Origin of the sequence: Parabacteroides sp. AD58, assembly GCF_023744375.2 — a bacterium.
GTDB lineage: Bacteria > Bacteroidota > Bacteroidia > Bacteroidales > Tannerellaceae > Parabacteroides > Parabacteroides absconsus.
Genome location: NZ_CP146284.1, coordinates 1,496,325 through 1,611,667, shown reverse-complemented (window position 1 = coordinate 1,611,667; position 115,343 = coordinate 1,496,325). Strand labels below are relative to the sequence as shown.

At 42.1% G+C, this 115,343-nt stretch carries 110 protein-coding genes, 4 tRNA genes and 3 pseudogenes (2 of these 117 cut by a window edge); 55 read left to right on the top strand and 62 right to left on the bottom strand.

The annotated features are described in order from the left end of the window. Positions 1-1,114 carry the 5' portion of an L-glutamate gamma-semialdehyde dehydrogenase gene (gene pruA / locus NEE14_RS07170; RefSeq protein ID WP_251967979.1) on the bottom strand. Its footprint begins 518 nt before the window's first position, so only the first 1,114 of its 1,632 coding nucleotides appear in the window; the start codon lies at positions 1,112-1,114; its stop codon lies off the left edge, out of view. 755 nt (positions 1,115-1,869) lie between these two features. On the opposite strand from pruA, the gene thrA reads away from it, so the two are divergent. The 3 genes from thrA to thrC all read left to right on the top strand — a co-directional run bounded on the left by thrA (position 1,870) and on the right by thrC (position 6,956). Next, positions 1,870-4,311, top strand: coding sequence for a bifunctional aspartate kinase/homoserine dehydrogenase I (gene thrA / locus NEE14_RS07165; RefSeq protein WP_251967978.1), 2,442 nt, complete (start codon positions 1,870-1,872; stop codon positions 4,309-4,311). Positions 4,312-4,428: 117 nt separating this feature from the next. Next, a complete protein-coding gene (locus NEE14_RS07160) occupies positions 4,429-5,643 on the top strand; it encodes a cofactor-independent phosphoglycerate mutase (RefSeq protein WP_251967977.1) in 1,215 nt (404 codons plus the stop codon). 2 nt (positions 5,644-5,645) lie between these two features. Further along, positions 5,646-6,956, top strand: a complete 1,311-nt coding sequence (gene thrC, locus NEE14_RS07155; RefSeq protein WP_251967976.1) for a threonine synthase — start codon at positions 5,646-5,648, stop codon at positions 6,954-6,956. A gap of 192 nt (positions 6,957-7,148) precedes the next feature. On the opposite strand, the gene NEE14_RS07150 is transcribed toward thrC, so the two are convergent. The 4 genes from NEE14_RS07150 to NEE14_RS07135 form a co-directional block, all read right to left on the bottom strand. After that, entirely contained in the window at positions 7,149-7,823 is a 675-nt protein-coding gene (locus NEE14_RS07150; protein ID WP_251967975.1) for an RluA family pseudouridine synthase, read from the bottom strand. Positions 7,824-7,905: 82 nt separating this feature from the next. After that, complete coding sequence (gene fabG / locus NEE14_RS07145; protein WP_251967974.1) at positions 7,906-8,652, bottom strand: 3-oxoacyl-[acyl-carrier-protein] reductase; 747 nt, start codon at positions 8,650-8,652, stop codon at positions 7,906-7,908. Between the two features lie 22 nt (positions 8,653-8,674). After that, positions 8,675-9,619, bottom strand: a complete 945-nt coding sequence (locus tag NEE14_RS07140; RefSeq protein ID WP_251967973.1) for a 3-oxoacyl-ACP synthase III family protein — start codon at positions 9,617-9,619, stop codon at positions 8,675-8,677. Positions 9,620-9,629: 10 nt separating this feature from the next. Beyond that, positions 9,630-10,226, bottom strand: coding sequence for a TetR/AcrR family transcriptional regulator (locus NEE14_RS07135; protein WP_422394701.1), 597 nt, complete (start codon positions 10,224-10,226; stop codon positions 9,630-9,632). 156 nt (positions 10,227-10,382) lie between these two features. Here NEE14_RS07135 and NEE14_RS07130 point away from each other — a divergent pair. Beyond that, positions 10,383-10,454 (top strand) — tRNA-Met (locus NEE14_RS07130). A gap of 145 nt (positions 10,455-10,599) precedes the next feature. Here NEE14_RS07130 and NEE14_RS07125 read toward each other — a convergent pair. Genes NEE14_RS07125 through NEE14_RS07110 form a run of 4 tightly spaced genes read right to left on the bottom strand, consistent with a single transcriptional unit; the run spans position 10,600 to position 13,948 of the window. Beyond that, entirely contained in the window at positions 10,600-11,601 is a 1,002-nt protein-coding gene (locus NEE14_RS07125) for a cation diffusion facilitator family transporter (RefSeq protein WP_251967971.1), read from the bottom strand. A 35-nt stretch (positions 11,602-11,636) separates the two neighbouring features. Beyond that, positions 11,637-12,821, bottom strand: coding sequence for a class I SAM-dependent rRNA methyltransferase (locus tag NEE14_RS07120; RefSeq protein ID WP_251967970.1), 1,185 nt, complete (start codon positions 12,819-12,821; stop codon positions 11,637-11,639). Then, positions 12,822-13,406 carry a 3'-5' exonuclease gene (locus tag NEE14_RS07115; protein WP_251967969.1) on the bottom strand — a complete coding sequence of 195 codons (585 nt, stop codon included), beginning with the start codon at positions 13,404-13,406 and terminating at the stop codon, positions 12,822-12,824. Beyond that, a complete protein-coding gene (locus NEE14_RS07110) occupies positions 13,403-13,948 on the bottom strand; it encodes a DUF5063 domain-containing protein (protein ID WP_251967968.1) in 546 nt (181 codons plus the stop codon). Before NEE14_RS07110 ends, NEE14_RS07115 begins: the two co-directional genes overlap by 4 nt. Positions 13,949-14,137: 189 nt before the next feature. On the opposite strand from NEE14_RS07110, the gene NEE14_RS07105 reads away from it, so the two are divergent. The 4 genes from NEE14_RS07105 (at position 14,138) to NEE14_RS07090 (ending at position 20,731) form a co-directional block, all read left to right on the top strand. Beyond that, the gene (locus tag NEE14_RS07105; RefSeq protein ID WP_251967967.1) at positions 14,138-16,612 is read left to right on the top strand and encodes an FtsK/SpoIIIE family DNA translocase; all 2,475 of its coding nucleotides are present in this window, start codon (positions 14,138-14,140) and stop codon (positions 16,610-16,612) included. A gap of 425 nt (positions 16,613-17,037) precedes the next feature. After that, complete coding sequence (locus NEE14_RS07100; RefSeq protein ID WP_251967966.1) at positions 17,038-18,192, top strand: Gfo/Idh/MocA family protein; 1,155 nt, start codon at positions 17,038-17,040, stop codon at positions 18,190-18,192. Positions 18,193-18,224: 32 nt separating this feature from the next. Further along, positions 18,225-19,217 (top strand): sugar phosphate isomerase/epimerase family protein, encoded by a 993-nt coding sequence (locus tag NEE14_RS07095; RefSeq protein ID WP_251967965.1) that lies wholly within the window; start codon positions 18,225-18,227, stop codon positions 19,215-19,217. Between the two features lie 95 nt (positions 19,218-19,312). Further along, entirely contained in the window at positions 19,313-20,731 is a 1,419-nt protein-coding gene (locus tag NEE14_RS07090) for an alpha-L-fucosidase (RefSeq protein ID WP_422394685.1), read from the top strand. An 87-nt stretch (positions 20,732-20,818) separates the two neighbouring features. On the opposite strand, the gene NEE14_RS07085 is transcribed toward NEE14_RS07090, so the two are convergent. Then, complete coding sequence (locus NEE14_RS07085) at positions 20,819-21,436, bottom strand: DUF4923 family protein (RefSeq protein WP_251967964.1); 618 nt, start codon at positions 21,434-21,436, stop codon at positions 20,819-20,821. Between the two features lie 75 nt (positions 21,437-21,511). Then, positions 21,512-22,510 carry a class II fructose-bisphosphate aldolase gene (locus NEE14_RS07080; protein ID WP_251967963.1) on the bottom strand — a complete coding sequence of 333 codons (999 nt, stop codon included), beginning with the start codon at positions 22,508-22,510 and terminating at the stop codon, positions 21,512-21,514. Positions 22,511-22,729: 219 nt separating this feature from the next. Here NEE14_RS07080 and NEE14_RS07075 point away from each other — a divergent pair, with 219 nt between their 5' ends. The 3 genes from NEE14_RS07075 to NEE14_RS07065 all read left to right on the top strand — a co-directional run bounded on the left by NEE14_RS07075 (position 22,730) and on the right by NEE14_RS07065 (position 25,244). Next, positions 22,730-22,984: a type B 50S ribosomal protein L31 gene (locus NEE14_RS07075; protein ID WP_251967962.1), complete on the top strand. Its 255-nt coding sequence runs from the start codon at positions 22,730-22,732 to the stop codon at positions 22,982-22,984. A 188-nt stretch (positions 22,985-23,172) separates the two neighbouring features. After that, on the top strand, positions 23,173-24,204 hold the full coding sequence (rlmN, locus tag NEE14_RS07070) for a 23S rRNA (adenine(2503)-C(2))-methyltransferase RlmN (protein WP_251967961.1): 1,032 nt from the start codon (positions 23,173-23,175) through the stop codon (positions 24,202-24,204). A gap of 23 nt (positions 24,205-24,227) precedes the next feature. Then, on the top strand, positions 24,228-25,244 hold the full coding sequence (locus tag NEE14_RS07065; RefSeq protein WP_251967960.1) for a DUF4837 family protein: 1,017 nt from the start codon (positions 24,228-24,230) through the stop codon (positions 25,242-25,244). Positions 25,245-25,435: 191 nt separating this feature from the next. Here the strand turns inward: NEE14_RS07065 and NEE14_RS07060 are convergent, their stop codons facing one another. From NEE14_RS07060 to NEE14_RS07050, 3 genes are all read right to left on the bottom strand, one after another. Beyond that, entirely contained in the window at positions 25,436-26,371 is a 936-nt protein-coding gene (locus NEE14_RS07060; RefSeq protein WP_251967959.1) for a phosphatase PAP2 family protein, read from the bottom strand. Positions 26,372-26,376: 5 nt separating this feature from the next. Continuing rightward, on the bottom strand, positions 26,377-27,060 hold the full coding sequence (locus NEE14_RS07055) for a CDP-alcohol phosphatidyltransferase family protein (RefSeq protein ID WP_251967958.1): 684 nt from the start codon (positions 27,058-27,060) through the stop codon (positions 26,377-26,379). A 73-nt stretch (positions 27,061-27,133) separates the two neighbouring features. Next, complete coding sequence (locus NEE14_RS07050) at positions 27,134-27,613, bottom strand: phosphatidylglycerophosphatase A family protein (RefSeq protein ID WP_251967957.1); 480 nt, start codon at positions 27,611-27,613, stop codon at positions 27,134-27,136. Positions 27,614-27,824: 211 nt separating this feature from the next. Here NEE14_RS07050 and pdxA point away from each other — a divergent pair, with 211 nt between their 5' ends. The 12 genes and pseudogenes from pdxA (at position 27,825) to NEE14_RS06990 (ending at position 37,108) form a co-directional block, all read left to right on the top strand. Further along, a complete protein-coding gene (pdxA, locus tag NEE14_RS07045; protein ID WP_251967956.1) occupies positions 27,825-28,928 on the top strand; it encodes a 4-hydroxythreonine-4-phosphate dehydrogenase PdxA in 1,104 nt (367 codons plus the stop codon). A gap of 244 nt (positions 28,929-29,172) precedes the next feature. Next, the gene (locus NEE14_RS07040; protein WP_022455595.1) at positions 29,173-29,640 is read left to right on the top strand and encodes an adenylyltransferase/cytidyltransferase family protein; all 468 of its coding nucleotides are present in this window, start codon (positions 29,173-29,175) and stop codon (positions 29,638-29,640) included. 6 nt (positions 29,641-29,646) lie between these two features. Beyond that, complete coding sequence (locus NEE14_RS07035) at positions 29,647-30,375, top strand: SDR family NAD(P)-dependent oxidoreductase (RefSeq protein ID WP_251967955.1); 729 nt, start codon at positions 29,647-29,649, stop codon at positions 30,373-30,375. A gap of 6 nt (positions 30,376-30,381) precedes the next feature. Continuing rightward, positions 30,382-31,272 (top strand): CDP-alcohol phosphatidyltransferase family protein, encoded by an 891-nt coding sequence (locus tag NEE14_RS07030; RefSeq protein WP_251967954.1) that lies wholly within the window; start codon positions 30,382-30,384, stop codon positions 31,270-31,272. A gap of 10 nt (positions 31,273-31,282) precedes the next feature. Further along, on the top strand, positions 31,283-32,122 hold the full coding sequence (locus NEE14_RS07025) for a lysophospholipid acyltransferase family protein (RefSeq protein WP_251967953.1): 840 nt from the start codon (positions 31,283-31,285) through the stop codon (positions 32,120-32,122). 89 nt (positions 32,123-32,211) lie between these two features. Then, positions 32,212-33,393: a sigma-54 interaction domain-containing protein gene (locus tag NEE14_RS07020; RefSeq protein ID WP_251967952.1), complete on the top strand. Its 1,182-nt coding sequence runs from the start codon at positions 32,212-32,214 to the stop codon at positions 33,391-33,393. Between the two features lie 3 nt (positions 33,394-33,396). After that, on the top strand, positions 33,397-33,909 hold the full coding sequence (locus tag NEE14_RS07015; RefSeq protein WP_251967951.1) for an LptE family protein: 513 nt from the start codon (positions 33,397-33,399) through the stop codon (positions 33,907-33,909). 11 nt (positions 33,910-33,920) lie between these two features. Further along, a complete protein-coding gene (locus NEE14_RS07010; protein ID WP_251967950.1) occupies positions 33,921-34,679 on the top strand; it encodes a hypothetical protein in 759 nt (252 codons plus the stop codon). A gap of 8 nt (positions 34,680-34,687) precedes the next feature. Then, positions 34,688-35,062 (top strand): preprotein translocase subunit SecG, encoded by a 375-nt coding sequence (secG, locus tag NEE14_RS07005; protein WP_251967949.1) that lies wholly within the window; start codon positions 34,688-34,690, stop codon positions 35,060-35,062. A 93-nt stretch (positions 35,063-35,155) separates the two neighbouring features. After that, entirely contained in the window at positions 35,156-35,455 is a 300-nt protein-coding gene (locus NEE14_RS07000) for a DUF4491 family protein (RefSeq protein WP_262922374.1), read from the top strand. A 165-nt stretch (positions 35,456-35,620) separates the two neighbouring features. After that, positions 35,621-35,725: pseudogene (locus tag NEE14_RS06995) on the top strand (chloramphenicol acetyltransferase); the annotation flags it as partial. 162 nt (positions 35,726-35,887) lie between these two features. Beyond that, entirely contained in the window at positions 35,888-37,108 is a 1,221-nt protein-coding gene (locus NEE14_RS06990; RefSeq protein WP_251967948.1) for a hypothetical protein, read from the top strand. A 77-nt stretch (positions 37,109-37,185) separates the two neighbouring features. Here NEE14_RS06990 and NEE14_RS06985 read toward each other — a convergent pair whose 3' ends face one another. Next, positions 37,186-39,393, bottom strand: coding sequence for a BspA family leucine-rich repeat surface protein (locus tag NEE14_RS06985; RefSeq protein WP_262922373.1), 2,208 nt, complete (start codon positions 39,391-39,393; stop codon positions 37,186-37,188). Positions 39,394-39,405: 12 nt separating this feature from the next. Next, positions 39,406-41,925, bottom strand: coding sequence for a BspA family leucine-rich repeat surface protein (locus NEE14_RS06980; RefSeq protein ID WP_251967946.1), 2,520 nt, complete (start codon positions 41,923-41,925; stop codon positions 39,406-39,408). 872 nt (positions 41,926-42,797) lie between these two features. Between NEE14_RS06980 and NEE14_RS06975 the strand changes: the two genes are divergently transcribed. From NEE14_RS06975 to NEE14_RS06960, 3 genes and pseudogenes are all read left to right on the top strand, one after another. Next, a complete protein-coding gene (locus tag NEE14_RS06975) occupies positions 42,798-43,139 on the top strand; it encodes an ISAon1 family transposase N-terminal region protein (protein WP_251967945.1) in 342 nt (113 codons plus the stop codon). Positions 43,140-43,301: 162 nt separating this feature from the next. Next, a pseudogene (locus tag NEE14_RS06965) lies at positions 43,302-43,502 on the top strand (TraQ conjugal transfer family protein); the annotation flags it as partial. Beyond that, positions 43,499-44,023, top strand: coding sequence for a glycoside hydrolase family protein (locus NEE14_RS06960; protein WP_251967944.1), 525 nt, complete (start codon positions 43,499-43,501; stop codon positions 44,021-44,023). The pseudogene NEE14_RS06965 and the gene NEE14_RS06960, both read left to right, overlap by 4 nt. Before the next feature lie 372 nt (positions 44,024-44,395). Here the strand turns inward: NEE14_RS06960 and NEE14_RS06955 are convergent, their stop codons facing one another. The 11 genes from NEE14_RS06955 to NEE14_RS06900 all read right to left on the bottom strand — a co-directional run bounded on the left by NEE14_RS06955 (position 44,396) and on the right by NEE14_RS06900 (position 48,770). Next, positions 44,396-44,701, bottom strand: coding sequence for a hypothetical protein (locus NEE14_RS06955; RefSeq protein WP_251967943.1), 306 nt, complete (start codon positions 44,699-44,701; stop codon positions 44,396-44,398). A gap of 53 nt (positions 44,702-44,754) precedes the next feature. Then, positions 44,755-44,958, bottom strand: a complete 204-nt coding sequence (locus NEE14_RS06950; RefSeq protein ID WP_204482179.1) for a hypothetical protein — start codon at positions 44,956-44,958, stop codon at positions 44,755-44,757. A 62-nt stretch (positions 44,959-45,020) separates the two neighbouring features. After that, a complete protein-coding gene (locus NEE14_RS06945; protein WP_205112214.1) occupies positions 45,021-45,260 on the bottom strand; it encodes a DUF6956 domain-containing protein in 240 nt (79 codons plus the stop codon). Beyond that, complete coding sequence (locus NEE14_RS06940) at positions 45,257-45,478, bottom strand: DUF3873 domain-containing protein (RefSeq protein ID WP_072543831.1); 222 nt, start codon at positions 45,476-45,478, stop codon at positions 45,257-45,259. The genes NEE14_RS06945 and NEE14_RS06940 overlap by 4 nt, the downstream gene beginning before the upstream one ends. 2 nt (positions 45,479-45,480) lie before the next feature. Beyond that, a complete protein-coding gene (locus tag NEE14_RS06935) occupies positions 45,481-45,696 on the bottom strand; it encodes a hypothetical protein (protein ID WP_072541306.1) in 216 nt (71 codons plus the stop codon). An 11-nt stretch (positions 45,697-45,707) separates the two neighbouring features. Further along, positions 45,708-45,965, bottom strand: a complete 258-nt coding sequence (locus NEE14_RS06930; RefSeq protein WP_251967942.1) for a hypothetical protein — start codon at positions 45,963-45,965, stop codon at positions 45,708-45,710. Positions 45,966-45,991: 26 nt separating this feature from the next. Further along, positions 45,992-47,272 carry a PcfJ domain-containing protein gene (locus NEE14_RS06925; protein ID WP_251967941.1) on the bottom strand — a complete coding sequence of 427 codons (1,281 nt, stop codon included), beginning with the start codon at positions 47,270-47,272 and terminating at the stop codon, positions 45,992-45,994. A gap of 1 nt (position 47,273) precedes the next feature. Beyond that, positions 47,274-47,684 (bottom strand): PcfK-like family protein, encoded by a 411-nt coding sequence (locus NEE14_RS06920; RefSeq protein WP_022217992.1) that lies wholly within the window; start codon positions 47,682-47,684, stop codon positions 47,274-47,276. 7 nt (positions 47,685-47,691) lie between these two features. Next, positions 47,692-47,949, bottom strand: coding sequence for a DUF6926 domain-containing protein (locus NEE14_RS06915; protein WP_251967940.1), 258 nt, complete (start codon positions 47,947-47,949; stop codon positions 47,692-47,694). 18 nt (positions 47,950-47,967) lie between these two features. Then, on the bottom strand, positions 47,968-48,186 hold the full coding sequence (locus tag NEE14_RS06910) for a hypothetical protein (protein WP_013619456.1): 219 nt from the start codon (positions 48,184-48,186) through the stop codon (positions 47,968-47,970). A 236-nt stretch (positions 48,187-48,422) separates the two neighbouring features. Continuing rightward, positions 48,423-48,770 (bottom strand): hypothetical protein, encoded by a 348-nt coding sequence (locus NEE14_RS06900; RefSeq protein WP_013619458.1) that lies wholly within the window; start codon positions 48,768-48,770, stop codon positions 48,423-48,425. A 1,004-nt stretch (positions 48,771-49,774) separates the two neighbouring features. Here NEE14_RS06900 and NEE14_RS06895 point away from each other — a divergent pair. The 5 genes from NEE14_RS06895 to NEE14_RS06875 are packed head-to-tail and all read left to right on the top strand — an operon-like array spanning position 49,775 to position 56,132. Beyond that, positions 49,775-51,178 carry a metallophosphoesterase gene (locus NEE14_RS06895; protein WP_251967939.1) on the top strand — a complete coding sequence of 468 codons (1,404 nt, stop codon included), beginning with the start codon at positions 49,775-49,777 and terminating at the stop codon, positions 51,176-51,178. Positions 51,179-51,182: 4 nt separating this feature from the next. Beyond that, positions 51,183-53,498, top strand: a complete 2,316-nt coding sequence (locus NEE14_RS06890) for an ATP-binding protein (protein WP_251967938.1) — start codon at positions 51,183-51,185, stop codon at positions 53,496-53,498. A gap of 21 nt (positions 53,499-53,519) precedes the next feature. After that, positions 53,520-54,308: an ABC-three component system protein gene (locus NEE14_RS06885; protein WP_251967937.1), complete on the top strand. Its 789-nt coding sequence runs from the start codon at positions 53,520-53,522 to the stop codon at positions 54,306-54,308. Beyond that, positions 54,289-54,513 carry an ABC-three component system middle component 7 gene (locus NEE14_RS06880; protein WP_338578824.1) on the top strand — a complete coding sequence of 75 codons (225 nt, stop codon included), beginning with the start codon at positions 54,289-54,291 and terminating at the stop codon, positions 54,511-54,513. Before NEE14_RS06885 ends, NEE14_RS06880 begins: the two co-directional genes overlap by 20 nt. After that, on the top strand, positions 54,507-56,132 hold the full coding sequence (locus NEE14_RS06875) for a DUF2326 domain-containing protein (protein ID WP_251967936.1): 1,626 nt from the start codon (positions 54,507-54,509) through the stop codon (positions 56,130-56,132). Before NEE14_RS06880 ends, NEE14_RS06875 begins: the two co-directional genes overlap by 7 nt. Before the next feature lie 312 nt (positions 56,133-56,444). Here the strand turns inward: NEE14_RS06875 and NEE14_RS06870 are convergent. The 17 genes and pseudogenes from NEE14_RS06870 to NEE14_RS06790 form a co-directional block, all read right to left on the bottom strand. Beyond that, a pseudogene (locus NEE14_RS06870) lies at positions 56,445-57,532 on the bottom strand (phage integrase SAM-like domain-containing protein). A 301-nt stretch (positions 57,533-57,833) separates the two neighbouring features. After that, positions 57,834-57,918, bottom strand: a tRNA-Ser gene (locus NEE14_RS06865). Between the two features lie 204 nt (positions 57,919-58,122). Further along, complete coding sequence (gene trpA, locus NEE14_RS06860) at positions 58,123-58,905, bottom strand: tryptophan synthase subunit alpha (protein ID WP_251968642.1); 783 nt, start codon at positions 58,903-58,905, stop codon at positions 58,123-58,125. After that, positions 58,902-59,519: a phosphoribosylanthranilate isomerase gene (locus NEE14_RS06855; RefSeq protein WP_251968643.1), complete on the bottom strand. Its 618-nt coding sequence runs from the start codon at positions 59,517-59,519 to the stop codon at positions 58,902-58,904. Before NEE14_RS06855 ends, trpA begins: the two co-directional genes overlap by 4 nt. Continuing rightward, on the bottom strand, positions 59,509-60,336 hold the full coding sequence (gene trpC, locus NEE14_RS06850) for an indole-3-glycerol phosphate synthase TrpC (RefSeq protein WP_251968644.1): 828 nt from the start codon (positions 60,334-60,336) through the stop codon (positions 59,509-59,511). Before trpC ends, NEE14_RS06855 begins: the two co-directional genes overlap by 11 nt. Before the next feature lie 4 nt (positions 60,337-60,340). After that, entirely contained in the window at positions 60,341-61,336 is a 996-nt protein-coding gene (gene trpD, locus NEE14_RS06845) for an anthranilate phosphoribosyltransferase (RefSeq protein ID WP_251968645.1), read from the bottom strand. 4 nt (positions 61,337-61,340) lie between these two features. Further along, positions 61,341-61,907 carry an anthranilate synthase component II gene (locus NEE14_RS06840; RefSeq protein WP_251968646.1) on the bottom strand — a complete coding sequence of 189 codons (567 nt, stop codon included), beginning with the start codon at positions 61,905-61,907 and terminating at the stop codon, positions 61,341-61,343. 286 nt (positions 61,908-62,193) lie between these two features. Then, the gene (locus tag NEE14_RS06835) at positions 62,194-63,597 is read right to left on the bottom strand and encodes an anthranilate synthase component I family protein (RefSeq protein WP_251968648.1); all 1,404 of its coding nucleotides are present in this window, start codon (positions 63,595-63,597) and stop codon (positions 62,194-62,196) included. Positions 63,598-63,607: 10 nt separating this feature from the next. After that, entirely contained in the window at positions 63,608-64,795 is a 1,188-nt protein-coding gene (gene trpB, locus NEE14_RS06830) for a tryptophan synthase subunit beta (RefSeq protein WP_251968649.1), read from the bottom strand. A 268-nt stretch (positions 64,796-65,063) separates the two neighbouring features. Further along, complete coding sequence (locus NEE14_RS06825; protein WP_251968650.1) at positions 65,064-65,924, bottom strand: MBL fold metallo-hydrolase; 861 nt, start codon at positions 65,922-65,924, stop codon at positions 65,064-65,066. A 97-nt stretch (positions 65,925-66,021) separates the two neighbouring features. Continuing rightward, entirely contained in the window at positions 66,022-67,722 is a 1,701-nt protein-coding gene (locus NEE14_RS06820) for an alkaline phosphatase (RefSeq protein ID WP_251968651.1), read from the bottom strand. Between the two features lie 17 nt (positions 67,723-67,739). Next, positions 67,740-68,915 (bottom strand): M24 family metallopeptidase, encoded by a 1,176-nt coding sequence (locus NEE14_RS06815; RefSeq protein WP_251968652.1) that lies wholly within the window; start codon positions 68,913-68,915, stop codon positions 67,740-67,742. Between the two features lie 186 nt (positions 68,916-69,101). After that, positions 69,102-70,022 (bottom strand): DUF368 domain-containing protein, encoded by a 921-nt coding sequence (locus NEE14_RS06810; RefSeq protein WP_251968653.1) that lies wholly within the window; start codon positions 70,020-70,022, stop codon positions 69,102-69,104. A 117-nt stretch (positions 70,023-70,139) separates the two neighbouring features. Continuing rightward, positions 70,140-71,879: a glutamine--tRNA ligase/YqeY domain fusion protein gene (locus tag NEE14_RS06805; RefSeq protein WP_251968654.1), complete on the bottom strand. Its 1,740-nt coding sequence runs from the start codon at positions 71,877-71,879 to the stop codon at positions 70,140-70,142. Between the two features lie 121 nt (positions 71,880-72,000). After that, complete coding sequence (locus tag NEE14_RS06800; RefSeq protein WP_422394700.1) at positions 72,001-72,711, bottom strand: phosphatase PAP2 family protein; 711 nt, start codon at positions 72,709-72,711, stop codon at positions 72,001-72,003. A 44-nt stretch (positions 72,712-72,755) separates the two neighbouring features. Further along, positions 72,756-74,504 carry a DNA polymerase III subunit gamma/tau gene (locus NEE14_RS06795; RefSeq protein ID WP_251968656.1) on the bottom strand — a complete coding sequence of 583 codons (1,749 nt, stop codon included), beginning with the start codon at positions 74,502-74,504 and terminating at the stop codon, positions 72,756-72,758. Positions 74,505-74,639: 135 nt separating this feature from the next. Then, positions 74,640-76,751, bottom strand: coding sequence for a M3 family metallopeptidase (locus tag NEE14_RS06790; RefSeq protein ID WP_251968657.1), 2,112 nt, complete (start codon positions 76,749-76,751; stop codon positions 74,640-74,642). 93 nt (positions 76,752-76,844) lie between these two features. Between NEE14_RS06790 and NEE14_RS06785 the strand changes: the two genes are divergently transcribed. Both NEE14_RS06785 and NEE14_RS06780 read left to right on the top strand, forming a co-directional pair. Further along, on the top strand, positions 76,845-77,150 hold the full coding sequence (locus NEE14_RS06785) for an FtsB family cell division protein (protein WP_251968658.1): 306 nt from the start codon (positions 76,845-76,847) through the stop codon (positions 77,148-77,150). Then, positions 77,151-77,483: a hypothetical protein gene (locus tag NEE14_RS06780; protein WP_251968659.1), complete on the top strand. Its 333-nt coding sequence runs from the start codon at positions 77,151-77,153 to the stop codon at positions 77,481-77,483. Between the two features lie 199 nt (positions 77,484-77,682). Here the strand turns inward: NEE14_RS06780 and NEE14_RS06775 are convergent, their stop codons facing one another. From NEE14_RS06775 to nusB, 5 genes are all read right to left on the bottom strand, one after another. Then, on the bottom strand, positions 77,683-78,144 hold the full coding sequence (locus NEE14_RS06775; protein WP_251968660.1) for a DUF5606 domain-containing protein: 462 nt from the start codon (positions 78,142-78,144) through the stop codon (positions 77,683-77,685). A gap of 73 nt (positions 78,145-78,217) precedes the next feature. Continuing rightward, positions 78,218-78,799 (bottom strand): dephospho-CoA kinase, encoded by a 582-nt coding sequence (coaE, locus tag NEE14_RS06770; RefSeq protein ID WP_251968661.1) that lies wholly within the window; start codon positions 78,797-78,799, stop codon positions 78,218-78,220. Then, positions 78,796-79,809, bottom strand: a complete 1,014-nt coding sequence (locus tag NEE14_RS06765) for a CdaR family protein (RefSeq protein ID WP_251968662.1) — start codon at positions 79,807-79,809, stop codon at positions 78,796-78,798. The genes coaE and NEE14_RS06765 overlap by 4 nt, the downstream gene beginning before the upstream one ends. Positions 79,810-79,827: 18 nt before the next feature. Continuing rightward, positions 79,828-80,139 carry a preprotein translocase subunit YajC gene (gene yajC / locus NEE14_RS06760; RefSeq protein WP_251968663.1) on the bottom strand — a complete coding sequence of 104 codons (312 nt, stop codon included), beginning with the start codon at positions 80,137-80,139 and terminating at the stop codon, positions 79,828-79,830. Between the two features lie 62 nt (positions 80,140-80,201). Further along, entirely contained in the window at positions 80,202-81,128 is a 927-nt protein-coding gene (gene nusB, locus NEE14_RS06755) for a transcription antitermination factor NusB (RefSeq protein WP_251968664.1), read from the bottom strand. 373 nt (positions 81,129-81,501) lie between these two features. Here nusB and NEE14_RS06750 point away from each other — a divergent pair, with 373 nt between their 5' ends. Next, complete coding sequence (locus NEE14_RS06750) at positions 81,502-81,879, top strand: DUF3276 family protein (protein ID WP_251968665.1); 378 nt, start codon at positions 81,502-81,504, stop codon at positions 81,877-81,879. 111 nt (positions 81,880-81,990) lie between these two features. Here the strand turns inward: NEE14_RS06750 and NEE14_RS06745 are convergent, their stop codons facing one another. After that, entirely contained in the window at positions 81,991-82,161 is a 171-nt protein-coding gene (locus tag NEE14_RS06745; RefSeq protein WP_022455835.1) for a DUF362 domain-containing protein, read from the bottom strand. Positions 82,162-82,309: 148 nt separating this feature from the next. On the opposite strand from NEE14_RS06745, the gene NEE14_RS06740 reads away from it, so the two are divergent. Beyond that, the gene (locus tag NEE14_RS06740) at positions 82,310-83,011 is read left to right on the top strand and encodes a porin family protein (RefSeq protein WP_251968666.1); all 702 of its coding nucleotides are present in this window, start codon (positions 82,310-82,312) and stop codon (positions 83,009-83,011) included. Here NEE14_RS06740 and NEE14_RS06735 read toward each other — a convergent pair. The 3 genes from NEE14_RS06735 to rsfS all read right to left on the bottom strand — a co-directional run bounded on the left by NEE14_RS06735 (position 82,998) and on the right by rsfS (position 86,371). Next, positions 82,998-83,834, bottom strand: coding sequence for a phosphatidate cytidylyltransferase (locus tag NEE14_RS06735; protein WP_251968667.1), 837 nt, complete (start codon positions 83,832-83,834; stop codon positions 82,998-83,000). The two genes, NEE14_RS06740 and NEE14_RS06735, sit on opposite strands and share 14 nt — an antisense overlap. A gap of 118 nt (positions 83,835-83,952) precedes the next feature. Continuing rightward, positions 83,953-85,983, bottom strand: coding sequence for an ATP-dependent zinc metalloprotease FtsH (gene ftsH / locus NEE14_RS06730; protein ID WP_251968668.1), 2,031 nt, complete (start codon positions 85,981-85,983; stop codon positions 83,953-83,955). A gap of 28 nt (positions 85,984-86,011) precedes the next feature. Next, a complete protein-coding gene (gene rsfS, locus NEE14_RS06725) occupies positions 86,012-86,371 on the bottom strand; it encodes a ribosome silencing factor (RefSeq protein WP_251968669.1) in 360 nt (119 codons plus the stop codon). A 232-nt stretch (positions 86,372-86,603) separates the two neighbouring features. Here rsfS and NEE14_RS06720 point away from each other — a divergent pair, with 232 nt between their 5' ends. The 12 genes from NEE14_RS06720 to NEE14_RS06665 all read left to right on the top strand — a co-directional run bounded on the left by NEE14_RS06720 (position 86,604) and on the right by NEE14_RS06665 (position 97,374). Next, entirely contained in the window at positions 86,604-86,963 is a 360-nt protein-coding gene (locus NEE14_RS06720; RefSeq protein WP_251968791.1) for a helix-turn-helix domain-containing protein, read from the top strand. Continuing rightward, entirely contained in the window at positions 86,864-87,958 is a 1,095-nt protein-coding gene (locus tag NEE14_RS06715; RefSeq protein ID WP_317259029.1) for an IS3 family transposase, read from the top strand. The genes NEE14_RS06720 and NEE14_RS06715 overlap by 100 nt, the downstream gene beginning before the upstream one ends. A 529-nt stretch (positions 87,959-88,487) precedes the next feature. Beyond that, positions 88,488-88,558: transfer RNA gene (locus NEE14_RS06710), tRNA-Gln, on the top strand. A 39-nt stretch (positions 88,559-88,597) separates the two neighbouring features. Next, a tRNA-Gln gene (locus tag NEE14_RS06705) sits at positions 88,598-88,668 on the top strand. 112 nt (positions 88,669-88,780) lie between these two features. Then, entirely contained in the window at positions 88,781-89,716 is a 936-nt protein-coding gene (gene metA, locus NEE14_RS06700) for a homoserine O-acetyltransferase MetA (RefSeq protein ID WP_251967033.1), read from the top strand. Positions 89,717-89,733: 17 nt separating this feature from the next. Beyond that, entirely contained in the window at positions 89,734-91,563 is a 1,830-nt protein-coding gene (locus tag NEE14_RS06695) for a peptidase U32 family protein (RefSeq protein ID WP_251967034.1), read from the top strand. 8 nt (positions 91,564-91,571) lie between these two features. Then, the gene (locus NEE14_RS06690) at positions 91,572-92,387 is read left to right on the top strand and encodes a peptidylprolyl isomerase (RefSeq protein ID WP_251967035.1); all 816 of its coding nucleotides are present in this window, start codon (positions 91,572-91,574) and stop codon (positions 92,385-92,387) included. A gap of 245 nt (positions 92,388-92,632) precedes the next feature. Then, entirely contained in the window at positions 92,633-94,660 is a 2,028-nt protein-coding gene (gene uvrB / locus NEE14_RS06685; RefSeq protein ID WP_251967036.1) for an excinuclease ABC subunit UvrB, read from the top strand. 6 nt (positions 94,661-94,666) lie between these two features. After that, positions 94,667-95,506, top strand: coding sequence for an N-acetylmuramoyl-L-alanine amidase-like domain-containing protein (locus tag NEE14_RS06680; protein ID WP_251967037.1), 840 nt, complete (start codon positions 94,667-94,669; stop codon positions 95,504-95,506). Positions 95,507-95,755: 249 nt separating this feature from the next. After that, entirely contained in the window at positions 95,756-96,415 is a 660-nt protein-coding gene (locus NEE14_RS06675; RefSeq protein ID WP_262922356.1) for a Crp/Fnr family transcriptional regulator, read from the top strand. Positions 96,416-96,453: 38 nt separating this feature from the next. Further along, positions 96,454-96,579 (top strand): hypothetical protein, encoded by a 126-nt coding sequence (locus NEE14_RS06670; protein WP_262922353.1) that lies wholly within the window; start codon positions 96,454-96,456, stop codon positions 96,577-96,579. Between the two features lie 186 nt (positions 96,580-96,765). Next, a complete protein-coding gene (locus NEE14_RS06665) occupies positions 96,766-97,374 on the top strand; it encodes a porin family protein (RefSeq protein ID WP_251967039.1) in 609 nt (202 codons plus the stop codon). A 57-nt stretch (positions 97,375-97,431) separates the two neighbouring features. Here NEE14_RS06665 and kdsA read toward each other — a convergent pair whose 3' ends face one another. From kdsA to NEE14_RS06625, 8 genes are all read right to left on the bottom strand, one after another. Further along, entirely contained in the window at positions 97,432-98,235 is an 804-nt protein-coding gene (kdsA, locus tag NEE14_RS06660; RefSeq protein ID WP_251967040.1) for a 3-deoxy-8-phosphooctulonate synthase, read from the bottom strand. Positions 98,236-98,237: 2 nt separating this feature from the next. Next, the gene (gene miaA, locus NEE14_RS06655; protein ID WP_251967041.1) at positions 98,238-99,152 is read right to left on the bottom strand and encodes a tRNA (adenosine(37)-N6)-dimethylallyltransferase MiaA; all 915 of its coding nucleotides are present in this window, start codon (positions 99,150-99,152) and stop codon (positions 98,238-98,240) included. 102 nt (positions 99,153-99,254) lie between these two features. Next, positions 99,255-100,265: a type I glyceraldehyde-3-phosphate dehydrogenase gene (gap, locus tag NEE14_RS06650; protein ID WP_251967042.1), complete on the bottom strand. Its 1,011-nt coding sequence runs from the start codon at positions 100,263-100,265 to the stop codon at positions 99,255-99,257. A 163-nt stretch (positions 100,266-100,428) separates the two neighbouring features. Then, the gene (locus tag NEE14_RS06645) at positions 100,429-100,824 is read right to left on the bottom strand and encodes a hypothetical protein (protein WP_251967043.1); all 396 of its coding nucleotides are present in this window, start codon (positions 100,822-100,824) and stop codon (positions 100,429-100,431) included. After that, complete coding sequence (locus NEE14_RS06640) at positions 100,781-101,188, bottom strand: phage holin family protein (RefSeq protein WP_251967044.1); 408 nt, start codon at positions 101,186-101,188, stop codon at positions 100,781-100,783. Before NEE14_RS06640 ends, NEE14_RS06645 begins: the two co-directional genes overlap by 44 nt. Continuing rightward, positions 101,188-101,409, bottom strand: coding sequence for a YtxH domain-containing protein (locus tag NEE14_RS06635; RefSeq protein WP_251967045.1), 222 nt, complete (start codon positions 101,407-101,409; stop codon positions 101,188-101,190). Before NEE14_RS06635 ends, NEE14_RS06640 begins: the two co-directional genes overlap by 1 nt. Before the next feature lie 75 nt (positions 101,410-101,484). Further along, positions 101,485-102,345, bottom strand: coding sequence for a 50S ribosomal protein L11 methyltransferase (prmA, locus tag NEE14_RS06630; protein WP_251967046.1), 861 nt, complete (start codon positions 102,343-102,345; stop codon positions 101,485-101,487). 152 nt (positions 102,346-102,497) lie between these two features. Then, entirely contained in the window at positions 102,498-103,061 is a 564-nt protein-coding gene (locus NEE14_RS06625) for a DUF4890 domain-containing protein (RefSeq protein WP_251967047.1), read from the bottom strand. 201 nt (positions 103,062-103,262) lie between these two features. On the opposite strand from NEE14_RS06625, the gene NEE14_RS06620 reads away from it, so the two are divergent. Next, entirely contained in the window at positions 103,263-105,992 is a 2,730-nt protein-coding gene (locus NEE14_RS06620; RefSeq protein ID WP_251967048.1) for an alpha-L-rhamnosidase, read from the top strand. A gap of 117 nt (positions 105,993-106,109) precedes the next feature. Here NEE14_RS06620 and NEE14_RS06615 read toward each other — a convergent pair whose 3' ends face one another. Further along, positions 106,110-107,105, bottom strand: a complete 996-nt coding sequence (locus NEE14_RS06615; protein ID WP_251967049.1) for a sugar phosphate isomerase/epimerase family protein — start codon at positions 107,103-107,105, stop codon at positions 106,110-106,112. 502 nt (positions 107,106-107,607) lie between these two features. Here NEE14_RS06615 and NEE14_RS06610 point away from each other — a divergent pair. The 7 genes from NEE14_RS06610 to NEE14_RS06580 form a co-directional block, all read left to right on the top strand. Continuing rightward, entirely contained in the window at positions 107,608-108,294 is a 687-nt protein-coding gene (locus NEE14_RS06610; RefSeq protein WP_251967050.1) for an MIP family channel protein, read from the top strand. A 208-nt stretch (positions 108,295-108,502) separates the two neighbouring features. Next, positions 108,503-108,820 carry a 50S ribosomal protein L21 gene (gene rplU, locus NEE14_RS06605; RefSeq protein WP_243323921.1) on the top strand — a complete coding sequence of 106 codons (318 nt, stop codon included), beginning with the start codon at positions 108,503-108,505 and terminating at the stop codon, positions 108,818-108,820. 22 nt (positions 108,821-108,842) lie between these two features. Next, positions 108,843-109,109 carry a 50S ribosomal protein L27 gene (rpmA, locus tag NEE14_RS06600; RefSeq protein ID WP_251967051.1) on the top strand — a complete coding sequence of 89 codons (267 nt, stop codon included), beginning with the start codon at positions 108,843-108,845 and terminating at the stop codon, positions 109,107-109,109. A gap of 966 nt (positions 109,110-110,075) precedes the next feature. Beyond that, the gene (locus NEE14_RS06595) at positions 110,076-111,305 is read left to right on the top strand and encodes a DUF4377 domain-containing protein (RefSeq protein ID WP_251967052.1); all 1,230 of its coding nucleotides are present in this window, start codon (positions 110,076-110,078) and stop codon (positions 111,303-111,305) included. A gap of 456 nt (positions 111,306-111,761) precedes the next feature. Further along, positions 111,762-112,592, top strand: a complete 831-nt coding sequence (locus tag NEE14_RS06590; RefSeq protein ID WP_118686912.1) for a DUF4121 family protein — start codon at positions 111,762-111,764, stop codon at positions 112,590-112,592. 12 nt (positions 112,593-112,604) lie between these two features. Beyond that, positions 112,605-113,546, top strand: a complete 942-nt coding sequence (locus NEE14_RS06585) for a hypothetical protein (protein ID WP_072544855.1) — start codon at positions 112,605-112,607, stop codon at positions 113,544-113,546. Positions 113,547-113,626: 80 nt separating this feature from the next. Beyond that, positions 113,627-115,343, top strand: the 5' portion of a protein-coding gene (locus NEE14_RS06580; RefSeq protein WP_251967053.1) for an N-6 DNA methylase. 1,286 nt of this gene lie beyond the right edge of the window; the window shows 1,717 of its 3,003 coding nt (coding positions 1-1,717); the start codon lies at positions 113,627-113,629; its stop codon lies beyond the right edge, outside the window.

Sequence of the window (115,343 nt, the reverse complement as noted above, 5' to 3'; positions counted from 1 at the left end):
CGTCGATAACGGCATTGATGAAGTTGCTGAAGTCACGAACATCACCCATCTTGATTTCTTTCAGCATGTCACCTACATATTCTTTAACTTCCTTCCATAAAGAAGCTGGAATATAAGCACGAGAACCTGCTGAACATTTCTGACCTTGATATTCGAAAGCACCTCTTACAATAGCTGTTGCTACGTCTAATGCAGATGCTGACGGATGAGCAAAGATATAATTCTTACCACCAGTTTCTCCTACAATCTTCGGATATGATTTGTAATGTCCTAAGTTTTCACCTATCTGACGCCACAATGTGTTGAATGTTGTTGTAGAACCAGTAAAGTGGAAACCTGCTAAGTCAGGACTTGCTGTAATAACTTTACCGATAACACTTCCTTGACCCGGAATGAAGTTAACAACACCATCAGGCAGGCCTGCCTCTTTGAATACTTTCATCAGGAAGTAGTTAGAATACAAAGCAGTTGTAGATGGTTTCCATACGGCAACATTACCCATCATGGCTGGAGCCATATTCAAGTTAGAAGCAATGGAAGTGAAATTAAACGGGGTCAGTGAAAAGACGAAACCTTCCAAGGCACGGTATTCCATCCGGTTAAGGGTACCTTTTTCTGAATAAGGTTGGTCAGCGTAAACCTGGCTGGCATAGAATGTACTGAAGCGAAGAAAATCGATTAATTCGCAAGGAGCATCAATTTCTGCTTGGAACGGGTTCTTACTTTGTCCTAACATAACCGATGCGTTCAATACATAACGGTATTTGGTTGACAAAAGTTCTGCTACACGCAACATTAGAGATGCACGTTCTACCCAAGGCAGATCAGACCATTCTTTGTGAGCTTTCATAGCTGCATCAATAGCCATCTGTACTTCTTTTTCACCAGCCTTGTGGTAAGTAGCCAAAACATGATGGTGATCGTGCGGCATAACTACATTACCAGTGTTACCTGTATAAACTTCTTTTCCACCAATAATAAGAGGTATTTCCCATTTTTCTGAAGCTAATTGTGCTAATGCACTTTTTAAAGCTTTTTTTTCACTTGAACCGGGAGCATATGATTTTACCGGTTCGTTCTCTGGTTTGGGAAATCTAAAAATTGCATTATCCATACAGTATTAATGTTTTTAATGGTTATCTTTAAATATGTGCGTAAACATAGTCAAATTCTTTCAAAAGTAAATAATATGAAGCGTTAAAAAAACACTACAAAATAAATTCAGTTGTTTCTATGAGCTAAATATCATCTTTAATGGGGACTTTTGTATTGAAGAGTTGTTTAATCCCTAAATTATTCCTCTTATATTAATATAGGTATATAGGGAATGACGGTCAATTCTCGTGACTTTTGATTTTAGTTCTCGTTAGTTTTAATTTGAAATCTCGAGAGATTCGTTTTTAAGTATAAAGGGAATAGTGGGATGATCTAAGTTTCTTGGAAAAGATACTCATCGGGACTTTGTTGGAGCCTAATTACTGGTATTAATCTGAATTGTTGTTGTGAAAAAAGGTCATGTAGAAATATAAATATCAAATTTCCTGAAAATGTATTGTTTTTCTGAAATATATTGAGTAATATTGCCGCACAAAGAGCAAAATAATAAAATAAAATGAGAAATCGATTGCGTACCGACAACATGTATCATACATGGGCATTAATGACCCCTTGGGGGGTTAGCATTTGACACTTCCGTTCGAGTGGACAAGGTTGTTCCTATATTTATGGAGCTCCGAACGTAAACTTTTGCTCGTCCACATTTCATTTACAGTTTTATTCATTTAATATTAATTTCTGGAGAGTAATTTTCCGATCGTCATAATTTCTTTTTTCAGGTGGGGAAATTATTGTCCGCATATTCATAAAAGGATGAAAGTATTAAAATTTGGCGGAACTTCCGTTGGTACAGTTGAAAGTATTTTAAGCGTAAAAAAAATAGTTGAAGCGATTGATGAACCTGTAATTGTGGTTGTCTCTGCCTTGGGAGGCATCACCGATAAATTATTACAGACGTCGGCAATGGCCGCAAAAAGTGATGTCGCTTACGAAAAAGAATTTTCTGCCATTATAACCCGTCATCTCGATGTCATTGAAGGCGTTATTCCGGATTTAGAGACTCGGCGTAGTGTACAGCGTCGTGCAATGGGTTTATTGGATGAATTGGGTAATATTTTGCGAGGAGTCTTTTTGATTAATGATCTTTCAGCGAAGACATCTGATACGATTGTCAGTTATGGCGAGCGATTGTCTTCTTTGATCGTTTCTCATGTGATCAAAGATGCTCAGTTATTTGATTCCCGTAAATTTATCAAAACGGTAAAGCAGTTCAATAAGCATATTGTAGATTTTGAACAGACAAATCAGTTGATTCGTGAGACTTTTAATCCGCTTCCTAAGGTTTCGCTCGTCCCAGGTTTTATTTCAACGAGCCGGGATAATGGAGAAATTACTAATTTAGGACGAGGCGGTTCTGATTATACGGCGTCTATTCTGGCAACAGCTTTAGATGCTTCTGTTTTGGAAATATGGACTGATGTTGACGGTTTCATGACAGCCGATCCGCGTGTCATCAATTCTGCCTATGTAATAGACCGGTTGAGTTTTACGGAGGCAATGGAATTGTGTAACTTTGGTGCCAAAGTTATTTATCCGCCTACGATTTATCCGGTTTACCATAAGAATATACCGATCCTGATTCGCAATACATTTAATCCAGAAGCTCCGGGAACCTATATTTCTCGCGAAAAGGAAAAATATGATGGAAAAGCATTGATTAAAGGAATCTCTTCGATTAATGATACATGTCTGATTACGGTTCAAGGCTTAGGTATGGTTGGTGTGATCGGTGTGAATTACCGTATTTTCAAGACATTGGCCAAGAACGGTATCAGTGTGTTTATGGTATCTCAGGCCAGTTCAGAAAATAACACAACCTTTGCCGTTCGGAATGCTGATGCAGATTTGGCAGTAGAGGTTCTGAATAAAGAATTTGCTTCTGAACGGGCTCAGGGTGATATGAATGATACCGTGGCAGAAAAAGACCTGGCTACAGTTGCTATCGTAGGAGAAAATATGAAGCGTACTCCGGGTATTGCCGGTAAATTGTTTGGAACATTAGGTCGGGCCGGTATCAGTGTTATTGCCTGTGCTCAAGGAGCCTCCGAGACAAACATTTCGTTTGTTATTAAGCGGGAATATCTTCGTAAGGCCTTGAACTCAATTCACGATTCCTTTTTTCTGTCAGAATATAAGGTATTGAACCTTTTTGTAGTCGGTATTGGTACTGTTGGAGGGAACCTGTTAGAACAGATTCGTCTGCAACAGCCTAAGCTGATGGAACAGAACGGACTGAAATTGAATATTGTTGGTATTGCCAATTCAAAGAAAGTTCTGATCAATCGGGATGGCATCAATTTAGATAATTATCGAGAAGAATTGATGACTAAGGGAATGGACAGTACACCCGATACGTTATGTGAGCAGGTATTGGGTATGAATATATTCAATTCTGTATTCGTTGATTGTACGGCGAGCCCGGACGTGGCAGCTCTTTATGCGCGTTTGATGAATGGAAACGTATCGGTTGTGGCCGCTAATAAGGAAGCAGCTTCTTCACCGTATGAGAATTACCAGTTGCTGAAAGAAACAGCTCGTCATCGGGGAATTAAGTTTTTGTTTGAGACGAATGTCGGAGCTGGCCTGCCTATTATCAATACAATGAATGATCTGCGTAATAGTGGAGATCATATATTAAAACTGGAAGCAGTTCTTTCAGGTACATTAAATTACATCTTTAATACGATTGGTCCGGATATTCCGTTAAGCCAGGCCATCCACATGGCGATGGATGCCGGTTATGCTGAGCCGGATCCTCGCATAGACTTAAGTGGAAAAGATGTAATTCGTAAGTTAGTTATCTTGGCTCGTGAGGCGGGCTATCGGGTAGAACAGGCAGATGTGAAAAAAGAATTGTTTATACCAGATACTTATTTCCAGGGTTCGCTGGAGGATTTCTGGAAGAATATTCCCAAAATGGATGTGGAATTCGAGGAAAAACGGAAGCATCTGGAAGGGGAAAACAAGCGCTTGCGTTTTGTTGCCAAGATGGATAATGGGGCTTGCCAGGTAGGTTTAGAGGCGTTTGATAGTCATCATCCCTTCTATGAACTGGAAGGAAGCAACAATATTATCATGATTTCTACGGAAAGATACCATGATTATCCTATGATCATCAAAGGTTACGGAGCTGGAGCTGATGTGACAGCTGCTGGAGTCTTTGCGGATATCATATCGATTGCGAATATTCGTTGATCAATAAGATTTTATCGTCGGTAAGGTTTTTCTCCCATTGGACCTTACCGGCTTTAGGGAAGATATATCAGAATGCTATTGCTTCTGATTAATGAAATAAACAAATAATGACTGCTTATGAAAACACTCATCATTTTAGGAGACGGAATGGCCGACGAGCCTATTGATGAATTAGGAGGGAAAACGCCATTGCAGTATGCTGATACACCCTTTATGGATGCATTAGCCCGCTTAGGGACGACAGGCCGGTTGAAAACAGTTGCCGACGGTTTTCATCCGGGTAGTGAAGTAGCTAATATGGCTGTATTGGGATATGACTTGCCTACTGTTTATGAAGGACGTGGTGTTTTGGAAGCAGCCAGTATGGGGGTAGATCTGAAGCCAGACGAATTAGCCATGCGGTGTAATTTAGTTTGTATTGAAGGTGATTTGTTGAAAAATCATTCGGCGGGACATATCCGAACTGAGGAAGCAGATCTCTTGATACGAAGTTTAAATAGGGCATTGGGATCAGATCGAATCAGATTTTATACGGGTGTATCTTATCGTCATCTATTGGTCGTAAAAGGTGGTGACAAACGATTGGTTTGCATTCCGCCTCATGATATTCCTCTGCATCCTTTTCGTCCGAATATGGTCCGGGCTGAAGTGCCGGAAGCTGAAGAGACGGCAGCTTTGCTGAATCAATTAATCATGCAATCCCAAGAGGTATTGAAAGATCATCCGGTAAACCTGCGGAGAATTCAGGAAGGACATGATGCGGCGAATAGCATCTGGCCTTGGTCTCCAGGCGTACGTCCGGCAATGCAGACGTTGAAATCGATGTATGGAATTCAGAAAAGTTCGGTTATTTCGGCGGTGGATCTGATTCGTGGAATAGGTGTATATGCCGGAATGAAAGTGATACATGTTGAGGGAGCTACCGGATTGTATGATACAAATTACGAAGGTAAGGCTGATGCCGCTTTAGAAGCCTTGAAGACAGACGACTTGGTTTACCTGCATGTAGAAGCAAGTGATGAGGCCGGGCATGAAGGTGATGTCCGATTGAAAATACAAACTATCGAAGATTTGGATCATCGTATTGTGGGGCCTATCTTTCAAGCATTACAAACGTGGAAAGAACCGGTGGCTATTGCTGTTCTGCCGGATCATCCTACACCTTGTTCTATACGGACGCATACGAATGTCCCGGTGCCTTTCCTGATCTATCGTCCCGGAGATGAACCGGACCCGGTAATGACTTTTGACGAATTTTCTGTAGAAAATGGGAAATATGGGCTGCTGGAGAAAGATGAATTTATCAGACAGTTAATTAAATCAGAGAAGTAATTATGAAATACTATAGTACGAATCGGAAAGCACCACTGGCATCTTTAGAAGAAGCCGTGGTGAAAGGCCTGGCTGGTGATAAAGGCTTGTATATGCCTGAACGTATTCCAACATTGGATAAGACTTTTATCCAAAATATGAAACACCTGTCTTTCCATGAGATTGCTTGCACTGTTGCGCAGGCTTTCTTTAGTGAGGACATAGAGAAAGATATACTTCAGCAGATTGTTTGTGATACGTTGTCTTTTGACACGCCGGTAGTAAACGTAACGGAAAATATTTATAGCCTGGAGCTTTTCCACGGTCCGACATTGGCATTCAAGGATGTTGGCGCCCGGTTTATGGCACGATTGCTGGGATATTTTATCCGGAAAGAAGGGTTGAAGCAAGTAAATGTGCTGGTGGCTACTTCCGGAGATACGGGTAGTGCCGTAGCGAATGGCTTCTTAGGTGTAGAAGGAATCCATGTCTATGTCTTATATCCCAAAGGAAAAGTGAGTCCTATTCAGGAATGCCAGTTTACTACCTTAGGCCAGAATATAACCGCATTGGAGATTGACGGTACGTTTGATGACTGTCAGGCCTTGGTAAAATCGGCTTTTATGGATGAAGACTTAAATGCACATTTAAAGCTGACTTCTGCCAATTCTATCAATGTGGCCCGTTTCCTGCCGCAGTCGTTCTATTATTTTCATGCATATGCTCAGTTGGATAAATTAGGGAAAACTGATCAATTGGTATGTTGTGTCCCGAGTGGAAACTTCGGGAATATAACGGCGGGCCTGTTTGCGCAACGCATGGGATTGCCAATTCAACATTTTATTGCAGCGAATAACCGGAATGATGTCTTTTGGGAGTATCTGAAAACCGGTATTTATACCCCGCGCCCGTCGGTACAGACAATAGCTAATGCCATGGACGTAGGAGCTCCCAGTAATTTTGCCCGTATTTTAGCCTTGTATGAAGATGGAGAGGATGTGCATGCTGAAATCTGCAAACATATTTCGGGGGCACATTATACCGATGAGGAAATAGCCGAAACGATTCGGAATACCTATCAGCAGACAGGTTATTTGCTGGATCCGCATGGTGCCTGTGGTTTCCAGGCATTGAAGGATTATCTGCCGAAAGATGCCTATGGCGTGTTCCTGGAAACGGCCCATCCTGCCAAATTCAAGGGAACTGTCGACCGAATCTTGGGAAGTGATATTTCTATTCCTGAAAAGTTACAGGCCTTTATGAAAGGAGAAAAGCAAAGTGTTGAGCTGACAAAAGATTTTGATACCTTTAAGCAGTATTTGTTGAGCAGGTAAATTGAACAACGATGTAGGATATTTTTGCTCACAACCGGTGGAACAGGTTGGGCTGTATGAAGCCGGTTGCTTTTTTGAAATTAACGAGAATCAAAAACGATTATAGCGAGAAATGTTTTTAATTCTCGTTATATTTATAAGAAGATATCATGTGCCATCTGAAGGCATCTGAAATAGGAGAGAATGTTTACGTTATAATCCCGCAGTAATCGCTTTCCATAAATTGTCGTTAGGAACGGGTGCAATGATCTGGATTGCTTCTTTGGATACCGGATGAATAAAGGACGCACTGTGGGCATGCAGGCTGATTCCTCCGTCAGGATTAGAACGGTCAAATCCGTATTTGAGGTCTCCTTTAATCGGACATCCCATTTTCGCTAACTGGCATCGTATCTGATGATGGCGACCGGTTTTTAGATCAATCTCCAACAGGTAATATTTGTCGGAATGAGCAATCACCCGGTAGTGCAGAACAGCCTTTTTGGCGTTCGGACGTTCGGTATCATAGGCATAACTCTTGTTTTGTTTCTCGTTTCTTACCAGCCAGTTTACCAATTCATCTTCTTCTTTAGGAGGCCGGTTCTTCACGATAGCCCAGTAGGTTTTCTTGACACCGCCACTACGGAACATTTCATTCAAGCGGGAAAGAGCTTTACTGGTCTTGGCAAAGATAACTACACCACTCACCGGACGATCCAGACGATGGGTAACACCGACAAATACATTTCCCGGCTTATTATATTTCTCTTTCAGCCAGGTTTTCAGTAGTTCAGACAACGGTGTATCACCTGTTTTGTCGCCCTGAACAATTTCCCGGCACGTCTTGTTGACGGCTATAATATGATTGTCTTCGTAGATGACTTCCACACCAATAGATTATTAATAATTGACAAGGGACAATTGACCGGACGAAAGGTCCGGTGGTCAATTGTCCGTCGTCAATACAATTTTACATATTCATACCACCGTCAACCTGGATAACCTGACCTGATACATAAGAAGACATATCAGAAGCCAAGAATGTAGCGATATTAGCCACATCTTCCGGTGTACCACCACGGCGCAAAGGTATTTTCTTGCACCATTCCTGACGGATTTCTTCTGGCAAAGCTGCTGTCATATCTGTGATAATAAAGCCCGGAGCAATTGCATTGGCACGAATACCGCGAGAACCCAATTCTTGAGCAATTGATTTTGCTAAGCCAATCATACCTGCCTTTGAAGCAGAGTAGTTACACTGGCCTGCATTTCCGTGAACTCCAACCACTGAAGCCATATTGATGATACTGCCAGAACGCTGTTTCATCATAATCGGTGTACAAGCATGAATAAAGTTGAAGGCAGATTTCAGATTGACATTCAGTACGGCATCCCACTGACCTTCGCTCATACGCATCATCAGACCGTCTTTAGTAATACCAGCATTGTTTACCAAAACATCAATACGTCCGAAATCTTTTACAATCTCAGCTATCACCTGATGTGTTTCTTCGAAGTTGGCTGCATTGGAAGCATAACCTTTGGCTTTCACGCCTAAGGCTTCCAATTCTTTCTGTGTAGCCAAACCATTCTCGTCGATTACCAAATCAGTAAATGCAATGTTTGCCCCTTCTGAAGCGAACTTCAATGCAACGGCTTTTCCGATGCCGCGGGCAGCGCCGGTAATAACGGCTACTTTACCTTCCAATAATTTCATATTCTTTTTTCTCTTTTAAAGATTAACATTTAATCAAACAAGCACCTGTTGAATAACCTCCGCCAAAGACTGTCAGAGCTATCAAATCATTTTTCTTGAATGTATGTGCATTTTGAGCATATACTAAGGCTGAACTAACCGAACCGGTGTTCCCTAATTCTTCGATGTTGTGTAGGAACTTTTCTTCCGGCAAGTTCAATTGTTTGGCGATGTTGGGCATGATACGCATATTTGCCTGATGCCCGATAAAATAGCTTAAGTCATTCAGTGTATATCCATTTTTTTCTAATAGGAATAATACATTCTTGGGCATATAGGTACATGCCTGGATGAATACATCACGTCCTTCTGGCATCATAATACCACCATCACGAGGGCGCAGATGAACGGCTTCAGGAGCTTTCGGCAGATAACCGAGCCCTTGTGTATATATTTCAATGATTTCAGGATCTTTTTCAGTGATTCGTTCTTTGGAAATGAAGAAAGCTGCTGCTGCATCTCCCCATAAATGTCCGGCTTTCGGATCGGTCTCATTCCAATAAGCTGAGTTCTTATCGGCTCCCAGAATCAATGCTTTGCTTGCTTTGCCCATAGCAAAATAGCCTTCTACAACCTCCAGTGCATTGAGGAAAGAAGAACAAGCTGAGGACAAATATAAAGCTTTTGCATTTTCGATATTGAATTCAAACTGAGCCTTGTGGGCTGCAGTTGCTACTGTGTCGTAAGGTGAATAGGAGGCGGAAATAATAAGATCTACCTCGGTAATGTCGTAAGGTAACAGAGGCAGAGCATTACGGATAGCTTCCATACTCATTGTGTTGATATTTTCTTCCGGTTTCGCTATCGCACGTGTACGGATTCCTGTACGTTGTTCGATCCATTCGCTGGTTAAGCCATTCAACTCCAAAAAATGTTGGTTATCTACCCGCGCTTCGGGTACATAAAAACCTGTCGCATTAATATACATCGTCTCTTGATTATTTCTTTATCTTAATACCATTGAATATTAAATTCATTACATTGTCTCTCCGTTGGATCCGCTGGCTGATGTTATCGCCCATAATACCTCGGATATAAGGTACTTCCAATCCTTTTAAGGCATGGTGCAGAACCAGTGCTGTGATCTCGGTATCCGGCATGGAAAAAATGCCTTCTTTTACGCCGTCATCCAAGATTCCTTTTAGAATTTCTATTTCACGCATATCAAAGCTTTTCCGAACTTTTTCTACTCGCCATATATCCCGGAAGAAAGTTGCACGCAATGTCCCGTTGCGGAAAACCAAAGCCTTCACGGCATCCAGGCGTGCGTAGATGAAAGTCATTAATTTCTCATCGGCTGGTAAGTCTTTCTCTGCTACATCGCACAGCATCTTGTGTAGGCGATTTAATTCAGATTCGACTACAGCCAGGTAAATTTCGTTCTTGCTTTTGAAATAGGTGTATAGAGTCCGGCGTCCTTTTTTGGAAGCCAGTGCAATATCATTCATCGTGGTATTATCAACCCCCATGCGGGCAAACAGTTGTCTGGCCACATCGATCAACATTTCCCTCGTTTTTGAAACTGTCATCGGCATAACGTATTGCACAATTTAAATATTTTTGTGCGCAAAAGTACTCAAAAAGAATTATATGTTACAAGTAGAATAAAAAAAACTTGCGAAAAATTTGTTCTTTGTAAAAATAGTCTTACCTTTGCACCCGAAATGATCATAATAATGATTATACTTGATCGCGGAGTGGAGCAGTGGTAGCTCGTTGGGCTCATAACCCAAAGGTCGTCTGTTCGAATCAGGCCTCCGCAACAAAAAGGAATGTAAAGAGAATCTAAGTAAAATAGGGTTCTCTTTTTTTGTATCCAGAAGAAAAGTTGTTAAGGTTTAAAAACGGAACAAGCGAGAATCGATCCTGATCCTCGCTTGTTCCGTTTTTAATTCTCGTTTATTTTAATCAAACTTCTCCGCCTGCTCCGGTGAAGCTGGCTAAGCTGATATTTTCTTGTTGCTGGAATGCTTCCCGGCGATATTTACATTGCTTTAACGCGCAATTGCTACATTTCTGTTTATCGAAGATATTACAAGGGTCCAAATGGATGGTCAGCTGAACTTTATTGGCATATTTATCCCGCAGAAGGTTCTGTAATTTGTCAGCTTCGCGGTGACCTTCTTCGATGGTATAATACCAAGGAATAGTTAAATCACAATCAATATACAAGTAGCTTCCCGACTTGATGATTCGTGTATTGTGGATGTCTATCCATTCTGGCGGGCGTTTTTCATTCAACGTCTGAACCAGATCATTCAGCAATTGTTCGTCGGCTGCATCAAGCAGATTGGCAATAGTCTTGCGTAAGATGGATATTCCGGTGCCGGCAATGATACCTCCGAATAATAAAGCTAACAAGCTATCGATCCATACAATTTTAGTGAAGTAAAGCACGAGCAGACCTGCCACCAGTCCAATCGTTGAATAGGTGTCGGATTGCAGATGCTTTCCTCCGGCAACCAAGGCAATGGAGTCATAGCGTTTCCCGATGCGGATGCTATACCATCCCATTAAATAATTGAGTAGTCCTGAAAAGGCTACAATATAGATACCTATATCCAAATGTTGGACTTCAACCGGCGAGAACAAGCGCTTGATGCCTTCGTAGATAATCATACCACCAGCAATACTGATTAAGATACCTTCTACTGAAGCTGATATCAATTCTATTTTTCCGTGTCCGAAAGGATGACGTTCATCTTTCGGGCGTCCGCTGAAATGCAAGCTGTATAAGCTGAGAAAACCGGCTGCTACATTCACAATACTTTCCATAGCATCGGTCAGCACACCTACCGAATGAGTCAGGTAATAGGCAATGAATTTGCCTATCAGAATCAAACAAGAGATGGATACAATGTATTTTTGTACCTTTTGTTTCAGCATCTCTTCATCAATCAGGCTTTCCATTTTAAATAGATTGAATTAAATTATATTGATCAAAATTATTCGACATAAAGAACCAGTCCTTTCAGGTATTCTCCTTCAGGATGGTAAATGTTGACCGGATGATCTGCCGGTTGTGTAAGCTGATGCAGGATACGTACGTTTCTTCCTGATTGTGCTGCGGCACTGAAAACAGCCAGTCTGAAGTTCTCTTTGCTGACTACTTGTGAACAGGAGAAGGTGAACAAGATTCCTCCCGGCTGGATTTTTTCGAATGCGATGGCATTCAGTTTGCGGTAACCTTGCAAGGCATTGCGCAAAACATTCTTGTGCTTGGCGAAAGCAGGTGGATCCAGAATGATCAGATCATAGTTATTTCCCATCCGTTCCAGGTATTTGAACGCGTCTTCGGCAAATGCCTGATGCCGCGGATCTCCCGGGAAGTTCAGCTCAACGTTCTTATTCGTTAAAGAAATGGCCTTGGCCGAGCTGTCAACCGAATGTACCAGTTTGGCTCCGCCTCGCATGGCGTAGAATGAAAATCCTCCGGTATAACAGAACATATTCAAGACAGAGCGGCCTTTTGAATAATGTTCCAGCAGAGAACGGTTTTCCCGTTGATCGACAAAGAAACCGGTCTTTTGTCCTTTTTGCCAATCGACACAGAATTTCAGTCCATTTTCTAAGGCGATGTCTTCTACATCATGACCATAGATGTAACCTTTTTCGCTGTCGAGATCAGCTTTATAGGGTAATGTCGTTTCCGATTTGTAATAGATATTCTGTAAAGTGTCGCCAACGACTTCCTTCAGTGCTTCAGCTATTTCAAAGCGGAATTTGTGCATACCTACAGAATGTGCCTGCATAACGGCTGTATGTGCGTACATATCAATAACGAGGCCGGGTAAACTGTCTCCTTCGCCGTGAATCAGACGGTATGTATTATTGTTGGGAGTATTGGCTAACCCCAAGATACAGCGTAACTGGTAGGCGGAACGGATTCTCTCTACCCAGAATGCATGATCAATTTCTCTTTGTGTGAAAGAAAGCACCCGGACGGCGATACTTCCTATCTGATAGTGCCCGATTGCCAGGAACTGCTGGTTGGCACCATATACTTCCACCAGATCACCTTCTTCCGGTTGTCCTTCGATACGTTGAATGGCTCCGGAAAATACCCAGGGATGGAAACGTAACAAAGATTCTTCCTTTTTGGGTTTCAGAAATACTTTACAGTAACTCATTTATGACAGATTATTCAGTTGTTTATAAATTTGGAGGCAAGCCCAGGCATCTAATGCTGCGTATTTTTGCTGGGATGAGGTTAATACATCCGCTTCCCAGTTAGACAAGCGTTGCCCTTTGGATATTTTCTTCTGAAAGAGGATGGCATAGATCTTCTGCAAGCTGGCCTCTTCAATACCAAATTGCTTGACATAGGCCTGCAGATCCAGAAAGTTCTGTGGCTCTATTTCGATTCGTTTGCGCATGGCTCCGAAATCATCCTGAAGAGACAGACCTACTTTTAAGATATTGGCGTTGCCTAAAAGATGTTCCAGTGATCCCGGAAATCCCATATAGTTCAATCGGAACAAAAAGCAGGTGTCGTCGGTCGATAATTGTATCAGCGAAACCTTATAGCGCTGTCCTTTCTTGAAACTGGGGCGCGTTTCCGTATCAAAGCCTATCATAGGATATTTAGACAAATAGGCCACTGCCTTGTCGGCCTCTTTTTCAGTAAGCAGTGTAATGATTCTGCCTTTGAATTCTTCGAGGGGCAACAAGGAAATTTCCTCTTTGCTGATTATATTTACATACTTTTCAATCATTCGTTTTCTTTTACTTCGTTCAAACTTTCATCTGCATAGCGCAAGTGATGCAAGGCTTTTAATGCATTCAGCAACGGCTGTCCCCAATACTCACAGAAGTTATGATAACACAATCCGATGGCTTCGCGCATCACGAACTCATTGCCTTGTCGAAACAGAGACACAAAATTACCAACATCCTGATATACGTCTGCCAGATTTTCAGAAATGAACGCGATGATAGGTGTTTCACTATAAGCCATATCCGGATGAAATGTATCCAGATAAGAGTCTTTGTCTTCCAGTAAAGCAGCAATGCCTGACCGGACCGATTCGTACATTTCTTCGGTCACACTTAGTTCCGGCTCAAACAGTTCATCCGGTTCGACTGCGGGCAGCAGAGCGGCTTTCAGATAGAGCAAGGGCAGGATTTTCGTTGCCTTATCAACGAAATCTATGCGTTCAGAACGGTTGGCACTTTCAGCGAATGTACAGTATTCGAGGGCCACCGTTACGAATTCCAGCGTGTTCCGGTCATATACAGGATTGTTCTCTTTTTTCATCACCACAGAATATCATGATTAATATTTAATGATTTCGAAAATAAAATGACAACTTAATTGGATAAAATTGAATCTACATTTTCGAATGGCAAAGTTAGTAATATTATTTGTTTCTTAAAAAATTGCCGATACATTAATTAATAAGGATATTTTACGTAAGTTTGCAAAACGAAAATCGAAAAATCAGATATGGCAAAGAAAACTATAAATAAAAAGGGGGATAATGGGAAGCCTGGTTTCTGGGCATTATTCAGAAGCTTTTTTACGAACGAACGGACTCGATTTATTACGGGACTGGTCTGTTCGATTGTTACGATTTATATTGGATTGGCACTGGTGTCTTTCTTCTTTACGGGAGCGGCCGACCAGAGTAAGATTGAAAATGTCCCGGTAACGGATCTGCTTACTAATCAGGGATCGGTCGAGAACTGGACGGGCGTCAGAGGTGCTTTCCTGGCTGATTTACTGATGAACCGTTGGTTTGGAATTTCGTCGTTTATGATTTTGTTCTTTTTAGGTTCGGTAGGAGCCAAGCTGATGAACATCAGACGGATTTCTTTATTTAAGCGATTCATCTTCTGCCTGACTACTCTGATCTGGGGCTCATGGTTTTTTGCTTTCTTCTTTATTAGCGGATATGAAGATACCTTTATTTATTTAGGCGGTCAACAGGGGTATTATGTGACTGAAATATTAAAGAATAATATCGGGATTCCCGGCACTTTCTTGTTGCTGTTAGGGATTTTCCTGATTATAGCCGTCTTTTCAAGCTCTAAAACCATTCCGTTTTTACAGCGGGTTCTTTCGTTCAGCTGGTTAGGTAGGATTCAATGGCGGAGGAAAAAGAAGGTAACTCCTGAAGTTGTTCAAGAGGAAAAGCCTCAGGAAGAAGTGGTTCCTGATTCTCAGCCAGTAGCCGAAGAACCTTCTCCTGAATATGTGTTCGATACAGAAAAGGAGATTGAAAAGGCAGAACAGCAGGCTTCTCCTGAATGGGTAGAACCGGAAGAAGAAACATCTCCGGTGGAGGAAGCTGAACCCGAGCAGGAAAAGGAAACTCCTGTGCAGGTGTTGCATTCGGATGATCCTGAATTTTCGGTAGAAGTCGCTCCGGATGATGATGCGGATTATTCGGGAAAAGCTTTGGGTGATTATGATCCTCGTCTGGATTTGTCGAAGTACGTGTTCCCAACCTTGGATTTGCTTGATCCGCATGATACGGGTGTACATGAAGTAAGTATGGACGACCTGAATGAAAACCAGCTGCAGATCAAGCAGGCTTTGGAGGAATTCAACATCAAGATCGCTTCCATCAAGGCTACTGTCGGACCAACGGTCACTTTGTATGAGATTATTCCGGAAGCCGGAATCCGTATCGCCAAGATCAAAACACTGGAAGATGATATCGCGTTGAAACTGGCAGCGTTGAACATCCGTATTATTGCTCCGATTCCGGGTAAGGGAACAATCGGTATTGAAGTGCCGAACAAGAATCCGCAGACGGTGTCGATGCAGTCAGTTATCGCCTCGAAGAAGTTCCAGGAATGTAAATATGAATTACCGGTGGCTATGGGAAAGACCATTACCAACGAGGTGTATATGTTCGATCTCTGCAAGACTCCGCACTTACTGGTGGCAGGAGCGACCGGACAAGGTAAGTCTGTTGGTCTGAATGCCATCATCACTTCTCTGTTATATAAGAAGCATCCGGCAGAACTGAAGTTTGTGATGGTCGATCCGAAGATGGTTGAGTTCAGCATTTATTCGAAGATCGAACGGCATTACTTGGCGAAACTGCCGAATACGGACCATCCGATCGTTACGGAACCGGCAGATGCTGTCGCAACACTGAATTCGCTGGTAGTCGAAATGGAGAACCGTTATAAACTGTTGGTACTGGCCAATGTCAGAAACATCAAGGAATACAATACGAAGTTTATCAGCCGTCAGTTGAATCCAGAGAAAGGTCACCGCTTCTTGCCGTATATTGTTGCTGTCGTGGATGAGTTCGCCGATTTGATTGCCACTTCGGGCCGTGAGATCGAGTTGCCTATTTCGCGCATCGCGGCTAAGGCTCGTGCCGTAGGTATTCACATGATTCTGGCAACGCAGCGACCGGATACGAAAGTGATTACAGGAACAATCAAAGGTAACTTCCCAAGCCGTATCGCCTTTAAGGTAGCATCTATGATCGACTCTCGTACCATATTAGACGCTCCGGGTGCTAACCGTCTGATCGGTCGGGGTGATATGTTGATCTCTGTAGCCGGTAGTGATACGATTCGCGTCCAGTGTGCTTTTGTAGATACACCCGAAGTCGAGAATATCGTTAACTATATCAGTGAGCAAGTTGCCTATCCGACAGCCTATCTGTTGCCGGAATATGTGGCCGAGAATGATGCCGACAAGACCTTGGGTGGTGTTGTAGATCTTTCTGAGCGAGATCCGTTCTTTAACGAAGCTGCCCGGCTGATTGTGATTCAGCAGCAAGGTTCAACTTCTCTGATCCAGCGGAAGTTTGCCATCGGATATAACCGGGCCGGACGGTTGATGGACCAACTGGAAGCTGCCGGAATTGTTGGTCCGTCAGAAGGAAGTAAGGCGCGCCAGGTATTAATTCCAGATGAATATACACTTGAACAATTACTGAACAGTTTAAAATAAGAATCTTTTCATCGGGATCTTCCCTTGAAATATAATTTTCAAAGTATCTTTTAGAAGAAACGACTTGTATCAATCAGATGCAGGTCGTTTTTTTGTTTTTCCCATATATGATAAAGTTAAGCCTTTTTCTTGTTACATTTATACCGTTTCACCTGGGTGGTACGATCGTTTCACCTTTGTGGAACGATCGTACCACAGCTGTGAAATGATCGTTCCACAAGGGTGAAACGATAAAAAAAATTGTCATTTAACGAATTTGGTTGACTTAAAATCTCTTTATAAATAAAAGGGGTTGACTCTAGTTTAATTTGTTCTTGTACAGGGGTAATCTGATATTCATCCTTAATTTTTGCTAAAGGAGCAGGCTTCACAGAAATATATTGTATCTTTAACGGGAAGATTTAATCAATAATCGTAATACTACCATGAATAGAAAAATCAGAATGGGAATGATTGGCGGTGGCCCGGGTTCCTTCATCGGAGCCGTACATCGGATCGCAGCTAATCTGGATGGTCAGATCGAATTGGTCTGCGGTTGCTTTAGTTCTAAACCAGAAAAATCACGTGCGACGGGAGAATCGTTGTTCCTGCCTCCTGAACGGGTATATGCTTCTTGGGAGGAAATGTTGGAAAAAGAAGCATTATTGCCTGAAGGAGAACGGATGGATTTCGTCTCCATAGTAACCCCTAATCATGTACATTTTGCACCAGCCATGATGGCTTTGGATAAAGGTTTTCATGTAGCTCTCGACAAGCCGATGACTTTCTCGCTGGAAGAAGCCAAACAGCTTGCTGCTAAGGTGAAGGAAACCGGTAAACTCTTTCTTCTGACTCATACTTATACCGGATATCCGATGGTGAAGGAAGCCCGTCACCGTGTATTGAATGGCGACTTGGGTAAGGTGCGTCGGATTTATGTTGAATATCCGCAGGGCTGGTTATATAATGATTGTGCGGCCACCAATAAGCAGGCTGCCTGGCGTGTCGATCCGAACCGTTCGGGAAAAGCCGGCTGTATGGGCGACATTGGTACGCATGCCTTTAATCTGGCTGAATATATTACCGGGCTGAAGGCAACAGAGATTTGTGGAGAATTACAGACTTTCGTACCCGATCGTCTGCTGGATGATGACGGAGCAGCCTTAATCCGTTATGAAGGGGGCGCCAGGGGCGTCTTGATGGCCAGTCAGATTGCTGTCGGTTGCGAGAATAGTTTGAAGATCCGTGTCTTTGGTGAGAAGGGCGGTTTGGAATGGCGCCAGGAAGAACCCAATACCTTGATTCTCCGGTGGCCGGATCGTCCGGCGGAAATTGTCCGGACAAACAATGGTTATGTATCTGGTATCTCAGCTTATAACAGTCGTGTGCCAGCCGGTCATCCCGAAGGCTATCTGGAAGCTTTCGCTAATCTGTACCGGAATTTTGCAACCGCTTTGCGGGCCAAGCTGGAAGGGAAGGAACCAGCTCCGGAAGCCTTGGATTTCCCGTCAGCCGAAGAAGGCGTTCGCGGCATGCGTTTTATCGAAACCATCGTATCGACCAATAATACAGATGCTAAATGGCTGAAATTGGTTGAGTAATACAGATTCATCATTAAAAAGGAGGAACAACTATGGCACGTCCAGTTACATTATATACATTGCAGTGGGGAGATCTTCCCCTTGAAACCGTTTGTCAGAAGGCAAAGGAGTTTGGTTATGACGGAGTAGAGTTGGGTTTGCCCAATCATGTGGATGTCCGTCAGACTGATCCGGCGTATTATCAGGGAATCCTGGATTTGTTGGCAAAATATGATTTAAAGTTATACGCAATTTCAACACATTTGATCGGTCAGGCCGTATGCGATAAAATAGACAGCCGGCATCAGGCTATCTTGCCCGATTATATTTGGGGCGACGGTGATCCGGAAGGCATTCATCAGCGGGCAGCAGAGGAATTGATTCGGACCGCACAGGCCGCCAAAATGTTGGGAGTTAATACGGTTGTAGGTTTTACCGGTAGTCCGATTTGGGCTTATTTATATTCGTTCCCGCCCGTTACTGAACAGATGATTGAAGACGGTTACCAGGAGTTTGCCCGTCGCTTTTTGCCGATTCTGGATGAGTATCAGAAATTAGGAATCCGATATGCCTTGGAAGTCCATCCGACAGAGATCGCCTTTGATACTATTTCTGCTCAGCGAGCATTGGAAGCCTTGGGCAATCATCCGGCCTTTGGATTCAATTACGATCCGAGTCACTTGGGTTATCAGGGCGTAGATTATGTTGATTTTATCTATCATTTCTCAGATCGTATCTTCCATGTCCATATGAAGGATGTTTATTGGAGTGATACGCCGAAGCAGGTGGGAGTATTTGGTGGGCATGTGACGTTTGGTGATCCGCGCCGTTATTGGAACTTCCGCAGTTTGGGTAGAGGTTGCATCAACTTCGAAGAGATTATCCGGGCGCTGAATGCCATCGGTTATCAAGGTCCGCTTTCGGTTGAATGGGAAGATAGTGCCATGAACCGTGAACACGGAGCCCGCGAATCCTGTGAATTTGTCAAGCAAATCGACTTCCAGCCATCGGCTCATGCTTTCGATGCCTGCTTTGAAAAGAAGTAAGCTGTTTATTTTTTCTGTCGGATGATGTCGTTGTTGGGATTTTTATTGTAGATTTGCGTAGATATTCCATTATCGCTAACAAATCTAAATAACACATGAAACTATTTCAACAGCGAAAAGCCTCAAAATGGATGTTGGGGCTGGCCTTAGTTGGCTTATCATGCGCGGTGAATGCGCAGGAAGAACAGAAAGTACAGGGATTTGTACATGAACAATCAGATGAAAGCGGTTACGTATGGCCTACAGACTCACTAGTCTTGAAGAAACTGGATGTTTGGAAAGATCAGAAGTTTGGGGTTTTATTCCATTGGGGCTTGTATTCGGTTCCCGGTATCGTGGAGTCATGGTCTATTTGTTCGGAAGATGTGGATTGGATTCCGCGGGATACGACTTGGGCGTATGAAGACTATAAGAAATGGTACTGGGGACTGAAGGATTCTTTCAATCCGGTCGACTTTAATCCGGATCAGTGGGCGGATGTGATGGAAGATGCCGGAATGCGTTACGTTGTCTTTACCACCAAACATCATGACGGATTCTGTATGTACGATACGAAGGAAACCGATTTTTCTATTGCCCATGGTGCATTTAAAGATAACCCAAAGAAAGATGTGGCGCGGTATGTTTTCGATGCTTTCCGGAAGAAAGATTTCATGATTGGTGCTTATTTCTCTAAACCAGACTGGCATTGTCCGTATTATTGGTGGCCGTATTATGCAACTCCGAATCGGAATGTGAATTACAAGATAGCGAATCATCCGGAACGTTGGGAGAAGTTCTGTCAATTTACATACAATCAGATTGGGGAACTGATGAAAGGATACGGAAACTTCGATATCTTGTGGCTCGATGGTGGTTGGGTTGGTTCTGATGATCAGGATATTCACATGGATAAAATCGTCGATATGGCGCGTGAAGCCCAGCCCGGTCTGATCGTTGTCGATCGTGCTATGCGCGGAAAACATGAGAATTACCAGACACCCGAACGGGGAATTCCGGAAAAACAACTAGCATATCCGTGGGAAAGCTGTATTACGTTGAGCAATGACTGGGGATGGGTTCCGAATGCACCTTATAAGTCGGCTACGAAAGTAATTAATATGCTGGCAGAGATTACTGCCAAAGGCGGTAGCTTGTTGTTGGGCGTTGGTCCGACTCCACAAGGTTTGATTGAACAACCGGCTATTGATCGACTGCATCAAGTAGGAGAGTGGTTGCGCGCTAATGGTAAAGCCATTTACAATACAACCATTACTCCGTATTATCAGGAAGGTAATATTTGGTTTACGGCCGATAAAGACGGAAAGACCTTATATGCCATTTATGCATTGCCTGACGGAGAGAAGTTACCGAAAGAGTTGACATGGAATACCAATGTACCGAAAGGAAAAATGACTGTTTTGGCTAATGGCAAGCGTGCTTCTTATCAGGTAGATGGAAATACGGTGAAAGTTTCGTTGCCGAATAATTTACCCAACGAACCATTGGTGCTGAAATTTACTTTGAAGAAATAAGTCTTGCTACCCCGAATAAAAAAATATGCCGGAATAACTGTATGGCTGTTCCGGCATATTTTTATGTTATGGATAGCGATTGATTATTTATTTCTTCAGTTCGAATCCTACTTTCATGCCGTCATATTGTTCAGCTAAAGAATTGACGGCCTTTAAAGTTGCATTATCCGAAATAGAAGATAGTTTGCCAAGGAAATCAAGCAGTTTGTCGGCATTGAACAGTAACGATAATTGATCATCTGTCACTACAACTTGTGCTGATAGCGTGTTGAATTTTAAATTACCGAAATTGCCATATTTGAGTTCGATTGTTTTTTCGGCTTCTTGTAAAGTATATGTGCCGTTTAAAGTTTTTCCTTTAAAAACGCAGGTAAAGCTGTTATCGGTATTAAATGTATAACTAAATGTTCCTGATTTAATACCAATTTTATCGCAATAAGATTGTAGTTTCTTTTCTATTTCGCCCGAAGCGGCACTGGCGGCAACATTCTTGAGCGCATTATCACCTTCCAGTAAAACAGCCGGATTAACATAATTCCAAGTACCTGCCAGGTTTGCTGCAGTTACATTTTTCCCTCCGGTTAATGAAGTGACGGCGTCTTTTACTGTTGATGAAGATAGGATATCTTTCAATGACTGAGCGTGTGAATAAACGGTTAAATTAGACACCAGAAGGATGCTTAAAAATACAATAATCTGTTTCATAGTTGATCAATTTATAAAGTAAGACAAAAAAAGCGCACTTCTTCGGTGCGCTTTTCATAAAGGATAAACTGGATATTATAATTTATCGTTAGAACCCAAAACGTTGATGATTTTGTGTTTGTACAGTTTTTCCATGTTGTCACGAGCCGGACCCAGATATTTACGAGGATCGAATTCTTCAGGATGTTCAGCAAATACCTTACGGATAGCAGCAGTCATAGCCAGACGAGAGTCTGAGTCGATGTTGATCTTGCAAACAGCAGACTTAGCAGCCTTACGCAATTCATCTTCAGGAATACCGATAGCAGCTTCCAGCTTACCACCATATTTGTTGATTGTATCAACTTCTTCCTGAGGAACTGAAGAAGATCCGTGCAATACGATTGGGAATCCAGGTAATTCTTTCATTACACCATCCAATACATCGAATGCCAATGGAGGAGGAACCAAACGACCAGTAGCCGGATCAACGTGGCACTGTTCCGGTTTGAATTTGTATGCACCGTGAGAAGTACCGATTGAGATAGCCAATGAATCGCAACCAGTCTTTGTAACGAAGTCAACAACTTCTTCCGGTTTAGTATACGTGTGATGTTCAGCAACTACTTCATCTTCTACACCTGCCAATACGCCAAGTTCACCTTCAACAGTTACATCATACTGATGAGCGTAATCAACAACTTTCTTAGTTAAAGCTACATTTTCATCATAAGGCAGATGAGAACCATCGATCATAACTGAAGAGAAGCCCATGTCAACGCAGCTCTTGCACAATTCAAATGAATCACCGTGATCCAAGTGAAGTACGATCTGAGGATTAGGACAACCTAATTCTTTTGCATATTGAACTGCACCTTCAGCCATGTAACGCAGCAAAGTCTGGTTTGCATAGTTACGAGCACCTTTAGAAACCTGCAGAATAACCGGAGATTTAGTTTCGACAGCTGCTTTGATAATAGCCTGCAACTGTTCCATGTTGTTAAAATTGAATGCAGGGATAGCATAACCACCCTTGATGGCTTTAGCAAACATTTCTCTTGTGTTTACCAAGCCTAAATCTTTGTAACTTACCATAGTTGTAATATGTATTACGTTAATGATTAAAAATCTGAGACAAAGATATAATATTCTTACCGAACAAAACTATTATGGATGTAAAATATCGCAAAAAAACAATGTCAATGAAAAAAATAGGGGAAATACTTTTTTTATTCGAGGCTTCTTCATACTTTTGCAAGCCAAAATACCGGTTACCAGATTAAAAGAAGTATAATTAAAAGAACAAATAAAACAATGAAAAAAGGTATTCATCCAGAAAGTTATCGTCCTGTAGTATTCAAGGACATGTCAAACGATGATATGTTTATCACTCGTTCTACTATCAATGCGAAAGAAACAATCGAAATCGATGGCGTTACTTATCCGTTGGTAAAGGTTGAAATCTCTAACACTTCTCACCCGTTCTATACAGGTAAGTCTAAGTTGGTTGATACTGCCGGACGTGTTGATAAGTTCATGAGCCGCTACGGTAACCGTAACAAGAAATAATTCGGTCCTATTACATAATTGGAAATATAAAGGACAGGCTTTTGGAGTTTTCTCAGAGAGCCTGTCCTTTTTTTGTTCAGAATCGAAATGACTGTTTCTGTTTTTCAGTTCTACTTTTTTTTGTACTTTTAGAGCCGATTAGTAAAAGTATCTGATCGGGATGGATTCTGATCAAAAACAATAAGAAAATGAGTGAAAAGAAGCGTTTGCTTGGAATGACTCTGAACGAGTTGAAAGCTGTGGCAGCTGAGGCCGGACTCCCCGGATTTGCTGCAAAACAGATGGCCGATTGGCTGTACAAAAAGAGAGTTTCCAGTATTGACGAGATGACAAATATTTCTCTCGCTAAAAGAAACTGGCTGTCAGATTCGTATGAGATCGGGAAAGTTCCTCCAGTAGACTTTCAGAAGTCGGTAGATGGTACGATTAAATATCTATATCCTGCCGGACCGGGCAATTTTGTGGAATCTGTATATATTCCTACAAGTGACCGGGCTACGCTTTGTGTCTCTTCTCAAGTGGGCTGTAAGATGAACTGCCTTTTCTGCATGACCGGAAAGCAGGGTTTTACGAAGAATCTTTCGGCCAATGAGATTTTAAATCAGATACAGGCATTGCCCGAAAATGATGAATTGACCAATCTGGTCTTCATGGGAATGGGAGAACCGCTCGATAATACGGATGAGCTGTTTAAAGTCCTTGAGATTCTGACGGCTCCATACGGATATGCCTGGAGTCCGAAGCGGATTACCGTTTCAACAATTGGAGCGAAAGGCTTGAAGCGTTTTCTGGATGAGAGTGATTGTCATCTGGCTGTCAGCCTGCATTCTCCTTATCCTGCCGAACGGTTGTCGTTAATGTCGGTTGAAAAGGCATTTCCGATGCACGGTGTGCTCGATTTGATTCGTCAATATGACTTTACGCACCAACGCCGGGTGTCGTTTGAATATATCGTATTCAAGGGACTTAATGATAGCGTACAGCATGCAAAGGCTTTGGCCGGTCTACTGAAAGATATACCCTGCCGGGTGAATCTGATCCGTTTTCATGCTATTCCCAATGTGCCTTTACAAACTTCCGATTTGAGTAAGATGGAAGCTTTTCGGGATATCTTGAATGATCGGGGTGTTACATGTACGATTCGGGCTTCGCGTGGTGAAGATATTTTCGCGGCATGCGGTATGCTGTCGACAGCGAAGAAAGAAAAGGAAAATAAATAAGATAACTAATCATAAAAGTAAAGATGAAAAAGATTGTATGTAGCTTGTTTCTTTTAATGGCTTTGATGCTGACGGCGTGTAATTCCGGACCCGTTGTTACTCGAGCTACCGGTTTCGCTTATGAAGTAGTTGTTGTAATGGATAAGAATTATTGGGAAGGTACTGCCGGAGATGCTGTTAAGGGACAGTTAACGTCGCCTGTACCAGGATTACCTCAGGCAGAGCCGAGTATGAAGGTCTCTTATTCGCAACCGTCAGACTTTAATGGTCTTCTTACGTATGTAAGGAATATATTGTTGGTTGATATTAATCCGAATATCTATACCAAAACGACCTTAGCTTCCGAAGAAAACCGTTGGGCTTTCGGACAGCTGGTGTTAACATTGAAGGCTCCTTCTCCTGAAGTATTGATAGAATATCTGGAACAACATCCGAATCAGATAACGGATCTGTTTGTCAAGGAAGAAATGAAACGGGCAACCGAACAGATGGAAGAAACCTACAGTTCGGTAGTCATGGATGTCTTGAAGAAGAATCATCAGCTCTCTTTGAATGTGCCGGAAGAAATGGTTTATTATAAAGATACGACCGATTTCTTTTGGACTACCAATAATGCAAGTACGGGTCGTATGGATGTCGTAGTATATACATTCCCATATACTGATCCGAATACTTTTACGCCTGAATATTTGGTTGCCAAGCGCGATTCAGTAATGAAAGCCAATTTGCCGGGTGCTTTCCCGGGATCGTACATGGCTACAGAAACAAAGTATTTTGATGTTGATTATTCAGCCATTACAGTTCATGATAAATATTGCGGTGTCATGCGTGGACTTTGGAAGATGGTGGGCGATATGATGGGCGGCCCGTTTGTTGCGCATGTACGGTTGGATGAAAAGAACCAGCGTGTAGTAGTGGCCGAAGGTTTTGTTTATGCTCCCGAAACGGATAAGCGTAACTTTATCCGTCGTATCGAGGCGGCCCTTTATACGTTGCGTTTGCCGGGAGAATATGATGTTCCGGAAGAAAAGACAAAATAAGAACAACCGTCACACTTGCTTTGAGGAATAGAAATTCCCGGTCTTTATCAGTATAGGTAATAGATGTGCGGAAGATTTCCTTCCTGTAGTGTGGAAATAAAATAAACGAGAATCGAAAACGAAATTGATGAGAAATGTTTTCGATTCTCGTTTATTTTTAAGGAGAAATCCGAAAGGTAAATGTCAAACCTTTATTGGATGTATTTTGCATACTTGTGAATAAAACCGGAAAAGGCCGGTATCCGCATCAGTATCCGTTCGAAGATCAGGATACCGATTAATGCGCAGGCGATTCCCAATGTTACATCGATGATGTAGTGATGTCCGGTATAAACAGCCGTAAACCAGATTCCGGCCATGATGAAGGCGAAAACAATCCGGAGCCATGTTTTGCATCTTGCCCGGAAAGAATAGAACAAGGTCACTACCATATACGCTGAATGTAACGAAGGAACTGCAGCAAATACATTCGCATTTCGCCCGTACAGACTTTGGAAAACAGATAATCCTGTCATTTCATCAAATCGTCCTAATCCGGCCACATCGCCGGGTGTGTTTAATATCGGTTCGAAACCATAGTTCATCACATACCAGGGCGGAGCTGCCGGATGAATATAATATCCTATAAATCCAATCAGATTGACAAACAGGAATACCAACGCAAAATGCAGATACGTTGTGCGCTGGTGCGTGAAATAAAGTCCTAATCCGAACAGAATAGGAACCGGAACCCAACAGAGATAAAAGATTCCTGCCATAAAATCGAGTAAGGCACAATGATGTATCTGGAAGAATTCGTTGGGAGTAAGCAATCCTTCTGAAGTCATGATGCCGAAAAGACTCTTTTCGGTATCGTATAAGCCTTTCACATCAATAGGATTTACTTCGTAATTTGGAACAATTCGCATCCAGTCGTAGGAAATTCCGAATAAGGCAAAAGGCAGCAAGGCTACTACCAGTTTACGGGTTCCCTGACTGGAAAAGAATAAAACGGCTATGAGTAGGGCCATAACTCCATGTTCAGGACGTATCCCTACAAAAAGAGTAGTTACAATAATCCATACGACTAAAGAAATGAACAGGATCTTCATTTCTTTAGCCGATGGTCTATCGGCAAGAATATTCATCGCACTTATTTTTTCAGAAGTTGTTTACGGCTATATTCTATGCGGGCAAAAGCTGTCAGATTGGCAAATATGGCAATAAATCCCAGCGGTGCAATCAATATATACATCGGATCGAACGACAGATCCTTTGCTTGTGTTGCTGTAATCCCGCAGATCAGTAATCCCAGGCAGGTTAAGACAACACGTTCCGGACGCTGCATGAATCCGATCTTACATTCCAGTCCTAAGCCTTCCGCTCTGGCTCTGACATAGCTGACCATTAACGATCCGATTAAGGCGGCAAATGTGATAACTGCTCCGACTGGATAACCGTTTTCAGATAAACAGAAGCAGATTGCTCCTAAGGTTACCAGTTCGCTGTACCGGTCGAGGACGGAATCATACATAGCACCGAATGTCGAAGCCATGCCACCGATACGGGCCACTTGCCCGTCCATCATGTCGAAGAGAGAGGATATCAGAATAATACCTCCGGCCCATCCGATCAGACTGTAAAGATTTCCTTCTTTATGCATGCCGGCATAAATTAAAATACAAGCACCTGCCAGGTTTCCCAAGAAGCCGATCGTTGTAACAATATTGGGGGTAATGCCCATTTTAATCATTCCGTGAACTACAGGGCTAATGATTTTGTAAATAAGTTGTTGCAATTGATCTCGCAACTTCTTGGCTCTTTTTTTTATTTCCATGTCTTTGCATCTAATTTTTATGTAGTACGTAAAAGAAAATGTAATGTTCTGATTTTTTGAGTGTGTATATAAGTTATGCACTAATAAGTCTGAAGGCGTATAAAACAATCAGGCCGTAAATTCCTGATAAAATATCATCGGCCATGATACCATAGCCTCCGGGAAGCTTTTCCATTTTTCTTATTCCCAGGGGTTTTAGTATATCAAAGAACCGGAACAAGATAAATGCTGCTAACATATATCCCCATGCTTGACCATTGGGAACAGCCAGTAATGCAATCCATGTCCCAACCATTTCGTCGATAACTACCCGGGAAGGATCTTTTCCCCAGTATTTTTCAGCAATACCTGACGACCATATACCTAAGATAGTAAAAATAAAGACTATAATCAGTGTGCATAAAAAAGTGGAATAAGCGTTAGTTAGAATCGTCGCATATCCCCACCAGATTAACGTAGCAAGACACGCCCCGGCAGTACCGGGCGCTATCGGGCAATAACCAGATCCGAAACCACTGGCTATTACTTGATGAAATACGGGTATTTTTGTCATTTCCTTGTACTTTGACGGAACATTTTTCCGAATAAATATGCAAACGTACTGCATTTCTTCGAAGTTTCTTTTGTATTGCTCCGTTAAATTAGATTAAATCGAATTTGGAACATTTTATAATGCAAGATGATTTTTGGTTGTTTGTGTATGAAATTCGCCAATTTTTGTAACTTTGTCAGACTGATTTTATTCAATAGAAGTTTTTTGTAACATGGAAGATAGAATGATAAGAGTGGGTATTACCCACGGCGATATAAATGGAATCGGATATGAAGTGATTCTGAAGACGTTTTCCGATCAGCGGATGACAGAGTTGTGTGTACCTATTATTTATGGGGCATCCAAAGTAGCTGCTTATCATCGGAAAGCGTTGGATTTGCCTCCTGTCAATATAAATGTGGTTTCACGTGCGGAAGAAGCCGGATTGAACCGCGTTAATATCATTAATTGTGTAGAAGATGATATTAAGGTGGAATTAACGCAATCTACTCCAACCGCAGGAAGAGCAGCTTATAAAGCTTTGGAAGCGGCTGTAGCTGATTTGAAGAGTGGAGCCATTGATGTACTGGTTACGGCACCGATCAATAAGTATAACATTCAGAATGCCCAGTTCCATTTTCCCGGTCATACGGAATATCTGGAGCAGACATTAGGGGATGGGCAGAAAGCCTTGATGATATTAATGACCGATACGTTGCGAGTAGCTTTAGTTACAGGGCATATTCCAGTATCAGAGATACCATCACAGATTACGGTTGATAATATAGTGACGAAACTGCAGGTATTTAATCAGTCTTTGAAGCAAGATTTTACGATTATCAAACCGAGAATAGCTGTGCTGGCTTTAAATCCGCATGCAGGGGATAATGGGGTAATTGGAAATGAAGAAAAAGAAATTATCAAACCGGCTATGGAAGAAGCCGAACGCTTAGGTGTTATGTCGTTTGGTCCGTTCCCGGCAGATGGATTCTTTGGTTCCAAGATGTATGAAGAGTTTGATGGTGTCTTAGCCATGTATCATGATCAGGGATTAGCTCCGTTTAAGGCTTTAGCCATGGAAGAAGGCGTTAATTATACAGCCGGTCTGCCTTTTGTTCGGACTTCTCCGGCGCATGGTACGGCTTATAATATTGCCGGTCAGAATATAGCTTCCGAATCATCGTTCCGTCAGGCCGTTTATACAGCCTTGGATGTCTATCGCAGTCGGAAGTCATACCAGGAAGCTACGGCTCATCCATTACGGAAACAGTATTTTGATAAAGGCAGTGATAATGTTAAACTGGATTTGACAAAAGATGAAGATGCTGAATTGTAAATTAGTAGAGTAGCATATTTTGTTATATAATAAAAAGACACAATAAATCAGTCAGATGTGAAAAATAAGTAAATAGGACTGTTTTGTTGTGTCTTTCTTATATGTTCAAATTGTTGTTTCTTTTTATTGTTCAATTTCTTTGATTGAATGTTCTATTACTTGACAGCAAGCTCTTTTTCGGAATATTTTTTTTTAGATAGCGAAAGATTATGTAAGTTTGCGGCTTAAAAACAAGTTTATAACCATGTTTAAGGATAAAACAATTGTATATACATCTGGAACATTTGATATGTTTCATTATAATCATCTCCGAATGATCAATTATGCGCGGAGTTTGGCGGATATTCTGATCGTAGGAGTAAGTACAGACGAATTGGTTGAATCATATAAACCCAAACCAATCATTCCGTTTCATGAGCGGTTACAGATTATTGAGGCCTTGAAAACACCGGATATCGTTATTCCTCAACACACATTAGACCATACAGAAATTGTCAAGAAATTAAATATTGATGCTTTTGTTGTAGGTGATGACTGGTATGGTAAGTATGATTACCTGAAAGACTTAGGCGTACAAGTTTTTTATTTCCCGTATGGAACAGGTGTATCGTCGTCAAATTTAAAGAAGACGATACACGATTCGTATGAAGCAAATTTGCGTTCTCAGCGCCAGGCGAAACCGCAGTCAGTAAAGGGCTTTTCTGAAAAATAAACGGTTATGAGTAAATGTGTATTTATAACCGGTGGAACAAAAGGTATTGGAAAAGCTGTTGCAGCTTGTTTGGCTAAGTCTGGTTATCAGTTAATATTAACGTATGCCGCTGATCAGGAAACAGCGATTAATACTCAAAAAGAACTTCAAGCAGAATACGGTGTTTCGGTTTCCGTTGTTCAGGCCGATAACTCAGATATTCATGCGATTGATACTATTGCCACGTATCTGGCAGACAACGATATATTCCTGGACGCAGTCGTTATGAATGCAGGGACAACCTGTCGAGATTCATTTGAACAGATGCAATATAAGGATTGGGAACGTGTGTTTTGCACAAATGTACATTTCCCGGTATTTTTATTGCAGCGGATAGTATCTCGGATCAAGAAAGGTGGAAGCGTTGTGTTTACCGGTTCACTTATGGGTATTGAGCCACATTCAGTTTCATTGGCTTATGGAGTAACTAAAAGTGCAGTTCATAGTCTGGTAAAGAACTTGGTTAAGTTTCTGGTTCCTTATGAAGTGCGGGTTAATGGCGTTGCTCCGGGGTTTGTTGATACGGAATGGCAGAAAAACAAACCGAAAGAAATTCGTCAGAACATAGAACGGAAGGTCGCTTTAGGACGATTCTGCGATCCGGAAGAAATCGCTGAAGTATATAAAATGTTGATTGAGAATGGTTATTTTAATGGCGAAGTAGTCGTCGTGGATGGCGGTTATTCTTATAAATAAAGAATCATGGGAGAATTGAACAAAGAATATGAGGCTTCCTTGAAGTCTATAGAAACAGAGAATTTGGTAGATCGTATATTTTATCGTCCTATCGGTTTTCAGATTGCAAAAGCCTTACGTAATACGGGAGTTACACCCAATATGATTACGGTTATATCCATCTTTGTAGGTGCGGCAACCGGTTTTTTATTTTATCATAGCGATTTGAAATACAATATTTATGGTATTTTATGCTTGATTTTTGCTAATATATTGGATTGTGTAGACGGCCAGTTGGCTCGTCTGACAGGTATCAAATCAAAGATTGGTAGAATATTGGATGGTTTTGCCGGAGATATTTGGTTTGCCAGTATATATATCGGATTAGCTTTGCGTTTGGCTAATGAAACAGGTTCTTACGCGTTTTTTATCTTAGCCGTATTGTCAGGTATGTCGCATTTGTTGCAGGCAAATATTACTGACTATTATAAGACCTTGCATCTTTATTTTATCAGTAAGGATAAAGGGGCCGAATTTCAATCTCTCGAGCAAGTCGTTGCCCAACATAAGGAAATGAAGTATGGCATTACTAAATTTTTCTATTTTCTGTATCGTTGGTATACTTTGATACAAGTGAAGGCAACGCCAACTTTACAACAGATGTTGAAAAATCTGCATGCTAAATACGGTGATGATTTCCCACAGGATGTCCGGCTTGATTTCCGTCGTCAGAGCAAGCAGTTGATGAAAATGATAGATTTGTTGACGTTTAACGGACGAACGATTGTTATGTTTATCATCGTGTTGTCTGGTTATGTATGGGCTTACTATTTGTATGAGATTATAGTCTTGAACATTGTATTGGGCATCAGCATGCGACGCCATGAGAAAATGTGCAGATCTTTCTTGAACAGATAATTCATAAATCATGAAAGAGACCGTTATTGATAGTAATGATTTAAAGGCTATGTCGCCTTTTTTTAATACGGGCTTTGGCTCGTGGGTTGGAAAATTGCTTATCAAATGGCTGGAAATAGATAAAGTTAATCAAGCGCATAAGAATAGCTGTCATTTGAAAGGCGCAGCTTTTACCTCGGCCCTATTGAGAGATCCTTTGATAGATTTGAAGTACAGGCTTCATGGAGCCGAGTTATTGGATCATTTGCCAGAAGGTTCTTTTATAACGGTCTCGAATCATCCGATTGGTTCTTTGGACGGGATTATGCTGATTGATATAATGGCTGCTCGACGTCCGGATTTTAAGGTAATGGTAAATGGTATCTTGTCGAAAATAGGTGCCATGAATGATAATTTCATTACGGTTCATCCAGATACCAAGCGTAATGGTAAAGGAAATTTGAGTAGTATGAACGGTGTCCGGCTTTGCTTGCAGCATATCAAAGAAGGACATCCGATGGGTTTTTTCCCTGCCGGAGCAATGTCCTTTTATAATAGTAAATACCATGCAGTGCGCGATCTTCCGTGGACCCGGAGTGTGATTCGTTTGATCCAGAAGGCAAATGTTCCTGTTTATCCGGTTTATTTTGACTTTCTCAACTCTAAATATTTTTATTTCTTAGGTTGGCTGAACTGGCGGCTACGGACGATCCGGATAGTTCCCGAAGTCTTTAATAAGAAAGGGAAAACTGTTGATGTTTATATAGGAGATCCTGTCCCAGCTGAAAAGATACGTTCATTTGCGACAGAGGAAGAATTGGGCAAATATCTCTATGATTTGACCTATGCTTGTAAGAATAGTCGGTCCTGAATAACTATTTGGCATATTTTAAAAGTCAAAAATACGGGAATTTGACAGATTATTTATACTTTTGATACATTAATCAGTATCATTGGAAAATGAAAATAGATCTTCAGCAAATAAAACAGCGTTTTGGCATTATTGGGAATAGTGTCGGTCTGAATCGGGCTATTGATGTGGCTTTGCAGGTAGCTCCAACAGATTTGTCTGTATTGATTACCGGAGAGAGTGGTGTAGGTAAAGAAGTTTTCCCGCAAATTATACATCAGAACAGTGCCCGTAAGCATGGTCCGTATATCGCTGTCAATTGCGGCGCCATTCCGGAAGGTACTATTGATTCTGAATTATTCGGTCATGAAAAAGGATCTTTTACGGGTGCTTTGGCAGATCGTAAAGGTTATTTTGAAGTAGCCGACGGAGGAACTATTTTCTTGGATGAGGCCGGCGAATTGCCTATGCCTACTCAAGCCCGCTTATTACGTGTACTGGAAACAGGAGAGTTTATAAAAGTAGGTTCATCGAAGGTACAGAAGACGAATGTTCGTATTGTGGCTGCTACCAATGTTAATTTGGTACAGGCTGTGAGCGATGGAAAATTCCGTGAAGACTTGTATTACCGCTTAAACACAGTCCCTATTCAAATCCCTCCATTAAGAGACAGGTCTGAAGATATTATATTATTGTTCCGTAAGTTTGCTTCAGATTGTGCGGAAAAATACAGAATGCCAGCTGTCCGTTTGGACGATGATGCACGTCAGTTATTGACTTCTTACCGCTGGCCGGGTAATATCCGTGAACTGAAGAATGTTACAGAACGAATCTCTGTGATAGAAGAAAAAAGAGAAATAACCGCTGATATTCTTCGGCAATATTTACCGAATGTCAATGTAGCCAAATATCCGGTTTTGGTGAAACAAGAGAATGAACAGCGCTCATTTAATAATGAAAGGGAAATCTTGTACCAGATTCTCTTTGATATGCGTAAGGATGTTAATGATCTGAAGAAACTGGTTCATGATATTATAGGCGGTACAGTACCGGTCTCTGTTGATAAGGATGAATCATTTGCATCGACTATTCATCCGGTGACGACAATTCAGCCACCGGTGCAGGAAGCCGAGACGGTAGAAGAGGAATCGATGTCATTGGAAGATGTTGAGAAAGATATGATCCGCCGGGCTTTGGAGCGCCATAATGGAAAGCGGAAAAATGCGGCTGCTGATCTGAAAATCTCTGAGCGGACACTGTACAGAAAAATTAAAGAATATAATTTGGAGTAATCTATGAAGAAAACTGGATTCGTTTATCTGTTTCTTGTCTTGTCGGTTATTCTGACAGGATGTACCATATCTTATAAATTTAATGGGGCTTCGATTGACTATACGAAGGTGAAAACTATTTGCATCAAAGATTTTCCTAATCAGGCTCCTTTGGTTTATCCTCCGTTGGCACAACAGTTCACGGAAGGGGTAAAAGATATTTATGTCCGTCAGACCCGCTTGTCGTTGGTGCGAGATAACGGCGATCTGGAGCTGGAAGGAGAAATAACCGGTTATGATTTGACGCCAATGGCTGTAAAAGAAGATGCTTATTCTTCTCAGACGAAATTGACGATCACGGTGAAAGTCAGATATACCAATCGGACCAACGCTGACGAAGATTTTGAACAGTCGTTTTCTGCATATCGGGAATTTGATAGTAATGTCATGCTGCAGGATGTACAAGATCAGTTGTGTTCGGAAATTATTGAAGAACTGGCCGATCAGATCTATAATTCTACGGTAGCCAATTGGTAGAAGAGCGAGGCATGAATGCGGTTGAACTACATCAATATATACAGAATCCGGATTTACTGACGTCGGAAACATTACCTGGCATAAAACAGGCATTGTCATCTTATCCTTATTTCCAAGCATTACAAATGCTTTATTTACTGAATTTGTGGAAAATTGATAGTCCGGATTTTAGAACCGAGTTGGAGCGTTTGGCTACAGGTATTACCAATCGGAAAGTTTTATATCGTTTGTTGAAAAATTCTCCTGATCTTTCGGGAGGGAATAATGCTGTCCCTGATTCGGCTGCTGATTCTTTTGCGTTGATCGATGCTTTCCTGGCTGGAACTGAATCTTCTGAGTCTGAAAAGAAAGAAAGCCAGGCGTTGTTGCTTGAGCCGTCGGTCTCGGCAGATTACTTTCAGTGGAAAGAAGTGGCGCAGTCTGATCCTGTTTCCCAACCGGAATCCGAGCAAAAAGAGGTTAAATTAAAACATCAGGATTTGATTGATTCATTTCTTGAGAATGATATGGCTCACAAACCGATGTGGAAGGATAACGAGCAAGTTGAGGATTCGGTTCAGGAAGAGGACGAAGAGGAGGATGTTTCACTTAAACAGTTGGACGATTCCTATTTTACGGAGACTTTGGCTCGAATTTACGTGAAACAGAAAAGATATGATAAAGCTTTGCAAATTATTAAAAACTTAAGCTTGAAATATCCAGAAAAAAATATTTACTTTGCAGACCAAATTAGATTTCTTGAGAAATTGATTATTAACACTAAAAAATAAATTAAAAAATGTACGTATTTATTTCGATCTTGATTCTGATCGCTTCAATCTTATTGATTTTGATTGTCTTGATTCAGAATTCTAAAGGCGGTGGTTTGGCTTCAGGATTTTCTTCTTCTAACCAGATCATGGGCGTTCGTAAGACAACTGATTTTTTGGAAAAAGCTACGTGGACACTGGCTGGTGCAGTGATTGTATTGAGTATCATTATTACAGCGTTTATTCCTCGCGCTGAGCAAAATGGAAATCAGTCTGAAATTAAGCAGCAGGTAAATGATGCTGTAACGATCGATCCGAATGCTGTTTCTCCTGATTTTGGTACAGCACAACAAGCAGAAACTCCGGCACAGGAAACTCCGGCTCCAGCAGCGGAACAGAAGTAAGCAACTGTCTGAGAAAAAATATAGAAGGCTGTTCGGCTCAAAAAGCTGTGCAGCCTTTATTCGTTTTATAACCAAATAGAATTGATTCATGTGATGAACTGGAATGGATTATTGATAGGTGTAGTTACTTTTTTGGTCATAGGCTTATTTCATCCACTTGTGGTAAAGGCAGAATATTATTGGGGAACAAAAAGCTGGTGGTTGTTCTTAATCGGAGGAATTTTGGCTGCCGCAGCTTCTTTGTTTATTGAAAATATATTGGGCTCTACTGTTTGTGGGGTAATTGCCTTTTCTTCATTTTGGTCTATTAAGGAAGTCTTTGAGCAGGAAGAACGGGTTTTGAAAGGTTGGTTCCCTAAAAATCCGAATCGGACGTACCCGGATCGGAAATAAATCTTCTTGTCAGAGCTTTTCAGATATCCAACCTCTGTAAATGATTCCAACGAGTTTCAAAAACGATTCCCGTTATTTCCGTTTTTGATTCTCGGGAGTTTTATTTGCCGTCATTAAATTAGTTGGGCGGTAAAACCGATTTATATCTTTATATAAACTAAGCGTATGAAAGAAGTGGATCCCAAAGATACCTCGCGGGCCTATGCCTTTGAAATGTGGATGAATGCGCCAATGCCGATGGTTACCTTTTTCAGGACATTGAATGTAACCTTTTAGTTTCTTTTCAGTTTCATCATGCACAAATGGATGGAGCTCATGCTGCCCGTTTTTTAGATAACTTGCAACATGAAATAGATATATTAGGCGCATAGAAATTAAATGCCTTTTATACCTTTGTGCTCCTGTTACGAATTATCAATAAATCGCCATTATATGAAACTCAAAAAGATTGTTTGTACTTTGTTTAAAGTATTGCTTGTTCTTGTGGTCATTGTTTTTGCTTACTTCATGTATGCTGTTGTTTGGATTTACCGGTTTAATGCAGATCAGAAAAGAACAGTAGAAAATGTTGATCCCGATTTTTATCAAACTTCGCAGCTGGTTCGTGATCCGAATGGATATTTCGGGATAATTACCACAATCAACAATCAATGTGCGGATACATTGCTGATAGATACGCAAGCATCTACTTCACTTGCCAAGCAAGAAGTACTTGACCGATATGAGGCGGAATATTGGAAACGAAAACCCATACCGACTTTTAACTTTTACAAGCAGGCCTATTTCTCGAAACTGTATAGGGTAAATGAAATAGGTATTGGCGATTGTATGCTGAAAGATGTAGTTTTTACTTCCGTTCCGAAAGATAACGGTATGTATAATGCATTATACCGTACGGTATTAGGACGTACTATAATCGAAAATATGGGTTGGAAGTTCGATTTAGATAAAAATGAAATGACTTTGTTCTCTCTTACAAATGAGGAGTTACTGAAACGGGAAACAGAAGGCTTCACGCTTGTAAAGAATGGAATAAATGATTTATCGCTTTATGGTGAACAGACCGATAGTTTGCAGCTGATGTTTGATTTGGGTTCGAATTATGATCTGCTAATCGATAAGACTGTTTATGAGAAATTGCGTAAACAGCAGACACCAAGGCGATATGCCTTCTTTCGTAGAGAAGGATTAATAGATACGGTTGAAGAGTTCCAAGGTATTACTATGTATTGCAACGGGATCGCTATTCCGGATTGTACATTAGATTATATACCTTCAATTAATAAAAATGTTGCAGGAAATATCTTTGCCGGGAAATTGAACTTCATACTGGTTGGGGAAGACTTATATATTAAGCAGCGAACAGATATAGTTCCGACTGATCAGGCCCAACTTTCTGTACTCGGTTTACGCCTTAATCTCCGCAACAATGCTGTTTGTGTTACCGCATTGGAAATAAACGGATTGGCAGAAACAGCAGGATTAATGTTAGGCGATAAGGTCATCGCAGTCGACAATGGGGCGGTTTCTATAGATGAAATGTCTGTATCAAGCGGTAAATTAGAAAGATATATTCAACAAGCTGATAGTCTTACCCTGGAAATAGAACGCAATGGGGAAAGGAAAAATTACATGATCGTACATAATGAGTGATTAAAATATATCAAACACTTTCAGAAAGAGCAAAAAAGATAACTCTTTTACTCTTTCTGTTTTGAGGTAGATTGTTCCTAATATTCCTTAAGACCATATTTCGCACCGTAAAGCTGCAGTGCATCTTTAACTGCCTTCTCTCCGAATATTTTTATCATATCCTCCAAATCGTATTTCATCGCTTCTTCGTTCAGAGGAGTGAGACACATGACGCGCGACTCCATGTCGCGGTAGTCAGGCAGTCTGAGGAACATTCCTTTTGTAGATTGACCACACAGTCGCCATGCCGTTATCGACTGACGGAACGAGGTCGCTTCGCAGAACATATAGGCCATATCTTTGACATTTGAGATGTCCCATTTGTCGAGCGGCTGATTAAAACTTTTCGCCTCGTTGAACATACAGTACATATTCTGTACGTTCGAGACATTCCAATCGTTTAATGGTTGGTTGAAGTTTGATGCTTCGCTAAACATCTCGCGCATATCCTGCACATTTGAGACATCCCAATCGTTCAACGGCTGGTTAAAACTCGTTGCTTCGCAGAACATCTCACGCATGTTTTGTACATTCGAGACATTCCAACTGTTCAGAGGCTGGTTAAATGCCGATGCCCTTACAAACATCTCTCTCATATTTGTGACGGCAGATACGTTCCACGCACCGACAGATTGGTTGAAGCTCTTTGCCATATCGAACATGTGGCACATGTCGGTAACACTGGAGACATCCCACGAGTTAAGATTCTGATTGAAGGAGAAGGCACGGTAGAACATGCACTTCATGCTTCGAACTTTTGAAACGTCCCAGCCATCGAGCGGCTGGTTGAAGTGCTCTGCGCAGGAGAACATATTACTCATGTCTGTTACGCTGATCACGTTCCATTTCCGTAAAGGCTGGTTAAAGCGTTCGGCTTCGTTGAACATGAAACTCATATCCGTAACAGATGAAACGTCCCAAGCTTCAAGCGGCTTGTTAAATCTGTGCGCCCCTTCGAACATGTGGGACATATCCCGCACGTTGGAGACATCCCATCCACTTATGTCGTGGTTGAAGTAGATTGCGCCGGCAAACATATGCTTCATCGTTACGACATTTGACGTATCCCATGTCTCGATACCGGTAAAGTTATTGCGTTTAGACTTTCGAAAGAGGCCTTCCATGTCTGTTATCAGAGAAGTGTCAATATTGGCAAGCGGTATTTTTGCGCCCATGTCCAAGAGTTCTATAAGCTCGCGTTTTGAGCGGGGCTTGTGCTTCTCCGCATCCGTGCTTGCGCTGACGAAGCCTTGCAGCTCCGGATGGGCAGTTTCAAGCTCACGCTTATATTCTGCTGTGTGCTCGCTGCCGTAATGTGAAAGTTCAGTGCATACTTCCGCAGGGTTGAGTTTATCCAGCTTTTCTTTCAGCCTTGCGCGGCAATTCTTTCTGGTTGTAAGGTGGAAACAGAGTGTCAACGTCTTGACGTCGGTGAAGAGCGGAGTGTAAAGGAACATGTTGTTTACGTCACAGAACCGCGGTATCAGCCACATATCTAGCGGCTGGTTGAAACTTCGTGCGTTTTTAAACATACGTTCGGCATCTTCGATGCGGCTTACGTCCCAGCGGTCGAGCGGCTGATTGAAGCTTTTCGCACCGTCGAACATGCGTAACATATACCGCACGTTCGAGACGTCCCAATCGTTCAGAGGCTGGTTGAAACGTACCGCCCCTTCAAACATTCCTTCCATTCTAAAGACGTTCGACGTATTCCACAAACTGATATTCTGATTGAACTTGGTGCAACCGGCGAATGTCCATGCCATTTCACGAACTTCCGACGTATCCCATTTGTCGAGCGGCTGGTTAAAACTCTCGGCTTCGCAGAACATACATGAAATGTTACGGACATTTGAGATGTCCCAATCGTTTAGCGGCTGATTAAATTTACCGCAGGTACCGAACATCGACTCCATATTCGTTACGGACGAAACGTCCCAATCCTCTAACGGCTGATTAAAATCACTGCAGCCACAAAATATGCACTCCATGTTCGTCACGGATGAAACATTCCAGTTTCCAATGGGATGGTTAAAATGCTTTACCCTGTGAAACAAGCGTTCCATCGTAGTGACGTTCGACGTGTCCCACGTTTCAAGCCCGTCGAAGTTTGTGCGTATTGAATCGCAAAACAGCCAACTCATATCAGTTATCAGAGAAGTGTCGATGTCACCGAGGTAAATGCTATCATCTTTCACTAACTCCCTTAGTTCCTTACTACAGCGAGGTTTGTATTTTTTAATCATAATTACTCTCCATTATTTTTGTAAATACTCATTAAGACCATATTTCGCGCCATAAAGCCGCAGCGCGTCCTGAACTTCCTTCTCTCCTAATATTTCTATCATCTCCTGAAGTTCGTATTCCCGGTTGTTCCCGTCAAGCGCAGCAAGGCACATGACGCGTGATTCCATATCGCGATAGTCAGGCAAATCAAGGAAAATACCCCTCGTAGACTGACCGCGCAGCTTCCATGCTGTTATTGGCTGCCGGAACGAGGTTGCACCGTAGAACATACAGGTCATATCTTTGACTTTCGACATGTTCCAGTGGTCGAGCGGCTGGTTAAAACTCGACGCATCGTCGAACATCTGTACCATATTCTCGACATTCGATACATTCCAATCGTTCAGTGGTTGGTTAAAGCTCGATGCTTTACAAAACATCTTGCTCATGTCCTGCACGTTCGAGACGTCCCATTCATTCAGCGGCTGATTAAATTTTTCCGCCCCATCGAACATCTGTGTCATATTCTTGACGTTTGAAACATTCCAATTATTCAGAGGTTGATTAAAGCTCGACGCATTACAAAACATCTTGCTCATGTCCTGCACGTTCGATACGTTCCAATCATTCAGGGGTTGATTAAATTTTTCTGCCCCGTTGAACATCTGCATCATATTCGTAACGGCGGAAACGTTCCACGAGCCGACAGGCTTGTTGAAACTAGATGCACCGTAAAACATGAGAGACATATTCCGCACATTTGAAACGTCCCAATTGTTCAGTGGCTGATTAAAGCTTGACGCGTTGTAAAACATCTCGAGCATGTTCTGCACGTTCGAGACGTTCCAATCGTTCAGCGGCTTGTTGAATTTTTCTGCCCCGCCGAACATACGGCACATATTCTGTACATTAGAAACATTCCAATTATTCAAAGGCTGATTGAATTTTTCCGCGTAATAAAACATCTCAAACATGTTCTGTACATTCGAGACATTCCAATCGTTCAACGGCTTATTGAATTTGGATGCCCAGGCGAACATGCGAGACATATTCTGCACGTTCGAGACGTTCCAATTGTTCAGTGGCTGATTAAATGTTCTCGCCCAGGCAAACATCTCGTACATGTTCTGCACATTTGATACATTCCAATCGTTCAACGGCTGATTAAATCTTCTCGCCCCATCGAACATGTGCGACATATCCCGTACGTTTGAGACATCCCAGCCGCTTATGTTGTGGTTGAAGTATTCCGCGCCGGCAAACATGTTCTTCATCGTTACGACATTTGACGTATCCCACGTCTCGATACCGGTAAAGTCTCTGCTCTTAGAGTATTGAAAGAGACCTTCCATGTCGGTTATGCACGACGTATCAATCTTATCAAGCGGTATTTGAATGCCCATATTCAATAGCTCTATCAACTCTGGTTTTGAGCGAGGTTTGTACTTTCCCGTTCCCGTAACGGCGTGGATTGGGCCTTTCAGTTCCGGATGAGCAGCTTCAAGCTCGCGCTTATATTTCGCCGTGTGCTTATCGCTGTAACCCAAGAGCTCGGCGTACACCTGCGCAGCGTCGAATCTTCCGAGAACTTCTTTCAGATACTCGCGGTATCTCATTTTGTTGGTATGAGCGAAGTTGAGCGTCAAAATCTTGACGTCGGAGAAGCACGGAGCGTTCAGGAACATGTCGTTGATATCGCAGTCTCTCGATATCTGCCACATATCGAGAGGCTGGTTGAAGCTCGTCGCGTTCTTGAACATCATTTCTGCTGTTTCAACACGGCTTACATCCCATTTGTCGAGCGGCTGATTGAAGCTCGACGCCCCTTGGAACATACGCCTCATAAATTTTACATTGCCCGTCTTCCACGAGTTAAGCGGTTGGTTGAAGTTTTTTGCACCGTCGAACATTCCATCCATATATGTGACCTCCGACGTATCCCACGAATCGATATTCTGGTTGAACTCATAACATTCGAAGAAAGCGTACGCCATTTCTTGGATTCCTGATGTATCCCATTTGTCGAGCGGCTGGTTAAAGCTTTTCGCACCACCCAATATGCATGTGATGGTATAAACCTTTGAGACATTCCAAGCGTTAAGTGGCTGATTGAAACTCTTTGCGAAATACAGCATCGCTTTCATGTTATATACGTTTGAGACGTCCCAGCGCTCAATTGGCTGGTTGAAGCTGTACGCCCAAGCGAACATGGAATTCATACAGTGGACATTCGAGACGTTCCATTTCTCAAGTGGTTGGTTGAAGGCCGGTGCTTCGCAAAACATGAATGTCATATCCTCCACCTTCGAAACATCCCAGTCCCCAATGGGATGGTTGAAATATTTCGCCCTATAAAACATTCCCTTCATTGTGGTCACGTTTGAGGTGTCCCATGTTTCAAGTCCGTCGAAGTTTTTACGTTTTGAGTCTTTAAACAGCTCTGTCATATCCGTAATCAGGGAAGTGTCAATATCACCGAGATGAACGCTTTTGTCGTTCACTAACTCCTTCAACTCCTGCAGAGACTTGGGTTTGTATATTTTAGCCATCATTAATTCCCTTATTTTGTAAATACCAAATAAAAAGTACACATTCTACTAACTGAAAAGTGCACCAACAAAAGATATCTAAAGAAATAAAAGAAAGGCGAATAAATCAATTGGATAAATTAAATTTGAGTTTCTTTAACTGAAAAGGATTGTTTGGTAATTATTGATAAGAAAAACTGTATGGGTGAGTTTGACTACCATGAGAGTTACTAGATAGGCAAGGCGTACTTTTTATCTTTTGTTTTTGAGTTATGCAGAATATGTTTAATATAATGCTCTTTTATCAATTAAATAACTAATTTTGTATTTGAATAGAGGCAACTCTTTTCAGGACATATTAAAATATGAAGAAGCGTTATGCTTATCTTGTAATTGGAAACCTGAGAAATTTTCAAATGAGCAAAGATAGCATAGTGGTTCTCACGCTATAGCGTGGGCTGCTATTGTTGTATCTGCTCATTAGGTTTTCTCAGGACCTCCAATTAAGTCCATATTACCCAATCTATGAAGTCAGGCGAAGAACTTGGTTATGCGCTCATCCTTGCCAATGTTCACAAAATAGGACTTCAAAAATTGGAATTTATGATAAAGAAACAATAACACATAGCCATGATGAATAAAAACTTATCAACCCGATTCTTTTTATCATGTGACTGTTTGTTAAAGCGATAATAACGGAAATGAACCGATTACTCCAATCAGTCTTGATAAGACTGATTGAAACGGACTTCTACCATTATTAACGTAACAAATGGAAGTGGCAACACTAGTTTGTCAATAAAAAATGAAAACATATTAAATGCGGATCAACGTAAAAATATGAGGGGTAAATTCGATAAAATCGTATCTTTGCCAACAACAAATCATTATCAGTTATGGAAACCAACGGTTATCGTCTCCTTCTTCCGGAAGGGACATTGGATTATTTCATCATCTCTGATGTAAAGGAAAGTAGTACCGACATTATCATTTTCCTGGAAGAGAAAAATGAGGTTCCCAGTGAATACTCGAATATGAAAGTGGAAAGCAAGGGATTTTATGACCCGGTAGTGGTTCAGGACTTCCCGATACGTGGCAAGAAACTTTTCCTGAACATCCGACGTCGCCGATGGATTGTTAAGGATGATGGACGCTATGTAAGCCGTAACTGGAAACTGGTCGCTGAGGGCTGCCGTATGACGCATGATTTTGCGTCTTTTTTAAAAGAACTATATTGATACACTTCCGGTAAGCTGCAAGCTTTTAGGTTTTCTCTTCGGTGTAAACGGAGAGCTGCTTGAACGTCAATACCGAAACCATCTGAGCGGTTACTTGAGCTGGGAACAGCTCTCACATGCGGAAGAGTGGATTCTTTTCGAGAAGAATATTGGTACATATGTTACCTGCTGGAGAACGAGAAGTTCCGTCTGTACTACACCTCGCAATGCGATGAAACACAGAATTTCATAGTGGTCGTGGAGGATAACTTCGGCAACTCCCATGAAATGGAGTTTGATTTCAACAACTCCAACACTTCAGAAACGGAAAGCGACAGTGTGCCAGCCGTCAGTCCGTCCACTTCCAAACAAATCCGTGAATGAGGTACAGGATGTTGTTACTGCTCTGTTTCCTTTCGTTGGGCTGCACTTTGTCGGCACAGGAACCTGAAAGGGAAACAGCCAAGGAAGCAAGGATTTTCAGGTTGCCGGAATTTGAGAGGGCATTTTTGTGTGTACGCTATTTTGAGGGCTGGCACTCGGAAAAGAACCATCCTTATGTCGGCTGGGGGCATTGCCTCCAGCCGGGCGAGAAATACTCGGCACGCACCATGACAAGACAGCAGGCTGACGAGCTGCTGCGGAAAGACCTTCGGAAGTTCTGCGCCATGTTCCGGCATCTGGGAAAGGATTCGCTGCTCCTGGGTACATTAGCTTATAATGTGGGACCGTTCCGGCTCTTGGGCAGCGGAAAGATATCCAAAAGCAAGCTGATCCGAAAGCTGGAAGCCGGTGACAGGGACATCTATAAGGAGTATATATCCTACTGCCACTACAAGGGGCGGAAAATCCGCTCGATAGAGCGGCGACGGAAGATGGAGTTTTTGCTGCTGTATGAACCGTAAAAACTGACAAAATGGCATAAAATAATTGTCATTATATAATTGGCACAGTTTTAGTATATATAGTTTTAGATTTTAGGTGTGTAAGCCACTAAGCACCTAAGTATAGATTAGTGGTACGGAGAAGTCCGGATAAACATAACCTTAACATCTTGTGATTATGAAATTTGAAATTTCAGAAAATGAGTTTGCCAAGGTGATAGAAGTAGTCTTGGCATTTATTGCTGGACTGCTTTGCTAAAAGCTAAAAAGAGGTTGTTTCAATGAAACAACCTCTTTCATATTATTGGAGATGGGAACAGCGGTTTCTTTGCTACTTTCTTTGTCCGCCTTCTGCTCACCGAAAGAAAGTAGGGCGGCTCTCGCCGCCTCTGCCTAAAGTCGGGTGTAAAGTCCCGTTATATCCGTGAAAATCTGCTGGAGCATATCAAAGTACACTCCCTCGTATTTGGCTATCTCCTTGACCCTGATGTCCGCATACTTCGTCAGTGTCTGACGATAGAAATACATGGTGTATGTATCCGTATCCTCGTCCAATATGATTTTCAGTCTGTTGGCTGACGTCTTGTTCCTTGCAAGGCTCATTTGTAGTCCGTTGCCCAAATTGATATAGTTACGGCTTCCCGTCATGACGGTAAATCCATGACCGCCCAACTGCTGTAAGATTGTATTCGCTATCATCTGTATATGAATTTAAGTTATTGCCAATGGATGGCTTTTGCCACCCGATTTTTTTATACGTTCATGCTCTGCCTTATATGTTCCAATGTGCGCTCGGCAATGGGTCGTGTTTCCTCCGTCCAAAGGTCATAGTCATGTACGGATATTCCCACACTCCGCAAGTCACGGATATAGCCGGACACATAATCTCCCGTAGGGAGGTAAACGAACTGCATCCATGCGTCCCTGCTGTCTGTCAATATAAAATAGTATTTCATGCTCTTTCTTTTTTATGGGTTGTCTGTTTCGGGTGCGGGCGGTATTGTGTACCGCCACACCTTTAGTATTCTTTCATTTCGGCAATGGGGGTATATTTTCTGAGCCATTCCACCACATGCACCATGTTGTATTCTGAAGTGATGACTGCCGTATGTTCGCTTATCGGGGTCATTCTTGTACTTTCGTAGCTCTCTATCCACTCCTTTAGTGTTGCCACATCACAAGTATCGGTACACATCATATCCAAAATTCCGATAGGGTCGCTGAATGTCACAATCAAAGTATCATAGTATGCTGTCATAATCTGTCCTCCTTTCCTTTTATCCATTCGTCACGCAGGTGTCTGCACTCCTCCAATGTCGGTCTCACGCAGGAGAAAAGTTCTCCGTCCGTGTGTCGGTAGTCATATTGGAAAAGGGTTGTTCTTTTCCGTCTGATAGTCGTTTGGTACTTTTCGTACTTCTCAGTACCTGCCGTCTGGCAGGTACTTACTCCGTTGATGGTCATTCTTGTTGTCATGGTCATTTCCTTTTAATGGTTATCTTTCCTATTTCTTTTTCGGGGTGGGTATCGAAATCCCAGTCCACTTCTTCATCATCCAATGTGGTGTGAATGTTTCCGCCCATTACCAAACCGCACTCTTTCATTACGAGTTCTCTTGCTTTCGTTCTGCTATCGGCTTCTACCTCGAACACTCCCGAAAATACAAATCTTGTATTTACTACATATTTTGCCATATCTGTATCGGTTAAAATTCAACAATCAGCAGTCGGTTCTCCATTACCTTTTCAGGGTTGGTTATCATCCTTTGGGCTACCCAAAGGTGATGCGCTCCGAAGCCGTAGGCGAACAGCCTTCCGAAGTTCTCGTTTTCTGAAAGTTTCGCCATTGAATTGCGGATTTCCTTTTCACTGAAACTCAAGGACAAGGTGTTTATCAGACTGACAAAGATGTCGGTAACTTTCTCGTCCCATAATATCAGTATGTTTTCTATCTTTATTTCCATATCATGTATATTTTGAAGTCTATAAATCAAGCACTCATCCGTTTGCGGATAAGTTCGGCATTGCTCTCTACAAGGCTGATTATGCGGTCGTGGTATTCGGTATTGGAATTACATACACCTCTGCTCTGTACCACCTTGAATGTTGTCAGTGAAACCTCTACCGTTTCAATGCGTTTGCCGTTAATGGTTGCGGATAGGATAAGGGAGTCTGTCCTCTTGTGATAGCTTCCCACACAATGGTGCATCAGTTTTCCTTCAAGTTGCATTTCCGCCACACTCTCAATGACCTTTACAAGAATAAGGTTGTCGGTAAACACAAGTCCGAAAAACTTGCCTTTGGACTTCAGATAATTCTTTTCGTCCTTGACCAACTGCTCCCTGCGTTGCTCCGCTCTTTCCCTTTCAATCTGTTCTTCACGTTTTCTGACAAGTCGGTCATGTGCCTTTTTCAAGTCTGTCGGACAAACATATTTTGGGCAGTGGGTGTCTTTCCCGAAATGTCGGAGCAGTCTTACAAGGTCACACCACATGGAGGCATCTGCAATATGATAGCCGTTTCGGATACAGATTTTTATGGAGTTCCAATATTCATGCAAATTGACATTTGAAATGACGGCATATCTGAACATTTCTGTCTGTCCCGCTTTAAGCAATGTTTCCTTTTTGCTGTCCGTCAGAATGGCGGTAAAAAATTCGTATGGGGTCAGTTTGTGGAATGCTCCCTTGAAGCCGTTCCGCCTTAATTCGGGAATGATGCGCATTGCCGGATAAGTCTTGTATGCGTCTATGTTGTATGCTTTCAGCATCTTGTTGCTGCGCAATTCCATATCGCTCCATTCAGTCCAAAAGTCATAGTACATCGTGTGCATGGCTCTCAGTCGGGCAATAACCTCGGTCTTTCCGTTTGGGGCAATCCACCACTGCACCACCTCCCGAATGGAATACTCTGCCTTCTGTCCCACCTTGCATGTTACACTTACCATAAAGTAGCGCAACACTTGATAGCCTTTTCGGGTCGTAATGATTTCATAATATGTGCTGTCCCTGAAAACTCTCTTTCGGGTATCAAGCATTTCAAGTTCCTTTCCGCAAAGGGGACAGCTACAGCCACATATAGTTTCCGCAAGAGTGTGTCCGCCTTTCCAACGATGTCCACATTCCGAACAAGTGATAGTTCCGCCTTTTGTGCGGTAGGCATGATGCTTGAAGCAATGTTCAAAAGCGTATGCTTTCTGCTTGTCTGTCAGTTCGGGCAGTCCGCTTGACAAACGGACTACCTCTTTCTGTATGCGTGTTCTCGGTTTCATATCAAAAATCAAATAATGAGGGTTGGACTTGTGTTTCTTTTTTCGCTGTCGGCTTGTTGCGGTTCTGTAGCTTTTGGAGTTCCATCTGCTGATATTGGGCAACCGCCTTTCTCCTTGCTTCCTGCTTTTCCTCTTCTGTCAGTTCCACCACATGGTTTACAACTACTTGACATTGTATAGGCTTGCCTACTTCAATCTCGTTTTCATCGTAATAGTGAATGGCTTGTCCGTATATCTCTCCGTCTGAAAAGCCGTTGCAACCACTTTTCTGCACATAGTTCAGAATGTATGTGACACAATCGTCTATGTTCTTGGCTGGGTTGCGGTAGCTTTTGGCGAATAGTTCATCTTCCGCTGCTCTCTGCTCCAAAAACATCTGTATGGTTCGTTTGAAATGGTCTGTTCCTTTCATCATAATCTCAAATTTTAGTCGGGTTGTCGTTCAAATAAAGTATCTCGCAATCTTCCACTTCTGTGGGAAGTCCGAAAAGGGGGTAATGGGTGAAATAAGGCTGTGCGTTCCCTTCTTCATCTGTGGGGGGTGAAACATCTTGTACTTGCCATTGCTTCATCCATCTGTCTATTGTCTGAACTTCATCGTCTGTGAGTGTGGTTACATCACCATTGATGATGTAGGCTAAACTCCATGTGGGTATCTTTTCCGTTGTCCTGTTCATATCCGTTCCTTTATGTGGTCAGACAATCTCTTGTAAAATCTCCGTGTGGTATTGTGGAGGACATTCCACCAAAAGAAAACCGATAAAGTCCTTTCTCGCTTCCTTGTTGAGTTCGTGGTATAGCCTTCTTAGGGTTGAATGGTTGCCGTTGATGTAGGTTTCCACCATATACTCAAAGATGTTGTCCACCTCGTAAAATCTGCATTGCTGCGCTGCTGTCTTGCTGTATCGTTTCATAATGTTATGCTTTTGGGAGTTAATTCAAAGTGTCAGTAGCCATAGGAGAAAGCCGAAAATGGCAATGAGGAATATGATGAATACCATTACATTGATAACCATTCGGAATACTCCACAGACTATTTCTCTGATGATGTACCAAAGGATATTGACTATCCAAAGGAAACAGCGCAACAGAAATGCGAATACTGCAAGTCCAATGGATTGCGCTGTCTGTCTTATGTTCATTGCTGCTGTCATTTTGGGTGTCGTTTGTCAAGTTCTACAATTCTGTCAATTCTTCCGTACAATATCTTACGGAGTGCCGTCTTGTCCATAGCCTTGTATTCTCTCCATTGTCCGTACTGGCTTACAAGGAATGTCCTCAGTATGTCGGAGAAGTCAAACCGCCATCCTTGCAATGGTATCGCACTTTTGAAATAGGTATTGCCGTTTACCTTTTCGGTTATCCAATTCTTTTCCTCTCTGTTCAGCACCTCGCCATTGTTCACTTTCATACGAAGTCTGTAAACCTTACACTCATGTAGGCTTTCCAATGTCGGAACTTCCCACTTCACGAATTTTGTTGCTACTGCTGCTTCCATATCCATTTGTTTTTATTTTTAATGCGGATTCGAGAGCTGAGGGAGTTGAGTTTCCAACCTTATATGCCTCCCGTTTATCCGACATTTTTTTTAATGCGTCTTTCTGTCGCTTCGGTCGTTTTCGTTTCGGGTGCTTCAAAAAAGGTAGGGAGTGGGTAGAGCAAGGGTTTTCAAAGAAAAAATACTACCCGTAGGGCTGGAGATTTTTTCTAAAAACCATTGAGCATCCCAATCCTGGATTTACCTTTGCACCCAGAACGGGAACGATCCACCTGATGCGACTGCCTGAAAGACCATCAAAATGGAGGTAAACGGATATGGAGGCATATTGGATATGAAATGTTTCGGGAAAAGAAAGAAAGGAAATCTCAAAAAGAAGGGATACGGAGAAAACGTGAAACCGGCAAACATTCCAAGAAAGTATGTTGCAACCGTGTGGCTAAACCTGTTTAGTTATGCGGTTGCAATTTTCTTTCCGGTTTGCCGTCATGGGTAATGGCACTTTTCATTTATGGAAGGTGTGGTTACCCATGACTTCCGTTTTCGATTAGAGGAACCGACAAAAAAAGAAAATCAACAGGTAACAGCCGTAAAAGCACCGCTTGTGGCATAAGCAAAAAAAAGAAAGGGGCCTTGCATCATCAGTCTGAACATGGTTCAGGCGTGACGCAAAGCCCTTTTCTATGCTTATGCAATAGTAGGAACATGGTCGTCAATTTATTGATGATGATGTCTTTACGGAAAATTCACTTTCCAAAAATTGGGTCTGTAGAGGTTAAAAAGCTGGACTTTTATTTCTAAATAAGCTATTTATATGTTACTTTTGCATACAGAGAACACACATGTAATATGAAGATTTACAAAGTATAAGTAATCTATTACATTAATATGTATTTGATTGTTTTTCTGTTTTCCTAAAATCAACTAATAGTGTGATAAGAAATCAGAAAATTAATTAGAATATATAGTAGAAGAAACATATTAGAAACAAAATAAGATTCAAAATGAATATACATTATTCGATTTTGCATATATCTGATTTACATAAAGGTGAAAACAATAATTTTGACCATTTGTTTGCGTCTCTATGTAATGATGCGGATTTATATGATCGAGATATACCTAAACCTGAAATAATTGTAGTCAGTGGTGATTTAGCTGAGGGAGCCAATGGAGATGGTGCTGAAGAAAAAATAATAAAGCAATATGAGGAAGTCGAATGCTTTCTAAACAGATTGGTTAAGCATTTTCTTAAAGGTGATAAATCTAGGATAATTATTGTTCCAGGAAATCATGATATCTATAGGGGAGCAACAATTAGAAGTATGGAAGCAATACCAGAAGACTTAAGAGAAGAAGCAAAAGGACGATATCTAAATGGTGATCCTAATTATCGTTGGAGTTGGAATGATTTTTGTTTCTACTTTATCAATAATATGGCTGAATACGTGTCTCGCTTTAAATTTTTTATTGAATTTTATAATCGGTTTTATGACGGTATTCGCACTATAGATGATTGTGATATGTTAAACTTAGTCATAGATTTACCCCAATATAATATTGCATTTGCAACATTTAATAGTTGCTATAGAATTGATCATCTAAATCAGATTGGAGCAATAAACACTAATGCAATTGCGCAATCTCAACCCCAATTGTCAAAGGCATACAAATATGGTAGATTCATTGTCGGTGTATGGCATCATAATATATCTGGAATACCAACTCAAACTAACTATTTAGATCCAAGGATTCTTCATAGTCTTATGGATTTCCATATACAATTAGGCTTGTATGGACATCAACACCATACCGAAGCTCTATATCAATATCATGATATTTTTAAGCAAGGTCAAATGACTTTGATCAGTTCTGGTTGTTTGTATGGACGTGGTAAAACTATGCCTGAAGGAACACATTGCCAGTACAATATTTTAGAAATAGAGCAAAGCGATGAAAAAGTAAATGTTACATTACATGTTAGAGAAGATGAAACTGGATGGGATATTCCGTCGTGGGGAAGGAAACAGATAAATAGCAAAGAGTCTTATTTAATGGAGTTTAGTTTGCCCAAGATTGACTATATAAAAATTTTATCAGATAATATAGAACTTGCAAAAGAGGGTAAAGATTATAAAAATGCAATAAGGAATCTTATCTCTATTCGTGATAAAGAAACTTCGGCTAACAAGTTTATAGATGAGTTCTTAAAAGAGTTAAGTAACGATGAAATATACAATATTAAGTTTGTGCCACAGACAATTTCTCAGAAAATCTCTATTTTGGGAGCTTGTCTTGAAGCGCGTGATTGGTCTTCTTTTGATAAAATTGTTGATGAAGTGAAAAAAGATGGCATTAAAAATTTGAATATTGATTTATTAATTGAAGAAGCTGAGAAAATTAGATAATATTATGAGCGATATACCATTTAACGTACAAATTGATCATGTTTTGGATCTTTTGTGCTCACAAATATATGATTCACCACTCTCTTTACTCCGAGAGAATGTACAGAATGCTTATGATGCAATTCTACAGAGACGTCATAAAGATTCTAATTTCAAAAATCCTGAAATTCGTATTACGATAGATGGTCATACTCTTTCAATTTATGACAATGGAATTGGCATGGATGATAAGGGTTTGAAAAGTCATTATTGGACGGCAGGTTCCAGTGGTAAAAATAATCCAGAAGCACGGGCGGCAGGAGTTGTTGGAACGTTTGGTGTTGGTGCAATGGCTAATTTTGGAGTTTGTACAGAGTTGAAAGTTGAATCTAGATTATATGGTACAGATATTACATGGACTTCTGGCGTTAAAAAGGCAGATTTATCTCTTACAAATAATTGTATTTATATATCAGAAAGCAAGGAACAACGTTCTGATTATGGTACAACCGTTATTGTAACAATATCTACTGACTTTATTTTAACAAAAGAAAAAGCTCTTAATTACCTTAAACCATATGTCTGTTATCTATCAGTTCCTGTATATTTGAATGATGATTTAATTAGTAAAGATTCGTATGATTTAACTATAAGTGCAAATTGTGTAGATAGTAATGTCTTACATTATAAAAATACTTCATTTGAGTTTGATTATAGAGTAATTCTTAATAATGGTGTACCAATATTACCACAATGTAAAATAACAAACATCATTTATAATCATTATAAAATAGAAGGTGATATTTGCTTAAAAGCATCAGATACGGTTTTATTTGGATTGAGAAACTCCTTTGGCTTGGCACCAATTGCAGTTAATTCAACATTTCATTTAAATGGAATTGTGAATCTTCTTACTTTAGTGCCAACAGCTGGTAGAGAAGCTGTTAGTAGAGAAAGTACTTCTTTTGTATCAAAGATTATTAGAATTGCAGATGATATAGTAGCTAATGAAATAGCGAAGCATCCAATGGCGAATAATTCACGTGAATTGCATGCTTATATTAGAAGTAACAGAAGATATGATTTAGCTGGATTCATTGAAATACCTGTTGGTAAAACTGAAGTAAGTATTAAATTGAAAGATGTACAAAAAGTAATAGATGGTAAAACTGTATATTACTTTAAAGGTAACAGTAAAGATGCATTAGAAGCTTTAAAAGATAATTCAAATATAATTCTGACATTTAGTAATGATTATAATCGTGCACATATTCAGCAACAAGTTTTGATACAAAAGTCAATTCCTGAAATAAAAGATGATGTACGTATAAAAAAAATATACAATGATCTCGAATTGGAATCTGCAGAAATTGCAATTTTAATGAGAACGCGTATGGTTATAGAGGATGACTACTCATTAAGTAATTTCAAGTTGTCATATGCAGATATTAGTCATAACTTATCTATTTACCTACAAGAAGAGGACGGTATTATTCACATACTTTTTTCACGTTCTTCAACTGAGTTTGATTATCTAAAAACTGTATATAAAGATAATTATGCACTTTTTGAGCAGTTTATAAAAGATATGGTAAGAACTAGATTATATCCTAGATTTTCCAATTTTCTTCCTTCTGCAACAAAGGAAGGGGCAGATGCATTGTTTGCTTACTTTCAAAAGAAGCGAGAACTTTTCACTATTGAAAATGGAGATCTTGGAGATGTAGAAGATATGATGAGTGATTATCTTGCTGGTAAAAGGAGCATGCAGGATATTATAAATGTAGCTCGTGCTAATAAACAAAAGCAAAAACAAGAAGTAAATGCACGAAGTGTAGGTAGTGTTTCAGATGTACTAGGAGAGCATATCGAACCTAAAGTTAATTCATTAAATAATGATATCGATCCTTGTATGCCTATGCCTCCCATTATGCGATTAGACAAAAATATAGACTTTAAAGTGTTAAGAACTGATGCTATTAATCATGATTTGAATAATATTAAGTTGTTCCTTTCTTTGTCTGATAAGTTATATAGAGATTATGCAGAATTCTTTTATCAACCGCACACTACCAATGTAATTTGGAGTATGCATCGTGTTATTTTCTTTTTTACACATGCATCAAATAATCTAACTCTATATTATCAGTTGGATTTAGATAAGCCTCTTGGAGATAATGTAAAAGGAGCTAAAACAATCCCAACAACAACTATTATCACTAAGAATAAGATTTTTATACCAATTGTAGATGATATGGTTGATTATTTCAATGTAAAACAAGGTGTATTAAAATTTATGGTAAAATATGATTCTGTTAGAAACACAGATGACAGAAGTTAAAATAAATTTGCAAGAATATATATGGTTAATTTTGATACATATTGCATTGATAGAAGGAATCCAACACCATCTGAATATTACCTATATTTAGAGGAAGTTGATAGCTGTTGTCCTAAATGCGGAGCTCCATTTTCTATAACTAAAGCGGGTAGATATGTTAAGGGTTGTGAGATAGCTCATGTGTTTCCTAATAGTCCAACTCCTGCGGAAAAAGTTATGTTGAGAGATGTACGGACAGCAGGAGTTAATTCAGAAGATCCATTAAACAAAATAGCTTTGTGCCATAATTGTCACAAATTTTATGATGATAATAAAAGCGTTGAATTGTATAATGAGATGTTTGATTTAAAAGCTGCAAAACATAGAGCATTAGAAGCAAAAAAACTTATTGCCGATAAAAATATAGAATCTGAAATTTCAAAAATCATTAATAGACTTGGCATTATTTCTGATTCTGAAATAGGAGAATTAGAAAAATTGGAGTATAACGCTTTGAAAGTCTCAGAAAAGATAGAAGATAAATATATGTTAATGCGACGAAGAATCGAAAATGAAGTCTTATTATACTTTACATTTATAAGGCAAGAATTTTCAAATTTACCTTATGGATCGTTTAGTTTTGACACTATGGCTTTCAATATTAGACATGCATATTGTATGTTAAGAGATAAAGGATTAGATAAAAAAGAAATTTATAAACAAATGACAAATTGGTTTGAACGTAAGACAGGCTGTGATGTAGAAGCTTGTCAGATTATGGTGTCATTTTTTGTCCAAGATTGTGAAATTTATGAAGAACTTTCCAAGTAAGCTAATACCTGTAAAAGATAGTATATTAATGTCTATGCTTGAAATTGTTAAATTAATACCTACTGATGGTATTTCATGCATTCAATTACAAAATTCAGTATCTCATACTATGGATGTTGTAGAATTTGTTGAGGCCATGACAAATCTTTATGCGATTTCTTATATATCCATAGATGAAAATCAAATAATTAGAACGATATGTTAAAAGAAATAAAATGCGAGCAATTTGCTCAAAAGACTATATATCTGCATAATGGTCTCAATGTAATTTCAGGTGATGAAAATGCTTCAAATTCAATAGGAAAATCTAGTGCTTTATTAGTTATAGATTTTGCTTTTGGTGGATTTACTTATGCCAGACAGGATGACATTTTGACTAATGTAGGTCATCATGATATATTTTTCTGTCACGTTTTTAATGGAATAGGATATTATTTTAAAAGGAATACATCTACACCAAATACTATTTATGTTTGTAATGATCAATATGAGGTAATAGAAGAATATTCCATTGAAAAATTTTATTCTTTTCTGTTGCGAAATTATAAAATAAGTCATAATTCCCTTTCTTTCCGAGATTATGTTAGTCTTTTTTCTCGTATTTATGGAAAAGAAAACCTAAATGAAAAGAAACCTTTGGATTTAATAACAGGTGAAGCTGGAAATAAATCAATTATTCGTGTTCTTAAAATATTTGATAAATTTGATGATGTAGAGGAACAAAAATTGGTTAAAGAAGAAACAGCAAGGCGTTTGAAGACGTTTAAATCTGCTCAAGGTATGAAACTTGTTAGTCAAACACTTTCAAAAAAAGACAGAATAGAAAAAGAACGTGAAATAGAAATATGTAATACAGGGATTGAAAGTATTACTTCTCAATTGTCCAGTATGTCTGTTAATTTAAGTAATCAGCAATTGGAAGCGATCTCTATTCAAAAACAGCAACAGCATATACTTGAAACATTATTGTCAAAGCAAAAATATAAACTTTATAGATTGGAGAGGAGCTTAAATTTATCAAAAGAAAAATGTGTTGTTGATACAACGCAATTATCTATTTATTTTCCAACTATAAATATTAAAGAAGTAGATAAAATAAATGATTTTCATGAACGGTTAATAGGAATATTAAAAACAAAAATTATTTCAGAAATAAAAACATGTAAAAATCTCATATCTGATTATAATATTCAAATGGAGCATCTGAATAAAGATATTGAGAGTATTTTAAATAGCAAAAATGCTGTATCCTTGGCTGTTGATAACTTAATAAAGCTGAAAACGCAAAAAGATAAACTAATTAAAAACATTGAAGATTCCGATAAATATAATCAATATAATCAGGATAAAAAAACAGCTGCGGAAAATTTTTCAGTAATGATCCATAAGGTACTAACTGATATTCAACAACAATTAAACAATGAATTATCTGCACTAAGTGAGAGCGTTAGTCCGCGAAAAAACTCACCTCAATTTGCATTACATGAATCTTCATACGATTTCTTTATACCCAATGACACGGGGGCTGGCTCTAAATACAAAAGTACAATTTTAACAGATTTGAGTTTTCTACATCTAACAGATTTGCCTTTTGTTATTCATGATACAATTCTTTTTAAGAACATTGAAGATGATACTATAGATAACATTATTATGAATTATGCCTCTTTCAAATCAAAACAAGTATTTATAGCATTTGATCATATCAATTCATTTTCTAAAAGAACTGTTGATATATTAAAAAAATGTACAGTTTTAAATATAGCACCAGGGGGAATGGAACTATATGGAAAATCATGGAATATTCAAACAAATAATAAGTGATAATAATGGTATTTTAGAATATGTAGATTAAAAGGAATTTATTAGATGTTTAAACTTTTATTGTATAAATACTTACACTTGAAGCAATATTAAAATATAAATCAATATAAAAAGCTATATATTTTAATAAATATAAAAAAGGGTCGTATTAGGTCTTTCGAAATGATATGACTCTTTTTATTTGAAGAATATATAGCCAAATATTTTGTTTACAGAACAGAAAAATGTAACTTTACACATGCAAATATACGTTTTTTGAATGATGCAGAATAAGGAAGAAAATGTAAATTAGCTCGTTTCTAAATCGTTACCTTAGTCTATAAATGTACTTTGTAAGTTCTTTATTTTCAATAAATAAGAAAAGATACAATGCCTAGCCAGGTGGAAGGTAATATTTTTATTTATACCGCACAAATCCGCAATCTCTTTTAAGTATGAATTAAGTTTTTGATTGCTCAGCACAGGCAGCAACTGACCTTCATATTTCTGGAGTATCGCCTGCGGTATCTTCAGCAGCGGTACGTTTACCGAGTATCTGTCTTATGACGGTGCGTCATGATCCACGGCTTCCCGTCAAACGAGATTCTGATGTCGCTTGCCTTCAGTTCCTTCACGTCCACATATGACAATCCCGTATAACAGGAGAACAGGAACACGTCCCGTACCTGTTCCAGTCTTTTAGTCGGGAACTTCTTCTTCATTATCTTTTGCAGTTCCGCATCCGTCAGATAGCCCCTGTCCACACGTTTCAGTCTGATTTTATAATTTGAAAACGGGTCAGTATAAATCCAACCGTTGTTTTTGGCGATGATTACAATCATCTTGAACGTCTGCATGAATTTTGCCGTAGTATTCTCATTGCATTTGCTTTCCGTTCTCAGATAGTTCTCGAAGTCCGTAATGAACATGTGGCCGATTTCCTTCAGTGATATATCCGAAATATTGTATTTCACTTTCATAAATTCCTCCAGCCTCCGGTAGCAGCGGTCATATTTCGCGAGGGTAGCAGGAGTCTTGCTGATGCCGACCAGTTTTCTTGCATCCTCATTGTGTTTCTTGAAAAGTTCCAGCAGTGTTCTTTGTTTCGCCGTTATTCCCAAAAACGCATTGCGTATTTTTTCTACCGTTACGAATGACTCATGCACTTCAATATCCCGGTAGTGGTTTTTCAGCGAAGCACGGATGTCCTCCAATGTTTCATTCAACTGGCGGGCTTTCTGTGTATTTCCTTTCGCCTTGCCCAAAACTGTATCCCAGGCATCCGGCTTCACGCTCAGTTTAGAACTGAACTGTGTGATTTCACCGTTAAGTGACAAACGAATCATAATACAAACTGTTCCGTCTTTGTTTACCTGATTCTTTCTTAGATAGAATAGAATCTTAAATGTACTCTTACTCATATCCTTTTTTAATTTAGCTCCGTTACAGTGGGTGTAATGACTTCCCTCTGCAAAGGAATAATTAATAATTGGGTTACAAGCAGACATTTGAACGTCAATGAGCGACAAATCAAGGACTTACATCGAAAATCGTTACTATTTTTATAGGCTATTTTTTAGTAACGATTTAGTAACGGAACTTTGTCTGAAGTGGGCATTTTAATGTCTTTCGGTTGTCCACCGGATAAATAGAAAAAGTCCCGTAAAACGTTGATTTTACGGGACTTGTCTTAATTTGACTACCTAATGTCTTAGGTTTCAGCGGAGAGAGAGGGATTCGAACCCCCGGAACCTCTCAGTTCAACGGTTTTCAAGACCGCCGCAATCGACCACTCTGCCATCTCTCCAGTCGTTTCCAACATGTATTGCAATCGTTTTGTTCTCAATTGCGGTGCAAAGGTAAGGATTATTTTTGATTGTGCAAACTTTCTGAAGGAAAATTTATCATTGGTAGAGGATTTTTCTTCCTTTATAAACCGATAATCCGGTAAAAGCTCCTGTGATAGAGTACTTTTACCGGATTTGTTTATCTATTGAAAAAGCTTCTGCCTTTAACAGTCTGTGTGGATGGCTTGAAGTAGTTTGTCGACTGCCGCATCAATGCTGGGTTCTGTCTTTAGGAGCTGAACAAATTTACTTCCGATAATGCCTCCGAACGAATTTTGGGTAGCAGCGTCGTAAGTGGCCTTGTTGCTGATGCCGAAACCGATCAGATACGGATGTTTTAGCTTCAGTTCCTTGATCCGTTTGAAGTAATGTTGCTTTTGTGACTCAAAGTCTTTTTGCATACCTGTCGTAGCGGCGCTGGATACCATGTAGATGAATCCGTCGGTATGTTCGTCGATTTGGCGGATGCGTTCATCGGATGTTTCGGGAGTAATCAGCATGATCATGTTCAGACCGTATTGGTCGGCAACCGGTTTGTAGTTTTCCAGGTAATCGGCGAAAGGAAGATCCGGAATGATAATACCGTCTATTCCGATTTCAGCACAGGTTTGGCAGAAGGGTTCAAAGCCGAATTGCATGATCGGATTCAGATAACCCATCAGAATAACAGGCATGGTAATGCCTTCTTTACGGATGTCTTTTATTTGCTGGAAAAGTAACCGCAGACTGATACCGTTGCGTAGTGCCTTGGTAGAAGCTTCCTGAATGACAGGACCGTCGGCCATCGGATCTGAAAAAGGAATACCGATTTCTACCAGGTCAATACCTTTCTGCTGCAAGGTATGCAGAACGGTCGTTGTGTCATTTAAGTTGGGATAACCGGCCGGATAATAAATGGAAAGTACCGGTTTTGTTCTATCTTGAAATAATTGATTAATTCGGTTCATACGTTTGTTTGTTTTAATTGGTTGATAAATGATTGAATACGTGTCGCGTCTTTAAGACCGGGCGCTGACTCAAAACCACTGTTCAGGTCGAATCCGATGAGTTGCGGATGACTGAAACGGAGCAGTTGCGGAAGCAGCTCGAGGCGGATTCCTCCACTGAGCAGGAAAGGTGTCTGACCTTTGTAATGCTTCAGCACGGACCAGTCGAAGGCTTGTCCGGAACCTCCATAACCTGTGCAGCGGGTATCGAACAGAAAGTAATCGACTGCCGGTTCATAGGCTTCGGTTTTGCGGATGTCTTCTTCGGTAGAGACAGAGATTGCTTTGATGATTCTGTATCCTTTCTCCCGAAGCTCTTGGCATAACTCCGGCGATTCGTTCCCGTGCAGCTGGAGATAATCCAGCTTATACCTATTATATATAGGTAGCATTTCTGCCGAATCGGCATTGACAAAGACGCCGACTTTACGGATGTTATCCGGGAGTTCAATGCTTGTCTCCTGGAAATACCGCGGAGACTTTGGATAGAAGATGAATCCCATCCATTGAATGCCGCAGGCGGCAACATCGCGTATATTGGCAGCCTGGCGCATGCCACAAACTTTAATCAGCATGACTCGTACATGTTTGGATGAAGCTTCGTAAAGTTTCACCCGGATTTTCAGTTTTCATAAAGGTCTCTCCAATCAGAAAGCCCCGGAATCCTTCCTGACGCAGACGGATTACATCCTTGGGGTCGCGAATGCCACTTTCGGTAATCAGCAACGGCGTGTATACCTTTTCCTTTTGTAAGTAGGCTTGTACAGCCGGGAGCAAATCGAGGGAGTGATTGACTTGTGTGTCAAACGATCCCAAGTTCCGGTTGTTGATTCCTAACATATCGACGTAAGGATTCAGGCATTTCAGTTCTTCTTCCCGGTGGATTTCGAGGAGTACTTCCAGACCTAATGTATGCGCTGTATTGGCAAGCATCTCGCAGTCTTCCGGATTCAGAATGGCAGCAATCAGCAAGACGGCATCAGCTCCCATGGCTTTTGCCTGGAACAGCTGGTAACTCTCGAGGACAAAATCTTTGCGGAGCAACGGTAACGTCGTCAGCTGGCGGGCTTTTTTCAGATCGCCTAATGAACCTCCGAAGAAATGCTCGTCTGTCAGGATGGAGCAGGCTGATGCTCCGTTGGCCTGATAGGCGGGGATGATGTCTGAAACCACAGCTTTCGGGTGCAGCCATCCTTTTGACGGACTCTTTCTCTTGAACTCTGCAATGATGCTGCTGTCTGATTTCTCTAACGATTCCCGCATGGAGTAGGTGGGCCGATCCATATTTTCGCTGGCCAGGCCTAGCATAATATGCAACGGAACCGCCTTTTTCTGGTGCTGCAGTTCAATTTTCTTATGAGCGACAATCTCTTCTAAAATATCGTGTTTCATTGATTTACTGATTTAAGCTCAAAAACTTCCGAAAGGTAGCCAATGCCTGCTTACTTTCCAAAGATTGACGAGCTTCGTACAAACATTCTTCTATCTTTTTCTCCGGATGGATGACCTGAATGGCAAAAGCAGCGTTGGCTATAACGCAGTTGGTTTGTGCTTCAGTCGCATGTCCTTCCAGAATGGCATCGAAGATACGGGCTGCGGCTTCGGCTGTTTCTCCTCCGTCCAGGTCGGCTTCCTGGCATCTCTTGAAACCTAACATCTCCGGTGTATAGAGTTTTTCTTTATCCGGCGTAGCCAATTTGAATTCGCCTGTCAATGATATTTCATCATATCCGTCCAGACTGTGAACAATGGCAAAGCGTGTACCGCTTTCCTGATAGGTATAGTTATACAAACGGAGAAGCGGCAAGTTGTAAACACCTAACAACTGATAGGTCGGAATGACCGGATTGACGAGCGGACCCAGCATATTGAAGAAACTGCGGACACCGAGGTTCTTGCGAACGGGTGCGACAGCTTTCAACGCCGGATTGAACAATGGCGCATGCAGGTAAGCAATGTGACATACATCCAACGACTGTCTGAGGCGGTTTATGTCGGTTGTAAACTTAACCCCGTGCTGTTCCATGACGTTACTGGCTCCACTTACCGAAGTAGCTCCGTAGTTTCCATGCTTGACTACATTGTAACCGGCACCGGCTACGACGAAGCAGGCAGTCGTACTGATGTTGAACGTGTTCTTGCCGTCACCACCGGTCCCTACAATATCGATGGGTTTGTATTCATTCAGATCTACCGGTTTACGCATTTCCAGCAGAGCTTCCCTGAATCCGCAGAGTTCTTCTACCGAGATGTTTCGCATCAGGAAAACCGTGATCAGACTGGCAATCTGTGCGTCGTTGTACTTTCCCAAGGCTATTTGCTGCAGAATCTGCCGGGATTCTTCTTTTCCGAGATATTGATGTTCGAAAAGTCTATATAATATATCTTTCATGTCTTTAAGCTTTTAACCAGTTACTAATAATTTGTTTGCCGTTAGGAGTCAGCACCGATTCGGGATGAAACTGAATTCCCTTTACATCGTAGGTCTTATGTCTGAGACCCATGATTTGTCCGCCTTCCGCGTCTTTGGCGATTACTTCGAGGCACGAAGGCAAATCGGTGGGATCGACTACCCATGAGTGGTAACGTCCGGCGGTAAAGGTTTCGCCCATGCCGGCAAAGAGCGGGTCGGGAACGGTTACCTGTATCGGAGAAGCGATGCCATGATAAACGTCTTTCAAGTTAATCAGACGGGCACCAAAGGCCTGTCCGATGGCCTGTTCGCCCAGACAAACACCTAAAATACTTTTCGTGGGTGCATATTCTTTGATCAGCGGTAGCAGGATACCGGCTTCTTCGGGAATGCCCGGACCTGGTGATAAAAGTATTTTGTCGTATTCCCGGACTTCTTCCAGCCGGATCTTGTCATTGCGTCTGACGTCGACCGTTGCTCCCTGTTCTTTTAGTATATGCAACAGGTTGTATGTAAATGAATCATAATTGTCGAATAATAATACCTTCATAAGTCTTCTTCTTCTATAAATGGATAGATACCGATTAATTGTTTATTTGCTTCCGACGGAAACTTCCAAAGGATACGGATAATTCTTTAGTTCACGCTGCGGATTACTTAGTTCACGTCGTGAATTACTTAGTTCGCGCCGTGGATTACTTAATTCACGCCGTGAACTAAAGAATTTCATCCGGGATTGATAAGAATTTCCAATTGCTTTCATCTGATTTGTCAGAATACATTTTCATTTTATCCAGTGAATAAATCCGTATCGGAAGTGAATTCAGGCAGTGAAATCAGTTCTCGAGTGATTCAGCCAAGATGATGGCCTTTTTAAGAGCCCCCAGTTTGTTGTTGACTTCCTGCAGTTCGCGTTCGTCACGGCTTTTGGCTACGATGCCGGCGCCAGCCTGATAGTACAAGACATTGCCGCGGCTGACAAACGAACGAATGGTTATTGCCTGGTTCAAGTCGCCGTTCAGACCGATGAATCCGATACATCCGCCATAAGCACCCCGGTTATGATGTTCGATTTCCGTAATCAATTGCATGGCCCGGACTTTCGGAGCGCCGCTTAAAGTACCGGCCGGGAATGTATCCATATAGGTCTTGATCGGATTACTTTCCGGGTTTATATCTCCGCTCACCCTTGAAACCAAGTGGATAACATGGCTGTAATACTGTACTTCCTTATAGAAATCAACCTGTACGTGCTGACAGTTGCGGGAAAGGTCGTTGCGTGCCAGATCGACCAGCATGACGTGTTCGGCATTTTCCTTCGGGTCTTTCAGCAAGGCATTTGTCCGTTTGCGGTCGGTTTCCACATCACCGCTGCGGAAAGCTGTCCCGGCAATGGGGTCGATGCTGGCATGGCGGTTGGTAATCTTGCAGTGCGTTTCAGGAGAAGAACCGAAGATACGGAATCCACCGAAGTCGAAGTAGAACAAATAAGGGGAAGGATTGATACTGCGCAATGCCCGGTAGACTTTGAAATCGTCTCCCTTAAAGGCCTGTTCGAAACGACGACTCAGGACAATCTGGAAAACATCGCCCCGCAGACAATGCTGAACCCCTTGGCGAACCATGGCTTTATACGTTTCATCACTGATAGGAGAGTGTTCTTCTCCTACGGTATGGAAGTTATAAGAAGCGAAGTTCCGGTTGTTAATCAAGGTCTCAATATCTTTCAGATGCGGTATTTCTCCTTCAGAAAGCAGCTCGATCAGCGTCAGTTCATTCTTGAAATGATCAAATACGATGAGGTATTTGTACAGGATGTACAGAATATCCGGTGCGTCATTCTCTTCATGGTGCGATTCAATGACAGGAATTGGTTCCAGATATTTGACGGCATCGAAAGAGGTATAACCGAATAATCCGCAATAACGGGTTTCATCTCCTTCAATATGAAAGCTGGCCAGGAACTGATTCATGGCATCTTGTACCTGAAAATCCGCTTGCAGGGTTTTGTTTTCTTCCCGTCCGTCAGGATATTTCATGGTAGCAACAGACTGGTTGATGCCGATACTGCCCAGCGGGCGCAGGGCGATGAAAGATAAGCTGTTGTCGTTTCCGTGGAAATCAGAGCTTTCCAGTAAAGCTGATTCCGGATAGATATCGCGGACTTTCAGATAAATGCTGACCGGAGTCTGTAAATCTCCCAGCACTTGCTTGCTGATGGTATGAAATTGATAAGTCATTGTTTTAAAGTTAATGTTGGTTCTTATATTTGATATACGTATCCATGTCTTTGTCGCCGCGTCCTGAAACTGTCAGGACAACTACGTCGTCCGGTTTGAACTTCATCTTAGGTAAAGCACCCAAGGCGTGAGCACTTTCGAGAGCCGGAATAATACCTTCAAGACGAGTAAGCAGGAAAGCTGCCTCCAAAGCTTCATCGTCGTTAATGGCAAGTATTTGAGCTCTGCGGGTTTTCGCCAAGTTGGCGTGCATCGGTCCGATACCCGGATAATCAAGTCCTGCCGAAATCGAATAAGGCTCTTCTATCTGACCGTCTTCATTCTGGATGACAAGTGTTTTCGAACCGTGGATAACACCTTTTCTGCCTAAGTGAATGGTAGCGGCACTCTTTCCGGTTGTAATGCCTAACCCGCCGGCCTCGGCAAGAACGATCTTAACACGCAGGTCGTCCAGGTAATGATAAATGGTTCCGGCCGCATTGCTTCCGCCTCCTACACAAGCCATCAGATAATCCGGATAATCCCGGCCTTCCTTTTCAAGTAACTGCTGTTTGATTTCCTGGCTGATGACCGATTGCAACCGGGCAACCATATCCGGATAAGGATGCGGACCAACTGTTGATCCGATTACATAATACGTATCAGCCGGATGACAGCACCAGTCGCGGATGGCTTCGTTGGTAGCATCTTTCAGTGTCATGTTGCCGGAAGTAACCGGTACGACCCGTGCACCGAGCATTTCCATCTTCTGTACGTTGGCATGTTGGCGCTCAACATCGGTTTTTCCCATATAAACAACACATTCCAGGTTCATCAATGCGCAAACTGTAGCTGTAGCCACACCGTGTTGTCCAGCACCGGTTTCTGCAATAATACGGCTTTTCCCCATCCGTTTGGCTAACAGAATTTGTCCGATCGCATTATTGATTTTATGAGCTCCTGTATGATTCAGGTCTTCGCGCTTCAGATAGATTTTGCATCCGTACAATTCGCTGAGCCGTTTAGCCAGATATAGAGGAGAAGGACGACCAACGTAATCTTTCAACAACTGATGAAATTCTTGCTGAAAATTGGGATCATCTATTACTTTCCGATAATTGATTCGGAGTTCTTCCACACAACGGTGAAGGATTTCGGGAATATAAGCTCCGCCGAATTCACCGTAATACCCATTTTGATTGACTTGATACGTTTCCATATTGCTTGTATATATTGATTTATCTTTTTCAGTTGTACATAAAAAAAAGCGGTCTGTCGCAAGTGCGACAGACCGCTCATATTCTTATTTCTTATTTACTTATTAAAATACATGAAGGCCTTCGTCTCTTACGACTGCTTGAGTTGTCCGAGGCGCCACCACCAATATGTATTTACTGTAAATGTTCTCATTTCTCTTTATCTTTGTTATTCTGGCAGCAAATGTACGTATTATTTGATAATATGCAAACGATTTGGAGAAAAAAATATCAAATTTTTTTCCAGCTCATAAATCCGGGAGCCGGTAAATGCATGCCTGCCATCATTAAATGCTTGTCTTTTACATACTGTAGGTACTGTTTCCGGCATTGGATGGCAAGGGTTTTATCCATGTCGAACGAAGCACAGATTTCCGGATGAGGCAGCTGTATTTGTGCTCCGTGCAGCAAATCGCCGACAATCAATGTTTCGTTTAGCTGGTAAATAGTATGTCCGGGTGTATGCCCGTAAGCATTCTTGGCAATGATTCCTTCAGGCAGTGTGTCTCCTTCACTGAATTTATGCAATTTCTTTTCATACGCCTTCATGGTCTTTACCACTTGTCCGTTTTTATCTGCCGGCATTTGTGTCCAGGCATCATATTCCTTTTGCGGTACGTAAACTTCTGCCTGACTGAATACAACCTTATCTCCCGACAACATACCTCCGATATGATCGCCGTGGAAATGGGTTATAAACAGGTAATGAATATCTTCCGGCTTGATTTGCAGGGAAGCCAAGTTGGGCAACAGGCGGCTGTCTGCTTTCCCGTTTCCCGTATCAAACAAGATATTTTTCCCATTGATCTGTACCAGAAAGCAGCTGATGGAGGCCAATGCTCCGCCTTCAGGTGATAATTGGTTGATAATCTTTTGATCGGTGCCCGTAAACAGTTGGTTCGGCATTCGTTTTTCTTCGGCATTATCACGTATCCAGAAGAATTTGGCGCTGCCTTGAGTCCATGATTCCGTTTGTTTTTCTTCTTCCTGGAAAAGTTCTTTGGGAAGGAATTCTTCTTTTTTATTGGCGTAAGCAGAAAGCCCGGAAAAAGCCAGAGCTGTCATACAGCCAATCCATTCACGTCTTTTCATTGCAGTCTATTTAGGTTATATTGTTAAAATGACCCGCCAATGAATAGGGCATTCATTGACGGGGAAAATTATTGTCGGTTACTTGAACAACCGGTCATTATTTCAGGAAATCAACAAGCGATTCCGGTAAGTAGAAAGTATTATTCTTATCTACGTAAACAACAACCGAATTCAGAATAATGTCCTGATCGGCTTTCTTGCCAGCTTTTACTACGTTGGTAAAGGCATGAATCGTGAGTTGTTTCTTCTTGTCTTTCTTATTCTTGACTATCAGTGTAGGAGCTACTTCTCCTTCTTTTGCCGGAATTATTTCGCAAGTATAATCTTGGAAAACATCGGTGTGACGGGCGAAGTATTTGTTGCTCATGTCACTTAAGAACGAAGGTTCGAATCCATATAAGCTGCACATATAGTGGTTCAGCTCGATATTGGTATGCATACCCATCGGACGATCACCCTGCGGATGATAACTTGCTAAGAATACTTCTTCACCGGTATGGCCGTGTGTAGTGAATCCCATGCAGGTGCGGCTTGTAATAATCTGTGACATCAAACCTGATAAAGAGTTGCTGTACATAGAAGCCTGGCTTTTCTCGTGGCGTTCAGCTTCCGGAATCGGACTGAATTTATAATCCTTACAGTTGTTCAAAGCGTCCAGCTCTTCTTTTGTCAGTTCAAAGCCGGCTTGTTCGCGGAACAGACTTTGTACTTCTGAATTAGGAATCGTATTGACTTTCTTGGCAAAGCCTTCGGCTGTCAGTTTGAACTGTGACAGGTTCTTGAACAGTTGGTCTTTAGTCAGCTTATCATATCCTTTGCAAGATTCCCGGCCGATGCTGATTCCACTATTACCATGATCGGCTGTTACAATGACAGTCGTTTCACCATTTTGCTTGGCAAATTCGAGAGCTGCACCAACAGCGCGGTCGAATGCCAGGAAGTCTGTAGCCATTCCTACCGGATCATTGGCATGAGCAGCCCAGTCTACTTTACTTCCTTCTACCATCAGGAAAAATCCTTTGTCGTTTTTGGAAAGCTTCTCAATAGCTTTCTTAGTCATTTCTTCAATAGACGGTTGCTCATCCGGATTACGGTCGAGGTCGTATGACATTTCACGGTCTGCATACAGAGCCCACATTTTGTTGTTTGTGTCAGCGCGCATGCCTTTCAGATCGTTTCTATAGACGCTGTATCCATTATCTTTCAGGTATTTTTCCATATCATCCGACAAGATTGATACACCACCTCCGATGACAACGTCTAAGTTATTGTGAACCATCTGCGGAGCAATCCATTCATATTTTCCTCGGTTATAACTGTGAGCCGAGCAGTCTGCCGGCGTAGCGTGCGGAAATTCGCAAGTGAAAACCAAGCCCGTCGATCCACCTTTAAACATCTTTACAGCTTCAAGTAAGGTCATTGTCGGCTGATAAGCCCGGTTTGGATCTGTCGGATAAATATCATCGTTTCCACAATTGACCGGATATGTAGATACAAATCCTGTCTGACTGGGTTGACCGGAAACATAACAGGAAGTCGTTGGTGCCGAGTCGCCGATAGGCGCATTCGAGGAATGAGTACGTACGGTACCACAAATGTAGGGATCGATATTCAGATTCGGTTTGTCGGAATGTGAATACCATTGTAACCACCGGGCTGTTGAGACCGTAGCCAAAGATGTTCCGTCGCTGATGAACAGGATGACATTTTTGGTAGGCTTAACGTCTTGTACGTCTGCTGCTCTTGCCGGAATAAAGATCAAGGTAAGCAGTAACAACAGGGATAATGTCTTTTTCATACGTGTTAAATTTGAATTTATAATAAATTGATGATCTCTTCGGGTGAGAGTGTTAACTTTTCGCATCCTTGTGCTGTGACCAAGTAGGTGTTTTCAACACCAACGGCTCCGATTTCTGGCAGAACAAATTTGGGCTCAAGGGCAAAAATCATGTTTTCCTCCAGGATTTCTTTGGAACGGGGCGTTAGCACGGGAAGCTCATTAATCTGAAGTCCTACACCGTGTCCTACAAATTTGGCTTGTTGTTTGGTGCCCATAAAATAGGCAGCCAGTCCTTCTTCTTCCACAATCCGTAAGGCTAACTGATATAAGTCGGCACAAGCAACACCCGGGCGAACAGCTATTTCGATTTCCTGATGTATTCTTCGGGAAACTTCGTGGGCATGGTAAGCTTTGTCTGTCAGTTTTCCCACAGAGAAAACTCGGGTCATGTCAGTCATGTATGGAGTATAGTTGCCTGCCATGTCAACCATGATGGCCATGCCTTCTTTCAGTGGTGTTCCGTTAGCTCCTAACGGACAAGATGCATCCATACCACCGCCGCCTAAAGCAAAGTCGAAGGGTGAAGGCGTTTCTGCATTTGAGCCGGTTAGAATACTGCCCATATAAATATCCATGTTAGGACCAAACGCGCGGAAAAGTCCTAAAGACCCATGTTTCCTCATTCGGTTTTCGATCTCAAACTGGAAGTCCAGATCTGTCATACCCGGTTTAAAACAGGATGGAATTTCCCGATATACAGCTTCATGCTGGCGGGCACACAAGCGGGTTTGTTCTATTTCCCAAGGCGTTTTTACCCGTCTGATTTGCCGAAGTATAGCGGTTGCATTCATACATTCTTTCGGTTGGAATATATTTTGTAGGCGGATATAGTCAGAATAAGACAGTTCGTCTGCTTCGAGGAGAAGCTTTTCTGGCATCAGAAGGTTGTTCTCTCGGAATAAATCCGGTAATTGCTCAGGTTTACGGAGATAAATGACGTGTTCACCTTCTATACCATTCGGACGTTTGATGAAGAAGTAAGGTTTTCCTTCTGCAGGAAGATAGAAATACCCGTTATACATGTGTCCGGTTGTGTAAAATAGATTTATTCCATTTGACAAGAGGCAACCGTCGGCTCCTTTCTCTTGCATCACTTTCTGGATACGCATCCATTTCATTTGATAGTCATGGATCAAGTTCTCTGCAATCATTGTCTTTTTGTTTATTTTTGGTCTCAAAGGTACATAATTTATAGCGGGCAAAAGTATGTGGAAGATTGAAAAAATGAGATTTTCAAGTTAAAAAGTAATTAGCAATCAGCAATAAAAAATCAGCCTTTCCGGAGAATTCGGGAAGGCTGACTTTACTTTTTATAGGGATAAATAGTGGATAATACGTTATTCTGTTACCTTTTCATGTCCTTTCATCGATAGTTTTTCCAGGAAGTACACTAAAGCAAAGCCTACGATCATCAGCAGAACGGCTTCGGCTATATGGGCATTCGGAAGAATGTTCTGCTCAATCAGCGGCTTGATCTCTCCACTGGAAGTCGTATATGTCTCAACTACTTCTTTCCACGGCCATACTTTGTTTAGAGAACCTAGCATGAAACCTGCCAGCATGGCTATTGTGATGTCATGAAAATGTTTGAGAGCATACGAAAGTACGCGGGAGAAAGATGTAATGCCAATGATAGCGCCGCATCCAAAAATGCCTAAGGTGAGGAAATCAAGTTGCTTGACTGCCTCCATGATGTAGAAGTATTTGCCTAACAGTACAAGGATAAAACTTCCGGAAATACCCGGAAGAATCATAGCGCAGATAGCAATCATACCACAGAGGAAAATGAATAAAGGATGCGTTGGCGTTTCAGTTGGTGTCGCAATCGTTACATAATAGGCAATCACTCCGCCTATGAGGAAACTCAGAATTGTTTTCCAATTCCATTGTTTAATATCTTTCGAGACAAACCAGGTAGAAGCCAATACCAGTCCGAAAAAGAAGGCCCAAATCAGAATAGGCTGATGAATAAGCAGGTAAGTAATTACACGGGCGAGTGACAGAACGCTGATACCAATACCCAAGAGTAAGGAAAAAAGGAAGTTCCCGTTGATGGCTTTCCAGAATCCTAACCAATGACCCGTAAAGAAAAGTTTCAAACTGTGAGCGTTGATGCTTTTAATGGAGTCGAGAAGCTCTTCGTAGATGCCGACAATAAAGGCGATTGTTCCGCCAGATACGCCAGGAACGACGTCGGCAGCGCCCATTCCCATACCTTTTAATGCAATAAATGCATAATCTTTCAGGTTTCTTTTCATTGCTTTCAAGTTGACGAGTTGACAAGTTTGATGAGGAAACAAGCTGACGGCTTTATTAGGAACGGATCAATCAGTTTCCCCTATCTTATAGTTTTGTCAGCTTGTTTCCTGATACTCTTACTTATTCTTAATCTTGCTCCACGTATCTTTCAGTGAAACGGTCCGGTTGAATATCAGTTTACCATCTTTACTGTCCGGATCGAGATTGAAATATCCGATACGCTGGAACTGGAAGTAGGAGAGAGGTTTCTGTTCTGCCAGGAATTTCTCTACATAGCAGTTTGTCTTCACCGTCAATGAATCCGGATTGATCATCTGCTTCATAGCATCCAGGGCACTTAATCCTTCCTCTTTCAACCGTGCCAATTCATCCCGCGGATTTTCTACTTGCCACAGACGGTCGTATAAGCGAACTTCTGCAGGCAGGCAGTGTGCGCAACTTACCCAATGCAAGGTCCCTTTTACTTTCCGGTTACTGTCTGGCATGCCACTACGGGTGTTCGGATCGTATTCACAATAAACTTCAACTACATTTCCTGCTTCGTCCTTCTTGCATCCAGTACATTTGACGATATAAGCATTCTTCAAACGTACCTCTTGGCCAGGAGTCATACGGAAGAATTTCTTCGGTGCGTCTTCCATAAAGTCTTCCCGTTCCATCCATAACTCGCGACTGAATTCAATGATATGGCTGCCTGCTGTTTCGTCTTCCGGGTTGTTAATGGCTTCCATCTCTTCTACTTTCCCTTCAGGATAGTTGGTAATGATAAGTTTTACCGGATCCAATACAGCAGAAACACGGGTAGCACGGACATTCAGATCTTCACGAACAGCGCTTTCCAATAAAGAGAATTCATTCAATGCATCATAAGTTGTATAACCGATCTTGTCGATAAATTTACGGATTGACTCCGGAGAATAACCACGACGGCGGAATCCGCAAAGTGTCGGCATACGGGGATCGTCCCAGCCGTTTACTAATCCTTCTTTTACCAGTGTAAGCAAGTTACGCTTACTCATTAAGGTATAATTCAGGTTCAGCTTGTTAAATTCTGTCTGGCGCGGACGATTGTCATCCAAATCTTTTCCTTCCTTCAGCCAGTCGATGAACAAGTCATACAGCGGACGGTGAGGAACAAACTCGAGTGTACATAAAGAGTGAGTTACGCCTTCGAAGTAATCACTTTGTCCGTGTGCGAAATCGTACATCGGATAAACCTTCCAATGAGTTCCAGTCCGGTGATGCGGCGTTTTCAGGATACGGTAAATGATCGGATCGCGGAAGTGCATGTTGCTGTTTGCCATATCGATTTTGGCACGCAGAGTCATACTTCCTTCCTCAAATTCTCCGGCATTCATGCGCTGGAACAAATCCAGGCTTTCTTCAATCGGGCGATTTCTGTAAGGACTTTCCACACCCGGTTGAGTGGGCGTTCCCTTTTGCTGGGCGATCAGCTCCGAGCTTTGTTCATCAACATATGCTTTTCCTTCCTTGATTAATTGGATGGCAAAATCATACAGTTGTTGGAAATAATCGGAAGCATAATATATGTTATTCCAGTGGAAGCCTAACCATTCGATGTCTTCCTTGATAGAATCGATGTATTCTACATCTTCTTTAACCGGATTAGTATCGTCGAAGCGCAGGTTACATATGCCGTTATGACGTTCAGCGATACCGAAGTCCAGGCAGATGGCTTTGGCATGACCAATATGAAGGTATCCATTTGGCTCCGGCGGGAAACGGGTCTGAACTCGTCCGCCATTCTTACCTTCTGCCAAATCTTTCTCTACGATTGCTTCAATGAAGTTTAAGTTCTTCTTACTCTCAACTTCGTTAGTGTTGATCTCGCTCATATATAAATATTATTTCTTTTCTGACGTGACAAAGGTAATGATTTCTATCTGAATTGAATTCATTTCAATACAGAAATCAGTCGGCTATCCTTGATTCTACTGGACAGATTTTTTGTTCCTGCTAAAATGTATAGGAAAAATACAACCCGCCACCTTGTTCATTCAATACTGGGGAAAGAAGGAGTTTTCGGTCTCTTCTCAAATTGATTTTCTCAGCAATAGCATTGCGGATTGGAAAATAAATCAGGTAGGAAAGTTCGGCCGCAAGGATTCCATATCCTGCACCCGCTATTACGTCGGCTACCCAATGCCGGTTGTTATAGATGCGTGAACCTGCAACGAACAGACCGAGAGCATATCCTGAATAAGCCAGCCATGGGTTTGAGTCTTTGAACTCTTTGTAAGCAATGTGAGCTCCTAAGAAAGCATTAGCGGTATGCCCCGATGGAAAAGAATATTTTCCACCATCCGGCCGTCGTTCATTAACCAGATATTTCGTACCGCGAGTGAGTCCGGCATTGATGATTTCTCCTAATCCGACCAGACACAGCTGATCGATCCAACTGTGCTTTTCTTTACCCATCAAATCACAGATGAAAACCCAGCCGAGCATGCCCCATTCCATATAATCATCGATATGAATCTGGTTGACGGAGTCTTTCCGGTGAATCAAGTGGAAGTCGTTCATCCCGTCAACTGCTGTTCCAACAGCGCCAACAGCTATCAGGGAAGCTGGTAGAATCAGTGATTTGGGTTGGAACTTATATTCTGCAATCGAGATATGATGTGCGAGCAAACTATCGGTTTCCGTCTGGGCAGAAACCGGTTCCATAATAGAACATAGAATTACCAGTAAACAGATGATATGTTTCATTATTATTCTGTCCGTAAGTCGAAGTCTTTTCTGAGCTTATCAATCAGCGGATTGATTTCCAGCATGTGTTGATATTTTTCGGCACTGGTATAAGCCAGATGTTTCTCGTTTGATTCCATAATGCGTACACGCATTTGAATATGCGTATTCTGAAGTTTCTGGCGGAGTACAGCCAGAATGTCAATCGCATTGTTAATTAATTCTTCCTGCATGCCCGGATTATGAACGCCGACTTCGAAATAAAAGTTATTCAGCAATTGAGGTTTACTGTTACTCATGATATTCTTCAAGTAGACTTTCTTCTCTATTGTATTGGCGTATTCGTCCCATGCTTTTTGTAACTGTTCCTGACTGAAATTCGTTCGTAAATCAGTGGCAGAGGTTTGTACTGTCTGTCCTTGCGGATTTTGCTGTTGCACTTTAGGATGTGCTATTTCTTTCAGGGAAGTTCCCATAGGCGGACGTCCTGGACGTTTTCCTGAAGTGGAAACATTTGTTTCTGGAATAGACACATGAATATGGGCCGGCGGTTCCTGAACCGTAACGACTTGTTGCTGGGTATTTGGAATTTTACCAGTTGATGTGGCCGGTTGAGCTGGTGTCTGTTCGGGCGTATTAATTGGCTCTAATTGGACTTTTTTTTTATCGTCTGCTGCTGGAAGACTCAATTGGCAAAGCTGGATCAGCATTAATTCGACAAGCAGCCGTTTGTTTCGGCTGGTTCGGTAATTCTGATCGCATGTATTTGCCAGCTCGATGGCCTTGAACAGAAATGTTTCTGGGCAGCGTTGGGCCATTTCTTTGTAGTGTTCACGAATTGAGGCTCCAACCTCAAACAGAACGAGTGTAGCCGGATCTTTGCAGACCAATAAATCCCGAAAATGACTGGCCAGTCCGGTAACAATGTTTTGGGCATCAAATCCTTTGTTGATTATTTCATTTAATAATAGGAGTGAAGCCCGGATATTCCCATTCAAAATCAAATCAGTCATTCGGAAGTAATAGTCATAATCAAGGACATTCAAATTCTGGATAACGGCCTGATACGTAATATTTCCGTTTGTATAACTTGCTACCTGATCGAATATAGAAAGGGCGTCACGCATACCACCATCAGCTTTCTGGGCAATAACATTAAGAGCTTCCGGTTCTGCCTGAATGCCTTCTTTGGAAGCTACGTATTCCAGATGTTCTACCATATCGGCAATGGAAATACGATTAAAGTTATAGGTTTGGCACCGGGAAAGAATGGTTGGAAGCACTTTATGTCTTTCTGTTGTGGCCAGAATGAACAATGCATGATGGGGCGGTTCTTCCAATGTCTTTAAGAATGCATTGAAAGCTGCCGGACTAAGCATGTGTACCTCATCAATGATGAAAACTTTATATTTTCCAATAGCAGGCGGGATACGAACCTGGTCTATCAATGAACGGATATCATCGACGGAGTTGTTGGATGCCGCATCTAGTTCATGGATATTCAGTGAACGCTGTTCATTGAATGCCTGACATGATTCGCAGGCATTACAGGCTTCCCCATCGGCCGTCGGATGCATGCAATTGATTGTCTTGGCAAAGATTCGGGCGCACGAAGTTTTACCGACGCCTCTTGGTCCGCAAAACAGATAGGCATGAGCCAATTTCTGATTCTGGATCGCATTCTTTAGGGTCGTCGTCAACGCCTTTTGTCCGACCACATCTTTAAATGTACTCGGACGGTATTTTCTTGCCGATACAATATAATTATCCATACGTTTCCGTGCCTCTTTTTTTGATGGTCGAACAAAGATAGTAGAAAAAAAGCCTGCCCGAAAACTTCCGGCAGACTTTTTCTTTCTCAACCTATGCGATCCGAATATTGATACCTGATAATAGGGGAGATATTTTTATTTCAATCCCCGATTCTTCAGTAAGGGTTCTGTTCCGGGTTCTTTCCCACGGAAGTTCTTGTACATATCCATCGCATCGTCAATACCGCCTGGGGTTAATATATACTTGCGGAATTTACCAGCTACTTCCTGATTGAATATATCTCCTGTTTCTTTATAAGCTTCATAAGCATCTGCATCCAGTACTTCTGCCCAAATATAGCTATAGTAACCGGCTGTATATCCACCGCCCATGGTATGATTGAAATAAGTTGTACGGTAACGTGATGGGATTTGTTTTAACAATCCGCGTTTACCCAATGTCTCTTCTTCAAACTTCATGACATCCATGTCTGCTGGTATCTCTGTCAAAACATGATAATCCATATCCAGCAGTGAGGCGGCTAAATATTCGGTTGTAGCAAAACCCTGACCATATTTACCGCTCTTGTCAAGCTTTTCTATCAAATCTGCAGGAATAACCTCTCCTGTTTGATAATGTTTGGCATAAACTTTCAGTACTTCTGGTTCAAATACCCAGTGCTCCATTATTTGTGAAGGCAATTCAACAAAGTCGCGAGGAACACCCGAAACTCCATAGTAATGTACATCTTTGAACAGGTTATTCAGCGCATGTCCGAATTCGTGGAAAAGAGTTGATGCTTCATCTGCACTTAACAAGGCCGGTTGGCCGGCTGCCGGCTGTGTGAAATTACAAACGATGGTAACAACCGGTCCCTGACGTTTGCCGTCTACGTATGTTTGAGAACGGTAGGTTCCACACCAAGCTCCGCCTCGTTTGCTGGCACGGGGGAAAAAGTCCATGTACAAAACTCCCAAATGTGTACCATCCTTGTCTTTACATTCGAAAGCCAGAGCATCAGGATGTGGAAGAGGAATGTCTTTCAGTTCAGTAAAGGTAATGCCATATAGTTTGTTGGCTACATAGAAAGCTCCTTCTCGAACTTGATTGAGAGGCAGATACGGCCGGATCTGGTTCTCATCCAAATCAAACTTAGCCTTTTTCGCCTTCTCGAAATAATAGCGCCAATCCCAGCCTTCAGCCTCAAAAGATTGTCCTTCTTTCTTAATTTCAGTCTGTATATCTGCCAGCTCTTCCTTGGCTTTTGCCAGAGCCGGAGTCCATACTTCATCTAACAGCTTATAGACATTTTCAGGAGTCTTTGCCATGCGGTCTTCCAGAACGAAAGATGCATAGTTCTTGTATCCCATTAATTTCGCTTTTTCCAGTCTTTTTTCAATCAGCTGTCGAACAACCTCTTTGTTATCTGCATCATTATTATTGTTTCCCCGGTTGATATATCCGTTGAATATCTTTTCGCGCAGAGAGCGGTTGTCGGCGTATTGCAGAAATGGCATGACACTGGGATTATGCAGTGTAAAGATCCATTTACCTTCCTGGCCGGCTGCTTTAGCTGTTTCGGCAGCATTGGCAATTAGGCTGGCTGGTAATCCGGACAAGTCTTCTTCCTTATCAATGATTAATTGGAAATCATTCGTCTCTTTCAGCATATTTTGTCCGAAAGTGAGTTGCAGCATAGCAATTTCACTGTTCAGTTCACGCAGCTTGGCTTGCTTTTCTTCATCCAGATTGGCACCACTTCTAACGAAATCTTTATACGTTTCTTCCAGCAGTTTTTCTTGTTCCTTATTCAGGCCCATCTGGTCTTTATTCTCATAAACCTGTTTTACCCGTTCAAACAATTTTGGATTCAAACTAATGTCGTCTTCATGTTTTGAGAGCATCGGGGATAACTGTTTACTCAGTTCTTGCATCTCATCGGAGGTATTGGCACTGTTCTGTCCGTAGAATACAGCACTCACTTTACGTAAAAGCTTTCCACTCTGGTCTAAAGCGACAATGGTATTCTCGAAGTCCGGAACTGACTTCTGGTTGACAATGGCATCAATTTCCTGGGCTTGTTCTTGTATGCCTTTCTCGAAAGCAGGCAGATAATGTTCAATCTTGATCTGATCGAACGGAGGAACACCAAACGGAGTGGTATATTCTGTAAAGAAAGGATTACCCGCTTCCGTCTTCTGGTCTTTTGGAGCATTACATGCCGTTAATGCAAAAGCAGCTCCTGCGATTAGTACTAATTTATTCATTGGGATTAATATTTTTTAATTTGCTTGTAAAGATAAGAATTCCTTTTATTTTTTTCGCAAATCTTTTACCTTTGCGGAAAAGATTTTCTGGAGATGTCGAAACTTAAAGATTTTTACAATAAATATTTAGCTTGGATCAACAAGTATGTGCTGGTGACTATCGGTGTGTTTATCCTCATGTGTCTGGATAGTGATAGTAATTTGTACAAGCGATACATGTATGACGAGAAAATCAGAAGTTTAGAGAAAGAAATCAAGTTCTATCAGAAAGAAATTGAAGTAAACCGTAAGAAACTGGAAGATTTACATACTGATAAAGAAGGGTTGGAGCGTTTCGCCCGTGAGGAATATTTCATGAAACGCCCGAATGAAGATGTTTATATCATAAAGGAAAAATAAATGAATCCACGAATACGTACGTATGTGTTTAGTATATCAGCCTTGTTGCTCTTGGTTGGTGCGGTGTTGTATTTAACCCGATGGGTCGTTGCGCCCTATTTGTTTGCTGTCGGTTCGGCCGGTATAACGGTTTGTTATCTGACTGAGTCGGTCGTTGGGCTGGACTTCAGGCAGAAACGCTTACACCGTTTTAATGTTTTATCCGGACTACTGATGATTGCTGCTTCTGCCTTTATGTTTAAGGGAAAAATGGAGTGGGTTGTTCTGCTCGCCATTTCTGCTATTTTCCAGACCTATGCAGCCTTTATGAGTGGTAAAGGGAAAAAGTCCTGAACAGGGAACCTGCAACTATTTATTTCAGTTCTCGTTACTTTTGTTTTCGATTCTCGTTAGAATCCTTTTTGACTTTCGTTTATTTTATTCCTTGACCCTTTTATTGGGAGCAAGACAGAAAGTCGCAAATAAAATAAAAAAGCCTGGATGGTTGTTTACAGACACCAATCCAGGCTTATTTTATGGGAGTATTTGATATTTATTCTTCAGTTTTAGGAGCTTCTTCTTCAGCAGCTTTATTTTCAGTTTCCTGTTGTTCCATCTTTACTTCGATGGGAGTAAAATCATTAATACCACTGCTGATTAACAGATTATACCAGCTGATTAATTTCTTGATATCGCTAGGATAAACACGATCCCGGTCAAATTCAGGTAATACTTCAGCCATATAGGCACGTAATTCATCACCTTTGGCAGAAGTCGAAATAGACGCTTTTTCTCCGTTTTCCTTATTTTTGATGTTGGTCAATACTTCATGCAAAGGAACTTCTCCGTCATTTGTATAGATAGCGATATCGCCCAAAGAGATGACTTTATCTTTTGCGTATGCAGGAACTTTTTTCTTGTCTGTCAATGATTCAACGATCAGCATATTTTTCCCGTGAGAAACCAGTCTGAACAGGCCTGGACGTCCAGAAATAGACAAAATAGTCTTCAACATAATTGTTCGTTTTTTCTTATTTGGATTTGAGTTAATTTAAAATATCGCACAAAGGTAACATAACTACGGGAGATTATCGATATAATTGGTCTAAAAACTTTTCAACTTGCGGTATCAAAGCCTGTTTGCCATCATTTGTAATGGTATAATCTACCCACGACCTTTTTTCTTCATCGGAAATCTGGCTTTCAATTCGTTTTCGCAACGCTTCTTCACTTGAATGGTCTCGCTGCAGTGCCCGTTGGATGCGAATTTCGAGTGGTGCGTAAACGAGAAGACTGACATCAACTATTTTATTAAATCCGGATTCAAATAGAATGGCGGACTCAATGGCACAGCATTGATATGTGTTTTTCTGCTCACACCAGTCCAGGAAATGTCTGTTTACTTCCGGATGAATGATGTGATTGACTTGCTGGAGCAAGTCTTTATTTCCGAAGATAGCTTTTGCCAACATGGCTTTGTTCAGACCGTTTGCATTGTAAATGTCTGGTCCGAAAAGATGAGTCAGCTGTTCTCTGATTAAAGGAGACGTGTTCGTCAGCTTCTTGCTTTCATCATCGGCAATATAAACCGGGATGCCATAAACCGACAAGAGTTGCGCAACAACCGACTTGCCACTTCCGATTCCTCCGGTAATTCCTATCTTAATCATTTGAAACTGGTATTTTGTTCTAACAAGAATTCTATTTTGGCCGGTGATACATGGCAATAACGGACCCAGTCCGGTTTTTTTGTAACCTGTACGTCGATAGAGCCGGAGACATTTTCTTCCAGTTGGGCGTAAGGAACCTCTACTGTAAACATGTCTTCTGTTAATTCCTTGAATCGTGAAATCGGGATATTACAGGCCACTTCAACGGCTTGTGGAAATGTTCTGATTTTATAATTCACCGGAACGCCCGTAACTGTTACAGGGATAGAGAGCATCTTTTCTGTGTATTCTTCAATAGGAATTGTCACGGAAACATTATTTGTCTCGAAATTTGTTCCTTCAATAGGTTCCAAAGCGACTACACGGGTAATACTCTTTTTCCCGTTTTTAATTTCCGTGTAGACCGTTTTTATTTCCTGAATCGTATCTAAAATGGAATCACTGGCATAAACGGTTACGCGAGAAGGAGAAATCTGTATATCAGAAGATACAAGGAATCCTTTTTCTGTCTGGATATTTCCCTGGAATACGATTGGGAATTCTTTGCTTTTTCTCATGCCGAACCGTAAAGTAATGGCTTGAGGTTCGATGCTGTAAAGGGTAGTCGTTGCCAGTACTTGTTTTTGTACTTCAGCCTCAATATACCTTTTGTCGACTGTAAACTTGCCGCTTTCCTTGGAAAGTCCGGTCATATCAATTGTGATTGATCTGAATTTCTGGCCAATCGTATAGTTAAGCAAGGCGCTGCCTTTATCTTTGATGCGGATATTTATCGCCTGCGGAATTTTATTGGTAAAAATAATATCGTCCGGGACATTGGTATATCTGATAGGTATAGACATATCTGTCTCATATTCCTGCTGCAGGCTTTGTAGCAGCCAGAAACCAAAAGACAATAATACGAAGCAGAAAAAAATTAAAGCTTCTTTCCATCGTTGGCGATGCAAAAAAGCTTTAATGTCTATCAAAACCGTATGACATGTCCGAACGATGTTCTTAAACCATGACATATATTTTAAATCGTTTAATTACTTTTGTTTTGCATCTTCAGAGGAAGCAAAAACAGATGTTTTGTCGATTTGAATATTTACACCGTTAGCGATTTCGATGACCATATATACATCACCGATTTCTTTGATCTTTCCATAAATACCACCTGCAGTAATTACTTTGTCTCCAACTTTCAAAGCTTCGCGTGCTTTCTGGATTTCTTTTTGTCTTTTTTGCTGAGGGCGGATCATGAAGAAATAAAAGATCGCCACGATGACAACCATCATGATAATACCTGACCATTGGGATTGGCCGGCTGCCGCCTGAAGTAAAATACTTAAGTTCATCATATTGTTTATTAGTTATACATTATCTTTTGTGCATTTGACGGACACAAATGTAATGATAAAATTTAATCTTTCAATAATCGCTTTTCATTTTTTAGTTCATTGACTATTGAATCTAATATTCCATTGATGAATGTTCCACTTTTGGGTGTGCTATAGTATTTAGCCATATCAATATATTCATTCAATGAAACGCTGGTAGGAATAGTAGGGAAGCTCATGATTTCGGCTAATGCGACCTGCATGATCAGCATGTCGATGTTGGCAATTCGCTCAGATTCCCAGTTATTCATATGTTTGCTGATGAGTTCGCGGTATTCTTTTCCTTTCAGGATGGCCTGGTGGAAAAGTTTTGTAGCAAATATTTTGTCATCTTTGTCTTTGAACATGGGCAGTAGTTTCTGCTTGCTTCCGGCTGATTCTTCGAACTTCTTAATAGTCTTAAGCACAAATGTTTCGATGATAGAGATATCATCGTTCCAGTAAATGCTTTTATCCTCTAAATATTCTTCGATATATTCGCTGCTGCAAATTAGCTTCTTGAAAATCTGACGCCAGAAATCGCGATCTGTTTCATAATTGTCAGCTTTATTGTCCAGGTAGTTTGCATAAATATCAGAAGCTAATATCATATCCAGTATCTGCTTAACGAAATCTTCATCATTGGCCCATGAAATACCTTGATCAGAAACATATTGGTTCAAAGCTTCATTGTCGGCCAACTGATGGATAAAGCGATTGTCGATCAAACGAGTATTGGGCGTTAAATCTTCTGGCGTCGGCATGAATTTGTGCTTGCGGATATCCAGATTTCTGCTGTGTAGACGTGTTACCTCCACCATCAGAAGAAGCAGGTAATGATATAGATCGTACGATTTTTGAAGACTGAACATGAGCTCGTTTTCGGCTACTTTTAGATCTCCATGTCCGTTTTGATAGTAAGAATACACTATCTGTAAGACTTTAATGCGGATTAAAATTCTGTTAATCATCGTTTGAAGGAACTACTTTGTGTTTAATATTTTTCAGTCTGCAAAGGTAGTGATTCTTTTTGTAATACTGTATCTAAAAGGTGTTCTTTCTACAAAATTGATTTTGGTGATTATTTTTTTAGGTTAAAATGATTGAAGATTAGAAAAAAATGCGCATATTTACACCCTAATAAATTAAGTGTAGTAAGCTCAACGAAGAAAACAAGTTGATATGCGGACGTGGTAGAGATGACTTAAAAAGGTTAGCTTCTGTTTTATTGGAGCGGTAAGTTCTTTATTGTTCCGTTTGCAGGATGCTTGTTGTATACTGAAGTAGTGGTTTGCAAGACATAATTAATAAAGAAAGAAGGAAAAATAATTTAAAAGTTATGCCATGGAAGAAGGAAAGAAGAAAAACATTGTTGAGGGTGGCGATAAAGAAATTCTGTATTCGAAAGCCATAAAGGCAGGTAAGCGCATTTATTACCTGGACGTAAAGAAGAATTTGAAAGAGGATTTGTTTTTGGCTATAACTGAAAGTAAGAAAGTACAAGCTAAGGACAGTTCTGCTGTTACTTTTGAGAAACATAAAATTTTTCTTTACCGTGAAGATTTTGATAAGTTTGTCGACGGTTTAATGGATGTAATCGGTTATGTGAAATCTCATAAAGGAGAAGCAAGCCGTCCGGAAGAGGCTGCTCCGAAAAGTGAAGATACTGCTGCGGAGCCGGATTCTGATATTAAACTGGATATCCACTTTGATGCAGAATAGACTTTTATTGACTCAACTTTGATCGCCAAAAAAATAGGATGTCTGATTTCAGACATCCTATTTTCATTTAAGCACATATCCTTTTGTTATATGCTTATTTGTTTTGCGGAATTAAGCACCCGGATGGATAGCTTCTGTCGGACAAGCTTCTGCACATGTTCCACATTCTGTACACATATCAGGATTGATACTGTACTTGTCACCTTCAGAAATTGCTCCTACCGGACATTCGTCGATACAAGTTCCGCAAGCAATACAATCGTCACTAATTACGTAAGCCATATTCTTAAACGTTTAAATGTTAACTATTAGTCGTGCAAATGTAGAATATTATTCGGATTAAAAAAATAGCTGGGGCTATATTTTTTTATATTTTCCCTTTGTTTGCAATAAAAACAATGTATCTTCGTTATATAAAAAAACAGGAAAATTGAGACGTTTTATAGTTATAGTAAGTGCACTCTGCTGCTTTTCAGCAGTCGTTTGGGGACAACGTGAAAAGGTAAAGAATCAGCCTTATGTGGATAATAAGCTGTTTCACTTAGGATTTCATGTAGGAATCCATGCTCAGGATATGTTGCTGACTCATACGGGAGCTTCGACCAATGGTGAGACTTGGTTTGCTGAGATCCCGACTTATTCTCCGGGTTTCAGCGTTGGTGTTATCGGAGATATGTTTTTGAATCCTTATTTTAATCTGCGTTTTATTCCAACGATTAACTTTGGTGACAAGCGATTCGTCTTTCGTGAGCAGGAGACAGGCGAAGAATTCCGGACATCGGTCCGATCAAGTTATCTGACTTTGCCGTTAAGTGTGAAGTATTCTGCTTTTCGTCTGAATAATTGTCGTCCTTATCTGACTGCCGGTGTCTATGGCGCTATGGATTTAGGCCGTAAAAGAGGGAATCCTTTATATTTAAAAGGGTTTGATTACGGATTGGAGTTTGGTATCGGGTGTAATATTTATCTGCCTTTTTTCCGTTTGTGCCCGGAACTGAAGTTTAGCTTTGGTCTGCCGAATCTGCTGGTCAAGGACCGCCCGGATTTGGAAGGACAGGAAACAATCAAATATACCGAGGCTCTTTCAAAAGCTACTTCCCGTATGGTTACACTGACCTTTAATTTCGAATAATCAATTCAAGGTAAATATAAGCGGCAGGCACTGCCATCAGCACACTGTCAAAGCGGTCGAGAATTCCGCCATGACCAGGCAGAATATTGCCTGAATCTTTAACGCCCAATGTTCGTTTTAATAGGGATTCTGTCAAATCTCCCCAAGTGGCAAAAACGACAATCACCGCTGCCAATCCTAACCATTGAAGTCGGTTTAATTCGGGCGCATACCAGGCAAATCCCTGTGAGGCCAGCAAAACAATAATCAGGCCGCCCCAAAAACCTTCCCATGACTTTTTCGGTGAAATCCGTTCGAATAATTTTCTCTTCCCGATTTGGGAGCCGACTAAGAAGGCTCCGGTGTCGTTCAGCCAGACAAATATGAAAACAGCCAGGATGTATAAAGGCTTGTACTGGATTTCACCGGTGAATGAGTCGGTATGAATAGCCAAGAAGTTCAGAAGGGAAAAAGAACCGGCGCAATAGATTTGAGCCAACAGCGTGAAGGCCCAGTTATTGATCGGATTGGGCGCTTTGGTATATAGCTCACTGATCAGTGTGTACATGATAAATAAAATATACGGCAGAAATATAGTCTCTCCACCGAATCCTATGGATTGCATGAAACAGGCAAAGAATAAATACATACCACCGGCCGTACTGATTAACCGACGTAGTGTTGCGTTTTCATAATGCTTCAGTAGTCCGTAGAATTCCCATAAAGCCAATCCCGTGATGATACAAAACAAGATGGCGTATGAATATACATTATATAAGATGGCTCCCAGTAATATACCAACAAAGATAATCCCAGTAAGCGTCCGTTTGATGAAATTGTTCAAAATGTTTCCCTTTTTATGATTGATATGCAAAGATAGGCATATAAACGAAACGTGAAAGAAAAAATCCCTGTTTAATTCGACCGAATCAAACAGGGATTATCTGAATTAGTTTACTTTTTTATGACTTGTCATCTTCCGTTTTGGGAGCTTCTTCTCCTGTTTCTGGAGCAGGTGTCTGCTCTTTCGGATTATTCTTGTCATTTTTGTCGTCTTTATTCTCTTTTTCAAGAATTTCTTCTGAGCGGGAAGCCCACGGGCGTTTACCGAAAATATGTTCTACATCTTCTCTGTAGATCACTTCGCGTTCCAGCAAGACATTGGCCAGTTGGTTGTGTCCTTCCGTATTTTCGGCTAAGATCTTCTTCGCACGTTCATATTGTTCGGAGATGATCTTCTGAACTTCTTCGTCGATGATGCGGGCCGTACTTTCACTATACGGTTTGGTAAATCCCCATTCCTGACCACTTGAGTCGTAGTAGTTGATGTTAGGCAACTTGTCGCTCATACCATAGTAAACGACCATCGCGTAGGCTTGTTTGGTAACGCGTTCCAAATCGTTGCTCGCTCCGTTGGAAATCTGACCGGAATAAAGTTCTTCGGCAGCACGTCCGCCCAATGTTGAACACATTTCGTCGAGCATTTCCTCACGGGTTGTAATCGGACGTTCTTCGGGCAGATACCAGGCGGCACCTAACGCTTTTCCACGAGGTACGATGGTTACTTTTACCAGCGGATTGGCATGTTCCAGTTTCCAGCTGATAGTCGCATGACCGGCTTCGTGGATGGCAATCCGTTTCCGTTCCGTCTCGGTCATAACCGTTGTCCGTTTTTCCAGACCACCGACGATTCGGTCGACTGCATTCATGAAGTCTTCTTTCTGAACAAACTTCTTGTTGTTGCGGGCAGCAATCAATGCAGCTTCATTACATACATTCGCAATGTCGGCACCCGAGAATCCCGGTGTTTGTCGAGCCAGGAGTTCGGCATCAACACTGTCGTCAATCTTGATCGGGCGCAGATGAACGCCGAATATTTCCTTTCGTTCGTTCAAATCCGGCAATTCAACATGAATCTGACGGTCAAAACGTCCGGCACGCAATAAGGCTTTATCCAGAATGTCGGCTCGGTTGGTTGCCGCTAAGATAATCACACCACTGTTTGAACCGAAACCATCCATTTCTGTCAGCAACTGGTTCAATGTGTTTTCGCGTTCGTCATTGCTGTTCATATTGGCGTTTTTGCCACGCGCACGACCAACGGCATCAATTTCATCGATAAACACGATACAAGGTGCTTTTTCCTTGGCCTGACGGAACAGATCACGTACACGAGATGCTCCGACACCTACGAACATTTCCACGAAATCGGAACCGGACAAAGAGAAGAACGGAACATTGGCTTCGCCGGCAACAGCTTTGGCCAATAAGGTCTTACCGGTTCCCGGAGGTCCTACCAACAAAGCTCCCTTCGGAATTTTACCTCCCAACTCCGTATATTTGGAAGGATTCTTCAGGAATGAAACGATTTCTTCTACTTCCTGCTTGGCTCCGGCCAAACCGGCAACATCCTTGAAAGTAACCTTCGGATTGTTGTCTTTATCGAACAACTGGGCTTTCGCCTTTCCTACACTGAAAACACCACCGGGTCCGCCGCCGGCACCGCCAGACATTCTTCTCATCAGGAAGATCCAGACCAGCACAAAGAGGATGATCGGTCCGAACGAGATAAGAAAACTCCACATCGTGTCGTCGCCTTCTTCGAAGCTGACCTGCGTATCAATTTTGTTTTCGGAGACAGCGTTGTCATAGAAGTCGGAGAATTTATCGGCCGACGGGATCTTGATGTATACTTTGGGAGACAGGCTGTCGCTCATCTTTTCTCCCGGGAAGATGACACCTATCTTGTCACTCTTGACGGTAGCTTCCACAACATTCTTCTTGTTGTAGACAACCATCTTGTCGAATACGTTTTCCTTGGCCAACTTCTGGAATTCTGTCCAGCCTATTTCTTTAGTGCCGGCCGAATCGTTGGTCATGTATAACGCAGCCAATAACAACAGAATGATGCCATACATCCAATAAAAATTGAAGCGGAACATCTTTTGTTTGTTGTCTTTGGGTTTATTCGGATTCATTCTATTGTTTTCCATATTTTATGATTGTAATGCAAATTCAAAGTTAGTCCAAATTGGGGATTGCTGTTGTCTTGGCGTCTTCCCACAAGGTATCCAGATTATAGAACTTGCGTTTTTCTGGCAAAAAGATATGAACCATAACGGTTCCGTAATCCATGCCGATCCATTCCGCACGTTGTTCTCCGTCGATCGACAGTGTTTTTTCTCCGGCTTCACGGCGGGCAAAGTCCCATACAGAATCACATAATGCAGATACTTGCGACGGAGAGTTTCCTTCTCCGATAACCATATACTGGCAAATAGCTCCTTCTATCGGGCTTAAGTCAACTACAACAATATTTTTCCCCTTCTTTTCTTGCAGACCCTTTACAATGGCCTGTACTAAAACTTGTGTTTGATCCATTCTTATCTTACTAAAATTCTAATTTCCAAAGTTGCAAAGATACTTGGAATAAATTTATTTCAAGCATCTTGTCAAGTAAATTCTTTCTCTCTATTCATATTTCTTTACAAAAACAAGTAGAATGCCCAAAAAGTTCACTCTTTTGTGTCATTTCAACTACTATGGAAGAATATGGGTGATTCTGCTGGAATTGTCTTTTTGTAAATAAGGTTGACTCCTAAAAAACAAGAAGATGAAAGAAAGCAATTATGAACAAGAGAAGTTTCGGAAGAATCAGGAAAGAGAGATTTTCCGTTTGGTAAAGCAAGACAACGTCTCCATCCAGGAAGTGGTTCAACAATATGGAGTAAGTCGTTCGAGCATTTATCGAATAATAGCTACCTTTGAACGAGAAAATCCTCTAGAAGCAGAACTCATGAAAAAGCAAGGAAAAGACGTGACGCCGGAAGACTACAAGAAGCTCCTCGAAGAGTTGTCGTCACTGAAGAAAGCATTGGCCGAAGAGCGTTTGCGCGCAGATTTCTACCAAGAGATGGTCGCCTATGGCGAGGAAGTGTATGGCATAAAGCTAAAAAAAGCTGGCACCAAGTAGTCCGTAGGCTGCATGAAAGGGACAGGGAACGGTATAAGGTCGTTCCCCTGTGCCGTCTGCTTGGTGTGAGTAAACAAGCCTACTATAAGCATGAGGACAAGGTACTGCAACGTCTGATGGAAGAATCTTTCGTTGTGGAGTTTATCAAGGAAATCCGAGGGAAAGATCCGGGCATAGGAGGGAACAAGCTTTGGCAGATGTACCAGAGCCGGTTTGGTTCCCATAGCGTGGGTTATAACCGTTTCTATGACATCATCGAACGTTATGGCCTGAAAGTCCGTAAACGGAAAAGACGCGTCAAGACAACCGATTCCGACCATGAGTATCCAGTCTATCCGAATCTGATTAAGACATACATTCCGGATCGTCCCTGCCAGCTGATAGTCAGCGATATCACCTATATACCTTACTGGACAAAGCCGGAAACGGGCGAGTACGATTTCTGCTATCTTTCTTTAGTAACGGATTACTACACAAAGGAAATCATCGGTTACAGTGTGGGCGACACGCTGGAAGCCCGTTATCCTTTGGACGCATTGAACATGGCCTTGGCCTATTATAAGGGCAAGGATCTTAATGGATTGATCCATCACTCGGACCGTGGTGTCCAATATGCCTGTTACAGTTATATCTCCCGGTTGAAGGAACATCATATAAAGATAAGCATGACCGAAAGCGGCAATCCCAAAGATAATGCCGTGGCGGAACGAGTCAACAATACAATTAAGAATGAACTCCTTTTGGGGCAATCCTTTTACGGCGTATCGGAAGTTAAATCAGCTATAAGGATAGCGGTCGATTTCTATAACAATGAGCGTCCTCATTTGAGTCTGGACGGTATAACTCCTGCTGAAGCCTCCGCAATGAGGGGAACAATAAAGAAACGCTGGAAGAGTTATCGGGAATTAGCCATCCAAGGAGAAATGTCTAATGCCTTCGTTTCTGCCAACCAGGTGGAGACAAACTCTTTGGAGGCTTCGCGCCTCCAGCCGTAAGGCAAACCACCGCGGTGGTTTTTTCATTATTTTTATCAGGATAAAAGATCTTTGTTTATTTTTGCCCAAAATAAGAAAAGACAACCTGCAGGGTGAATAACAAAAAAATGAGTCAACTCAGTATATAAATAAGTTAAACTACAGTCAACCCCTTCTATTTATAAAGAGATTTTAAGTCAACCAAATTCGTTAAATGACAAATTTAAATTAGCATGTCATTGTATGTCTTTATCGTTCCACCCGTGTGGAATGATCGTTTCACCTATGTGGAACGATCGTATCACAGCCGTGGAACGATCGTATCACCCAGGTGAAACGATAAAAATGTAGTTACCTTTCAATCTGTTTCCTGAGTAAGAATGAGTTTGTTATCATGAAAAGAGGCGTCTTTTTCAGTAGATTTGAAGTGAAACAGAGGTTTTGAGAAGAAAAAAATAAAGAAAAAATGGATTTTTATTTGGTGGTTCGGTAAAAATGCCTACCTTTGCACCGCAAACGAGAAAGTTGTGGTTGATACAACGTACGACATTGTTCTATGGTGTAATGGTAGCACAACAGATTCTGGTCCTGTTTGTCCAGGTTCGAATCCTGGTAGAACAACTTTTTCGGATGTGATATAATTATTTACTTTGTTTACATTGTTCTATGGTGTAATGGTAGCACAACAGATTCTGGTCCTGTTTGTCCAAGTTCGAATCTTGGTAGAACAACGAAAAGCTTCCTTGAAAAAGGAGGCTTTTTTTATGTTTGCTGGTATTCATAATTTACTTACTTTTGTAAAGTAGAATATTTTGTTAGCAAACAAATAGAGAGAATATACATATGCCTTTAAACTTACAGAAGAATCTTCCGGCAATTGAATTGCTGAAGAAAGAACATATATTTGTAATGGATGCCTTGCGGGCATCGTCGCAGGACATCCGTCCGTTGCGGGTCGTAGTGTTGAATTTGATGCCTCTGAAAGTGACCACCGAAACAGATCTGGTCCGTCTGTTGAGCAATACACCGCTTCAGGTAGAAATGGATCTGATGAAAATCAAAGGTCATACTCCCAAGAATACACCCATCGAACACATGCGCGAGTTTTATAAAGACTTCGACGCCATGAAGGATTCCTATTACGACGGGATGATTGTTACGGGTGCTCCGGTGGAGCAGATGCCTTTTGAAGAAGTGACTTACTGGGATGAGATTACTGAGATATTTGACTGGGCGCGGACGCATGTAACATCTACCTTGTATATTTGCTGGGCAGCCCAGGCCGGACTGTATCATTTTTATGGTATCCCGAAATATGATTTGCCGTCTAAAATGTTCGGTGTCTTCCGTCATACCTTGCGAGAGCCTTTTGTCCCGATCTTCAGAGGCTTTGATGATGAGTTCTATGTGCCGCACAGCCGTCATACGGAAGTCCGCCGGGAAGATATACTGAAAGTACCCGAACTGACTTTGCTTTCGGAAAGCGAAGAATCGGGTGTATATATGGTGATGGCACGCGGTGGCCGCGAATTCTTTATCACGGGTCATTCCGAGTACTCGCCTTATACATTAAATGATGAATATATACGCGATTTGAAAAAAGGTTTGCCTATCACAGTGCCTAAGAATTATTACCGGAATGACGATCCGGCACAAGGACCGGTAGTACGCTGGCGTGGACATGCTAATTTATTGTTTACGAACTGGCTGAATTATTATGTCTATCAGTCTACTCCTTTCCATAGTGAAGATATTCGTCTGTTGGGCGAATTGAAATAGAAAGAAACAAAGCAGATATGGTGAAAAAGATAGAATTATTGTCGCCGGCAAAAGACCTGACTTGCGGGTTGGAAGCGATACGCCATGGAGCCGATGCTGTTTATATCGGGGCTCCTAAGTTTGGAGCGAGGGCAGCAGCCGGAAATACCTTGGAAGATATTCGGCAATTGTGTGATTTTGCACACATCTATGATGTCCGGATATATGTAACCCTGAATACAGTCTTGAAAGAAGAAGAACTGGAAGAGGCCCGACGCCTGGCCTGGCAGTTGTATGATGCCGGGGTCGATGCGCTGATTGTTCAGGACATGGCGCTGATGCAGATGGATCTTCCTCCGATTCCTTTGCATGCCAGTACGCAGACGGATAACCGAACGGTAGAAAAAGTCCGTTTCCTGCAGGATGTGGGCTTTACACAAGTGGTGCTGGCCCGCGAGCTGACGTTGAAAGAAATCCAGAAGATTGCCTCAGAAACAGATGTGGCCCTCGAAGCTTTCGTACATGGAGCTTTGTGCGTTAGTTATAGCGGTCAGTGTTATCTGAGTGCCGCTTTATCGGGACGAAGTGCAAATCGGGGTGAATGTGCCCAGTATTGCCGTTTGCCCTATACGATGGTCGATGCTGACGGAAAAGTGATTGCTTCGCAGAAACACCTGCTTTCGTTGCGGGACATGAACCGTTCAGATGATCTGGAAGCGATGATGGACGCCGGCATTACCTCTTTCAAGATAGAAGGGCGCTTGAAAGATGTGTCGTATGTAAAGAACGTGACGGCCTGGTACCGGAAAAAGTTGGACGAGATTCTGGATCGTCGTCCGGAATATGTACGTGCGTCGGTAGGCGAGAGCCGTTTTTCGTTTACGCCTCAGGTAGCCAAGAGCTTTAACCGGGGTTTCACTCCTTTTTATTTATACGGAAGAAATGCTGATGTGACGGCTTTTGATACACCAAAATCACAGGGTGAGTGGGTTGGAACCGTAAAGGAAATACGGGGAAACAGCTTTACGGTGGCAGGCTTGACTCCGTTGAACAACGGAGATGGTCTGGCATTCTTCAATCAGCGTGGTGAGCTGGAGGGCTTTCGGGTAAATAAGGTAGAAGCGAATCGAGTTTATCCGCAAATGATGCCCGATGGGTTGCGACCGAAAATGAAGTTGTATAGGAATTACGACCAACAGTTCGAGAAATTACTCTCGAAGCCTTCGGCCGACCGGAAAATACCGGTGCGTATTTCTTTTGATGAACATCCGGAAGGATTCTCGGTGGAAATGGAAGATGAGACAGGTGCACGTGTGACAATTGTCCGTCCGTATGAAAAGATTCCTGCACAGAAAGACCAGACAGAAAATATCTGTACGCAGTTGTCCAAGTTAGGAAATACTCCTTTTGAGTGGGGTGCTGTGAGAGTGAACATGAGTCAGCCCTGGTTTGTTCCGTCTTCTTTGCTGGCGGATATGCGTCGGGAGATAGTGGAAAAGCTTTTATCGTGCCGGAAGATGCGTTATCGGAGAGAACTGGTACAGAAGAAACCGACGACATCCGTCGCCTTCCCTGAAAAACAACTGACATACTTAGGGAATGTAGCCAATTCGGTGGCACGCCGGTTCTATATAGAACATGGTGTGGAATCAGTCGAACCAGCTTTTGAAGTAAAACCCTTGGCGGATGTACCGTTGATGTTTACCAAACATTGTTTGCGGTATAGTATGGGCTGGTGTCCGACTTATCAGCACGGGAAATCGCCTTATAAGGAACCTTATTTTCTGTTATATAAAGAACAGCGGCTTCGCTTGAAGTTTGACTGTAAACATTGTCAGATGTTAGTATTGAATGAATCTAATAAATAAGTAAGAATATGAAGAAAATTTTAGCACTGTTTTCCTTGTTGTTTGTCATGGCGGCCTGTGGTCAGGAACAACTGGAAGAAGGGAAACCGGTTTATGTCACGGTTTCGACCAATATGGGAGATGTAACTGTAATGCTTTACGATGACACGCCTTTGCATCGGGATAATTTCATTAAGTTATGTCAGGAAAATGCTTACGAAGGCGTATTGTTCCATCGGGTTATCAAGGATTTTGTGGTACAAGGTGGCGATCCTAACAGTAAAGCTCACGAACCGGGTGTCTTGTATGGCGATGGTGGTGGCGGTTATACAGTACCAGCCGAAATATTACCCAACCATTTCAATAAGCGCGGCGCTTTGATTGATGCGAAAGAAGGAGACGATGTGAACCCGGAACGGGAATCTGCCGGAACCCAGTTCTGCTTTATACAGGGGAAAGTCTGGAATGATGAGGAATTGGATGGAATAGAAGAACGCATCAACAATACACGCCGGAACTGGCTGTATTATGTTTTCCAGAGTCGTCTGAAAAAGCAGCATCCGGAATTAGCCGACGAAGCTCATGCGGATGAATTGCATATGCAGGCATCTTTATTACTCGAAGATACGCTAGCTCAGTTAAAACCGTTAGTAATCCCTGAAGAACATCGCCAGGTTTATCGGACAGTCGGCGGTTCTCCTCATTTGGACGGTTCGGTTTCTATCTTCGGTGAAGTAGTAGAAGGTTTTGATATTGTAGAAAAGATTTCATTAGTTGAAACGGATAAAAATGATCGTCCACTGCAGGATGTGATTATTCTGAAGACAAAAGTATTTCAGAAATAAGTTGTCAATATGTGAAAATCTATTGCAATACTATGTTGTAAAACATGTATTTGTTAATTCATATTAATCTGAATCATTTTTCCAAATAAAAACTTGTGTTGTTTAGCATGAAGCTATACATTTGCACTGTGTTTTTCATGGTATTAGATTTAAGGTTAACAATGGAGATTGGTTGTCGTGATGACAACCTTTTTCTTTTTTAATACGTACCTTTGTAAAGTTGCTTATCGAAATAAAATAAGACTATGAATTTTGAACTTTCATCTCCTTTTAAACCCACCGGTGATCAGCCGGAAGCCATTGCTGCTTTGTCCGAAGGATTAAAGAGTGGGGTTCCTTATCAGACATTATTGGGTGTGACGGGTTCTGGTAAGACGTTTACGATTGCGAACGTCATTAAGGAAGTACAGAAACCGACGCTTATCCTCAGTCATAATAAAACATTGGCGGCTCAGTTGTATAGTGAGTTTAAGGCCTTCTTTCCGAATAATGCGGTTGAATATTTTGTTTCGTATTACGATTATTACCAGCCGGAGGCTTATTTGCCTTCTACGGATACCTATATCGAGAAAGATTTAGCTATTAATGATGAAATTGATAAGCTCCGGTTGCGAGCAACGGCGTCTCTGTTGTCCGGAAGACGGGATGTGATTGTGGTTTCTTCCGTCTCTTGCCTGTATGGTATGGCTGATCCGCGCGCCTTTGCCGAGAAGGTTACGCATATTGAGCGAGGAATGCAGATTGACCGTGATGAATTATTGCGCCGGTTTGTAGCAGCTCTTTATATCAATAATAAGTTAGAATTCAAGAGTGGATGTTTCCGTGTGAATGGTGATACGGTAGATATATTCCCGGCCATTGAAACATTTGATGGTGTTGCTTACCGGATTGAGTTCTGGGGCGATGAGATTGACCGTATTTCGTCATTTGATCCGATGACCGGACAGGAGATAGATGAACAGGACGAACTGAATATTTATCCGACAAATCTTTTCGTAACGACACAGGAGCGTATTAATCAGGCGATCGGTCAGATTGACGTGGATTTGGGTACACAGGTGGAATATCTGAAAAGTATAGGAAAGCCTTATGAGGCTAAACGTCTTTATGAGCGGGTCACGTATGATCTGGAGATGATCCGGGAATTGGGGCATTGTTCGGGTATCGAGAATTATTCCCGGTATTTCGACGGACGGCAAGCTGGCGAACGTCCTTTCTGTCTGTTGGATTATTTTCCGAAAGACTTTCTGCTGGTCGTAGATGAAAGCCACGTGACGATTCCACAGATTCGAGCCATGTATGGTGGTGATTATGCCCGTAAGAAGAATCTGGTGGATTATGGTTTCCGATTACCGGCTGCGATGGATAACCGTCCATTGACGTTTGATGAGTTTGAATCCCTGACACCGTGTGCGATTTATGTGAGTGCGACTCCGGCTGACTATGAACTGGAAAAGAGTGAAGGTATCGTTGTCGATCAGGTAATTCGTCCGACTGGATTGTTGGATCCTGTTATCGAAGTGCGCCCGACCTTGAATCAGATAGATGATCTAATGGAAGAGATCGCCCAGCGGTCGGCTGTTGATGAACGAATTCTGGTAACAACATTGACGAAGCGGATGGCTGAAGAGCTGACGACTTATATGACACGTATGGGCGTCCGTTGTAATTATATCCATAGCGATGTGGACACCTTGGAACGCGTGCAGATTATGGACGACCTGCGGAAGGGCTTGTTCGACGTGTTGATTGGTGTCAATCTGCTGCGTGAAGGCTTGGACTTGCCGGAGGTTTCGCTGGTGGCGATTCTGGATGCCGACAAGGAAGGATTCTTGAGATCGCATCGGTCACTGACACAGACTGCCGGACGTGCGGCACGTAATGTACATGGAAAGGTGATTTTCTATGCGGACAAGATAACAGACAGTATGCGTTTGACGATAGATGAAACAAACCGTCGGCGTGAGAAACAGATGGCTTATAACGAGAAGCACGGTATTACACCGAAACAGGTGGTAAAGAACAGCGTCTCATTGGTGGCCGAAAAGCAGCAGCAGACAGCCGAACCGTATGCGTATGTAGAGCCTGAGAGAACGAATGTGGCAGCCGATCCGGTGGTACAGTATATGAATCGCAGCCAGTTGGAGAAGGCTATCGAGCAGACCCGCCGGAAGATGACCGAAGCGGCCAAGAAGCTGGAATTTATCGAAGCGGCTCAGTATCGCGACGAACTGGTGAAGTTGGAAACTTTGTTGGAAACGAAACACGATTAAATCCCGATGAGAACTGTTCTTTCTTGGTTGTGTGCCTTGTTCTTCTTTTCGTATGGAGCCGGAGCGCAGTCGCTTTCGTACACGAAGGCGGATTCGTTATTTTGTCTTCAAGTGTTGGACAGTCTGAAGCATTCACAAACAAAGGATGCCGGTGAGCGGATGATCCGGGTGGCTCGTTTCTTCTTGGATAAGCCGTATGTAGCAGCTACGCTGGAAGGAGAACCTGAAACCTTGGTGGTGAATTTCCGTGAACTGGATTGTACGACATTGGTCGAATCGGTCTTGGCCTTGTCGCAGCCCGTTTCTTCGTTTGCCGATTATACGGAGTCGTTGCGCGGATTGCGTTACCGGAAAGGTAAGGTCCGTTATACCGAACGGCTTCATTATATAGCCGATTGGATGTACGAGAACGGCAAGCGTGGCTTGGTGAAAGATATCACATCTGAATTGCCGGGCAGCGAACCATTGCCTTTGGCGCTTTCGTTCATGTCGTCTCATCCCGAATCCTATTCGGCTTTGAAAGGACATCCTGAGCGGGTAGCGTGTATGCGGGAAGTAGAAGCGGCTGTTAATGCGCGCTCTATCTATTCGTTTCTGCCGAAAGAACGCCTTGGCGAGGCTGAGAAATTTATCCGTAATGGCGACATTATCGGTTTTGTGACGACGATTCAAGGATTGGATGTGACACACTTGGCGATTGCCTATTGGGCAACACCGCAACGCCTGACTTTTATCCATGCTTCTTCGTCGGCTCGGAAGGTAATTGTTAATTCTGGTTCGCTCGAAACCTATCTTATGCGCCAGAAGGCTTGCCGGGGAATCTGGGTGATTCGTCCTAATAGTTAGCTGATTGGCTATAGAACTGAAGATTTGTGAGCAATTATTCTTCTTGAATGATGATTTTTACTTTTTGTTTACTGATAACTGAGAATTTGAAATATAAAAAATACGCTTATTCGAAAAAATAAATCGATTTTCGAGAGGTTAATCCGAATTTTGTTATAATTTTGTGTCTCGTAAATATGTTTTTTAGCAATCATTTTTTTAGCCGTGGTTAAGCAACAACATAAAGAAGATTTTGATTTTTCGTCGAGCCTGACGGAAGTGTGGCGGGTCTTGACTGACAAAGAACGGGAAATGTTACGTAATAATTCAACCATTCAGACATTTAAGCGGAACGAGTTGATTTATTGCGAGGGAGATGAACCCAAAGACATGATGTGTCTGCTGAAAGGAAAAGTGAAGATATTTAAGGACGGTGTAGGTGGTCGTAGCCAGATTATCCGTATGATCAAACCAGTACAGTATTTTGGATATCGGGCGAATTTCGCTCAGGAGGATTATCTGACGAATGCCTCTGCGTTCGAACCTTCTACGGTTTGCCTGATTCCGATGACGATTGTCAAAGAGCTGATCTATGCGAATCCGGATTTGGCGATGTTCTTTATCCGCCAGTTATCTATCGACTTGGGTATCGCCGACGAACGCACAGTCAATCTGACGCAGAAGCATATCCGCGGACGTCTGGCTGAATCCCTCTTGTTCCTCAAAGACAGTTACGGATTGGAAGAAGACGGCGCAACATTGAGTATTTATCTGGCACGCGAGGATTTGGCAAACCTTTCGAATATGACGACTTCGAATGCCATCCGTACCTTATCTACTTTCGTGGCAGAACATATCATCGCTATCGATGGTCGTAAGATCAAATTGATTGATGAAGAAAAACTGAAGAAAATCAGCCGCATGGGATAATAAACTTGCCGGCTGCTGGAATAAAAGCGGATGTATCGATGGGAGATGATGTCTCTCTTCCGGTACATCCGTTTTTGTTTATGGTTGTAGATACGCGTTTATGCGTTGGTCGCCGTGTCATCGCCGGTAGCTTCTATTTTATCGACGATGGTCTGATAGGCTGAAAGTCTCCTGCCGTCGAGAAAGTGTTTCCTTCCGCCGCTAAATATACGATTTAAAACGATACAAGCCTTTCAAGGCGGACTAAAAGTGAAAATTATTTTAATGTTTGATAATAAACGAAGGGTGATGACGTTATTATCTACAAACAAAGTTGTATAGCGGATTGTAAAATCATAAAATATAGAAGTATGAAAAAGCTAGGTTTATGTTTGATGTTATGTTTCCTGTTCTTAGGAGACCTTGCCGCCCAATGGTCTGTCGGCGGGAAAGTGGGAGTGGATTGGTCGAAAATGACATATCCGATTGATGGTATGGATACTCATTTCAAAGCCGGAGCGACGCTTGGTGCGGTAGCGAATTATCAGTTGAATGATTGGTTGGATTTACAGGGAGAGTTGCTCTATTCGCAACATAATTATAAGGATGATTTGGTCGTTGATCTTGAAGGAGGAAGTCTGAGTGAAATGCTGAAAGTGAAGGCGCATTATATTGATGTGCCTTTATTGGTTAAGTTCTATCCCTTGAAGCATGATTCGGGTTTTAATCTGGAAGCAGGGCTACAGCCAGGTATCTTCTTGGCTCAATCGGCAAAGTTAGGAAAGGAGAATTTTTCAGAGTATGTAGGAGACCGGAATCCGGTGAACTGTGCTTTGCTTGTAGGCGCTTCCTTTCAAGCACCGAAGAATTGGTTCATTGATTTGCGGTATGCTTTTGGTCTGACCAATGTACCCAAAGGTGGTGATGGATTTAAGATACAATCGCTACAGCTTTCGCTGGGGTATTTCTTCTGGTTATAAAATGAAACAGGCACGAGAGAGAAACCTCCGTGCCTGTTTTGTATTCTTCCCATTGATTTATTTAATAGCCTCGCGGATGCGAACCAACCGCGTGAGCAAACCTTCCAATAAATCGAGTTGCAGCATATTCGCGCCGTCCGACTTGGCTACTGCCGGTTCGGGATGTGTTTCGATGAACAAGCCATCGGCTCCTACGGCAATGGCAGCTTTGGCAATCGTCTCGATGAGGGCCGGCATACCGCCCGTTACGCCCGATGTCTGGTTGGGCTGTTGCAACGAATGCGTTACATCCATCACCACCGGAAAACCAAACGCCTGCATTTGCGGAATACCCCGATAATCGACTACCAAATCCGTGTAACCGAAAGTCGTACCTCGTTCGGTGAGCATCACTTGCCGATTACCCGCATCGACTACCTTCTGGGCAGCAAACTGCATGGCCCCGGGAGAAAGAAACTGTCCCTTCTTGATATTGACAACCTTTCCGGTGCGGGCGGCTGCTACAAGCAAGTCCGTTTGCCGGCATAAGAAAGCCGGGATTTGCAGGACGTCCACATATTCGGCAGCCATTGCCGCCTCGTGCGTCTCATGAATGTCGGTTACTGTCGGTACACCGAAGGTTTCGCCCACTTTGCGTAAGATCTTCAGCGCCTTTTCATCGCCAATCCCTGTGAAGGAATCCAGGCGCGAACGGTTTGCCTTCCGGTACGACCCTTTGAATACATAAGGAATCTGTAGCCGGGCAGTTATTTCCGTAATCTTCTCGGCGATACGGAGCGCCATGTCTTCTCCTTCGATCACACACGGACCCGCCAGGAGGAAGAAGTTATCCGAGTTTGTCAGTTTGTCAAGCGTAAACATGATTATTGAATGAGAGCTAATACGTTGTTAATCTTTTCGTCGGTAGGAAGCGTGGCGTCGAGCCAATGGATGTGTAAACCGCGCCGTTCCATTCCTCGGAACCACGTCATCTGCCGTTTGGCAAACTGGTGGATAGCAATTTCGAGCTGCGATACCATCTCGTCGTACGTCAGTTGCCCGATAATATATAAGGTAAGGAATTTGTATTCCAGTCCGTAGTAGATGAGGTCGTCGGGGTTTACGCCCGTAGCAAGGATCGCACGGACTTCATCCACCATGCCTTCGTCCAGTCGGGCACGCAGTCGCTTGGAAATCTTTTCCCGCCGCAAATCCCGGTCGATATCCACGCCGATAATCAGGCTGTTGATTGGCGCATACTCCCGCTTGTCGGGCGCTTCCGTCTTATAAAACTCTTCGATCTCGATGGCACGGATGGCACGCTGAGCCGAGTCGACGTCGGTCTTGTTATGCAAAACCTTGTACGAAGCCAGGATCTGCTCCAGTTCTGCCAATGATTTTCCTTTCAGCGATTCCCGCAAAGCCGGATTCTGCGGCACATCAAGCAACTTGAATCCCCGGAGGACCGATTCGATATACATACCTGTTCCTCCACAAAGGATGGGGAGTTTTCCTTTCTTCCGGATTTCCTCGAAAGCCTTGTGAAAGTCGTGCTGGTATTCGAATACGTTATATTTATCGCCCGGATTGCAGATATCAATCAGGTGATAGGGAATCTGTTTCCCGTCTACCACGTAATCCGCCAGGTCTTTTCCCGTCCCGATATCCATCGAACGATACACCTGCCGCGAATCTCCACTGATGATTTCCGTATCCAATCGTGCTGCCAAGGCTGCCGCAAAGGCTGTTTTCCCCGAAGCAGTCGGACCAATGATGGTAATGAGTTCGTAATTATTCATGCTGCAAACTTACGAATTTTGCCTGCATACTGCCAAAGGTAAGGACATAAAAAAAGCCGCATCCCGAAAGATGCGGCTTTGAAACTATTTAATCGGAATGGATTAAGCGTTTACAGATGCCATGTGAGCGATCAAATCCAATACTTTGTTAGAGTAACCGATTTCGTTGTCATACCAAGAAACAACTTTAACGAAAGTATCAGTCAAATAAACACCAGCGTTAGCATCGAAGATTGAAGTCAAAGTGCAACCTAAGAAGTCAGAAGAAACAACTGCATCTTCAGTGTAACCCAGAACACCCTTCAATTCACCTTCAGAAGCTTCCTTCATAGCAGCGCAGATAGCTTCCTTAGTTGCCGGTTTAGCCAAGTTAACTGTCAAGTCAACAACTGATACATCCAAAGTCGGAACACGCATAGAGATACCAGTCAATTTACCGTTCAATTCAGGGATAACTTTACCTACAGCCTTAGCAGCACCAGTTGAAGACGGGATAATGTTGCCAGAAGCAGCACGACCACCACGCCAGTCTTTCATAGAAGGACCATCAACAGTCTTCTGAGTAGCAGTAGTTGAGTGAACTGTAGTCATCAAACCGTTTACGATACCGAATTTGTCGTTCAATACTTTAGCGATCGGAGCCAAGCAGTTAGTAGTACAAGAAGCGTTAGAAACGAACTGAGTACCCTTAACATATGTCTTTTCGTTAACACCACAAACGAACATAGGAGTAGCATCCTTAGAAGGAGCTGACATAACTACATATTTAGCACCAGCCTGGATGTGAGCCTGAGCCTTTTCCTGAGTCAGGAACAGACCTGTAGATTCAACTACATATTCTGCACCAACTTCATTCCATTTCAAGTCAGCCGGATTCTTTTCAGCAGTAACACGGATTTCTTTACCGTTAACGATCAATTTGCTGTTTTCAACGTCTGCTTCGATAGTTCCGTTGAACTGGCCGTGCATTGTATCATATTTCAACATGTAAGCCAAGTAATCAACCGGGCACAAGTCGTTAATACCTACGATCTGGATATCGTTTCTGTTCTGAGCTGCACGGAATACAAAGCGGCCGATACGACCGAATCCGTTAATACCTACTTTAATCATTGTAATAAAACTTTTTATGGGTTTATTAAAAAATTGTTCTTCTTATTTAGTCTCGGCGACCTCTTTCAAAGTCCCCTTGTTTTTCGACTGCAAATTTAGTTATGTTTTTTGTTTTCGAATGAAAATCCAATGAAAAAGTGTATCTTCTAACATAAATTAATCCTTACTTCTTTTTCTCGGAAGATTTTTTAGAAGAAGAAAATAAGTTTGTTATCTTTTTCCGGATTGTACGGATTCCCCAACTTACAACTAACGGCTGAATAACTTCCCAAGCTAATGGCATTAAGGCTTTTCCTACCGATAAATAATCTGAAAGGCCAAGAGGTGATGCTGTAGTGGGGGCAGCTTTCACTGCGGTAGCCGGCTCTGTTTCTCCTTTTTTCTGCGGCTTGGCTGGGAAGAGCAATGATGATAATCCGGAAAGCAACAGCGATCCGGCGTTTTCTTGAATATAAGTAAACGTCTTGTTTATCTTATTCTCTTGTTCCAGACAAGCTTGCTGGATACGTAGTTTGTCAGCTTGCAGCTTTTCCAGCGGTGTCTGTTGCGGATGGTTCATCGTCTTTTGTGTTTTGTTTGTCGTCGTTAGCAGCCAACGCTGCAATTACTAAGTTCAGGATTTTTGTCCGTATTTTCACTTCATTACATTTAATAACCCAAATGAGCGCTACATATAATATAGCTACTATGGCAAATCCCGAACCCTGAACATCCAATATTTCTCCCAGGAAAAATCCCAGTGCCAGAAATATAAACAGAATGGCAAAGAAGGCTAAAAACATCAAAATTAACCCGTATGAGAGAAGGCTAATTACTTTGCCAGTTCTCTCATACGTGTTTAATTTTAGTAATTCCAGTTTCAGCTCCATGTAAGCTGAAACGTCTTCTTTGAGATTCTGAAATACTTTTTCGCTGTCGTTCATTATTCAGCAATCACTTCTTCTACGGGTTTAACAGCTTCTGCTTTTCCTTCTTTGTATTTTGCCAAAGCAGAATTGAAACCTTCTTTTACCTTTCCAACTACATTATTTAGTTCGTTCAGTAAATCTTCTCTTTTATCTGTTGCTGCCAAATAACCAACTGCTGCACCAACTGCTGCGCCTACTACGAGGCCTAATAATAATTTAGAATCAACGTTTTTCATGACTGTCACTTTTTAAATGTTTATTATATAACGCCGAAAGTATGGAAAATGTTTGGATTAAGCTTGTAAAATATGTTAAATGTTTTCGGGTTTGCTAACTTTTACAGCTACCCAGTTATCTTTCTCATGGAAAGAATGATATATCAATTCGTTTTTCTCGCATTCAGCCTGGATAACTGGAATATCTTCTTTGTAGAAACCGCTCATAAAGAGGTAAGCTCCTGGTTTCATGCAGGGAACATACCGGCAGATATCGTTTAGCAGAATGTTCCGGTTGATATTGGCAAACACGTAATCGAATTGTCCGAAACGGGCTATCTGTTCGGCTCCGCCCAATGCCACTTGAATGTCTTCCGTATGGTTTAACCGGATATTTTCCAGGGCATTGTTGTAAGCCCACTCATCAATATCGATGGCAACGACTCTTCCGGCTCCTCTTAGTCTGGCAAGAATAGCTAGGACTGCCGTTCCGCAACCCATATCTAATAATTCTTTGCCTTGCAAATTCAGTTGCAGCATTTCCTGAATCATCAGGAAGGTGGTAGCGTGATTGCCGGTTCCGAACGCCATCTTCGGATCGATGATAATATTATAGGTATAACCCGGTTCATTGGGATGAAACGAAGCCCGGATGATGCATTCTTGTCCGATACGGATGGGTTTGAAATAGTTCTTTTCCCATTCCTCGTTCCAGTCTTTACTTTCGATGGGTGTACAAGTATAATGAATAACTACTTCAGGTAAAGGAAAGTCTTTCAGTTTTTCCTGGAGTGCTGGTTCCGAATAAAGCTTGTCTTGGATATAGGCTTGCAGGCCATCGGCTGTTTCTGTAAAACTCTCAAAACCGATTTCACCCAATTCAGCTGCCAGAATATCACTTACTACTGAAGGTTCAATTGCTGATTCGTAATTAAAGTTGACTTCGTAATAGTTCATATCTTGTTCTGTTTGAATTATTATTGAACAAAGATAGTCGAATTCGCTGAGGTTTTCTCGTTTTGGTAGTGGTTTATTTTAGCAGTTCAACCCGTCAAAGCTGGAGATAATCCAGCCTGTACGGGTTGAGCCTTGAATTTATGTGTAGGTATTTATTGCTTTTCGGGCGGAACCGGAGCTTTATCGGGTTTCATGTTACGCTGTTGCATTTCCTGCCATTGGGTGTATTGTTCATCAGACAATATTTTCTTCAGCTTCTTTTCTTTGGTTTTCCGGGCTTTCTCCAGAACTTCTGCCTGGTCTTCATCCATTCTCGGTGGTCTTTGTGAAGGCATTCCTCCTCCAGGTCCCATGCCCATGGGCGGACGTTCTCCAGGATTTCCCATCATCGGTCTTCCGCCTTCTTCCGGACCACCGGGCATCATCGGCGGACGGTTTTGTCCGAAGCTGTTTTCTACCAGTGTTTTCTGTTCTTTGAGTATGACTTTGTATACCTTTTTATATTGTTTTTCCGTCAGGTCAAGTCCTTTTGACATTTCTTCCGTAATCCTTTTGGCTGATTTCTCGGGATTAGGAACTTCCTTAAAGGGCGCTTTCCCTTCTTCCTGCTGCGGAAACGGAGGTCGCATTTCATTGTATTCTTCTTGTGCTGTAGCGGATATCGTACAGAGGAAGAGTCCGGAAACGATCATTGTTTTGATAGTCTTGTTCATCATTTGTCTAATCTTTTATCTTTGAAAATACAAATTACCTGAAATCTGTTTTTATGCTCAAAAAGAATCGACCAAACAACCGAATTTATCTATGAATACTTTTATTTGTGTCAAAATAGATAGTTAACATGTCAATATTTAAAGTTGAGTATGGATTATTATCCGTTTCTTTGACATTATATGTACAATCTAAATCTATTATAAATGAAAAAGCAGATCATTTTGTGTGGTATGTGTATAGCCTTGGCGGGAATGATGGGCTGTAACCCGACATCCGATTCTGTACAGGTAAATCATTTGCAGGTCGAGATGAAAAATAATCCGCAAGGTATTGATGTGGCTCATCCTCGTTTTTCCTGGCAGATACATGCCGGACAGCCGGATTTGGTCCAGACAGGTTATCGAATTCAGGTGGCGGCTTCGGCAGACGATCTGAAAGCCGGCAAGAATCTGTTGTGGGATTCGGGCGATGTCAAATCAGATCAGTCTCTTTGGATTGCGTATGAAGGAGAGCAGCTGCAAGCGAAGAAACCTTATTTCTGGCGGGTAAAGGTAGATACAAATCAGGGCTCCGGAAAATGGAGTGATGTCCAGACCTGGGGCATGGCGATGCTGGATGCAAACGACTGGAAAGGGCAGTGGATTGGCGAGAATGCCTTGAGTAATCCGGGCGAGAAAGACCAGGGAGACACAAGGTTGGCGGCCCGTTATCTGCGAAAGCCATTTCAGGTCAGTAAAGAAGTAAAACGTGCTGTGCTGTATATTTCGGGATTGGGTTCTTCGGAGTCTTATTTGAATGGGAAGCGGATCAGCAAGGATGTCTTTGCTCCGATGCCATCGCTTTATACATCGCGTGTATATTATAATGTATATGACGTCACTGATTTGTTGCAGCAGGGAGAGAATCTGTTGGGCGTCGTTTTAGGAAACGGACGTTACTTCTCGATGCGTGTTCCAGGTATGCTGACGACGGGTTTGCCTTCTTTGTTGGCTCAGCTGGAAGTCGAATATACCGACGGCAGTATGGATCAGGTTGTCAGTGATACGAGTTGGAAAGTTACTTCGCAGGGACCGATTGTAGCCAACAATGAATTTGACGGGGAAGAATATGATGCCCGGAAGGAACTGAAAGGCTGGAATACTGTTTCGTTTGATGACTCGGCCTGGAAAACGGCTGATCTGATGAAAGAGCCGGGAGGAAAGCTGACGGCGCAGCCGAACCCGAACTTGGCGGTGCAGGATACGGTGGTTCCTGTAAACGTAATAGCCCGTTCGGATGGGAAGTTTATCCTGGATATGGGCCAGAACATGGTGGGCTGGCTGGGCGTTAAGCTTAAAGGCAAGGATAATCAGCCGATAACCTTCCGTTTTGCCGAGATTCTCAATCCGGATACTACTTTGTATGTGGCGAATTTGCGTTCGGCTAAGGTGACGGATATTTATACACCGGCAGCTGATGGTGAATTCTCCTGGCATCCGAGCTTCGTATATCATGGTTTCCGTTATGTAGAGGTAAGCGGACTGGATTATCAGCCTTCGACTACTGATTTTGCCGGTTATGTGGTGTACGACGCGATGTCTACTACCGGTCAGTTTGAGAGCTCGAATGCGTTGGTCAATCAGATCCATAAGAATGCATTCTGGGGCATTCGCAGTAATTACCGCGGTATGCCGACCGACTGTCCGCAGCGTGATGAACGCCTGGGCTGGCTGGGCGACCGGGCTACAGGCGCCAGTGGCGAGGCTTACTTGTTCAATAACGCGCTTTTATATAATAAATGGTTACAGGATATTGAAGATTCGCAGAATGAGGCCGGAAGTATTTCGGTGGTATCTCCGAAATATTGGGAAATATATGCCGACGATGTAACATGGCCTTCGGCTTATTTCTATGTAGCGGATATGCTTTACCGCCAGTTTGGTGATGACAGTGCTATTCGGAAACACTATCCTTCGATGAAACGCTGGATGCAGCACATGGAAGAAGTGGCATTGAAAGACGGCGTGATTGTTAATGATACGTACGGCGACTGGTGTATGCCGCCCGAAGAACAGCATCTGATTCATTCGCAGGATCCGGCCCGTAAGACGGATGGCGCGATTTTGAGCACGACGGTTTACTATGATTTGCTGAACAAGATGGTTAAGTTTGCCGAGCTCTGCGGGCAGACGGCTGATATTCCGGCCTATCAGAAGCTGGCAGCTGAAATGAAAGAGGCTTACAATGCCAAGTATTTCAATCGGGAGACGGCTCAGTATGGCAACAATACGGTGACGGCCAATATTCTTTCCCTGCGTTTAGGCCTGGTTCCCGAAGGATTTGAACAGAAAGTGTTCGATAATATTGTGCGCAAGACGGAAGACGATTTCGGCGGTCACGTCAGCACAGGTGTATTGGGTATCCAGCATTTGATGCGTGGTCTGACGGAATACGGACGGAAAGACTTGGCATTGAAGATCGTGACAAACGAGACCTATCCAAGCTGGGGCTATATGATTAACAGAGGAGCAACGACGATTTGGGAACTTTGGAACGGTGATACGGCCGATCCTGCCATGAATTCTGCCAATCATGTGATGTTGCTGGGCGATCTGCTGATCTGGTATTATGAAGACCTGGCCGGTATCAAATGTGCCGACGATGCGCAGGCCTTTAAGAAAATCGAAATGGCTCCGGTTTTCCCGGAAGGTTTGAATCATGTCAAGGCTTCGTATGAATCGGTCTATGGAAAGATTGAAAGCGACTGGACACGTGATGGCAATCGTTTGGATTGGCGCGTGGTGGTTCCCGGCAATACGACGGCTGTGATACGGATTCCTAAAGCGTATGGCGTGAGTGTCACTTCACATCCAGGCGTTCATCAGGTAAGTAATACCGAAACTGAACTGGTTGTCGAAGTCGGCTCCGGTGAATATCGCTTTACCAGCAAATAATCTTTTTCGTCTGTAAAGGGAGAAAATAAAAAGTTCACAAGGTTCTGAGTCATTCTAACGTAACGAACCTTGTGAACTTATTTTATAATGTATATGTGTGTTTATACCTGATGTGCGTTATTTAACAAAATCTGCGCTTTGCAGATACTGGGCACTCTTCTCAACGCCTTCGAATTGAGTGCGTCCTTTCCGGTCACCTTCCAGTTCTACATAATAACCTAAGATACCGATTTCATATCCTTTCTTGAAGATATTCGGGAAGTTCATCATACCGGAATCGCCGATGATCCAACGGTCTTTGATGTGCAGTAATTTGAATCTGTCAGGATAATCTTCCAGCCATTCCAGCGGATCCTGCTGACCCATGACTGCCCAGTAAACGTCCAGTTCGAACATAACCTTGCTCGGATCTGTATTTTTCAAGAACAATTCTTCAATATAAGTACCCTGAGGTTTATCCCACGGCTTCCGGTTTGGATCCGGTTTTTCTCCGGCTTTCAATACACGCTTAAATTCATTGCTGTGATTGTGGTAGCCCCAAAGAATACCTGCGCTTTTTGTTATCTCGCCGGCCCGGTTGAATACATCGCATACGCGTTTGGCATCGTCTTCGTTTTCAATTCGGGGTAGACTCGGCTGTACCATGCATTTAACGCCCAGTTCAGCATGAATATCGGTAGCTTTCTTCCAGAATTCCTCGAATTTTGCCATGTTTTCCTTGCTGTAATCGCCCAACGACGGTGAAAGGTGTGAGCTCGTGATTTTCATTCCGGCATCATCTACCATTTTCTTATAATCCTTTGGTGCAATGAATGTGGTGTTATCAGCCGAATAATCGCCAAACTTACCGCTGTCTTCTTTATAACCGAATATTTCCAGTTCGGTAAATCCCATTTTAGCCAGACGCTGCAATCCGTTCGGCATATCTTTTAATAATTCCTGGCCTAAAGAATAGGTCTGCAATCCCATTTGTTTCTTGGCTGCAGTATTGGTTACTGATCCGGGGTTGGATAAAACTTCTGAAACTGAATTAGAAGCCAGCATCTGTTGGCTGGCCAGACCTCCTAACGTCAGGAGAGAGATGTTTTTCAAAAATGTTCTTCTGTTTGACATAGTAAATAGACTTTAAATGTTCTTGTGAAGCAAAAGTAGTGCAAATGCCAGGTCTTTCGGGTCGGTTATTCCGTTAAAATACATCATGCAAAGAGCCTTTTTATTTGTTTTTTTGATTTATGTCAAGTTTTCTATTGCTGTCTAAAAGCCGTTCTCCGACTAATAAAAGAAGGAATGCAGGCTATCTTTTGCGCGGTTACTGTCTTTTTTGGGGAAATTCCTTAAAAATTAATTGAATCATATTTGTAAATCAATTAAATCATATTAGTGAATTGATTAATTTATATCTATGAATTGATTAATTCACAAATGTGATGCAATTAAAAATAGAAGAAGTTTAAACGAAAAAACAACACTTATTCAATTATCTATTATGAGGTTAGAATAAGTTTATGATACTCTTTTTGATATGTTAAATAGGTGTTTTATTACATCTTTCTTGGCATTTAATCTGTTATATAAATAATAAGATCTTATGTCTGATATAATAAATCAATGAATTATGAAGAAGTATATCGCTGAATTAGTAGGCACTATGGTCTTGGTATTGCTGGGATGCGGTAGTGCGGTATTTGCAGGTAGCGCAGCTGATACGGTGGGTGCGGGTACAGGTACAATTGGTGTGGCTTTAGCTTTCGGCCTTTCTGTTGTAGCCATGGCTTATTGTATTGGAGGAATCTCAGGTTGTCATATTAATCCAGCCATAACACTTGGTGTTTGGATGAGTGGTCGGATGGAAAGCAAAGATGCGTTGATGTATATGCTGTTTCAGGTGATTGGAGCTATCGTTGGAGCCGGAATCCTTGCCGCCTTAGTCAGCACCGGAGGCCATGCCGGACCTACGATGACGGGTGCGAATTCCTTCGATGTGGGAGAAACAGCTCAGGCGTTTTTGGCCGAGGCTGTGTTTACCTTCATATTTGTATTAGTGGTTTTGGGTGCGACTGATCAGAAACGAGGTGCCGGAAATATGGCCGGACTTGCGATAGGTCTGACGTTGGCATTGATACATATTGTCTGTATTCCTATAACAGGAACCTCCGTCAATCCGGCAAGAAGCATCGGTCCGGCGCTGATGGAAGGCGGGCAGGCATTAAGTCAGTTATGGCTGTTCATCGTGGCTCCGCTGGTAGGTGCTGCCTTTAGTTCGTTGGTATGGAAGTATCTGGGCAGTGAAGAGAAAGCCTGATGCTGTAGAAATAAACAAGACAACGACTTCCGAATCTGCGCCATGCAATAGAGAAGAAAAAGAAAAAACGGAAAATAAAACCCTGAAAGTTTGTTGGTTTCATAATTAATCTCTAAATTTGCATCCGATTTTCCGCAGAGGGTAGAAAAGCAGTATCAGAAAGAATACTCACCCCCGGGACCTAACCTGTTTAAAGATAAAAAGACAGATGTACGTAGTTGTAGAAATTAACGGTCAGCAGTTCAAGGCAGAACAGGGCAAAAAATTGTTCGTTCACCATATTCAGAACGCTGAAAATGGCGCAGTTGTTGAATTCGACAAAGTATTATTGGTTGATAACAACGGCGAAGTAAAAGTTGGTGCTCCGGTAGTAGAGGGCGCAAAAGTAGTATGTGAAGTAGTTTCTCCGCTTGTAAAGGGTGACAAGGTATTGGTATTCCACAAGAAGAGAAGAAAAGGTTATCGTAAATTGAACGGTCACCGTCAGCAGTTCACAGAAGTATTGATTAAAGAAGTTGTTGCTTAACGTTTAAAAGGAGTAAGAAGAAATGGCACATAAGAAAGGTGTTGGTAGTTCTAAGAACGGCCGTGAATCAGAAAGCAAACGATTAGGTATTAAGTTGTTCGGTGGTGAAGTTGCAAAAGCAGGTAACATCATCGTACGTCAGAGAGGAACAGCTCATCATCCGGGAGCAAACGTAGGTATGGGAAAAGATCATACTTTGTATGCTTTGGTTGATGGTATCGTAACATTCCACAAAGGAAAAGAAGACCGTTCATTCGTTTCTGTAAAGGAAATCAAAGCAGAAGCATAAATATTCGGTTTAAAGAATAAAAAGAAGACTTGTCTGTTCGCAGGCAAGTCTTTTTTTTGTATGGGCCAATATTTTCACTATATTTGTTGTAATAAGATAGTTTTTATTTGACTATCAACAGATTGGAGCAAACTCGCACGAGAACGGGCAATGGATAAGAAAAAGCCGGACTGTTCCGAACTGCTATATTTCTCATGCTTTCAAACAACTCATTATCTCATTTGCAAAGATAATATTTCTTTCAGAAAAGACCGAATAAAAGGGCCACAATCTCATCCAACAAACACATCTCAAAGGAAAAGCCATACCATAGCTGAACTAACAAAAAATCAAATGTTATAAATGTTACGTTATAGAAAGCGAAGAAGAAGTACACGGTAGAAAAAACGTTGAATGCTCAACTGGTATTGGTTGACACAACAGAACGTGGTTGTGTGGAACTGATTGAAAGGACACGTTCTGAAAAGACTCTGTAAATCAGGGATAGATTCATCTATGTGGACAGGTACGGAAAGTATTATGGTATCCCTCATCGAAAACCGAAGGAAATAAGCAGGCTAATTTCTATCTACACTCCTCCTTTTCATCTGAAAAAAGTATGGCGATACCGGTTTAAGCATCAGCAGGGAGCTTTGCACATATCGCTACCTGCTTGTTGATATTCGTCAAATGGACAAAATGCCTTCAATTCTATACGGTAAAATAATCGTATCTATAATCTTAAGTACTTCTACTAAAAAATAAAAAGATACTTTATGAAAATTGTTTTTGGAATGTATATTTTGATGTTTTAACATTTCTAAATAGGGATATTTTTTCCATTCTGCGTTAAATAATAAAAGTTTTACTTTTGTTATTTAAGAAGGTACGCATTTTACTGAATGAATTTTTTTTCAAAAAAACATATGAAATTCTGACAATAATTACGAATAATCATTTTACATAAATTAGACCTAGATTAAGTATATGAAAAAGAAAATTTTACTCAAAATCTTTATGCTCTTCCTTTGTGTATCCAACTTCATTGGGTGTGACAAGAATAATGAACTTGAGGATAAACAAGAAATCGTCAAAATGTATATTTCTCATGAAACAAGTACATATATTCCTTTGGGTAGTAGTAAGCCTATAGAATGTCTGCTTGTCAAGGAAGAAGGCGAACGTGAATATTCAAGATTACCATTTGAAGGAATAACAGGGTTTATTTACGAGTATGGACATGAATATATCATAAAAGTAGAAAAATCAATCAACATTCACACACATGCAAATGCTGTCAGAACAAAATACAGGCTTATTGAGATTCTGGAAGACAAAACAATCAATACTTCACCTCAATGGGATATTCTCATTGATGAAAGTAATGACTATGAAATAGACATAAGCAGCAGATACCTTGGAATACAAGGATGGTGGTGCAACGCCAATCCTCCGCGAATTTATGTGGGTGCTGTTTTTCCTAAAAATACTTTTGCCACTTCTTTTGATAAAGAGATAATGGAAAAGAAAAAAAACATCAATCTTTACTTTAATTTCCAGGATCCATATATTACCTATTTGGATGACGCGAGGTTAAATAAATATTTGAAAAAAATGAATGATGCGATTAGTTCAAAAGAATATGAGAAACACAGATTCCCCAAAAGACCATATATAGCAAAATTAGCGGAATTGAAAAATTTAAATGATCTGTGGTACTGTATTGATGACAATGATGATTTTGCCAAAACTCTGATAGAGGTAGGGAAACAGAATTTAGACCTGAAAGACATAGAAAGTTTATGTGTTGGGAAAGTTGTACATAAAAATTTCACGGTATCTATGGATACGCCAGAAAATGGACTGTTTATAGAAACTCCTTCTAATCTGAACGAACTTGTTTTTGTCCGTTCATTGACTTATGGCACAAGTGCGTATTTTTTAATTGCAAGCAGATTCAATTATCAAGAAGTCTTATCAGCATTAAAAGGACCGTATCTTGAAGAAAAACAACGTGAAGAAGTTCTAAAAGAATCCCAAATTATTCTACTGACTGTGACTGATATAAGACAAACAGCAAATATCAGCAAATCTTTTAATGAATTGCAAAATTACCTGAATAATCCTTTTACAAATGAACCAACATTTGCATACGGGTATCCTATATTCTGTCAGGGGCAGTATGCAAAAGATAACTCTCTATATATAAAACATTAAAACAGTTTCACATGTAATAGAATAAGTAATTTTATGTTATTTCCTTTCTTAGAATAATTATATATTTCTAAATTTGTTGTAATGGATAAGAAAAAGCCGGACTGTTCCGAACCGCTATATTTCTCATGCTTTCAAACAACTCATTATTTCATTTGTAAAGATAACATTTCTTTCTGAAAAGGCCGAATAAAAAGGCCATAATCTCACCGCACAAACATACCTCAAAAGGAGAAGTCATACCGCAGCCGAGTCCCCATAACCACAGGCAAAGGTAATTCGTGTTCTTCTCGTACAAGCAAGGCCAAGCCCTTCGGGTTCGTGGAAAAAATCATCCTCGCCCCGGAGGGCTTGCGGTATTTTTTCCCGAAGCCTTGCATGTACGGAACACGACCTTTTTAAGCCTGTAGTTATGGGAACTCCGGCCCCAGAAGCCGGACTAACAAAAAATCAAATGTTATGTTACAGGCAACAAAGAACAAGTACACGGTGGAAACACTCAAACCACTGAACATTCTGTACGATCATGAACACCGGCTGACACAGCAGGACGTGGATATGGCCAACGGTTATGTGGAACTGATAGAAAGGACACGCTCTGAAAAGATTCCACAGGTCGGTGACAGACTCATCTATGTGGACAGATACGGGAAATATTACGGCAACGCCCTCATCGAGAAACGCAAAAATACGGACGGACTGATTTCCATCTGTGAAATCCCCTATATCCCTTTCATATGGGAAGAGTATGACGGTATCGGTTTAAGTGTCAGCGGAGGATCCTTCCACCATATTGACCCCCTCCAGTTGAAGTTCGTCAGATGGACGGAAGGGATATTCCAAGACTGGGGCAACTGCGGTGCGTGCGCCAACGGTGCCGTTGCATTCACGGCAAAAGTGCCGTTATGGTCCTATTCCGAACCTGACCCTCTCTACGGCGATTTCACCACTGAGACATGGAGACAGTATTATCTGACAAAAAACACGGGTCCGGACGCACGTAACCTGTACCAAGGCTTCGACAAGGCTTTCAGGACCGAAGAGGACTTCCTACAGTTCCTGAAGGACTATGAAGGGACCGTGTTCAAGGGCAACCAGGAAAACCATATCGTTCTCTGGTGTTTCCGTCATGAGAACCGGTTCCTGCCGCAGCACGAGTGGGACAAAATAGATGTCCAGGCCGTGGAACGGCGTCTCAACTTTTATCCCGAACAGGTCAAGCTGGTCAAGGACATGGACAGCCACATCACCTACTGTTACCGTATCAAACCCGAAATTGACAATCTCTAAAACAATACAGTTATGCAGACAACAGCAACAAGAACAGCAGGCAGCCACACTGACCTGCTCACAGGTATCCTGAACGTGCAAGTAAGGAACGAGGACAAGATTACAGAACAGGACAGGCAGTATTGCCAGCTCCAGCAGGACCAGCTCTACAAGACGCTTGACCGTATCGACCGTTGGTATGCCATCTTCAAGGAAGAAGCGGAACGGTACCGGGAAATCAAGAGCTTCAAGTATGAGGATAACGGTAAGGTCTCCATACGGAATTTCTATTTCAACAACAGCGGGGAGGATGACTATACCCACAACGAATTCAAACCGTTTGACCTCATCAACGAGCTTGCGGACAACAACTGCAATGCCAACGCGAATTTCGCGAATCGCATCATTTCCTATTTCAACAGGACCTACAATGTAGACGTACCCATTCCTGTAATCGACGAGAAGGCCATGCGCATGGGATTCCGTCCGGTCTACCAGACTTACGTGGACATGGTCATTGAACACCTCGGCGGAAAAAGTTTCCGTGAGACCGCAGAGGAAGAACTGCTGGCCCGTTTCCTGAAAACGGTACAGCCTTCCCGCTGGAGCAAGGTGAAGCCCGAACTGAAAAAGGACAAGATAACTTTCCCTGACATCGTGTCCTGGGACAGCATCCATCTGGAATACCACCGGGAATATGAGTTCTCGTATGACTGCGGAAGGAAAGTGGACATTTTCTGCGAAGGTATCGCATACGGGGCAGATGACGTGATAAACGGTTCAAGCGGTATGGTCATCGGCCTTGACAGACGCGATGTGGATATAACCGAATGGTACAACCTCACCCTGAGCAACGCAGAACAGATCAAGTTCTACAAGAACGGACGCATCGACGTACGCTTCAAGGACAGCCAGGCCGCAGAGAACTGCTACAGAAGGCTGCGGCTGGATGAAATCACACTCAGAGAAGAGTGATTCATGAAATACTTATTCAGACACCCCGTAAGACATCCTTGCGGGGTGTCTTCGTTTCCAACCATTAAAAAAGAAAAGACATGTATGCCATCATACCCCAACAGATTCCCCAGGACAGGCGTGCCGAGATCAACGAGAAAATCCTTTTCGCCATAGACTCCGGCAAGGACCTCGTTTCGAAGGAAAGCATCTACAACTGCTACACGGGAATCGGAGGACTGCACAACCTCAGGCAGGCGGATTTCACCAGCTACCATGAATACGCCGAGGCCAAGAAGGAATTCGAGATGGGACAGTTCTTCACCCCGCACGACATATGCCGGAGCATGGTGGAGACCCTTTCTCCGACATCGGCGGAAATGGTACTTGACATGTGCTGCGGCATGGGCAACTTCTTCAACCATCTGCCCAACCTGCACAATGCCTACGGATTCGACATTGACGGCAAGGCGGTGGCCGTTGCCAGATACCTCTACCCGGAAGCTCATATCGAGAAATGCGACATACAGCTGTACAATCCCGAACAGCGTTTCGACATCATTGTCGGAAATCCGCCCTTCAACCTGAAATTTGATTACAGGCTGTCGCAGGAATTCTACATGGACAAGGCCTATGACGTGCTCAACCCTGCCGGAATCCTGATGGTCATCGTCCCTCTCTCCTTCATGCAGAACGAGTTCTGGGAAAAGACACGCGTGGCGAAAATCAACTCGAATTTCTCCTTCATCGGCCAGACCAGGCTGGAACATTCAGCCTTCTCTACGGTGGGCGTGCAGAATTTCGCAACAAAAATCATGGTATTCCTCCGCCGTTCCCTCCATATTGAAATGCAGCCCTACAACGCGGAAGAGTTTGTCAGCATGGATGAGCTGAAGAAACGCATAGCCGAAGTGCGGAAAATGAAACACCGGCTGCGCCTCCAGCTGATGCGGGAGTGCAACCATATAGACAAAGAAGAGCTGGAACAGTTCGAGTACAGGCTCGCCAAATACATGTACGAGCTGAAAGCCCATGCCGTGCTGAACAGGCATGTCGAAAAGGCGGAGGCGCTGGTGTCCAAATTCCGCAACCAGAAACCGCCGGAAAATGCCACCCGGGAACAGATAAAGGAATGGGAACGCAAGAAGCTGACCACCGGCAAGGTTCTCGGCATCATCCGCAGGTACATCACCTCGCAGAACGTGGTGCCGCGCAAGGAAGTGGCATTGGTGAAGACATCCTACGGCTTCAAGCTGAAGCAATATGCCCCGCGTCTGCTTGACAAGGTCACGCACAAGGCCGCAGGCATCAACGACCTCATACTCGGAAGGGCCGAACTCCCGATGCCGGAAAACGTCACAGAAAAGAACATGCGGCAGATCCGTGCCGCCAGTAAACTGATACGGCGCAAACAGAGGCAATACGAGACCCAGAATCTCCAGTTTGCGGAAATGCGGGAAGATGCCGGCCTGAAGGAATACCTGGACCGCACCACATTCATCAACAAGGACGGTGAAGTCTGCGAATTCACGGACTTGCAGAAACACGACCTGAACCTCGTGTTGCAGAAACGCTACGCCCTGCTGAACTGGCAGCAGGGTTCAGGCAAGACCGCCGCCGTCTATCACAGGGCGAAATACCTGCTCAAGTTCAGAAAGGCAAAGAACGTCATCATACTTGCCCCGGCCATCGCCACCAACATGACCTGGATACCGTTCCTTACCATAAACAAGGAACGCTTCCGTACAATACAGACCGCCGGCGACCTCAACAACATACCGGAAGGGACATTCCTTGTCGTCTCCACCTCCATGCTCC

Excerpts from the sequence above, each read along its gene's own strand:
- NEE14_RS06610 (WP_251967050.1), top strand. The coding sequence starts at position 107,608 with ATGAAGAAGTATATCGCTGAATTAGTAGGCACTATGGTCTTGGTATTG.
- NEE14_RS07125 (WP_251967971.1), bottom strand. The coding sequence starts at position 11,601 with ATGGAAAGCCTGATTGATGAAGAGATGCTGAAACAAAAGGTACAAAAA.
- NEE14_RS07050 (WP_251967957.1), bottom strand. The coding sequence starts at position 27,613 with ATGACAAAAATACCCGTATTTCATCAAGTAATAGCCAGTGGTTTCGGA.
- NEE14_RS07080 (WP_251967963.1), bottom strand. The coding sequence starts at position 22,510 with ATGGTAAGTTACAAAGATTTAGGCTTGGTAAACACAAGAGAAATGTTT.
- NEE14_RS06795 (WP_251968656.1), bottom strand. The coding sequence starts at position 74,504 with ATGGATAATTATATTGTATCGGCAAGAAAATACCGTCCGAGTACATTT.
- NEE14_RS06885 (WP_251967937.1), top strand. The coding sequence starts at position 53,520 with ATGGTTAATTTTGATACATATTGCATTGATAGAAGGAATCCAACACCA.
- NEE14_RS07085 (WP_251967964.1), bottom strand. The coding sequence starts at position 21,436 with ATGAAACAGATTATTGTATTTTTAAGCATCCTTCTGGTGTCTAATTTA.
- miaA (WP_251967041.1), bottom strand. The coding sequence starts at position 99,152 with ATGAATAATTACGAACTCATTACCATCATTGGTCCGACTGCTTCGGGG.
- NEE14_RS06890 (WP_251967938.1), top strand. The coding sequence starts at position 51,183 with ATGAGCGATATACCATTTAACGTACAAATTGATCATGTTTTGGATCTT.
- NEE14_RS07110 (WP_251967968.1), bottom strand. The coding sequence starts at position 13,948 with ATGAAAAAAGAGAACAATCCTGTATATGACCGGAACACGCTGGAATTC.
- trpD (WP_251968645.1), bottom strand. The coding sequence starts at position 61,336 with ATGAAAGATATATTATATAGACTTTTCGAACATCAATATCTCGGAAAA.
- NEE14_RS07060 (WP_251967959.1), bottom strand. The coding sequence starts at position 26,371 with ATGAATATTCTTGCCGATAGACCATCGGCTAAAGAAATGAAGATCCTG.
- thrA (WP_251967978.1), top strand. The coding sequence starts at position 1,870 with ATGAAAGTATTAAAATTTGGCGGAACTTCCGTTGGTACAGTTGAAAGT.
- NEE14_RS06915 (WP_251967940.1), bottom strand. The coding sequence starts at position 47,949 with ATGAACAGGACAACGGAAAAGATACCCACATGGAGTTTAGCCTACATC.
- metA (WP_251967033.1), top strand. The coding sequence starts at position 88,781 with ATGCCTTTAAACTTACAGAAGAATCTTCCGGCAATTGAATTGCTGAAG.
- rsfS (WP_251968669.1), bottom strand. The coding sequence starts at position 86,371 with ATGGATCAAACACAAGTTTTAGTACAGGCCATTGTAAAGGGTCTGCAA.
- NEE14_RS06695 (WP_251967034.1), top strand. The coding sequence starts at position 89,734 with ATGGTGAAAAAGATAGAATTATTGTCGCCGGCAAAAGACCTGACTTGC.
- NEE14_RS06945 (WP_205112214.1), bottom strand. The coding sequence starts at position 45,260 with ATGACAGCATACTATGATACTTTGATTGTGACATTCAGCGACCCTATC.
- trpC (WP_251968644.1), bottom strand. The coding sequence starts at position 60,336 with ATGAAACACGATATTTTAGAAGAGATTGTCGCTCATAAGAAAATTGAA.
- ftsH (WP_251968668.1), bottom strand. The coding sequence starts at position 85,983 with ATGGAAAACAATAGAATGAATCCGAATAAACCCAAAGACAACAAACAA.
- NEE14_RS06665 (WP_251967039.1), top strand. The coding sequence starts at position 96,766 with ATGAAAAAGCTAGGTTTATGTTTGATGTTATGTTTCCTGTTCTTAGGA.
- NEE14_RS06680 (WP_251967037.1), top strand. The coding sequence starts at position 94,667 with ATGAGAACTGTTCTTTCTTGGTTGTGTGCCTTGTTCTTCTTTTCGTAT.
- NEE14_RS06930 (WP_251967942.1), bottom strand. The coding sequence starts at position 45,965 with ATGGAAATAAAGATAGAAAACATACTGATATTATGGGACGAGAAAGTT.
- NEE14_RS07120 (WP_251967970.1), bottom strand. The coding sequence starts at position 12,821 with ATGAGTTACTGTAAAGTATTTCTGAAACCCAAAAAGGAAGAATCTTTG.
- rpmA (WP_251967051.1), top strand. The coding sequence starts at position 108,843 with ATGGCACATAAGAAAGGTGTTGGTAGTTCTAAGAACGGCCGTGAATCA.
- NEE14_RS06910 (WP_013619456.1), bottom strand. The coding sequence starts at position 48,186 with ATGAAACGATACAGCAAGACAGCAGCGCAGCAATGCAGATTTTACGAG.
- thrC (WP_251967976.1), top strand. The coding sequence starts at position 5,646 with ATGAAATACTATAGTACGAATCGGAAAGCACCACTGGCATCTTTAGAA.
- uvrB (WP_251967036.1), top strand. The coding sequence starts at position 92,633 with ATGAATTTTGAACTTTCATCTCCTTTTAAACCCACCGGTGATCAGCCG.
- NEE14_RS07025 (WP_251967953.1), top strand. The coding sequence starts at position 31,283 with ATGAAAGAGACCGTTATTGATAGTAATGATTTAAAGGCTATGTCGCCT.
- NEE14_RS06790 (WP_251968657.1), bottom strand. The coding sequence starts at position 76,751 with ATGAATAAATTAGTACTAATCGCAGGAGCTGCTTTTGCATTAACGGCA.
- NEE14_RS06785 (WP_251968658.1), top strand. The coding sequence starts at position 76,845 with ATGTCGAAACTTAAAGATTTTTACAATAAATATTTAGCTTGGATCAAC.
- NEE14_RS07075 (WP_251967962.1), top strand. The coding sequence starts at position 22,730 with ATGAAAAAAGGTATTCATCCAGAAAGTTATCGTCCTGTAGTATTCAAG.
- prmA (WP_251967046.1), bottom strand. The coding sequence starts at position 102,345 with ATGAACTATTACGAAGTCAACTTTAATTACGAATCAGCAATTGAACCT.
- NEE14_RS07020 (WP_251967952.1), top strand. The coding sequence starts at position 32,212 with ATGAAAATAGATCTTCAGCAAATAAAACAGCGTTTTGGCATTATTGGG.
- NEE14_RS06935 (WP_072541306.1), bottom strand. The coding sequence starts at position 45,696 with ATGGCAAAATATGTAGTAAATACAAGATTTGTATTTTCGGGAGTGTTC.
- NEE14_RS06875 (WP_251967936.1), top strand. The coding sequence starts at position 54,507 with ATGTTAAAAGAAATAAAATGCGAGCAATTTGCTCAAAAGACTATATAT.
- NEE14_RS06720 (WP_251968791.1), top strand. The coding sequence starts at position 86,604 with ATGAAAGAAAGCAATTATGAACAAGAGAAGTTTCGGAAGAATCAGGAA.
- NEE14_RS06615 (WP_251967049.1), bottom strand. The coding sequence starts at position 107,105 with ATGTCAAACAGAAGAACATTTTTGAAAAACATCTCTCTCCTGACGTTA.
- fabG (WP_251967974.1), bottom strand. The coding sequence starts at position 8,652 with ATGAAATTATTGGAAGGTAAAGTAGCCGTTATTACCGGCGCTGCCCGC.
- NEE14_RS06670 (WP_262922353.1), top strand. The coding sequence starts at position 96,454 with ATGGGAGATGATGTCTCTCTTCCGGTACATCCGTTTTTGTTTATGGTT.
- NEE14_RS07035 (WP_251967955.1), top strand. The coding sequence starts at position 29,647 with ATGAGTAAATGTGTATTTATAACCGGTGGAACAAAAGGTATTGGAAAA.
- NEE14_RS06765 (WP_251968662.1), bottom strand. The coding sequence starts at position 79,809 with ATGTCATGGTTTAAGAACATCGTTCGGACATGTCATACGGTTTTGATA.
- NEE14_RS06925 (WP_251967941.1), bottom strand. The coding sequence starts at position 47,272 with ATGAAACCGAGAACACGCATACAGAAAGAGGTAGTCCGTTTGTCAAGC.
- NEE14_RS06690 (WP_251967035.1), top strand. The coding sequence starts at position 91,572 with ATGAAGAAAATTTTAGCACTGTTTTCCTTGTTGTTTGTCATGGCGGCC.
- trpA (WP_251968642.1), bottom strand. The coding sequence starts at position 58,905 with ATGAACCGAATTAATCAATTATTTCAAGATAGAACAAAACCGGTACTT.
- NEE14_RS06595 (WP_251967052.1), top strand. The coding sequence starts at position 110,076 with ATGAAAAAGAAAATTTTACTCAAAATCTTTATGCTCTTCCTTTGTGTA.
- NEE14_RS06980 (WP_251967946.1), bottom strand. The coding sequence starts at position 41,925 with ATGATGGCTAAAATATACAAACCCAAGTCTCTGCAGGAGTTGAAGGAG.
- NEE14_RS06745 (WP_022455835.1), bottom strand. The coding sequence starts at position 82,161 with ATGGCTTACGTAATTAGTGACGATTGTATTGCTTGCGGAACTTGTATC.
- NEE14_RS06975 (WP_251967945.1), top strand. The coding sequence starts at position 42,798 with ATGGAAACCAACGGTTATCGTCTCCTTCTTCCGGAAGGGACATTGGAT.
- NEE14_RS06955 (WP_251967943.1), bottom strand. The coding sequence starts at position 44,701 with ATGATAGCGAATACAATCTTACAGCAGTTGGGCGGTCATGGATTTACC.
- rlmN (WP_251967961.1), top strand. The coding sequence starts at position 23,173 with ATGAGTGAAAAGAAGCGTTTGCTTGGAATGACTCTGAACGAGTTGAAA.
- NEE14_RS07090 (WP_422394685.1), top strand. The coding sequence starts at position 19,313 with ATGAAACTATTTCAACAGCGAAAAGCCTCAAAATGGATGTTGGGGCTG.
- trpB (WP_251968649.1), bottom strand. The coding sequence starts at position 64,795 with ATGGAAACGTATCAAGTCAATCAAAATGGGTATTACGGTGAATTCGGC.
- NEE14_RS06840 (WP_251968646.1), bottom strand. The coding sequence starts at position 61,907 with ATGAAGGTATTATTATTCGACAATTATGATTCATTTACATACAACCTG.
- NEE14_RS06775 (WP_251968660.1), bottom strand. The coding sequence starts at position 78,144 with ATGTTGAAGACTATTTTGTCTATTTCTGGACGTCCAGGCCTGTTCAGA.
- NEE14_RS06990 (WP_251967948.1), top strand. The coding sequence starts at position 35,888 with ATGAAACTCAAAAAGATTGTTTGTACTTTGTTTAAAGTATTGCTTGTT.
- NEE14_RS07015 (WP_251967951.1), top strand. The coding sequence starts at position 33,397 with ATGAAGAAAACTGGATTCGTTTATCTGTTTCTTGTCTTGTCGGTTATT.
- NEE14_RS07055 (WP_251967958.1), bottom strand. The coding sequence starts at position 27,060 with ATGGAAATAAAAAAAAGAGCCAAGAAGTTGCGAGATCAATTGCAACAA.
- NEE14_RS07160 (WP_251967977.1), top strand. The coding sequence starts at position 4,429 with ATGAAAACACTCATCATTTTAGGAGACGGAATGGCCGACGAGCCTATT.
- secG (WP_251967949.1), top strand. The coding sequence starts at position 34,688 with ATGTACGTATTTATTTCGATCTTGATTCTGATCGCTTCAATCTTATTG.
- NEE14_RS07030 (WP_251967954.1), top strand. The coding sequence starts at position 30,382 with ATGGGAGAATTGAACAAAGAATATGAGGCTTCCTTGAAGTCTATAGAA.
- NEE14_RS06855 (WP_251968643.1), bottom strand. The coding sequence starts at position 59,519 with ATGCTGATTAAAGTTTGTGGCATGCGCCAGGCTGCCAATATACGCGAT.
- NEE14_RS07100 (WP_251967966.1), top strand. The coding sequence starts at position 17,038 with ATGAATAGAAAAATCAGAATGGGAATGATTGGCGGTGGCCCGGGTTCC.
- NEE14_RS06920 (WP_022217992.1), bottom strand. The coding sequence starts at position 47,684 with ATGAAAGGAACAGACCATTTCAAACGAACCATACAGATGTTTTTGGAG.
- NEE14_RS07095 (WP_251967965.1), top strand. The coding sequence starts at position 18,225 with ATGGCACGTCCAGTTACATTATATACATTGCAGTGGGGAGATCTTCCC.
- NEE14_RS07115 (WP_251967969.1), bottom strand. The coding sequence starts at position 13,406 with ATGATTGAAAAGTATGTAAATATAATCAGCAAAGAGGAAATTTCCTTG.
- NEE14_RS06960 (WP_251967944.1), top strand. The coding sequence starts at position 43,499 with ATGAGGTACAGGATGTTGTTACTGCTCTGTTTCCTTTCGTTGGGCTGC.
- NEE14_RS06950 (WP_204482179.1), bottom strand. The coding sequence starts at position 44,958 with ATGAAATACTATTTTATATTGACAGACAGCAGGGACGCATGGATGCAG.
- NEE14_RS07065 (WP_251967960.1), top strand. The coding sequence starts at position 24,228 with ATGAAAAAGATTGTATGTAGCTTGTTTCTTTTAATGGCTTTGATGCTG.
- NEE14_RS06940 (WP_072543831.1), bottom strand. The coding sequence starts at position 45,478 with ATGACAACAAGAATGACCATCAACGGAGTAAGTACCTGCCAGACGGCA.
- NEE14_RS07010 (WP_251967950.1), top strand. The coding sequence starts at position 33,921 with ATGAATGCGGTTGAACTACATCAATATATACAGAATCCGGATTTACTG.
- gap (WP_251967042.1), bottom strand. The coding sequence starts at position 100,265 with ATGATTAAAGTAGGTATTAACGGATTCGGTCGTATCGGCCGCTTTGTA.
- kdsA (WP_251967040.1), bottom strand. The coding sequence starts at position 98,235 with ATGTTTACGCTTGACAAACTGACAAACTCGGATAACTTCTTCCTCCTG.
- NEE14_RS06645 (WP_251967043.1), bottom strand. The coding sequence starts at position 100,824 with ATGAACCATCCGCAACAGACACCGCTGGAAAAGCTGCAAGCTGACAAA.
- NEE14_RS06625 (WP_251967047.1), bottom strand. The coding sequence starts at position 103,061 with ATGATGAACAAGACTATCAAAACAATGATCGTTTCCGGACTCTTCCTC.
- coaE (WP_251968661.1), bottom strand. The coding sequence starts at position 78,799 with ATGATTAAGATAGGAATTACCGGAGGAATCGGAAGTGGCAAGTCGGTT.
- NEE14_RS06815 (WP_251968652.1), bottom strand. The coding sequence starts at position 68,915 with ATGATTGCAGAGAACTTGATCCATGACTATCAAATGAAATGGATGCGT.
- NEE14_RS06810 (WP_251968653.1), bottom strand. The coding sequence starts at position 70,022 with ATGAAAAGAAACCTGAAAGATTATGCATTTATTGCATTAAAAGGTATG.
- NEE14_RS06800 (WP_422394700.1), bottom strand. The coding sequence starts at position 72,711 with ATGGAACCGGTTTCTGCCCAGACGGAAACCGATAGTTTGCTCGCACAT.
- NEE14_RS06620 (WP_251967048.1), top strand. The coding sequence starts at position 103,263 with ATGAAAAAGCAGATCATTTTGTGTGGTATGTGTATAGCCTTGGCGGGA.
- NEE14_RS06825 (WP_251968650.1), bottom strand. The coding sequence starts at position 65,924 with ATGAAAAGACGTGAATGGATTGGCTGTATGACAGCTCTGGCTTTTTCC.
- NEE14_RS06985 (WP_262922373.1), bottom strand. The coding sequence starts at position 39,393 with ATGATTAAAAAATACAAACCTCGCTGTAGTAAGGAACTAAGGGAGTTA.
- NEE14_RS06805 (WP_251968654.1), bottom strand. The coding sequence starts at position 71,879 with ATGAGCGAGATCAACACTAACGAAGTTGAGAGTAAGAAGAACTTAAAC.
- NEE14_RS06900 (WP_013619458.1), bottom strand. The coding sequence starts at position 48,770 with ATGGAAGCAGCAGTAGCAACAAAATTCGTGAAGTGGGAAGTTCCGACA.
- rplU (WP_243323921.1), top strand. The coding sequence starts at position 108,503 with ATGTACGTAGTTGTAGAAATTAACGGTCAGCAGTTCAAGGCAGAACAG.
- NEE14_RS06835 (WP_251968648.1), bottom strand. The coding sequence starts at position 63,597 with ATGACTTATCAATTTCATACCATCAGCAAGCAAGTGCTGGGAGATTTA.
- NEE14_RS06880 (WP_338578824.1), top strand. The coding sequence starts at position 54,289 with ATGAAGAACTTTCCAAGTAAGCTAATACCTGTAAAAGATAGTATATTA.
- NEE14_RS06750 (WP_251968665.1), top strand. The coding sequence starts at position 81,502 with ATGGAAGAAGGAAAGAAGAAAAACATTGTTGAGGGTGGCGATAAAGAA.
- NEE14_RS07140 (WP_251967973.1), bottom strand. The coding sequence starts at position 9,619 with ATGTATATTAATGCGACAGGTTTTTATGTACCCGAAGCGCGGGTAGAT.
- NEE14_RS06640 (WP_251967044.1), bottom strand. The coding sequence starts at position 101,188 with ATGAACGACAGCGAAAAAGTATTTCAGAATCTCAAAGAAGACGTTTCA.
- NEE14_RS07000 (WP_262922374.1), top strand. The coding sequence starts at position 35,156 with ATGAACTGGAATGGATTATTGATAGGTGTAGTTACTTTTTTGGTCATA.
- NEE14_RS06820 (WP_251968651.1), bottom strand. The coding sequence starts at position 67,722 with ATGAAAAAGACATTATCCCTGTTGTTACTGCTTACCTTGATCTTTATT.
- NEE14_RS07135 (WP_422394701.1), bottom strand. The coding sequence starts at position 10,226 with ATGCCGATGACAGTTTCAAAAACGAGGGAAATGTTGATCGATGTGGCC.
- pdxA (WP_251967956.1), top strand. The coding sequence starts at position 27,825 with ATGGAAGATAGAATGATAAGAGTGGGTATTACCCACGGCGATATAAAT.
- nusB (WP_251968664.1), bottom strand. The coding sequence starts at position 81,128 with ATGATTAACAGAATTTTAATCCGCATTAAAGTCTTACAGATAGTGTAT.
- NEE14_RS07040 (WP_022455595.1), top strand. The coding sequence starts at position 29,173 with ATGTTTAAGGATAAAACAATTGTATATACATCTGGAACATTTGATATG.
- NEE14_RS06780 (WP_251968659.1), top strand. The coding sequence starts at position 77,151 with ATGAATCCACGAATACGTACGTATGTGTTTAGTATATCAGCCTTGTTG.
- yajC (WP_251968663.1), bottom strand. The coding sequence starts at position 80,139 with ATGATGAACTTAAGTATTTTACTTCAGGCGGCAGCCGGCCAATCCCAA.
- NEE14_RS06585 (WP_072544855.1), top strand. The coding sequence starts at position 112,605 with ATGCAGACAACAGCAACAAGAACAGCAGGCAGCCACACTGACCTGCTC.
- NEE14_RS06590 (WP_118686912.1), top strand. The coding sequence starts at position 111,762 with ATGTTACAGGCAACAAAGAACAAGTACACGGTGGAAACACTCAAACCA.
- NEE14_RS06635 (WP_251967045.1), bottom strand. The coding sequence starts at position 101,409 with ATGAAAAACGTTGATTCTAAATTATTATTAGGCCTCGTAGTAGGCGCA.
- NEE14_RS07105 (WP_251967967.1), top strand. The coding sequence starts at position 14,138 with ATGGCAAAGAAAACTATAAATAAAAAGGGGGATAATGGGAAGCCTGGT.
- NEE14_RS06895 (WP_251967939.1), top strand. The coding sequence starts at position 49,775 with ATGAATATACATTATTCGATTTTGCATATATCTGATTTACATAAAGGT.